The organism is Janthinobacterium sp. GMG1 (genome assembly GCF_034427795.1).
Taxonomy (GTDB): Bacteria; Pseudomonadota; Gammaproteobacteria; order Burkholderiales; family Burkholderiaceae_D; genus Janthinobacterium.
On record NZ_JAXQNT010000004.1, the window covers coordinates 507,174 to 622,516 of the forward strand.

The 115,343-nt window shown below is 63.5% G+C and carries 98 protein-coding genes, 1 tRNA gene and 1 pseudogene (2 of these 100 cut by a window edge); 81 read left to right on the forward strand and 19 right to left on the reverse strand.

All coding sequences use genetic code 11. The features are described 5' to 3' along the window. The 5 genes from SJI03_RS14260 to SJI03_RS14280 form a co-directional block, all read left to right on the forward strand. A protein-coding gene (locus SJI03_RS14260) for a sugar ABC transporter permease (RefSeq protein ID WP_322427613.1) crosses the window boundary here: on the forward strand, nucleotides 1–54 show its end. 945 nt of this gene lie to the left of the window's left edge; 54 of the gene's 999 nt are visible here — the last part of the coding sequence; the start codon falls outside the window, past its left edge; its stop codon occupies nucleotides 52–54. After that, a complete protein-coding gene (locus SJI03_RS14265) occupies nucleotides 51–869 on the forward strand; it encodes a carbohydrate ABC transporter permease (protein ID WP_322427614.1) in 819 nt (272 codons plus the stop codon). The genes SJI03_RS14260 and SJI03_RS14265 overlap by 4 nt, the downstream gene beginning before the upstream one ends. Nucleotides 870–895: 26 nt before the next feature. Beyond that, nucleotides 896–2,263, forward strand: a complete 1,368-nt coding sequence (locus SJI03_RS14270) for a GH1 family beta-glucosidase (protein WP_322427615.1) — start codon at nucleotides 896–898, stop codon at nucleotides 2,261–2,263. 1 nt (nucleotide 2,264) lies between these two features. After that, nucleotides 2,265–3,305 carry an ABC transporter ATP-binding protein gene (locus SJI03_RS14275; RefSeq protein ID WP_219313082.1) on the forward strand — a complete coding sequence of 347 codons (1,041 nt, stop codon included), beginning with the start codon at nucleotides 2,265–2,267 and terminating at the stop codon, nucleotides 3,303–3,305. 107 nt (nucleotides 3,306–3,412) lie between these two features. Beyond that, nucleotides 3,413–5,875 (forward strand): TonB-dependent receptor, encoded by a 2,463-nt coding sequence (locus tag SJI03_RS14280; RefSeq protein ID WP_322427616.1) that lies wholly within the window; start codon nucleotides 3,413–3,415, stop codon nucleotides 5,873–5,875. 81 nt (nucleotides 5,876–5,956) lie between these two features. Here the strand turns inward: SJI03_RS14280 and xseA are convergent, their stop codons facing one another. Both xseA and SJI03_RS14290 read right to left on the reverse strand, forming a co-directional pair. After that, nucleotides 5,957–7,318, reverse strand: a complete 1,362-nt coding sequence (gene xseA, locus SJI03_RS14285; protein WP_322427617.1) for an exodeoxyribonuclease VII large subunit — start codon at nucleotides 7,316–7,318, stop codon at nucleotides 5,957–5,959. A 315-nt stretch (nucleotides 7,319–7,633) separates the two neighbouring features. Further along, nucleotides 7,634–7,765, reverse strand: a complete 132-nt coding sequence (locus tag SJI03_RS14290) for a hypothetical protein (RefSeq protein ID WP_322427618.1) — start codon at nucleotides 7,763–7,765, stop codon at nucleotides 7,634–7,636. A gap of 881 nt (nucleotides 7,766–8,646) precedes the next feature. Here SJI03_RS14290 and SJI03_RS14295 point away from each other — a divergent pair. From SJI03_RS14295 to SJI03_RS14330, 8 genes are all read left to right on the forward strand, one after another. Continuing rightward, nucleotides 8,647–9,252, forward strand: coding sequence for a MotA/TolQ/ExbB proton channel family protein (locus tag SJI03_RS14295; protein WP_070224614.1), 606 nt, complete (start codon nucleotides 8,647–8,649; stop codon nucleotides 9,250–9,252). Next, the gene (locus tag SJI03_RS14300) at nucleotides 9,249–9,689 is read left to right on the forward strand and encodes an ExbD/TolR family protein (RefSeq protein ID WP_035825768.1); all 441 of its coding nucleotides are present in this window, start codon (nucleotides 9,249–9,251) and stop codon (nucleotides 9,687–9,689) included. The genes SJI03_RS14295 and SJI03_RS14300 overlap by 4 nt, the downstream gene beginning before the upstream one ends. A gap of 74 nt (nucleotides 9,690–9,763) precedes the next feature. Further along, complete coding sequence (gene lpxK / locus SJI03_RS14305) at nucleotides 9,764–10,819, forward strand: tetraacyldisaccharide 4'-kinase (RefSeq protein WP_322427619.1); 1,056 nt, start codon at nucleotides 9,764–9,766, stop codon at nucleotides 10,817–10,819. Further along, on the forward strand, nucleotides 10,800–10,976 hold the full coding sequence (locus tag SJI03_RS14310) for a Trm112 family protein (RefSeq protein ID WP_010395789.1): 177 nt from the start codon (nucleotides 10,800–10,802) through the stop codon (nucleotides 10,974–10,976). Before lpxK ends, SJI03_RS14310 begins: the two co-directional genes overlap by 20 nt. 2 nt (nucleotides 10,977–10,978) lie before the next feature. Further along, nucleotides 10,979–11,734 carry a 3-deoxy-manno-octulosonate cytidylyltransferase gene (kdsB, locus tag SJI03_RS14315; RefSeq protein WP_322427620.1) on the forward strand — a complete coding sequence of 252 codons (756 nt, stop codon included), beginning with the start codon at nucleotides 10,979–10,981 and terminating at the stop codon, nucleotides 11,732–11,734. 244 nt (nucleotides 11,735–11,978) lie between these two features. Further along, nucleotides 11,979–12,635 (forward strand): adenylate kinase, encoded by a 657-nt coding sequence (adk, locus tag SJI03_RS14320; protein WP_035825772.1) that lies wholly within the window; start codon nucleotides 11,979–11,981, stop codon nucleotides 12,633–12,635. A 178-nt stretch (nucleotides 12,636–12,813) separates the two neighbouring features. Beyond that, nucleotides 12,814–14,937 carry a sodium-translocating pyrophosphatase gene (locus SJI03_RS14325; RefSeq protein WP_322427621.1) on the forward strand — a complete coding sequence of 708 codons (2,124 nt, stop codon included), beginning with the start codon at nucleotides 12,814–12,816 and terminating at the stop codon, nucleotides 14,935–14,937. A 188-nt stretch (nucleotides 14,938–15,125) separates the two neighbouring features. Then, nucleotides 15,126–15,482 (forward strand): hypothetical protein, encoded by a 357-nt coding sequence (locus tag SJI03_RS14330; protein ID WP_322427622.1) that lies wholly within the window; start codon nucleotides 15,126–15,128, stop codon nucleotides 15,480–15,482. A gap of 3 nt (nucleotides 15,483–15,485) precedes the next feature. On the opposite strand, the gene SJI03_RS14335 is transcribed toward SJI03_RS14330, so the two are convergent. Then, entirely contained in the window at nucleotides 15,486–17,552 is a 2,067-nt protein-coding gene (locus tag SJI03_RS14335) for a TonB-dependent receptor domain-containing protein (RefSeq protein WP_322427623.1), read from the reverse strand. 242 nt (nucleotides 17,553–17,794) lie between these two features. Here SJI03_RS14335 and SJI03_RS14340 point away from each other — a divergent pair, with 242 nt between their 5' ends. The 14 genes from SJI03_RS14340 to SJI03_RS14405 all read left to right on the forward strand — a co-directional run bounded on the left by SJI03_RS14340 (nucleotide 17,795) and on the right by SJI03_RS14405 (nucleotide 36,040). Beyond that, nucleotides 17,795–18,217 (forward strand): hypothetical protein, encoded by a 423-nt coding sequence (locus SJI03_RS14340; protein WP_322427624.1) that lies wholly within the window; start codon nucleotides 17,795–17,797, stop codon nucleotides 18,215–18,217. A 149-nt stretch (nucleotides 18,218–18,366) separates the two neighbouring features. Beyond that, entirely contained in the window at nucleotides 18,367–19,125 is a 759-nt protein-coding gene (locus SJI03_RS14345; protein WP_099665094.1) for a 3-hydroxyacyl-CoA dehydrogenase, read from the forward strand. 94 nt (nucleotides 19,126–19,219) lie between these two features. Further along, on the forward strand, nucleotides 19,220–20,995 hold the full coding sequence (gene ggt, locus SJI03_RS14350) for a gamma-glutamyltransferase (RefSeq protein ID WP_322427625.1): 1,776 nt from the start codon (nucleotides 19,220–19,222) through the stop codon (nucleotides 20,993–20,995). Nucleotides 20,996–21,045: 50 nt separating this feature from the next. Continuing rightward, nucleotides 21,046–22,215, forward strand: a complete 1,170-nt coding sequence (locus tag SJI03_RS14355; protein WP_034751717.1) for a patatin-like phospholipase family protein — start codon at nucleotides 21,046–21,048, stop codon at nucleotides 22,213–22,215. Nucleotides 22,216–22,269: 54 nt separating this feature from the next. Further along, nucleotides 22,270–26,499 carry a two-component regulator propeller domain-containing protein gene (locus tag SJI03_RS14360; RefSeq protein ID WP_322427626.1) on the forward strand — a complete coding sequence of 1,410 codons (4,230 nt, stop codon included), beginning with the start codon at nucleotides 22,270–22,272 and terminating at the stop codon, nucleotides 26,497–26,499. 86 nt (nucleotides 26,500–26,585) lie between these two features. Then, nucleotides 26,586–27,296: a response regulator gene (locus tag SJI03_RS14365; protein WP_099378942.1), complete on the forward strand. Its 711-nt coding sequence runs from the start codon at nucleotides 26,586–26,588 to the stop codon at nucleotides 27,294–27,296. A gap of 93 nt (nucleotides 27,297–27,389) precedes the next feature. Next, nucleotides 27,390–29,009, forward strand: a complete 1,620-nt coding sequence (locus SJI03_RS14370; RefSeq protein ID WP_322427627.1) for an AMP-binding protein — start codon at nucleotides 27,390–27,392, stop codon at nucleotides 29,007–29,009. Then, nucleotides 29,006–31,408, forward strand: coding sequence for a bifunctional salicylyl-CoA 5-hydroxylase/oxidoreductase (locus SJI03_RS14375; protein WP_322427628.1), 2,403 nt, complete (start codon nucleotides 29,006–29,008; stop codon nucleotides 31,406–31,408). The genes SJI03_RS14370 and SJI03_RS14375 overlap by 4 nt, the downstream gene beginning before the upstream one ends. A 1-nt stretch (nucleotide 31,409) precedes the next feature. After that, nucleotides 31,410–32,210, forward strand: coding sequence for an SDR family NAD(P)-dependent oxidoreductase (locus SJI03_RS14380; protein ID WP_322427629.1), 801 nt, complete (start codon nucleotides 31,410–31,412; stop codon nucleotides 32,208–32,210). A 13-nt stretch (nucleotides 32,211–32,223) separates the two neighbouring features. Continuing rightward, a complete protein-coding gene (locus SJI03_RS14385; RefSeq protein WP_322427630.1) occupies nucleotides 32,224–32,751 on the forward strand; it encodes a MarR family transcriptional regulator in 528 nt (175 codons plus the stop codon). A gap of 2 nt (nucleotides 32,752–32,753) precedes the next feature. Next, nucleotides 32,754–33,608, forward strand: coding sequence for an enoyl-CoA hydratase family protein (locus tag SJI03_RS14390; RefSeq protein WP_322427631.1), 855 nt, complete (start codon nucleotides 32,754–32,756; stop codon nucleotides 33,606–33,608). Nucleotide 33,609: 1 nt separating this feature from the next. Further along, a complete protein-coding gene (locus tag SJI03_RS14395; protein ID WP_322427632.1) occupies nucleotides 33,610–34,761 on the forward strand; it encodes an acyl-CoA dehydrogenase family protein in 1,152 nt (383 codons plus the stop codon). Between the two features lie 26 nt (nucleotides 34,762–34,787). Continuing rightward, complete coding sequence (locus SJI03_RS14400) at nucleotides 34,788–35,180, forward strand: RidA family protein (protein ID WP_322427684.1); 393 nt, start codon at nucleotides 34,788–34,790, stop codon at nucleotides 35,178–35,180. A 119-nt stretch (nucleotides 35,181–35,299) separates the two neighbouring features. Next, nucleotides 35,300–36,040: a PEP_CTERM-anchored TLD domain-containing protein gene (locus SJI03_RS14405; protein ID WP_233516209.1), complete on the forward strand. Its 741-nt coding sequence runs from the start codon at nucleotides 35,300–35,302 to the stop codon at nucleotides 36,038–36,040. A 69-nt stretch (nucleotides 36,041–36,109) separates the two neighbouring features. Here SJI03_RS14405 and SJI03_RS14410 read toward each other — a convergent pair. Continuing rightward, nucleotides 36,110–36,184, reverse strand: a tRNA-Arg gene (locus SJI03_RS14410). Between the two features lie 220 nt (nucleotides 36,185–36,404). Here SJI03_RS14410 and SJI03_RS14415 point away from each other — a divergent pair. The 14 genes from SJI03_RS14415 to SJI03_RS14480 all read left to right on the forward strand — a co-directional run bounded on the left by SJI03_RS14415 (nucleotide 36,405) and on the right by SJI03_RS14480 (nucleotide 54,433). Continuing rightward, on the forward strand, nucleotides 36,405–38,297 hold the full coding sequence (locus SJI03_RS14415) for an ATP-binding cassette domain-containing protein (protein WP_099378948.1): 1,893 nt from the start codon (nucleotides 36,405–36,407) through the stop codon (nucleotides 38,295–38,297). A 176-nt stretch (nucleotides 38,298–38,473) separates the two neighbouring features. Then, a complete protein-coding gene (locus SJI03_RS14420) occupies nucleotides 38,474–39,136 on the forward strand; it encodes a CAAX prenyl protease-related protein (protein ID WP_233516210.1) in 663 nt (220 codons plus the stop codon). A 40-nt stretch (nucleotides 39,137–39,176) separates the two neighbouring features. Then, on the forward strand, nucleotides 39,177–40,415 hold the full coding sequence (epsL, locus tag SJI03_RS14425; protein ID WP_099378950.1) for an XrtB/PEP-CTERM-associated polysaccharide biosynthesis outer membrane protein EpsL: 1,239 nt from the start codon (nucleotides 39,177–39,179) through the stop codon (nucleotides 40,413–40,415). Between the two features lie 8 nt (nucleotides 40,416–40,423). Continuing rightward, nucleotides 40,424–41,806, forward strand: coding sequence for an undecaprenyl-phosphate glucose phosphotransferase (locus SJI03_RS14430; RefSeq protein ID WP_099378951.1), 1,383 nt, complete (start codon nucleotides 40,424–40,426; stop codon nucleotides 41,804–41,806). Nucleotides 41,807–42,333: 527 nt separating this feature from the next. Then, complete coding sequence (locus SJI03_RS14435) at nucleotides 42,334–43,272, forward strand: EpsD family peptidyl-prolyl cis-trans isomerase (RefSeq protein ID WP_322427633.1); 939 nt, start codon at nucleotides 42,334–42,336, stop codon at nucleotides 43,270–43,272. Nucleotides 43,273–43,328: 56 nt separating this feature from the next. Next, nucleotides 43,329–44,117: a polysaccharide export protein EpsE gene (gene epsE / locus SJI03_RS14440; protein ID WP_099378952.1), complete on the forward strand. Its 789-nt coding sequence runs from the start codon at nucleotides 43,329–43,331 to the stop codon at nucleotides 44,115–44,117. Between the two features lie 41 nt (nucleotides 44,118–44,158). Next, complete coding sequence (gene epsF / locus SJI03_RS14445; RefSeq protein ID WP_099378953.1) at nucleotides 44,159–45,556, forward strand: chain length determinant protein EpsF; 1,398 nt, start codon at nucleotides 44,159–44,161, stop codon at nucleotides 45,554–45,556. Nucleotides 45,557–45,569: 13 nt separating this feature from the next. Further along, complete coding sequence (epsG, locus tag SJI03_RS14450) at nucleotides 45,570–46,448, forward strand: chain length determinant protein tyrosine kinase EpsG (RefSeq protein ID WP_035828798.1); 879 nt, start codon at nucleotides 45,570–45,572, stop codon at nucleotides 46,446–46,448. A 20-nt stretch (nucleotides 46,449–46,468) separates the two neighbouring features. Continuing rightward, nucleotides 46,469–47,356, forward strand: coding sequence for an exosortase B (gene xrtB, locus SJI03_RS14455; protein WP_099378954.1), 888 nt, complete (start codon nucleotides 46,469–46,471; stop codon nucleotides 47,354–47,356). After that, nucleotides 47,353–48,039: an exosortase-associated protein EpsI, B-type gene (gene epsI, locus SJI03_RS14460; RefSeq protein WP_322427634.1), complete on the forward strand. Its 687-nt coding sequence runs from the start codon at nucleotides 47,353–47,355 to the stop codon at nucleotides 48,037–48,039. The genes xrtB and epsI overlap by 4 nt, the downstream gene beginning before the upstream one ends. Before the next feature lie 64 nt (nucleotides 48,040–48,103). Next, nucleotides 48,104–49,642: a lipopolysaccharide biosynthesis protein gene (locus SJI03_RS14465; protein WP_322427635.1), complete on the forward strand. Its 1,539-nt coding sequence runs from the start codon at nucleotides 48,104–48,106 to the stop codon at nucleotides 49,640–49,642. Next, complete coding sequence (locus SJI03_RS14470; protein ID WP_099378957.1) at nucleotides 49,635–51,053, forward strand: O-antigen ligase family protein; 1,419 nt, start codon at nucleotides 49,635–49,637, stop codon at nucleotides 51,051–51,053. Before SJI03_RS14465 ends, SJI03_RS14470 begins: the two co-directional genes overlap by 8 nt. Further along, nucleotides 51,053–51,997 carry a glycosyltransferase family A protein gene (locus SJI03_RS14475; protein ID WP_322427636.1) on the forward strand — a complete coding sequence of 315 codons (945 nt, stop codon included), beginning with the start codon at nucleotides 51,053–51,055 and terminating at the stop codon, nucleotides 51,995–51,997. The genes SJI03_RS14470 and SJI03_RS14475 overlap by 1 nt, the downstream gene beginning before the upstream one ends. Nucleotides 51,998–52,201: 204 nt before the next feature. Beyond that, entirely contained in the window at nucleotides 52,202–54,433 is a 2,232-nt protein-coding gene (locus tag SJI03_RS14480) for a heparinase II/III domain-containing protein (RefSeq protein WP_099378959.1), read from the forward strand. A 50-nt stretch (nucleotides 54,434–54,483) separates the two neighbouring features. Here SJI03_RS14480 and SJI03_RS14485 read toward each other — a convergent pair whose 3' ends face one another. Then, entirely contained in the window at nucleotides 54,484–55,476 is a 993-nt protein-coding gene (locus SJI03_RS14485) for a glycosyltransferase (protein WP_322427637.1), read from the reverse strand. A gap of 316 nt (nucleotides 55,477–55,792) precedes the next feature. Between SJI03_RS14485 and SJI03_RS14490 the strand changes: the two genes are divergently transcribed. The 9 genes from SJI03_RS14490 to SJI03_RS14530 all read left to right on the forward strand — a co-directional run bounded on the left by SJI03_RS14490 (nucleotide 55,793) and on the right by SJI03_RS14530 (nucleotide 68,529). Next, nucleotides 55,793–57,004, forward strand: coding sequence for a glycosyltransferase (locus tag SJI03_RS14490; RefSeq protein ID WP_322427638.1), 1,212 nt, complete (start codon nucleotides 55,793–55,795; stop codon nucleotides 57,002–57,004). Nucleotides 57,005–57,235: 231 nt separating this feature from the next. Further along, nucleotides 57,236–58,270, forward strand: a complete 1,035-nt coding sequence (locus tag SJI03_RS14495; protein WP_322427639.1) for a glycosyltransferase family 4 protein — start codon at nucleotides 57,236–57,238, stop codon at nucleotides 58,268–58,270. A gap of 26 nt (nucleotides 58,271–58,296) precedes the next feature. After that, nucleotides 58,297–60,165 carry an asparagine synthase (glutamine-hydrolyzing) gene (gene asnB, locus SJI03_RS14500; RefSeq protein ID WP_322427640.1) on the forward strand — a complete coding sequence of 623 codons (1,869 nt, stop codon included), beginning with the start codon at nucleotides 58,297–58,299 and terminating at the stop codon, nucleotides 60,163–60,165. 7 nt (nucleotides 60,166–60,172) lie between these two features. Continuing rightward, entirely contained in the window at nucleotides 60,173–62,188 is a 2,016-nt protein-coding gene (locus tag SJI03_RS14505) for an alginate lyase family protein (RefSeq protein WP_322427641.1), read from the forward strand. Then, a complete protein-coding gene (locus SJI03_RS14510; protein WP_099378964.1) occupies nucleotides 62,185–63,495 on the forward strand; it encodes a nucleotide sugar dehydrogenase in 1,311 nt (436 codons plus the stop codon). Before SJI03_RS14505 ends, SJI03_RS14510 begins: the two co-directional genes overlap by 4 nt. Beyond that, nucleotides 63,476–64,738 carry a glycosyltransferase family 4 protein gene (locus SJI03_RS14515; protein ID WP_099378965.1) on the forward strand — a complete coding sequence of 421 codons (1,263 nt, stop codon included), beginning with the start codon at nucleotides 63,476–63,478 and terminating at the stop codon, nucleotides 64,736–64,738. Before SJI03_RS14510 ends, SJI03_RS14515 begins: the two co-directional genes overlap by 20 nt. Before the next feature lie 49 nt (nucleotides 64,739–64,787). Further along, nucleotides 64,788–65,966 carry an NDP-sugar synthase gene (locus SJI03_RS14520; RefSeq protein ID WP_322427642.1) on the forward strand — a complete coding sequence of 393 codons (1,179 nt, stop codon included), beginning with the start codon at nucleotides 64,788–64,790 and terminating at the stop codon, nucleotides 65,964–65,966. Further along, a complete protein-coding gene (locus SJI03_RS14525; protein ID WP_322427643.1) occupies nucleotides 65,963–67,417 on the forward strand; it encodes a mannose-1-phosphate guanylyltransferase/mannose-6-phosphate isomerase in 1,455 nt (484 codons plus the stop codon). The genes SJI03_RS14520 and SJI03_RS14525 overlap by 4 nt, the downstream gene beginning before the upstream one ends. Before the next feature lie 74 nt (nucleotides 67,418–67,491). Further along, nucleotides 67,492–68,529: a TIGR03790 family protein gene (locus tag SJI03_RS14530; RefSeq protein ID WP_322427644.1), complete on the forward strand. Its 1,038-nt coding sequence runs from the start codon at nucleotides 67,492–67,494 to the stop codon at nucleotides 68,527–68,529. A gap of 66 nt (nucleotides 68,530–68,595) precedes the next feature. On the opposite strand, the pseudogene SJI03_RS28955 reads toward SJI03_RS14530, so the two are convergent. Next, a pseudogene (locus tag SJI03_RS28955) lies at nucleotides 68,596–68,682 on the reverse strand (PEP-CTERM sorting domain-containing protein); the annotation flags it as partial. 634 nt (nucleotides 68,683–69,316) lie between these two features. On the opposite strand from SJI03_RS28955, the gene SJI03_RS14540 reads away from it, so the two are divergent. The 5 genes from SJI03_RS14540 to SJI03_RS14560 all read left to right on the forward strand — a co-directional run bounded on the left by SJI03_RS14540 (nucleotide 69,317) and on the right by SJI03_RS14560 (nucleotide 74,943). Then, nucleotides 69,317–69,589 carry a hypothetical protein gene (locus tag SJI03_RS14540; protein ID WP_158301264.1) on the forward strand — a complete coding sequence of 91 codons (273 nt, stop codon included), beginning with the start codon at nucleotides 69,317–69,319 and terminating at the stop codon, nucleotides 69,587–69,589. A 146-nt stretch (nucleotides 69,590–69,735) separates the two neighbouring features. Continuing rightward, entirely contained in the window at nucleotides 69,736–72,750 is a 3,015-nt protein-coding gene (locus SJI03_RS14545; protein WP_322427646.1) for an ExeM/NucH family extracellular endonuclease, read from the forward strand. 10 nt (nucleotides 72,751–72,760) lie between these two features. Beyond that, a complete protein-coding gene (locus SJI03_RS14550) occupies nucleotides 72,761–73,417 on the forward strand; it encodes an NF038129 family PEP-CTERM protein (RefSeq protein ID WP_322427647.1) in 657 nt (218 codons plus the stop codon). Nucleotides 73,418–73,537: 120 nt separating this feature from the next. Beyond that, entirely contained in the window at nucleotides 73,538–74,260 is a 723-nt protein-coding gene (locus SJI03_RS14555; RefSeq protein WP_099378971.1) for a winged helix-turn-helix domain-containing protein, read from the forward strand. Next, nucleotides 74,260–74,943 carry a LuxR C-terminal-related transcriptional regulator gene (locus SJI03_RS14560; protein WP_099378972.1) on the forward strand — a complete coding sequence of 228 codons (684 nt, stop codon included), beginning with the start codon at nucleotides 74,260–74,262 and terminating at the stop codon, nucleotides 74,941–74,943. Before SJI03_RS14555 ends, SJI03_RS14560 begins: the two co-directional genes overlap by 1 nt. Before the next feature lie 6 nt (nucleotides 74,944–74,949). On the opposite strand, the gene SJI03_RS14565 is transcribed toward SJI03_RS14560, so the two are convergent. Then, nucleotides 74,950–75,315, reverse strand: a complete 366-nt coding sequence (locus tag SJI03_RS14565) for a protease inhibitor I9 family protein (protein WP_322427649.1) — start codon at nucleotides 75,313–75,315, stop codon at nucleotides 74,950–74,952. Nucleotides 75,316–75,737: 422 nt separating this feature from the next. Here SJI03_RS14565 and gspG point away from each other — a divergent pair, with 422 nt between their 5' ends. The 12 genes from gspG (at nucleotide 75,738) to SJI03_RS14625 (ending at nucleotide 85,859) form a co-directional block, all read left to right on the forward strand. Next, nucleotides 75,738–76,181: a type II secretion system major pseudopilin GspG gene (gene gspG / locus SJI03_RS14570; RefSeq protein ID WP_322427650.1), complete on the forward strand. Its 444-nt coding sequence runs from the start codon at nucleotides 75,738–75,740 to the stop codon at nucleotides 76,179–76,181. Between the two features lie 36 nt (nucleotides 76,182–76,217). After that, nucleotides 76,218–77,423 carry a type II secretion system F family protein gene (locus tag SJI03_RS14575; RefSeq protein WP_322427651.1) on the forward strand — a complete coding sequence of 402 codons (1,206 nt, stop codon included), beginning with the start codon at nucleotides 76,218–76,220 and terminating at the stop codon, nucleotides 77,421–77,423. After that, nucleotides 77,423–79,120 (forward strand): GspE/PulE family protein, encoded by a 1,698-nt coding sequence (locus SJI03_RS14580; protein ID WP_099379025.1) that lies wholly within the window; start codon nucleotides 77,423–77,425, stop codon nucleotides 79,118–79,120. The genes SJI03_RS14575 and SJI03_RS14580 overlap by 1 nt, the downstream gene beginning before the upstream one ends. Next, nucleotides 79,113–79,931, forward strand: a complete 819-nt coding sequence (locus SJI03_RS14585; RefSeq protein WP_322427652.1) for a hypothetical protein — start codon at nucleotides 79,113–79,115, stop codon at nucleotides 79,929–79,931. Before SJI03_RS14580 ends, SJI03_RS14585 begins: the two co-directional genes overlap by 8 nt. Then, complete coding sequence (locus SJI03_RS14590; RefSeq protein ID WP_322427653.1) at nucleotides 79,928–80,476, forward strand: PilN domain-containing protein; 549 nt, start codon at nucleotides 79,928–79,930, stop codon at nucleotides 80,474–80,476. Before SJI03_RS14585 ends, SJI03_RS14590 begins: the two co-directional genes overlap by 4 nt. Next, nucleotides 80,473–81,036 (forward strand): hypothetical protein, encoded by a 564-nt coding sequence (locus tag SJI03_RS14595; RefSeq protein WP_322427654.1) that lies wholly within the window; start codon nucleotides 80,473–80,475, stop codon nucleotides 81,034–81,036. Before SJI03_RS14590 ends, SJI03_RS14595 begins: the two co-directional genes overlap by 4 nt. Next, complete coding sequence (locus SJI03_RS14600) at nucleotides 81,033–81,563, forward strand: hypothetical protein (protein ID WP_322427655.1); 531 nt, start codon at nucleotides 81,033–81,035, stop codon at nucleotides 81,561–81,563. Before SJI03_RS14595 ends, SJI03_RS14600 begins: the two co-directional genes overlap by 4 nt. After that, the gene (locus tag SJI03_RS14605) at nucleotides 81,563–83,605 is read left to right on the forward strand and encodes a secretin N-terminal domain-containing protein (RefSeq protein WP_099378979.1); all 2,043 of its coding nucleotides are present in this window, start codon (nucleotides 81,563–81,565) and stop codon (nucleotides 83,603–83,605) included. The genes SJI03_RS14600 and SJI03_RS14605 overlap by 1 nt, the downstream gene beginning before the upstream one ends. After that, on the forward strand, nucleotides 83,602–84,093 hold the full coding sequence (locus SJI03_RS14610) for a type II secretion system protein (RefSeq protein ID WP_322427656.1): 492 nt from the start codon (nucleotides 83,602–83,604) through the stop codon (nucleotides 84,091–84,093). Before SJI03_RS14605 ends, SJI03_RS14610 begins: the two co-directional genes overlap by 4 nt. A gap of 3 nt (nucleotides 84,094–84,096) precedes the next feature. Continuing rightward, nucleotides 84,097–84,489 carry a type II secretion system protein gene (locus SJI03_RS14615; protein ID WP_322427657.1) on the forward strand — a complete coding sequence of 131 codons (393 nt, stop codon included), beginning with the start codon at nucleotides 84,097–84,099 and terminating at the stop codon, nucleotides 84,487–84,489. Between the two features lie 5 nt (nucleotides 84,490–84,494). Next, nucleotides 84,495–85,142 (forward strand): type II secretion system protein, encoded by a 648-nt coding sequence (locus tag SJI03_RS14620; RefSeq protein ID WP_322427658.1) that lies wholly within the window; start codon nucleotides 84,495–84,497, stop codon nucleotides 85,140–85,142. A 222-nt stretch (nucleotides 85,143–85,364) separates the two neighbouring features. Further along, on the forward strand, nucleotides 85,365–85,859 hold the full coding sequence (locus SJI03_RS14625) for an FxDxF family PEP-CTERM protein (protein ID WP_099378983.1): 495 nt from the start codon (nucleotides 85,365–85,367) through the stop codon (nucleotides 85,857–85,859). A gap of 153 nt (nucleotides 85,860–86,012) precedes the next feature. Here the strand turns inward: SJI03_RS14625 and murJ are convergent, their stop codons facing one another. Next, nucleotides 86,013–87,560, reverse strand: a complete 1,548-nt coding sequence (murJ, locus tag SJI03_RS14630) for a murein biosynthesis integral membrane protein MurJ (RefSeq protein WP_322427659.1) — start codon at nucleotides 87,558–87,560, stop codon at nucleotides 86,013–86,015. A 308-nt stretch (nucleotides 87,561–87,868) separates the two neighbouring features. Here murJ and rpsT point away from each other — a divergent pair, with 308 nt between their 5' ends. Then, entirely contained in the window at nucleotides 87,869–88,135 is a 267-nt protein-coding gene (gene rpsT, locus SJI03_RS14635; protein ID WP_010395935.1) for a 30S ribosomal protein S20, read from the forward strand. A 157-nt stretch (nucleotides 88,136–88,292) separates the two neighbouring features. Here rpsT and SJI03_RS14640 read toward each other — a convergent pair whose 3' ends face one another. From SJI03_RS14640 to SJI03_RS14650, 3 genes are all read right to left on the reverse strand, one after another. After that, entirely contained in the window at nucleotides 88,293–88,736 is a 444-nt protein-coding gene (locus tag SJI03_RS14640) for a DUF192 domain-containing protein (RefSeq protein WP_322427660.1), read from the reverse strand. Between the two features lie 131 nt (nucleotides 88,737–88,867). Continuing rightward, complete coding sequence (locus tag SJI03_RS14645; protein WP_322427661.1) at nucleotides 88,868–89,236, reverse strand: hypothetical protein; 369 nt, start codon at nucleotides 89,234–89,236, stop codon at nucleotides 88,868–88,870. Between the two features lie 110 nt (nucleotides 89,237–89,346). Beyond that, a complete protein-coding gene (locus SJI03_RS14650) occupies nucleotides 89,347–89,910 on the reverse strand; it encodes a pseudouridine synthase (protein ID WP_096234386.1) in 564 nt (187 codons plus the stop codon). Nucleotides 89,911–90,202: 292 nt separating this feature from the next. On the opposite strand from SJI03_RS14650, the gene icd reads away from it, so the two are divergent. Continuing rightward, the gene (gene icd, locus SJI03_RS14655) at nucleotides 90,203–91,456 is read left to right on the forward strand and encodes an NADP-dependent isocitrate dehydrogenase (protein WP_099378987.1); all 1,254 of its coding nucleotides are present in this window, start codon (nucleotides 90,203–90,205) and stop codon (nucleotides 91,454–91,456) included. 87 nt (nucleotides 91,457–91,543) lie between these two features. Here icd and SJI03_RS14660 read toward each other — a convergent pair whose 3' ends face one another. Further along, nucleotides 91,544–91,747: a cold-shock protein gene (locus SJI03_RS14660; RefSeq protein WP_010395943.1), complete on the reverse strand. Its 204-nt coding sequence runs from the start codon at nucleotides 91,745–91,747 to the stop codon at nucleotides 91,544–91,546. Between the two features lie 321 nt (nucleotides 91,748–92,068). Between SJI03_RS14660 and clpS the strand changes: the two genes are divergently transcribed. From clpS to SJI03_RS14675, 3 genes are all read left to right on the forward strand, one after another. After that, on the forward strand, nucleotides 92,069–92,371 hold the full coding sequence (gene clpS / locus SJI03_RS14665) for an ATP-dependent Clp protease adapter ClpS (protein WP_034751577.1): 303 nt from the start codon (nucleotides 92,069–92,071) through the stop codon (nucleotides 92,369–92,371). Then, nucleotides 92,368–94,668: an ATP-dependent Clp protease ATP-binding subunit ClpA gene (gene clpA / locus SJI03_RS14670; protein ID WP_035825884.1), complete on the forward strand. Its 2,301-nt coding sequence runs from the start codon at nucleotides 92,368–92,370 to the stop codon at nucleotides 94,666–94,668. The genes clpS and clpA overlap by 4 nt, the downstream gene beginning before the upstream one ends. A 298-nt stretch (nucleotides 94,669–94,966) precedes the next feature. Beyond that, nucleotides 94,967–98,323, forward strand: coding sequence for a S41 family peptidase (locus SJI03_RS14675; protein ID WP_322427663.1), 3,357 nt, complete (start codon nucleotides 94,967–94,969; stop codon nucleotides 98,321–98,323). Nucleotides 98,324–98,328: 5 nt separating this feature from the next. On the opposite strand, the gene SJI03_RS14680 is transcribed toward SJI03_RS14675, so the two are convergent. The 5 genes from SJI03_RS14680 to prpR form a co-directional block, all read right to left on the reverse strand. Beyond that, entirely contained in the window at nucleotides 98,329–99,048 is a 720-nt protein-coding gene (locus tag SJI03_RS14680) for a LytTR family DNA-binding domain-containing protein (RefSeq protein ID WP_322427664.1), read from the reverse strand. Beyond that, the gene (locus SJI03_RS14685; protein WP_322427665.1) at nucleotides 99,045–100,112 is read right to left on the reverse strand and encodes a sensor histidine kinase; all 1,068 of its coding nucleotides are present in this window, start codon (nucleotides 100,110–100,112) and stop codon (nucleotides 99,045–99,047) included. Before SJI03_RS14685 ends, SJI03_RS14680 begins: the two co-directional genes overlap by 4 nt. Nucleotides 100,113–100,115: 3 nt before the next feature. After that, entirely contained in the window at nucleotides 100,116–100,988 is an 873-nt protein-coding gene (locus SJI03_RS14690) for an alpha/beta hydrolase (RefSeq protein WP_322427666.1), read from the reverse strand. 90 nt (nucleotides 100,989–101,078) lie between these two features. Continuing rightward, nucleotides 101,079–102,005: a phytanoyl-CoA dioxygenase family protein gene (locus SJI03_RS14695; RefSeq protein WP_322427667.1), complete on the reverse strand. Its 927-nt coding sequence runs from the start codon at nucleotides 102,003–102,005 to the stop codon at nucleotides 101,079–101,081. 21 nt (nucleotides 102,006–102,026) lie between these two features. After that, nucleotides 102,027–103,652 (reverse strand): propionate catabolism operon regulatory protein PrpR, encoded by a 1,626-nt coding sequence (gene prpR / locus SJI03_RS14700; RefSeq protein WP_099378992.1) that lies wholly within the window; start codon nucleotides 103,650–103,652, stop codon nucleotides 102,027–102,029. A gap of 211 nt (nucleotides 103,653–103,863) precedes the next feature. Here prpR and SJI03_RS14705 point away from each other — a divergent pair, with 211 nt between their 5' ends. Further along, complete coding sequence (locus SJI03_RS14705; RefSeq protein ID WP_322427668.1) at nucleotides 103,864–107,523, forward strand: EAL and GGDEF domain-containing protein; 3,660 nt, start codon at nucleotides 103,864–103,866, stop codon at nucleotides 107,521–107,523. Nucleotides 107,524–107,604: 81 nt separating this feature from the next. Here SJI03_RS14705 and xth read toward each other — a convergent pair whose 3' ends face one another. Next, entirely contained in the window at nucleotides 107,605–108,369 is a 765-nt protein-coding gene (gene xth, locus SJI03_RS14710; protein WP_322427669.1) for an exodeoxyribonuclease III, read from the reverse strand. Between the two features lie 569 nt (nucleotides 108,370–108,938). On the opposite strand from xth, the gene SJI03_RS14715 reads away from it, so the two are divergent. The 4 genes from SJI03_RS14715 to SJI03_RS14730 are packed head-to-tail and all read left to right on the forward strand — an operon-like array spanning nucleotide 108,939 to nucleotide 110,548. After that, the gene (locus SJI03_RS14715; RefSeq protein ID WP_034751548.1) at nucleotides 108,939–109,310 is read left to right on the forward strand and encodes a hypothetical protein; all 372 of its coding nucleotides are present in this window, start codon (nucleotides 108,939–108,941) and stop codon (nucleotides 109,308–109,310) included. A gap of 10 nt (nucleotides 109,311–109,320) precedes the next feature. Then, entirely contained in the window at nucleotides 109,321–109,509 is a 189-nt protein-coding gene (locus tag SJI03_RS14720) for a DUF1653 domain-containing protein (protein WP_034782199.1), read from the forward strand. A 32-nt stretch (nucleotides 109,510–109,541) separates the two neighbouring features. Beyond that, nucleotides 109,542–110,012 (forward strand): CreA family protein, encoded by a 471-nt coding sequence (locus tag SJI03_RS14725; RefSeq protein WP_058049645.1) that lies wholly within the window; start codon nucleotides 109,542–109,544, stop codon nucleotides 110,010–110,012. A gap of 11 nt (nucleotides 110,013–110,023) precedes the next feature. After that, nucleotides 110,024–110,548, forward strand: coding sequence for a hypothetical protein (locus SJI03_RS14730; protein WP_322427670.1), 525 nt, complete (start codon nucleotides 110,024–110,026; stop codon nucleotides 110,546–110,548). A 99-nt stretch (nucleotides 110,549–110,647) separates the two neighbouring features. On the opposite strand, the gene SJI03_RS14735 is transcribed toward SJI03_RS14730, so the two are convergent. Next, nucleotides 110,648–112,141, reverse strand: a complete 1,494-nt coding sequence (locus tag SJI03_RS14735) for a leucyl aminopeptidase (RefSeq protein WP_322427671.1) — start codon at nucleotides 112,139–112,141, stop codon at nucleotides 110,648–110,650. Between the two features lie 67 nt (nucleotides 112,142–112,208). Between SJI03_RS14735 and lptF the strand changes: the two genes are divergently transcribed. The 4 genes in view from lptF to SJI03_RS14755 are tightly spaced (each overlapping or abutting the next) and all read left to right on the forward strand, a layout consistent with a single transcriptional unit that may run on beyond the window. Then, nucleotides 112,209–113,354 (forward strand): LPS export ABC transporter permease LptF, encoded by a 1,146-nt coding sequence (gene lptF / locus SJI03_RS14740; RefSeq protein ID WP_099378996.1) that lies wholly within the window; start codon nucleotides 112,209–112,211, stop codon nucleotides 113,352–113,354. Further along, complete coding sequence (gene lptG / locus SJI03_RS14745; RefSeq protein ID WP_099378997.1) at nucleotides 113,351–114,520, forward strand: LPS export ABC transporter permease LptG; 1,170 nt, start codon at nucleotides 113,351–113,353, stop codon at nucleotides 114,518–114,520. Before lptF ends, lptG begins: the two co-directional genes overlap by 4 nt. Then, nucleotides 114,520–114,927: a CbiX/SirB N-terminal domain-containing protein gene (locus tag SJI03_RS14750; RefSeq protein WP_322427672.1), complete on the forward strand. Its 408-nt coding sequence runs from the start codon at nucleotides 114,520–114,522 to the stop codon at nucleotides 114,925–114,927. Before lptG ends, SJI03_RS14750 begins: the two co-directional genes overlap by 1 nt. Then, nucleotides 114,924–115,343 carry the 5' end (the start) of a stealth family protein gene (locus SJI03_RS14755; RefSeq protein WP_322427673.1) on the forward strand. The gene runs 549 nt beyond the window's last position, so only the first 420 of its 969 coding nucleotides appear in the window; it begins with the start codon at nucleotides 114,924–114,926; its stop codon lies beyond the right edge, outside the window. Before SJI03_RS14750 ends, SJI03_RS14755 begins: the two co-directional genes overlap by 4 nt.

The window sequence follows — 115,343 nt, forward strand, 5'->3', positions numbered from 1 at the left end:
AATAACCGCATCTTCAGCCGCAATGAACGTAGTGAACGCAAGGAGGCCCGATGAAAACTACCCGCTGGACGGCCTACGCCATGGTGGCCATCGGCGCTCTGATCATGGTCGCGCCGTTCTACTTCATGTTCGTCTTCGCCACGCACACGAGCGCCGAGATCTACAGCCTGCCGCCGCCGCGCTGGTTCGGCACGGCCCTGCTCAACAACCTGGAATTGCTGCAGGAGCGCCTGCCATTCTGGCGCAATATCGGCATCAGCCTGTACGTGGCCCTGATGACGACGGCCTTGACCTTGTTCTTTTGCTCGCTGGGCGGCTATGCCTTCGCCATGTACGAGTTCCGCTTCAAGCGGCACTTGTTTACCCTGGTGATGGCGTCGATGATCATCCCGTCGTTCATGAACATGATTCCGACCTTCATGCTGATGGATTTCCTCGGCTGGCTGGACCAGCCGCGCGCCTTGTACGTGCCGGGAGCGGCCGGCGCGCTGGGCATTTTCCTGATGCGCCAGTACATCGGCACGGCGATACCAAAGGACCTGATCGAGGCGGCGCGCATCGACGGCTGCGGCGAATTCGCCATCTACTGGCGGGTCGTGCTGCCGCTGATCGGTCCCGCCATGGGCACCCTGGGCCTGATCACCTTCATCAACTCGTGGAACAATTTCATCACGCCGCTGGTCGTCATGCGCTCGGTCGAGAACTACACGATCCCGTTGGCCCTGCGCAGCATGCAGGCGCCGAACAACACGGAGTGGGGCGCGCTGATGACGGGCGCCGCGATTGCCGTGCTGCCGCTGCTGCTGATGTTTTTTGTTGCCTCCAAGCGCCTGATCGAGGGCCTCACGCAAGGCGCCGTCAAAGGCTAGCACTCTCTTAATCCACTCACACTGACATGACCACCATGCATAACGACGACACCGATACCAACTTTCCCGCCACCTTCACCTGGGGCGTGGCCACCAGCGCCTACCAGATCGAGGGCGCCGCCGCCATCGATGGTCGCGGCCCATCCATCTGGGATACCTTCAGCCACACGGATGGCAAGATCATCGACGGCAGCAATGGCGACGTGGCCTGCGACCACTATCACCGCTACTTTGATGACGTGGAGCTGATCGCCAGCCTGGGCGTCAACGCCTACCGCTTTTCCATGTCCTGGTCGCGCGTGCAGCCCACGGGTTCCGGCGCCTGGAACGAGGCCGGCTTCGACTTTTATGGGCGTCTGCTCGACGCCCTGGCCGCCAAGGGCCTCGATGCCCATCTGACCCTGTACCACTGGGACTTGCCGCAAGCCTTGCAGGACGAGGGCGGCTGGCTCAATCGCGCCACCTGCTACCACTTTGCCGCCTATGCGGCCGAGGTGGCGCGCCGCTTCGGCCACAAGGTCGCCAGCATCGCCACGCATAACGAACCGTGGTGCACGGCCGTCCTGGGCCACGGCACGGGCCAGTTCGCGCCCGGCATGGCCGACCCGGCCGCCGCCGTGCAAGTGTCGCACCATCTGCTGCTGTCGCACGGCCTGGCCATGCAAGCGATGCGCGCCGTCAATCCGCCCGCGAAGCTGGGCATCGTGCTCAATCAATGGACGGCCACGCCGGCCACCGACAGCGCCCAGGACCGGGAGCTGGCCGAGCTCGAATATGCGCGCTCGGTGCAGTGGTATATGGACGCCATCTTCAAGGGCCGCTACCCGGCCCTGGCTCTGAAACACGTCGACGCTTCTGCTTTATCCATCTTTGAAAACGATTTCATGGATATTAAACAGCCCATCGATTTCCTCGGCGTGAACTACTACACGCGCGCTTTCATGAGTGCCGAGACGCCGCCGCGCAAGCCGGAATGCAAGCTCGGTGTCAACGACATGGGCTGGGAAACCTATCCGCAAGGCTTGACGGAACTGCTGGTTGGCCTGCACCGCGAATACCGTCTGCCGCCCGTCTACATCACGGAAAACGGCATGGCCGTGGCCGACAAGCCCGTCGACGGCAAGATCCATGACGCGCCGCGCATCGAGTACGTGCAGTTGCACCTGGACGCCTTGCGCGCCGTGATCGCGCAGGGCATCGACGTGCGCGGTTATTTCTACTGGAGCCTGATGGATAACTTCGAATGGAACTCCGGCTACGCCAAGCGCTTCGGCATGTTGTACGTCGACTACGCCACGCAACAACGCAGCTTCAAGGACAGCGCCCTGTGGTACCGCGACTTCATCGCCACCCAGCGCGCATCCCACGCCGCTGTCCTGGTGGAGGCGCACTGACATGGCCGCCATTTCCCTGCGCGGCATCCGCAAGACCTACGGCGACGGCCCGGAAATCGTCAAGGGCCTGGACCTCGATATCCACGACGGCGAATTCATGGTCTTCGTCGGGCCGTCCGGTTGCGGCAAGTCGACCCTGCTGCGCATGATCGCGGGACTGGAAGACATCAGCGCGGGCCAGCTGCGCATCGGCGACTTGCTGGCCAATGACGTGGCGCCGGCCGAGCGGGGCATCGCCATGGTCTTCCAGAGCTACGCCCTGTATCCGCACATGACGGCGCGCGACAACATGGGCTTTGCCTTGAAACTGGCGGGCAAGCCGGAAGCGGAAGTGCGCGCGGCCGTCGGCAAGGTGGCCGAGATTTTGCAGATCACGCACCTGCTCGACCGCAAACCCAAGGCCTTGTCGGGCGGCGAGCGCCAGCGCGTGGCCATCGGCCGCTCCATCGTGCGCCAGCCCAAGGTATTCCTTTTTGACGAGCCTTTGTCCAACCTCGACGCCTCCTTGCGGGTGCAGACGCGCATCGAGCTGGCCAAGCTGCACCAGGAACTGGGCACAACCATGATTTACGTCACCCACGACCAGGTCGAGGCCATGACCCTCGGCGACAGGGTCGCCGTCTTCCATGGCGGCCACCTGGAGCAGGTAGGCGCGCCCCTGGACCTGTACCGCCATCCGGCCAGCCAGTTCGTGGCAGGCTTCATCGGCGCTCTGCGCATGAATTTTTTGCCGTGCGCCGCCGTCCCCGCGCTGGCCAGCCAGCTTGGCGGCGAGGCGGGCATGCTGGTCGGCATACGCCCGGAACACCTGCGCCTGGTGCCGCGCCACGAAGGCTATGGCGCCACGGTGACCCTGATCGAGCAGCTGGGCGATGCGCAGATCATCCACGCGACCCTCGATAACAGTCCGCATGCGGTGGCCATCAAGCTGCACGGCGAGGCGCGCCACGCGCTGGCGCAGGGCAGCGCCATCGGCTTTGCGCCGGAAGAGGGCCATGCCTTTCTATTTGACACGGCCGGGCGCGCCGTGGCTACCCATTGACCCCGCACGGAGGCGACATGACTTCAGATTGACACCCAAAAAATGTGCAGCAATAGCCAAAGAGCTATGTGATCATCAATCAACCAGCGGTACAGGAGACAACAACAATGCAACAGCTCAAACGCAACACCATCGCCCTCAGTCTGGCGCATGCGACCTTCGCCCAGTTCATCTTGCTGGGCAGCGGCGCCGCCATGGCCCAGGATTCGGCCAGCACCACGCCAGTCACGGACGCGGCAAAACCGGCCGCCGAACAGATGGACCGCATCGTCGTCACGGCCACGCGCCGCAATACCTTCGTGCAGGAGACGCCGCTGGCCGTCACTGCCTTCAACCAGGACACCCTGCAAAACAACCAGGTCAAGGATCTGGCCTCGCTGGCCACCATGGTGCCCAGCCTTGTCGTCGAGCAGCATGGCGACTCGGGCGGCGTGCACGTCTACATGCGCGGCGTCGGTTCGGCCAATCACACGGAGCTGGGCGACCCGGCCGTCGCCTTTTATGTCGACGGCGTGTATTCGCCGCGTCCCCAGGGCGCCACGGCGCTGATGTATGACCTGTCCCACGTCGAGGTAGCGCGCGGACCGCAGGGCACTTTAAATGGCCGCAATTCGACGGCCGGCGCCGTCAACCTCGTCTCGGCCGCGCCAAGCACGGCGAAGTTCATGGGCTCGGCCGGCATCACCGTGGGCGACAAGCGCCATCTGCAGACGCAGGGCATGATCAATATCCCGTTTTCCGACGACGTGGCGCTGCGCATCGCCGCCATCAAGGATAGCCACGACGGCACGGTGGACTTCCGCCGCGGCTCGAACGTCATGCCGGGCACGGCCAAGTATGGCGCCGGCGACCAGATGGGCGTGCGCGCCTCCCTGTTGTGGAAGTTCACGCCGCAGCTGCGCGGCACCTTCATCGCCGACTATTTCCTCGACCAGGGTGCCGGCAACGTCTACCTGGCGGCAGAACCGAAGCCGGGCGAGAAGCTGCGTTCGGCCCTGATCGACACGCCGGGCACCCTGGACCAGTCGATTCTGACCTACAAGGGCAAGCTCAATTACAAGCCGACGGACGCGCTGGACTTCACGTACCTGGGCAGTTGGAGCCGCTACAAGCGCCAGAACAGCAACGATTCCGATGCGGGCCTGTTCCCCGGCTTCAAATCGGAAAACCGCACCGACTGGGCGCAGTTCGACAGCTATTCGCACGAGCTGCAGGCGCGCTCGGACGATGATGCGCCGTTCCAGTGGGTGGCCGGCCTGTTCCTGTTCAATGAAAAGAACAAGGTGCGCTTCGATATCGACCGCAGCCAGATTTCGCAGGCCGCCGTGCAGCAGGATATCGCCAACGGCGCCGTGATCTTCGTGCAGCCGACCGTGGGCCAGTACGCCTCGTCGATGTCCTTCATCCAGGGCGACCGCCAGCTCAAATCGAAGGCCGTATTCGGCCAGGTCAGCCAGCAAGTGACCGATACACTTAAGCTGACGGCTGGCGCGCGCTACACGAAAGACCACAAATTCGACATCGGCGGCCAGAATTGGGCCTGCCCGAACTGGCCCGCGAATACGCCGTTGGGCACCACCGTGCTCACTGCCGACCAGCTGCGCCAGCTGGTCACGCCCGGCACGGGCCTGGCCAACACGCACAATATCGGCCCTGGCGGCGCCATCACGGCCGCCACCTGCGGCAATACGCCAGGCGACAACACGGCCGACCTGAAATACGGCCAGGCCACCTGGCTGGGCCGCATCGAGTACAAGCTGCGCTCCGATATCCTGCTGTTCGGCTCCGTGACGACGGGCTTCCATTCGCCAGCCATCGGCGACGGCGGCGCCACCACCAAGCCGGAAAAGCTGACCAGCTATGAAATCGGCTTCAAGTCCGACCTGCTGAACCGTGAACTGACCCTGAACCTCGATGCGTTTTTGATGAAGTACAAGGACAAGCTCGAATCGCAGGTGGTCAACAGTGTGCTGGCCAACTTCAACGCGGCCGGCGCCACCGTCAAGGGGCTGGAAGCGGAATGGGTGTGGCGGCCAACGAAGGTCGACCGCCTGACGGGCAACGCCACCTGGCTCAAAGCCGTGTACGACGACTTCATGTCGTGCGACGTCGATGCGGCGCGTGCGAATGGCCAGTCCTGCGGTTCGACGGCGCCACTGGTGAACGTGGGCGGCAGCACCATGAAGCATGCACCGAAGTTTTCCACGACCGTCCAGTACGAGCATGATTTCAGTGTCGCCGGCGGCCAGCTCACGCCGCGCGCCTCGGTGCACTATGAAACCATGTCGTATGTGGGCGCTGGCGCCTTCAACGGCGACGTGCCGGGCCATGCCGGCGTCAAGCGCCAGGAAGCCTACACGACCCTGGACCTGAGCCTGCGCTTCCAGCCGGCGAACAAGGCGTACACGGTGGAAGCGTTCGTGCAGAACGCCACCGACAAGGCGGTCAAGCTGGACGTCAATGAAATCTGCACGGACGTCGGCATGCCATGCCAGCCGACGCAGCAGATCTACGGCGCCTTCTACAACGCGCCGCGCACCTTTGGCGCGCGCGTGTCGATGAAGTTTTAATCAGGCCGTGTGAAAGGGCAGTTGCGGTAGCAGTCCACTCAGTAGGGAAGGTGTTGGGCCGGGGTTCTTCCCCGGCCTTTTTTATTCTAACGTCGCCTGCACGCTGGCGATGCCGACCTGCGCGCTGCCTTCGGCCAGGCGCACATTGACGTTCTGGCGCGCCTGCAGCTGCGCCGGCGAGCGCACGATATTTCCCTTTTCATCGCGCAGGATCGCATAGCCGCGCTCCAGCGTGCGCTGGGGATTGAGCAGCTCCAGCTGCGCCGCCAGGCCGTCGAGGCGGTGGCGCCGCTGGCCCAGTTGCTGCGCCATGGTCGCGCCGCTGCGCCGCAGCATGTCCGCCAGGCGCGTGCGAGGCGCCGTGACGTCGGGCCGCAGGTTGGCCCAGCGCGAGCGCAGGCGTTCCAGCGCGTGCTGCGATTGGTTGATGGGCGCGCGCGCCGCATGCGTCATGGCCGTCGACAGGGCCAGCAGCTGCAAGCGCTGCTGTTGCAGCTGCGCCTTCGGGTTGAGCAGGCGGCGGCTGTGGCGGTCCAGGGTCTGCGCCGCATCGTCGAGGCTGCGGCGCATGGCGCGGCGCAGGTCGGCCGCATCGGCGCGCAGGGAAGCCATCCAGTCGGCGCGCGGCGTGGCCGCCAGTTCGGCCGCCGCCGTCGGCGTGGCCGCGCGCAGGTCGGCCGCGAAGTCGGCGATGGTGAAATCCGTCTCGTGTCCCACGCCGCTGATCACGGGCATGGAACAATCGGCGATCGCATGGGCTACGGCTTCATCGTTGAACGACCACAAGTCTTCGATACTGCCGCCGCCACGGCACACCAGCAGCACGTCGCACTCGGCCCTTGTGGATGCCGTGCGGATGGCGTGCGCGATTTTTTCCGGCGCCTGCTGGCCCTGCACGGGCGTGGGGTACAGGATGATGGAGACGTGCGGCGCGCGGCGCTTGAGCGCGATCAGCACGTCGCGCAGCGCTGCCGCCTGCGGGCTGGTGACGATGCCGATGCTGCGCGCGAACATGGGGATGGCGCGCTTGCGTTCCTGGTCGAACAGGCCCTGCGCGGCCAGCTTTTCCTTCAGCCGCTGGAACGCTTCATACAGGGCGCCCACGCCGGCGCGGCGGATGGCTTCCACGTTGATCTGGTAATCGCCGCGCGCGCCGTACAGGGTGACGAGGGCGCGCACTTCCACCTTGTCGCCTTCGCGCGGCGTGAAGCCGGCAAACTGGGCGCGGCCGCGGAACATCACGGCGCGCACCTGGGCGCCATCGTCCTTCAAGGTAAAATACCAGTGGCCGGAAGCGGCGCGCGTGAAGTTGGAAATCTCGCCGGCGATCCAGGTCAGGGGAAATGAGCGTTCGAGCAGACGCGCAACGGCCTGGTTCAGGGCGCTGACGGTCAGCACGGGCGGGGCGGCAAAGCCGCTGTCAGTTGGAGTATCGGTCATCATCTGGTGCTATGGGGGAGGGAACTGTCCACATATTATCGGCGAGGTCATGCTTATGTCATATATCGTGCAAAACAACAAGTTCTATTTCTAAGTATTTGATTTCATGATGAATTCCCGTATGCCTGATTTGCGTGCACAGGGAAAAAAACCTTTAATATCAAGCACATCAGTACAGCCCCTGCCACTTACGCACAAAGTTATCCACAGAAAGTGTGCGGAACTTTTTGCCTTCGACAAACATGGCCCGGCAAGCCAACATCGGCCGATAAAAGTGCCTTGCTACATTTTTGCGCACGGAAATAAAGTCTATAGGAATCAAATGCTTAGTATGCCATGCATGGCCTTGCGCACAATCTTATCCACAAAAAATGTGCAGAACTCTGGCACGGCGCCGGATTTATCCACTGGAAGAGCCATGGCATCGCTTGCCTGAATTTTGCGCAGCATAAAAATAGCCATATAAATCAATGGTGTAGCACCATGCCGTGCGCCTTGCTCACAATCTTATCCACAGAATGTGTGCAAAACTGCATAAACCGTTTCGCCTGTTGACCTGGTTTTCCACCACGCGGCCAGGAAGTTGCGCTGCCTAATTTTTCAGCATTGAAAAAAACTCCTTTAAAATCAAGGCGTTTGCATGGAGTCAATCGGCTTGCTCACAATCTTATCCACACTTTATGTGCGGAACTGCTGTTGCGGTGGAAAACTGCCGTATTGAAGTGCAATCGGAGCGATAAAAGCCCGCTTTCCAGCCCTTGCTACATTTTTATGCATGGCAATAAAAACGATATAAATCAATGTACTTGGCGCGTATCCTTGCGCTTGCACACAATCTTGTCCACAGATTGTGTGCAGAACTTTGACCGCCTGTTTGCCACCGATTTCGTGCTGGCTGCCACTTTTTTACTCATAGATTTAATTTCCTTTAAAATCAATGACTTGATTGAATTCCTTGGCTTTGCGCACAATCTTGTCCACAGTAAATGTGCAGAACTCTTGAATTCTTGATTTTGTGACATTGACTAATGGCGATGAGCTGCTATGCCTGTATTTTGCGCAGTGCAGTAATTCTCATGTAAATCAAGGACTTGCATGCTGGACTTCATGCTTGCTCACAATCTTATCCACACAAAGTGTGCAAAACTGTGCGGCGGCAGCGTGCGCCCGACGCGCCGTGTGGACAAGTGCCATGCGGGCGCCACTTGCCGCCGGCGCGGCAACGCGCTACATTGCGCCATTCCCGCGCGGACGTCGAATCGGTCTTCGGCGCTCGGTACAATACAGGCTGTTCGGGCGATTCAACGCCTTCCCTTTACCAGGAGTTCCTTTTGCTCGCTATATTTCAAGCCGCTGGCTGGCCCATCTGGCTGTTGTTGATCGCTTCCATCGTCGCCCTGGCCTTGATCATCGAGCGCCTGCTGTATTTGCGACGCGCCAAGATTCTGCCCCGCAAGCTGTTTGATGAAGTGGTGCAGGTGTATCGCAGCGGCAAGATCACGCCGGACACGGTGGCCAAGCTGGAAGACAATTCGCCGCTGGGCGTGGTGCTGGCCGCCGCCCTGCGCAATGTCGACGCGCCGCGCGAAGTGATGAAGGAATCGATCGAAGAGGCGGGCAGCGGCGTGGCCCACACACTGGAACGTTTCCTGACGACCCTGGGCACCATCGCCACCCTGGCGCCGCTGATGGGCCTGTTCGGCACGGTGGTGGGCATGATCGAAATCTTCGGTTCGCAAAACGCCAGCGGCTCGAATCCCGCACAATTGGCCCACGGCATCTCGGTGGCCTTGTATAACACGGGCTTTGGCCTGGCCATCGCCATGCCGACCCTCGTCTTCTACCGCCACTTCCGCGCTCTCGTCGACAGCTTCGTCATTGACATGGAGCAGCAAGCGGTCAAATTCGTCGACATCGTCCACAGTGGCCGCAAATGAACTTCCGCAAAGGCAAGGGGCGTGAAGACCCCGAAATCAACCTGATCCCGTTTATCGACGTGCTGCTGGTGATCCTGATCTTTTTGATGGTCAGCACCACCTACAGCAAGTTTACGGAGCTGCAGATCACCTTGCCAACGGCCGACGCCGAGCAAGCCAAGGACAAGCCGCAGCAGCTCGACGTCACCATCGATGCCAAGGGCAATTACACGGTCAACCGCGAGCCTGTCTCGTTCCGCGACGTGGCCGGCCTGGCCGATGCTCTGCAGGACGCGGCGAAAGCGGCCAACGGCGGCAAGGCGCCGGCGCAGACGCCCGTCGTGGTAGTCAACGCCGACCAGTTCGCCATGCACCAGATGGTCATCCACGTGATGGAAGCGGCGCGCCTGGCCGGCTATGAAAAGCTGACGTTTGCGGCGCAGGCGGGTGGCAAGTAAGTTCCGACCGTTACCGGCAACAAAATTGGGGTCTGGCCCGCCGGGTCAGACCCCAGCCCTTTACCCCTCACCGCATGCCCACATCCTCTCCCGCCAAGCTTGAATCCACATTGACCCGCACCTGGCTGACGCGCGGCCCGCTGGCGCGCGCGCTGTGGCCCGTGTCGCTGCTGTTCGGCGCGCTGAGCGCCGTGCGGCGCGGCCTGTACCGGGCCAATATCCTGACATCGGCGCGCCTGCCCGTGCCCGTCGTCGTCGTCGGCAATATTTTTATCGGCGGCACGGGCAAGACGCCGCTGACGATCTGGCTGGTGCAAGCCTTGCGCGACGCGGGCATGCGCCCGGGCGTCATTTCGCGCGGCCATGGCAGCGCCGACCGGTCGCCGCGCGCCGTCAGCGCCAGTTCCACGCCGCAGCAGGTGGGCGACGAGCCGCTGCTGATCTTCCAGCGCGGCGGCTGCCCCGTGATGGTGGGGCGCGACCGCGCGCAAGCGGGCCGGGCCCTGCTGACCGCGCACCCGGAGGTCGACGTGCTGGTGACGGACGACGGCTTGCAGCATTACGCCTTGCAGCGCGACGTGGAAATCGTGCTGTTCGACGGCCGCGGCGCGGGCAATGGCTGGCTGCTGCCGGCGGGACCTTTGCGCGAATCGCCGCGGCGCCGGCGCGACGTGACGGTGATCAATGCGCCCGAGCTGGCGCCGGCACTGGTAGCCAGGGTCGCGCCGCAGGGCGGGCTGGTGGTGCAGATGCTGCTGGCCGGTGGCGTGGCCGAACGCATGGTGAACCGCAATGAGCGCATGCCGCTTGAATCCCTGGCGGCCAGCGGCCAGCGCATCGTGGCGGCGGCCGGCATCGGCAATCCCCAGCGCTTCTTTGCCATGCTGCGCGGGGCCGGGCTGGACTTCATGGAACTGCCTCTGCCCGACCATCACGACTTCCTCGACCAGCCATTTGCGGCGCTCGACACGGATGTGATCTTGATCACCGAGAAGGATGCAGTAAAATGTGCGCAAATTGAACATCTCAAAGATGACCCGAGACTGTGGGTCGTCCCCGTCAGTGCGCGCATCGATAGCGCGCTGGCCCAACAAATTGTGGAGAAATGTCGTGGACGCTCGACTGCTTGATATCCTGGTCTGCCCTGTTTGCAAGGGTCCGCTTGAACACGATAAGAAGGCGCAGGAACTGATTTGCCGCGCCGACCGCCTGGCCTATCCTATCCGCGATGGCATCCCCATCATGTGGGCGGACGAAGCGCGCACCCTGCAAGACGCAGTGGAATAACGATGGCGTTCATCGTCATCATCCCGGCCCGGCTGGCCTCGACGCGGCTGCCGGGCAAGCCGCTGGCTGACCTGGGCGGCAAACCCATGGTGGTGCGCGTGGCCGAGCAGGCAGCCCTGTCGGGCGCCGCGCGCGTCATCGTCGCCACCGACCATGACAGCATCCGCGTAGCCTGCGCCGCGCATGGCGTGGAAGTGTGCATGACGCGCAGCGACCATCCGTCGGGCACGGACCGCATCGCCGAAGTGGCGCGCACGCTCGGCTTGCCGCTCGATGCCGTCGTCGTCAACCTGCAGGGCGACGAACCGCTGATCGATCCGTCCCTGCTGGCTGCCTGCGCGGCGCAGATCAGCGCCGCCGTCCCCATGGCCACGTGCGCGCATCCGCTGCACGACGTGGTTGACGCGTTCAATCCGAACGTGGTGAAGGTCGTGCTGGACAAGAACGGCCGCGCCTTGTATTTCTCGCGCGCCACGATTCCCTGGCACCGCGACGGCTTCGCGCAAGCAAAAGACAGCTTGCCGGCAGGCTACGTGCCGCTGCGGCATATCGGCCTGTATGCGTACAGCAATGCGTTCTTGCAAGAATATCCGCAATTGTCCGCGTCGCCGCTGGAAGCCATCGAGGCGCTGGAGCAGTTGCGCGTGCTGTGGCACGGTGTGGCCATCGCCGTGCACGTCACGGACTCGGCGCCGGCCGCCGGTGTCGACACGCCGGAAGATCTTGCCAGGGTGCAAGCCCACTACGGCGCCCTGTAAGCGCTACCCGCAAAACGGCAGGCGTGCAAATATAATTTTGTGCGCCTGCAGTAAAAACCACATTTTGAAACGTGCGCCGCGCGAATTGCTGGCTTTGATCAATCAGGGCATAGCAATTCGATAGCAAACTGGCGTTCCGGGGAATTTTTGTGGTAAGTTTCGTAGGGAAAGATAGCCTTAGCAACACCATCTAAAAATAATTACACATACCACCATCCAAAATCTGTTTTTTAGGAACTTTTCAATGCGTCTGATACTTTTAGGAGCACCCGGTGCCGGCAAGGGCACCCAAGCTAATTTCATCAAAGAAAAATACAACATTCCACAAATCTCCACGGGCGACATGCTGCGCGCGGCGATCAAGGAAGGCACGGAACTGGGCCTGGCCGCGAAAAAAGTCATGGATGCGGGCGGCCTCGTGTCGGACGACATCATGATCGGCCTGGTCAAGAATCGCCTGCAGGATGCCGATTGCGCCAATGGCTACCTGTTCGACGGCTTCCCGCGCACGATCGCGCAAGCGGACGCCATGAAAGATGCCGGCATCAATGTCGACTACGTGCTGGAAATCGACGTGCCAGACGCTTCAATCATCGAGCGCATGGATGGCCGCCGCAGCCACCCAGGTTCGGGCCGCGTCTACCACGTCAAATTCAACCCGCCCAAGGTCGACGGCGTCGATGACATCACCGGCGAACCGCTGATCCAGCGCGACGACGACAAGGCGGAAACGGTCAAGAAACGCCTGGACGTGTATCACAACCAGACCAAGGTCTTGTTGGGATACTACAATGACTGGGCCAAGTCCGGCCTGCCAGGCGCACCGAAATACCGCCGCATCGCCGGCGTCGGTCCGGTCGAGCAAATCCGCGACAGCGCATTTGCCGCCCTGGCGGAATAAGCAGTATTGAAAAGCGGACCTGAGTGTCCGCTTTTTTTGTGCCCGCGCTTGAGGCGGGCGCCGTATCGTTTTCGTGGTTCAGGTTTTTTGCAGGTCGTGTTTTCCTGGCTGCGCGTGCCTACCCGGTGCGGTCTGCAGCTGTTGGCAATGACGTCGGATAAAAACAGAAGGGGACGATATGGCAGCCAGTTTGTGGTTTGCGGTAGCCTGCGGCGTGGTCGCAGTCATTTATGGTTTGGTGTCGCGCAGCTGGATCCTGCGGCAGGATCCCGGCAACGCGCGCATGCAGGAAATCGCGCTGGCCATCCAGCAGGGCGCGGCCGCCTACCTGGCGCGCCAGTACCGCACCATCGCCATCGTCGGCGTGGTGCTCCTGATCGCCATCTACGCGCTGCTTGGCCTGCACACAGCGCTGGGCTTTTTGATCGGCGCCGTGCTGTCGGGTGCCTGCGGCTTCATCGGCATGAATGTCTCGGTGCGGGCCAATGTGCGCACGGCGCAGGCGGCCACCCTGGGTATCAACCAGGCCCTGAACGTGGCTTTCAAGGGCGGGGCGATCACGGGCATGCTGGTCGTCGGACTGGGCCTGCTGGGCGTGACCCTGTTCTACTGGCTGCTGGTGACGACGGGCGCGCCCGGCCTCACGCAGCATGACCTGATCAAGCCTTTGATCGGCCTGGCCTTCGGCGCCTCGCTCATTTCCATCTTCGCGCGGCTCGGTGGCGGCATCTTCACCAAGGGCGCCGACGTGGGCGCGGACCTGGTGGGCAAGGTGGAGGCGGGCATTCCCGAGGACGATCCGCGCAACCCGGCCGTCATCGCCGACAACGTGGGCGACAACGTGGGCGACTGCGCCGGCATGGCGGCCGACCTGTTCGAAACCTATGTCGTGACCCTGATCGCCACCATGCTGCTGGGGGCCTTGCTGATGGCCGAGGCCAGCGGCACGGCCATCATCTACCCGCTGCTGCTGGGCGCCGTCTCCATCCTCGCGTCCATCGTCGGCTGCTCGATGGTCAAGACCAAGCCGGGCGCGAAAATCATGTCGGCCCTGTACACGGGCTTGTGGTGGGCCGCCGGCCTGTCACTGGTCGGCTTTGCCGTCGTCACGTGGCTGCTGTGGCCCGATGACGCCATGCGCTACAAGATGCTGGGCGCCACCGTCGTCGGCATCGTCCTCACGGGCCTGATGGTCTACATCACCGAGTACTACACGGGCACGGACTTCAAGCCCGTGCGCCACATCGCCGAAGCGTCGACGACGGGCCACGGCACCAACATTATCGCCGGCCTGGGCGTGTCGATGAAGTCCACGGCGTATCCGGTGCTGGCCGTCTGCGTCGCCATTCTCGTCTCGTATCAATTGGCGGGCCTGTACGGCATCGCCATCGCGGCCACTTCGATGCTGTCGATGGCGGGCATCATCGTCGCGCTCGACGCGTATGGCCCCATCACGGATAACGCGGGCGGCATCGCGGAAATGTCGGGCCTGCCCGACTCCGTGCGCGCCATCACCGATCCGCTCGACGCCGTCGGCAACACCACCAAGGCCGTCACCAAGGGCTATGCCATCGGCTCGGCGGGCCTGGCCGCGCTGGTGCTGTTTGCCGACTACACGCATGCGCTCGAATCCGTGGGCCAGCACATCACGTTTGACCTGTCGAACCCCATGGTCATCGTCGGCCTGTTCATCGGTGGCCTGATTCCCTACCTGTTCGGCGCCATGGCGATGGAAGCCGTGGGCCGCGCGGCCGGTGCCGTGGTGGTCGAGGTGCGGCGCCAGTTCCGCGACATCAAGGGCATCATGGAAGGCACGGCGCGGCCCGAATACGACAAGGCCGTCGACATGCTGACGGCGTCCGCCATCCGTGAAATGATCGTGCCGTCCCTGCTGCCCGTGGTGGTGCCCATCGTCGTGGGCATGCTGCTGGGGCCTGCGGCGCTCGGCGGCCTCTTGATGGGGACCATCGTCACGGGCCTGTTCGTGGCCATTTCCATGACCACGGGCGGCGGCGCCTGGGACAATGCCAAGAAATACATCGAGGATGGCCACTTTGGTGGCAAGGGTTCGGACGCGCACAAGGCGGCCGTCACGGGCGACACCGTGGGCGACCCGTACAAGGACACGGCCGGCCCGGCAGTGAACCCCTTGATCAAGATCATCAATATCGTGGCCCTGCTGCTGGTGCCGCTGCTGCCAGCCACGGGCTGGCTGGCGGTCAAGGCGCCTGCGCCCATCCACGCGCCCGTGCCGCCCATCCTGGCACCTGCGACACCCGTGCAAAGCTTGCCGGCGCAATAACTGGTCACTCCCTGCAGCCCCGTGGCCCGCGCCGCGGGGCTGTTTGCGTTTGTATGGGGCGCAGCTCCCGGTTGCCCTTGTTCCCGGCGTCTAAAAGGTGAGCAATTGTTACGGCAGCTTGGCTTGCGTCGCCCGTTTGCCAATAATGGAGAGAGGATGATGAAAGTCTTGCACGGCAGGAGGATGTCATGGACAGCAAGCACAAAAGACGTGGCCTATGGCTGGCGCTGCTGGTAGCGGGCCTGGTGCTGGCAGGCGATGCCTGGGCCACGCCCGGTGGCCATGGCGGCCACGGTCATTTTCACGGCCGCGTGCATGGCGGCGCATGGGCCGGCCATGGATGGCACCATGGCCACGGACCGCGCTGGTATGGCAATCCCTGGCATGGCTATCCCCGTGTTGACTACTACGGCGGCACGGTCATCGTGCCGCCGCCCGTGTATCCGGACGTGTGGTATTACTGCGCGCTGCCACGCGGGTACTACCCGTACGTGGCGCGCTGCATGACACCCTGGCGCGCCGTGGTGCCGGCCAGCGTGCCCTGAACGTCAGAAGCGCGACGTCAGGCCGACAAACATGCGCCGTCCCGGCACATAATAGTCGACCAGTCCATCGGCCATCGGCCCCTTCTTGAACAGGTTTTGCACGCCGCCGCGCACGGTCCACTGCGGCGTGACCTTGTACGACACGACGGTGTCGACGATGGTGTAGGCCTTGTCGGCCAGCTTGCCCGCATCGAGTTCCTTGCCCGTGTACTGGGCCGATACTTCGCCGAACAGCTGGTCGTTGACTTGCCAGCCCAGCGCCGAGTACCACGACAGTTTTGGCGTGGACAGCAGGTTGGCGCCCGTGGTCAGGTTTTTCGCTTCCGCCATGTAGGTCACGTTGTTACGCCAGTTCAGGTTTTTCGTCAGCGGGATGGTGGCCGTCGCTTCCAGGCCGCTGGTGCGCGCCTTCTGGATATTCGTCATCTTGGTCCACCAGCGCTGTTGGTAAAAGCCCAGCGGCGCATAGTCGATCTTGTTCTTGAAATCCGTGTGGAAGTAGGTCAGGCCCACGTCCCAGCCATTCTGTTCCCACGCCACGCCGATCTCGCCGGCCGTGCTCGTTTCCGGCTTCAAGTCCGCATTGCCGGCCATGTAGCAGGAGCCCGTGATGTAGCCCAGCGGTTTGAGGCTGCCGCAACCGCGTCCGGCCGAGTTGGTCGCTGCCGCCGGCGAGTTTTCCTTCAGGCTCGGGGCGCGGAATCCTTGCGAGACGCCGCCCTTGATGGTCCAGGCGGGGGCAGGATGGTACACCAGGTACAGGCGCGGGCTGTAGTGGTTGCCGAACTTGCTGTGGTGATCGAGGCGCAGGCCGGCAGTGGCCGTCAGGTTTTCGCGCAGGAACAGCTGATCTTCCGCAAACAGGGCCGAAGTGGTGCCGGACAAGGTCGCGCCACTCACGGTGTTGCCCAGGTAATCGGTGGGCACGGTGCCGATGGTATTCGTGTTCGTCAGTTCCTGGTGCTTCCACTGGCCGCCCATCACCAGCATCTGCTCGATGCCGCCCCAGCCGAGCCGTTTTTCCAGGCTGGCATCGAGCGTGCTGTCCTTGGATTTCGCCACCGTGCCGACGTCCTGGTTATCGAAGTCGTTGTGATACAGGTTGACCGTCGTCTTGCCGAAGTCCCAGCGGCCTTCGTAGCCGAGGCTGACGCTCTTGCGTATCAGCTTGTTGGCACCCCAGCTGTCGACCAGCGGTTCGCCGTCCGCATCACGCGCACTCGAAGTGCTGGCTTCCTGCCTGCCATAGCTGGCGTCCAGCGACAGGTTCTGTTTCTTGCCCAGCGCCCAGGTCAGCTGGCCCGAGACAGTCTGGTTGCGTTCGCCGCCCATGCTGCCCGCTTTGTCGAAGAATTTTTCATCGGGATTCTGGCGCGTCTGGCTCACGCCCAGGCGCATGCCGACCGTGTCCGACAGGGGACCGGCCAGGTTCACGCCCAGCTGGTGCGCCGTGCCGCGGTCGCTGTCCTGCGGCTGCGTGTAGTTGGCCGTGGCCGAGCCGTTCCACTTGCCCGGCACCTTGCGCGTGATGATATTGATCACGCCGCCCATGGCGTCCGAGCCGTACAGCGAGGACATGGGTCCGCGCACCACTTCGATACGCTCGATCATGTCGGGCGAAATCCAGTTCAAGTCCTGGCGGCCCAGGTCCGGGCGGTAAGCCGTGTCGGCCGAGCTGCCCACGCGCTTGCCATCGACCAGGATCAAGGTGTATTTGTCGGGCAAGCCGCGCAGCTTGATCTTCGACGCTTCGCCTTCGGGACCGGTGCCGCCCGTCACGCCGGGGATGCGGCGCAGCAAGGTGCTGAGGTCATACACGGGCTGGCGCTCGATTTCCTCGCGCGTGATGACGCTGATGCTGGCCGGCGCATCCTTGATATCGATGGCCGTGCCGGACGCGGTGACGACCACCGTGTTCATGGTGGGATCGGCGGCCACATTGCCTTCGGCCCAGGCGCTGCTGACGGCCAGCGACAGCAGGCAGGGCAGGAGCAGGGCGGCGGAATGGGCGCGGGCGGGAGTGGCGACAGGAGCTACGAAGGTTGCGAAGGCGGGACTACGCTTGGTCATGGTGAACTTTCCGGATGTTGTTATTTCCTGGCTGCCTTCCGGGTGGCTCGGGTATGAATGAAAAGAGAACAAACTGCGCTCTCATTTTACGAATGAGAATAAGAATCGTTCTTATTGTAATGCCATGCTGGCAAGAAAGAAAGTGATGAAAGGAAATAAAACACCGTTGCAGCATGTGCATGGTATCTGGCGTCGTATGTGCCAATAATGAAAGCGGTAAGATCGATGCTTGGGGAGGTGGCATGAAGACGATGATAAAAACCATACCGGCGCTGACTTGCGCCATCCTGCTCGCCGGCGGCCATGCCTGGGCGCAGGAGCCGGCGGCACTCGATCAACTGCCTGTGTGCCAGCTCGACCCGCGCGACAGCGGCAAGCTGGCCGTGGAGCCATGCCGCCCGGCGCCGCCCGTGCAGCCGCGCCGTTCCGTGGCGCAGGTGATCGGCCGCATGCCGGCGCAGCCTGCGCCACCGGTCGTGCCCATGGCGCCCCTGCCGCCCAGCCCGGCCGTGCCGATGCCGCGAGCGCCGCAGCCCATCGGTTCCTGCGATACAGGCGGTTGCCGCGATGCGGCAGGCGCGCGCTACAACGGCGCGGGCAACGCCACGCTCGATGCGAACGGGCGCATCTGCCACCGCAACGGTGCTTTCATCCAGTGTTTTTAACCTTTCCATGCGCCAGCGTTGCAAGTTTTCGCTCGGTGCGCTCAAAAATGGCTACAATTGTCGCCGACATTACGTTTACGTAAACGTAACTATGGCACCATGTAACTATCAGGCGCCGGGAACACGGCCCTTACCACTCAGGAGATTTCATGCAGATTCAGGACAATGTATTCATCATCACGGGCGGCGCATCGGGCCTGGGCGCGGCCACGGCGCGCATGCTGACGGCAGCCGGCGGCAAGGTCGTGCTGGCCGACGTGCAGACGGAGGCGGGCCAGGCGCTGGCAGCTGAACTCGGTGGCGTGTTCGTGCAATGCGACGTGACGTCGGAAGAAGACGGCCTGGCCGTGGTGGCGGCAGCGACCAAATTAGGCACCTTGCGCGGCCTAGTCAATTGCGCCGGCGTGGCGCCGGCCGTGAAAACCGTGGGCAAGGATGGCCCGCATCCGCTGGCCCTGTTCCAGAAGGTCGTCAACATCAACCTCGTGGGCACTTTCAATATGTGCCGCCTGGCGGCCGACGCCATGGCGAAACAGGATGCGACGGCCGAGGGCGAGCGCGGCATCATCATCAACACGGCGTCCGTGGCGGCCTACGATGGCCAGATCGGCCAGGCCGCGTATGCGTCGTCGAAGGCGGCCGTGGTGGGCCTGACCCTGCCGATGGCGCGCGACCTGTCGCGCAACGGCATCCGCGTGATGACGGTGGCGCCCGGTATTTTCGAAACGCCGATGTTGCTGGGCATGCCGGCCGAAGTGCAGGACGCGCTGGGCAAGATGGTGCCGTTCCCTTCGCGCCTGGGCAAGCCCGGAGAGTACGCGCAACTGGTGAAAGCCATCGTGGAAAACGTCATGCTCAATGGCGAAACGATACGTTTGGACGGCGCCATCCGCATGCAGCCCAAGTAAGGGGCGGTGCCCTGACGGGCATTTGATGTAGGATACCCCCGTATGGGGCGTACAGCCTTGCCTGGCTGTGCGCCCTTTTTTTATCGGAGAATCCATGATCACATTGAAGCCGCTGGCGCTGAGCCTGACCTTGCTGGGAGCCCTCGCTGCCAGTCCCGTATTTGCCGAGGTGCCGCAAAAGGCGCCGGAAATCGCTACCGCGTATGCGGAAAAATCGGGCTGGGCGGCACAGAAATTCATGGTCGCCGCCGCCAATCCGCTGGCCGCCGATGCCGGCTATCAGATGCTGAAAAAGGGCGGCAGCGCCATCGATGCGGCCATCGCCACGCAACTGGTGCTGACCCTGGTCGAACCGCAATCGTCGGGCATCGGCGGCGGCGCTTTCCTTCTGTATTCCACGACCAAGGGCGTGCAGGCGTTTGACGGACGCGAAACGGCGCCTGCCGCCGCCGATGAACACCTGTTCCAGAATGCGGACGGCAGTCCCGTCTCGCGCGCCACGGGCGTGGTGGGCGGGCGTTCCGTGGGTGCGCCGGGCGTGCTGCGCATGCTGGAACTGGCGCACAAGGAGCATGGCAAGCTGCCGTGGGCGACCCTGTTCGGTCCTGCCATCAAGCTGGCGCACGGCGGCTTTCCCGTCAGCCAGCGCCTCAACGGCTTGTTGAACTGGGACCAGGCATTGAAGCGCGACCCTGTCGCCGCCGCCTATTTCTATGACCGGGAGGGCAAGGCCTGGCCCGTCGGCCACGTGCTGAAAAACCCGCAGCTGGCGCGCACCCTGCGCGAGATCGCGCGTGGCGGCGCCGACGCGTTTTACAGCGGCCGCATCGCGCGCGACATCGCCGCCAAGGTGGCGTCGCACCCGACCAATCCTGGCAAGCTGACGGCGCAGGACATCGCCGGCTACCGGGCCAAGGTACGCGAACCCGTCTGCAGCGATTACAAGGCATGGACCGTGTGCGGCATGCCGCCGCCATCGTCGGGCGGCATCGCCATCGCGCAGATGCTGGGCATGCTGGAAGTGAAGGATATCCGCCCGTATGCGCCCGTCGACGGCGTGCTCGATGCGCAGGCGATCCATTTGTTCTCGGAAGCGGGGCGCCTGGCCTACGCGGACCGCAACCGCTACGTGGCCGACACGGACTTCGTGCCGCTGCCCGGCAACGGTATCGCCTCGATGCTCGATAAAACCTATCTGGCGCAGCGCGCCTCGCTGATCGGTGACAAATCCATGGGCAAAGCCAAACCCGGCACGCCGCCCGGCATGCAGGTGGCGTGGGGCATGGACAACGCCTTGCAGCGCCCGTCGACCTCGCACCTGGTGGCCGTCGATGCTTTTGGGGGCGGCCTGTCGATGACCACCAGCGTGGAAGACGCGTTCGGCTCGCGCCAGATGGTCGACGGCTTTTTGCTGAATAACCAGTTGACGGATTTCTCGTTCGATTCGCGCGATGCCGACGGCCCCATCGCCAACCGGGTCGAAGCGGGCAAGCGTCCGCGCAGCGCCATGTCGCCCACCCTCGTATTCGAGAAGGGCACGCACAAGCTGGTGCTGGCGACGGGTTCGCCCGGCGGTTCGTCCATCATCAACTATGTCGCCAAGGTCCTGGTCGGCACCATGGACTGGGGTCTGAATGTGCAACAGGCGATCAGCCTGCCGAACTTCGGCAGCCGCAATGGTCCGACGGAACTGGAAAAGGGCCGTGCGCCGGCCGCGCAAGTCGAGGCGCTGCAGGCGATGGGCCATGAGGTGCGCGTGATCGAACAGAATTCCGGCCTGCAGGGCATCATGCGTCTGAACGCGCACGGCAAGGATTTCTGGTTTGGCGGGGCGGATCCGAGAAGAGAGGGAATGGTTCGGGGCGATTAATTAGCCCTAAACTTTTCCACAAAGCATCCAGACCCTGCTAATCTGCCGGCATGGGAATGCAAAATAAAACAGGCTTGATACTCACGGGAGGAGGTGCCCGTGCCGCCTATCAGGTGGGCGTGCTGCAGGCGATTTCAGCGATTCTGTGGGAGGCGGGCTGGGCGCCGGCGCGCAACCCGTTCGACATCATCTGCGGCACTTCGGCCGGCGCCATCAACGCCACGGCGCTGGCCTGCCGTGCCGATAATTTCGGCGAAGGCGTGCAAAAGCTGCTCGACGTGTGGCAGCACATCGAGGTCGAGCAAGTCTACCGCGCCGATTCGCTGGGCGTGATCCGCTCGGGCGCGCGCTGGCTGTCGTTGCTGTCGTTCGGCTGGCTGCTGCGCCAGTGGCATGCGTCGCCGCCCAGTTCCCTGCTCGACAATACCCCGTTGGTCAGCCTGCTGCACCGCATGCTCGACCTGCCGCGCCTGGACGCGGCCCTGGCCGATGGCTTGCTGCATGCGCTGGCCGTGACGGCGTCGTCGTACTCGGGCAGCCGCCACATGACGTTTTACCAGACGGCCGAGGATATCGCGCCCTGGGTGCGCACGCAGCGCCTGGCCCTGCCGGACCAGATCGGCGTGGAGCACTTGCTCGCCTCGGCCGCCATCCCTTTCATCTTCCCTGCCGTGCCCCTGTACGTGGGCGGCCAGCGCGAATACTGCGGCGACGGTTCCATGCGCCAGCTGGCGCCGATCTCGCCGGCCATCCACCTGGGCGCGAACAAGGTGCTGGTGGTGGGCGCGGGGCGCATGACGGAACCGGCGCCCGCCGCGTCCGAAGCGGCGCGCTACCCGAGCCTGGCGCAGATCGCCGGCCACGCGCTGTCGTCGATTTTCCTCGATGGCTTGGCCGTCGACATCGAACGCCTGAACCGCATCAACCTGACCCTGTCGATGCTGCCGCCCGAATTGCTGGGCAAGACGGCCTTGCGGCCGGTGGAGTTGCTGGTCATCGCGCCGTCGGAGCGGCTCGACGCCATCGCCAGCCGGCATATCGGCAGTTTGCCGCGTCCCATCCGCACCATGTTGTCGGGCATCGGCGCGGCCGAAGCGCGCGGCGCGGCGCTGGCATCGTATTTATTGTTCGAATCGACGTATACTAACGAGTTGATCCGTCTTGGACAGCGCGATACGCAAGCCCGCAAGGATGATGTCCTGGCGTTCTTTGGTTCCTGAGACGGCCCTTGGAGCGGCGTGCGGATTTTTCGCGTTTTTTTTGACAGGACGATTGTGCTGGTATTTCGACGTGTTTTCGATGTTGCCTTACTGTTAATTCTGCTGCTGGGCGTCCCGGCCGCGGCGGCGCCTGCGCCCACCCTGCGTTTCGACCAGCTCGGCGTCGACCAGGGCCTGGCGCAGGAATCGGTGCTGGCCATCGCCCAGGACCGGCAGGGCTATATGTGGTTCGGCAGCCAGTCTGGCCTGAGCCGCTACGACGGCTACCGCATGGTCGTCTACAAGAATATCGAGGGCGACAAGACCAGCCTGGCCGACAACTGGGTGGGCGAGCTGCATGTCGATAGCCAGGGCCAGTTGTGGGTCGGTACCGACAATGGACTGGACCGCTTCGACGCCGCCAGTCAGACCTTCATCCATTACGTCCCGGCCGAAAAGAGCAAGCGCGGCAACGGTAACCGGCATATCCACGCCATCCTCGACGATGGCGCGCGCGGCTTCTGGATCGCGACTTCGGACGGCTTGCAGCATTTCGACCCCGCCACGGGCGCCTTCCGCACCTGGCACCATGAAGAAGGCAACCCGCACAGCCTGGGCGACAATGAAATCAAGGCGCTGGCGCTGGACGCGCAGCAGCGCCTGTGGATCGGCACGGTAACGGGCCTGGACATGCTGGCGCCGGGCAGCGAGCGCTTCGAGCATTTCGCCGTCGATGCGGAGCCCGGCTCGAAGTACAACGTGATCCAGTCGCTGCTGATCGACCGCCAGCAGAACCTGTGGATCGGCACCATGGCGGGTGCAGAGCGCTGGCGCCTGGGCGGTGCTGGCGAGGCGCCGCAGTCGCGCGTGCGCTTCGGCGAGAAACATGGCTTTTCCGCCATCCGCGTGGCCAGCCTGTACCAGGATGTCGACGCCACCGTCTGGCTGGGCAGCAATGCCGACGGCCTGTTCCGCTGGCTGCCAGGGAGCGACACCTTCCTGCAATACCGGCACCAGACGGGCGACAAATTCAGCGTCGCCGACAACCAGCTGTCGTCGCTGTACCGCGACCGCGCCGGCACCTTCTGGGTCGGTTCCTGGTACAGCGGCGTGAGCCGGGTCGACCTGGGCAGTGGCGGCTTTTCGCGCATGGCACGCGCACCCGGCGACGTGGGTGCGCTGGCGGACAAGAAAGTGCGCGCCGTGGCTGACGCGGGCGATGGCAAGCTGTGGCTGGCCACCAAGGGCGGCCTGAAACTGTACGACACGCGCGATGGCAGCTCGCGGCTGTTCGACCTGCGCAGCTCGCCCGGCATGTCGCGCGACGAGCAGGTCACCACCCTGTACAAGGCGCCGGACGGCGTGCTGTGGGTGGGCGGCTCGACGGGCTTGCACCGCTTCGATCCGGCCCTCGGGCGGTTTTTTACCATGCGCTTTGCCGCCGGAGACCCGAACAGCGACACGATCCGCAATATCGTGAGCGACCGCAGCGGCATGCTGTGGGTCTCGACGCGGGGCGGCGTGCACCGCTTCGACCCTGTTACCAAACGCTTTACCACCTACCGCCACGACCCGGCCAACCCGAACAGCCTGTCCGACAACATGGTGCGGCCCGTGCTGGAAGACGGCAAGGGGCGCTTGTGGATAGGTTCCTTCCACGGTCTGGACTTGCTGGACCGCGCCAGCGGCCACTTCCGCCATTTTCGCCACGATCCGCAAAACCCGCAGAGTCTGAGCCACGACGAAGTGCATTTCCTGCACGAAGACAAGCGCGGCGTGCTGTGGGTGGGCACGGCCAATGGCTTGAACCGCATGGACGTCGACGCGAAGGGGGAGATCCGCTTCCGGCGCTTCGTGCGCAAGGATGGCATGGCCGACGACGCCGTCGCCAGCATCCTCGGCGACGACAACGAGCAGCTGTGGCTAAGTACGAACAGCGGCATCACGCGGCTCGACATGCGCAGCGGCCTGTTTCGCAACTACGACAGTGCCGACGGCACGGTGGAAGGCTCGTACTTCGATGGCGCGGCCCTGCGCGCGTCCGACGGCACCATGTATTTTGGCGGTTTTAACGGCATGACGGCGTTCGTGCCGCAGGATATCCACGACAACCGCGTGCCGCCGCTGGTGGCCATCACGGAGCTGCAGATCTTCAACAAGCCGGTGGCCATCGGCCGCGGCGAGTTCGCGCACGTGCTCAGGACGGCCATCGATCATACGCGCCAGCTGGTGCTGACCAGCCGCGAAAGCGTCTTTTCGCTGGAATTCGCGGCCCTGCATTTCGCCGCGCCCCAGCGCAACATGTTCGCCTACCGGCTCGAAGGCTTCGACCAGGACTGGGTCATGACGGATGCGCGGCGGCGCTTTGCCACGTACACCAACCTCGATGCCGGGAATTATGTGTTTCGCGTCAAGGCGGCCAACAAGGACGGCGTGTGGAACGAGAGCGGCGCCACCCTGGCCATCACGATCCTGCCGCCGTTCTGGAAAACCTGGTGGTTCCGCACGCTGATGGCGGCGCTGCTGCTGGGCGCCATCTATGGCGCGTACCGCCAGCGCGTGCGCGCGCTGCGGCATCAACAGAATGAACTGGAAAAGCAGGTCAGCGAACGCACGGCGGAGTTGCAGAGCAAGGAAATCGAAGTGCTGGCCCAGTCGGAAAAGCTGGCGCAAGTGAACAGCAGCCTGACGAAAAACGAGGAAAGCTTGCGCCAGGCCAAGCGCAAGGCCGAGGATGCGACGCGCCAGAAGTCGGAATTTTTGGCCAACATGAGCCACGAGATGCGCACGCCGCTGGCCGGCGTGATCGGCATGCTGGGCTTTGCCTTGCGCGACGAGCAGCTGCACGATGCCACGCGCGAGCAGATTTTGCGTGGCCAGGCCAATGCCCAGTCGCTGCTCGTGATCATCAATGATTTGCTCGATTTTTCCAAGATCGAGGCGGGCAAGCTGAGTATCGAAAACATCGATTTCGCGCTCGGCGCGGCGATCGAGACGGTCGTCAGCCTGTTCGAGGAGCAGGCGGCCGCGCGCAGCATCGGTTTCGCCATCGATTTCGCGCCCGACCTGCCGCCCTTCGTGGTGGGCGACCCGACCCGCTTGCGCCAGGTGCTGGTCAACCTGGTCGGCAATGCCTTCAAGTTCACCCAGCGCGGCGGCGTCAGTGTATCCGTCGAGCGGACCGGCGTGGCCAGCGGCAGCGGCGGACGCAAGGTCAACCTGATCCGCTTTACGGTCAGCGACAGCGGCATCGGCATCGATGCCGAGGCCATGGCGCGCCTGTTCCAGAAATTCGAGCAGGCCGACGCCAGCACCACGCGGCGCTACGGCGGCACGGGACTGGGCCTGGCGATCTGCCGCCAGTTGGTCGAACTGATGGAGGGCCAGATCGAGGTGGCCAGCACGCCGGGGCAGGGCAGCACGTTTGCCTTTACCTTGCCGCTGGCCGATGGCGTGGCGCCGCCGCTGGTGCCGCAGGTGGCGCTGGCGCCGCACAGCCACCAGTTGCGCGTGCTGTGCGCGGAAGACTTTCCCACCAACCAGATCATCATCCGCGTCATGCTCGAAGAACTGGGGCACCGGGTCGACGTGGTCGCCAACGGCGTGCTGGCGGTGGCGGCCTGCGTGCATACGCGCTATGACCTGATCCTGATGGACGGGCGCATGCCGGAGATGGACGGCGCCACGGCGACGCGTTTGATACGCGTGGGTGGCTGGCCGGACCAGCCCGTGCGCGATCAGGAATTGATGATCGTGGCCTTGACAGCGAATGCCAGCGAAGAAGACCGCAGCCGCTATCTTGGCGTCGGCATGGATGATTTTCTCAGCAAACCCGTTGATGAGGCGGTGCTGCATGGCTTGCTGGCGCGCGCCATCGAGCGCCAGTTGCAGCGCGGTTTCCTGTTGCCGCGCATGCCGTCGAACGCGCCGCGCGGCGCGTCACGGGGGCAGGCGGAGCTCGACGCCCTGTTCGGCATCGCGCCGGCGATTCCCGTGCCGGCGCCTGCCCAGTCCATTCGCAGCGGCGAACTGCAACGGCGCATCCGCGTCGCCTTCGTCGCCGATCTGGAGGGACGTTTGCGTGAGCTCGACGCCGCCCTGGCGGCGCAGGACAAGGACAACGCCGGGCGCCTGCTGCATGGCTTGAAGGGCAGCGCCGCCTATCTCGATGAAACGCAGCTGCACATGCTGTGCACGGAAATGGAAGAAGCGGCGGACGGCGGGCGCTGGACGCAGGTGGCCTTGCATTTGCCGCAATTGCGCGCACTGTTGACGCAAATAGCCGTTTCGGGCAAGGAAATGTAAAATAGGCAATGCCGGCCATCGAACGCGCGGCGAAACTGGGTAGAATACGGCCAGGCACCTTGACGCTGCCGCCAATGGAGAAAGCAATGAAAGTACTGGTGGTTGACGATGATGTCGTGTCGCGCATGGTATTGATGCATCTGATCGACAGCTGCGGCGTGCACGATATCGTGGAAGCGGAGGATGGCGCGGCGGCGTGGGAACAGCTCGAAGGCGGCTTGCGCCCGTCGCTGTGCTTCTGCGATTTGCGCATGCCGCGCCTGTCCGGCATGGAACTGCTGCAGAAAATCCGCTCCGACAGCGCGCTCGACGCCATGCCGCTGGTGCTCGTGTCGTCGGCCAATGACCAGGACACGGTGCGCGACGCCGTGCAGGCCGGCGCCGCCGGCTACATCGTCAAGCCTTTCCAGCCGGAGCAGGTGCGCCAGCATATCGACGCCTGCTTCGACGTCTCGGCCTTGCCGGCCGAGGCGCCGCGCGACACCTTGCAGCGGCTGGGCATCGACAGCGACCGCCTGCTGGCGTATCTGACGGGCTTCCAGGGACAGATCGACGCCGCGAGCGAACAGGTCGACGCCTTGCTGGCGCGCGGCGAACCGGCCCAGGCGCGCCAGCAACTCGAACGGCTGCACCTCGGTTGCCGCACCCTGGGTTTGCATGGGGCGGAAGCTGGCATGATGGCCCTGTTGCAGGCCGCAGTGCTCGATGGCGACCAGATGCAAACGGCCCTGGCCGCGCTGGCGCGCAGCGTGGGGCAGCAGGCGCGCTTGCTGCGCCAGGATGACGGCGCCGACTGAATCTGCTGTTTTCCGCTTGCTGGAAAAATACTTTAGGTTTAAAGTATCTGCTTCCGGGCCTTGTGCGTGCGCCCGCTATCAGCCAGGATGAGCATGAGCAGCGACCCTTCGCCTACCACCGCATCTCCCCAGGACGACTTTGCGCGCGCGCACTTGCCGCCGCGCGCACTCTGGCCGCAGTTGTGCCTTGACTTGCCCGAGCTGCAGTATCCGCCGCGCCTCAATTGCGTCGCCGCGCTGCTCGACGCGGCCGTGGCCAGTGGCGGTGGCGGGCGCACCGCCATCCTCGCCGACGGCCAGCGCTGGACTTACGCGCAGCTGGCGCAGCTGGTCGACCGCATCGCCCACGTGCTGCGGGCCGACCTGCGCCTGATCCCCGGCAACCGCGTGCTGCTGCGCGGCGCAAATACCCCCATGATGGCTGCCTGCCTGCTGGCCGTGCTGAAGGCCGGCTGCATCGCCGTGCCCACCATGCCGCTGCTGCGCGCGCGCGAACTGTCCACGATTATCATCAAGGCGGAAGTCAATGCCGTGTTGTGCGCGCAAGGCTTGCGCGCGGAGCTCGATGGCGTGCCCGGCTTGCCGGTCATGCTGTGCTTTGGCGCCGATGACGCGGAACTGGAGCAGCGCATGGCGGCCCACGCTGCACCGTTTGCCGCGTGCGATACGGCGGCCGACGACGTCTGCCTGATCAGTTTTACCTCGGGCACGACGGGCGTCCCCAAAGGCACCATGCACATGCACCGCGACTTGCTGGCCATCTGCGATTGCTTTCCCCGCTCCATGCTGCAGGTATGTGCCGACGATATCTTCATCGGCACGCCGCCGCTGGCGTTCACCTTTGGCCTCGGCGGCTTGCTGCTGTTTCCCCTGCGCTTTGGCGCTTGCGCCGTGCTGCTGGAAAAACTCACGCCCGAGGGCCTGCTGCGCGCCATCGGCGCCTATCAGGCCACCATCTGCTTCACGGCGCCCACCTTTTACCGCCAGATGGCGCCCCTGGCCGCGCAGCACGACTTGCGCAGCCTGCGCTTGTCCGTGTCGGCCGGCGAGGCGCTGCCGCTGGCCACGCGCGACGCCTGGCAGGCGGCGACGGGCCTGGCCATGACGGATGGCATCGGCGCCACCGAGATGCTGCACATTTTCATTTCCGCCACGGGCGAGGGCATCCGCCGCGGCGCCATCGGCAAGGCCATCCCAGGCTACCAGGCATGCATCGTCGACGATGCCGGCGTGCCGCAGCCGCCCGGCGTGACGGGCCGCCTGGCCGTGAAAGGCCCTACCGGTTGCCGCTATCTGTCCGACCCGCGCCAGCGCGAGTATGTGCAGAACGGCTGGAACCTGACGGGCGACACTTTCGAGATGGATGCCGACGGCTATTTCTATTACCGCTCGCGCAGCGACGACATGATCGTCTCGGCCGGCTACAACATCGCCGGCCCGGAAGTGGAAGAGGCGCTGCTGCGCCACCCGGCCGTCGCCGAATGCGGCGTGGTCGGGCGCGCCGATGCCGAGCGTGGCCAGATTGTCGAAGCGCACGTGGTGCTCAAGGAGGGCTGCCAGGCCAGCGATGCGCTGGCGGCCGAACTGCAGGACTTCGTGCGCCAGCAGATCGCTCCCTATAAATACCCGCGCGCCATCCGTTTCCTGCCATCCCTGCCGCGCACGGAAACGGGCAAGCTGCAGCGCTTCAAACTTCGCACGGACACCCCATGAATATTGTCTGCATCGGCGGCGGTCCCGCCGGCCTGTATTTCAGCCTGCTCATGAAAAAGCAGAACCCGCATCACCGCATCACCGTCATCGAGCGCAACCGCCCGTACGACACGTTTGGCTGGGGCGTCGTGTTTTCCGACCAGACCCTGGGCAACCTGGCCAATGCGGACGAGCCGACGGCGCGCGCCATCCTGCAGGCGTTCAACCACTGGGACGATATCGAGATCCACTTCAAGGGCGCGACCGTGCGCTCGGGCGGCCATGGCTTTTGCGGCATCGGCCGCAAGCGCCTGCTCAACATCCTGCAGGCGCGTTGCGAGGAACTTGGCGTGGAACTTGTCTTCGAGACGGAAGTGCAGGACGACCAGGCCATCGCGCGCCAGTATGGCGCCGACCTGGTGATCGCCAGCGACGGCTTGAACAGCCGCATCCGCACGCGCTATGCGGCCAGCTACCAGCCCGAGATCGACCAGCGGCATTGCCGTTTCGTCTGGCTCGGCACGCGCAAGAAATTCGAGGCGTTCACGTTTGCCTTCCGCCAGACGCCGCACGGCTGGTTCCAGGCGCATATCTACCAGTATGACGGCGAAACCTCGACCTTCATCGTCGAAACGCCGGAACACGTGTGGCGCGCGGCGGGTTTGGATGCCATGAGCCAGGAAGAGGGTATCGCCTTTTGCGAAGCGCTGTTCGCCGAGGAACTCGATGGCCACGGTTTACTGAGCAATTCGCCGCACTTGCGCGGCTCGGCCCAGTGGATCACCTTCCCCCGCATCGTTTGCCGCCAATGGGTGCATCACGAGCAGGGCGTGCCCGTCGTGCTGATGGGCGACGCGGCCCACACGGCGCATTATTCCATTGGCTCGGGCACCAAGCTGGCGCTGGAAGACGCCATCGAGCTGGCGCGCTGCTTCGGCCAGCATGCCGGGACGGCTGCCGCGCTGGCCGCCTACCAGCAGCTGCGCGCCATCGAAGTGCTGAAAATCCAGAGCGCGGCGCGCAATTCCATGGAATGGTTTGAAAACGTCGAGCGCTACAGCGCCATGGAGGCGCCGCAGTTCGCCTATTCCATGCTCACGCGCAGCCAGCGCATTTCGCATGAAAACCTGCGCCTGCGCGACCCCGCGTATGTGGCTGGCTACGAACAATGGCTGGCGCGGCGCGCGGGCGAGCAGGCTGGCGTTGTGTTTCCGCAAGAACCTGTGCGGGACGAGGCTTTGCCACCCATGCTCACGCCCTTCCGCCTGCGCGGCGTGCTGCTGAAAAACCGCATCGCCGTCTCGCCGATGGCGCAGTACAGCGCCGTCGATGGCGTGGCGGGCGACTACCATCTGATGCACCTGGGCGCGCGCGCCATGGGCGGCGCGGGGCTCGTGTTTGCCGAGATGACGTGCGTATCGGCCGATGCGCGCATCACGCCCGCCTGTCCCGGCATGTACAGCGAAGCGCACACGCAGGCGTGGCGCCGCATCGTCGATTTCGTGCATGCGAACAGCGATGCGAAGATCGCCCTGCAGCTGGGCCACGCGGGGGCGAAAGGCTCGACGCGCCCCATGTGGGATGGCATCGACCTGCCTTTGACGGACGGTAACTGGCCGCTGATCTCGGCGTCGGAACAGCAGTACCTGGCCGGCGTGTCGCAAACGGCACGCGCGGCCACGGAAAGCGACCTGGCGCGCATCGAACAGGACTTCGTGCGCGCCACCCTGGCCGCCGCCGTCGCCGGTTTCGACTGGCTGGAACTGCATTGCGCGCATGGCTACCTGCTGTCGAGTTTTATCTCGCCGCTGACCAACCGCCGCACGGACGACTATGGCGGCAGCCTGGAAAACCGCTGCCGTTATCCGCTGCGCGTATTTCGCGCCATGCGCGCCGCCTGGCCGCAGGATAAACCGATGAGCGTGCGCATCTCGGCCCACGACTGGGTGGAAGGCGGCATCACGCCCGACGACGCTGTCGTCATCGCGCGCCTGTTCAAGCAGGCGGGCGCCGATTTGATCGACTGCTCCTCGGGCCAGGTGAGTAAACTCGAACAGCCCGTGTACGGACGCATGTTCCAGGCGCCGTTTGCCGACCGCGTGCGCAACGAGGCGGGCATCGCCAGCATGGCCGTCGGCTCGATCTTCGAGGCCGACCACGCCAACAGCATCATCGCCGCCGGGCGCGCCGACCTGTGCGCCGTGGGCCGGCCGCACCTGGCCAACCCGGCCTGGACCCTGACGGAAATGGCGCGCATCGGCTACAGCGGTGCAGGCGCAGGGACAGGCGCAGCGTGGCCGAAACAGTACCGTCCGGGCCAGCAGCAACTGGAACGCAATCTGCAGCGCGAGCGGCAACTGGCCGCCGCCAATACGGGCCTGACTCCGCAACAGGTGGCCGCGCGGCTGCTGGAAGGATGACATGAGCAAGGAACAACTGGACGGCGCATTGGCCGATAAACACGCGCTGGTGACGGGCGCTGGCAGCGGCATCGGCTTCGCGTGCGCGGGCGCTTTGCTGGATGCGGGCGCGCGGGTCACCCTGGCTGGACGCGATGGCGCGCGGCTGGCGCGCGCGCGCATGCAGCTGGAAGAGGCGGGCCATGCGGGCCGGGTCGCCATCTGCGTGCTCGACGTGGCCGTGGAAGCGTCCGTGCAAGCGGGGTTTGCGCAGGCGGCCGCGCATTTCGGCCGCATCGATATTTTGATCAATAACGCGGGCCAGGCGCATGCGGCGCCGTTCGGCAAGACGGATGCCGCCATCTGGCAGCAGATGCTGGCCGTGAACCTGACGGGCGTGTTCCACTGCTGCCAGGCAGTCATGCCGGGCATGCTGGAAGCGGGTTGGGGGCGCATCGTCAACGTGGCGTCGACGGCGGGCCTGAAGGGTTATCGCTATGTCAGCGCCTATGTCGCCGCCAAGCATGGCGTGATCGGCCTGACGCGCGCGCTGGCGCTGGAAGTGGCGCCGCGCGGCGTCACCGTCAACGCCGTCTGCCCCGGCTACACGGAAACGGACATGGTGGCGCATGCCGTGCAAAACATCGTGCGCAAGACGGGGCGCGGCGAAGACGCGGCGCGCGCGGAACTGGCGGCCAGCAATCCGCAGCAGCGGCTGGTGCAGCCGCGCGAAGTGGCCGATGCGGTGGCGTGGCTCTGCCTGCCCGCGTCGGCCGCCATGAATGGACAATCGATCGCCGTCGCCGGCGGCGAAGTCATGTAACGGAATGAAGACCATGGATAAAGAACCCGATAACATGCAGGACGAATCCGTACAGGACGAACCCGTGCTGGACCTGGCCAGCAGGCTGACGCAGGACCACCACCAGTCGCTCAAGCTGTGGCTGCGCATGCTGTCATGCACGGTGAAGATTGAAAACGAGGTGCGCACGCGCCTGCGCGCCACCTTCGGCATCACCTTGCCCCGCTTCGATTTGATGGCGCAGCTTGAACGCTTTCCCGAAGGCTTGCGCATGGGCGAACTGTCCCGGCGCATGATGGTTACGGGTGGCAATATCACGGGCATCACCGACCAGCTGGAGCAGGAAAAACTGGTGGCGCGCGTGGTCGATCCGAAGGACCGCCGCTCGTACAGCGTCAAGCTGACGCCGGCTGGCCGGCGCGCGTTCGACGAGATGGCGCGCGTGCACGAAGGCTGGATCGCGGAACTGCTGCACGGCGTGACGCCCGACGACAAAAACCGATTGATCGACCTGCTGTCGCACATGAAGCAGCAGTTGAATAACACCCCCCCAAAGGACTGACCATGCGCCATTTACCCGGCCAGCCGCAAGACCTGCCAGGCAACCGCGCCAGCCTGGCCGGCTACGCCGCGCGGCATTTTCTGTTTTCCGTCGACGCAGGCGTCGCCACATTGACCTTGCACCGGCCCGAGCGCAAGAATCCGCTCACTTTTGACTCGTATGCGGAATTGCGCGAGCTGTTTCGCGCGCTGGCGCATGCGGACGACGTCAAGGCCGTCATCATCACGGGCAGCGGTGACAATTTCTGCTCGGGCGGCGATGTGCACGACATCATCGGCCCGCTGACAAAACTCGACATGCCAGGCTTGCTGGCGTTTACCCGCATGACGGGCGACGTGGTGAAAGCCATGCGCGCCTGCCCGCAGCCCATCATCGCCGCCATCGACGGCATTTGCGCGGGCGCTGGCGCCATGCTGGCGCTGGCCTCCGATATCCGCCTCGGCACGACGCGCAGCAAGACGGCCTTTTTGTTTACCCGCGTGGGACTGGCCGGCTGCGACATGGGCGCCTGCGCCTTGCTGCCGCGCGTGATCGGCCAGGGCCGCGCCGCCGAACTGCTGTACACGGGGCGCTCCCTGGCTGGAGCCGAGGCCGAGCGCTGGGGCTGGCTCAACCGCCTGGTCGAACCCGGGGAGCTGGCCGAGGCGGCGCAGCTGCTCGCGGCCGGCCTGGCCAGCGGCCCTACCTTCGCGCACGGCATGACGAAAAAAATGCTGCAGCAGGAGTGGAACATGGGCGTCGACGAAGCCATCGAGGCGGAAGCGCAGGCGCAGGCCATTTGCATGGCCACCAACGATTTCCACCGCGCCTATCACGCCTTCGTGGCGAAGGAAAAACCACAATTCGAGGGTAACTGACATGCGTGACATGAGCTATCTGGACTGGCCGTTTTTCGAAACGCATCATGCCGAACTTGAACGCGAGCTCGATGCCTGGGCGACGCAGCACCTGGACGACGCGCATGGTGCCGACGTCGATGCGGCTTGCCGCGCGCTGGTGGCGCAACTGGGGCAGGGCGGCTGGCTGACATACGCCACGGGCACCGATGGCAAGATCGACACGCGCGCCATTTGCCTGATGCGCGAAACCCTGGCGCGCCACAACGGCCTGGCCGATTTCGCCTTCGCCATGCAGGGACTCGGTTCCGGCGCCATCGGCCTGTTCGGCAGCTTGGAGAACAAGGCGCGCTATTTGCCGGACGTGGCCAGCGGCAAGCGCATCGCCGCCTTTGCCCTGTCCGAGCCGCAGGCCGGGTCCGACGTGGCTGCCATGGCGTGCGCGGCGCGGCGCGACGGCGACGCGTATGTGCTCGATGGCGAAAAGACGTGGATCTCGAATGGCGGCATCGCCGACTTTTACGTGGTGTTCGCCCGCACGGGCGAGGCGCCCGGCGCGCGCGGCATCAGCGCCTTCATCGTCGACGCCGACAATCCCGGGCTGGAAATCGCCGAGCGCATCGCCGTGATCGCGCCGCATCCGCTGGCGCGACTGCGTTTCAATCAGTGCCGCGTGCCCGTCTCGCAGCGTCTGGGCGAGGCGGGGCAGGGCTTCAAGGTGGCCATGGCGACCCTCGACGTGTTCCGCACGTCGGTGGCCGCCGCCGCCCTGGGTTTTGCGCGGCGCGCCTTCGATGAAGCGCTGCGCCACGCGACAAAGCGCCAGATGTTTGGCCAGACCCTGGCGGACTTCCAGCTGACGCAGGCAAAATTGGCGCAGATGGCCACCGGTATCGACGCGGCCGCGCTGCTCACCTACCGCGCCGCCTGGCAGCGCGACCAGGGCCGCAAGGTGACGAAGGAAGCGGCCATGGCCAAGCTGACGGCGACGGAAACGGCGCAGCAGGTAATCGACGCGGCCGTGCAGCTGTTCGGCGGCATGGGCGTGGTCAGCGACCATCCGGTCGAGCGCCTGTACCGCGAAATCCGCGCCTTGCGCATCTATGAAGGCGCCAGCGAAGTACAGCAATTGATCATCGCGCGCGAATTGCTGCGCGAGGCGGCGGACGCATGACCAGCATCAACAACGAGGAAAGCAATATGCAAGTTTTACAACCACCGGGATGGGCCAGGCCGCGCGGTTATGCGAATGGTATCGCCGCCAGCGGACGCACGGTGTATGTCAGCGGCATGATAGGCTGGGATGCGCAGGGCCAGTTCCATACGGATGATTTTGCGGGACAGGTGCGCCAAGCCTTGCAGAATATCGTCGCCGTGCTGGCCGAGGCGGGCGCCTTGCCCGAGCACATCGTGCGCATGAACTGGTATGTGCTCGACAAGAAGGAATATGTGGCGGCGTATCCGCAAATCGGCGTGGCGTACCGCGAGCTGATCGGCAAGCATTTTCCTGCCATGACGGCCGTGCAGGTAGCCGGCCTGATCGAGGATCGCGCCAGGGTGGAAATCGAGGTGACGGCCGTGCTGCCGCCATGATGGCTGCAGTAAACTGTTGTATTAAGTGCATTTCAATTGAAATAAATTAATGCAATTAATGCATTTCCTTGTGCTATATTGATATGCCGAAAATTCGCGGTAATCACACAGGGGGAGCGATGCAACAACAAATCATGCTGAAAATCAAGGCGGTGCAGCCCGTCACCTTGCTCGCCGGTGCCTTGCTGTGCATCGGTAGCGTTCCTGCCGCCTCGGCGCAATCCTTGCTCAACGGCGCGCAGGAAGCGCAGCTGTCCGCCTGGCTGGGCGAAGGGCCGCTGGCGCTGACGGCCATCTACACGAAGTCGGCGGGCGACACCTCGCGCGACTTCCACCTGGCCGCCGACGGCAAGGGACGCACGTTTTCCGTGATGCAGGCGAGCAACGCCGCCGGCCAGACCTGGCTGGTGGGCGGCTACAACCCGCAAAGCTGGAATTCGTCGGGCAACTACAACATGACGCCGGAAGACCGCGACCGCACAGCCTTCATCTTCAACCTGACGTCGGGCCAGTATTTCCGGCAAACGCCGAAAACCTATGCGCTGGACACGGTGGGATCGTATCAAACCTTCAATGACATCAACGCCGGCCCCACGTTCGGCATCGGCGCCGACCTGGGCATGTCGGCGGATCTGAGCACCAATGGTATTTCTTCGCGTTACTCGTACATCGATCCGGTCAATGGCATCTTTGGCGCAAGCTTGCTCGATGGCGCGCCGTACGGCTCTTATCCGAATGTCACGTTTGGCGCCATGCAAGTATTTAGCGTCAGCGCCGTGCCGGAACCGGCAAGCTATGCGCTGATGCTGCTGGGACTCGTGTCGCTGGCAGGCTGGCGCCGCAGGGCCGCCCGTGCTTGAGGATTGATCTTCGTTAATTTGTTTCGATGATGAATTGCTTGGGTACGGCAGGGCGCGGTGGCAGGTGATTGGTCCCCCCGACTGGAATCGAACCAGTATCCCACGCTTAGGAGGCATGTGCACTATCCATTGTGCTACGGGGAGGACGCTCAGGCGTGGCAAGCTGCCATGCCGGATCCGGCGGCACGGGGCGTGCAAGACGTCCCATGTGTCGCGAATCGAGCGCAATTATAGCCGACAGTTTGCAAGATATGCCTATGCTTGCGCGAGTATCGGTACAATGCGTGCTTCATTCATCTAATCGGCGGCTGTTTTGCACACCACGCGGTGTGCGCGAGACGGCGCCCGAGCACTCTTACTCATTATGGCTGTCATTTCTCTTTCATCGGCGCAACTTGCGTTCGGTCACGTCGCGCTGCTCGATCACGCGGAATTTTCACTGGAAACCACGGAGCGGGTCGGCTTGATCGGCCGCAACGGCACGGGTAAATCGTCGCTGTTGAAGGTTATTTCGGGCAAGTTCAAGCTCGATGACGGCTTGTTGGTGATGCAGCAAGGCATCAAGATCGCGTATGTGGAGCAGGAACCGCAATTCGACCCGGACATGTCCGTGTTCGATGCCGTCGCTTCCGGCATGGGCGAATCGCAGGCGTGGCTGAAGGAATACGATGCGCTGACGGGCCAGTTTGGCCAGGGCAATGACGACGAACTGATGGAACGCATGCACGACATCCAGGTCAAACTCGATGCGGCAGATGCGTGGAGCTTGCCGAACAAGGTGGAAACCGTGCTCGACCGTTTGAACCTGACGGGCGACATGCTGATGAAAACCTTGTCCGGCGGGATGCAGAAGCGCGTGGCGCTGGCGCGCGCGCTGGTGTCGGCGCCCGACGTGCTGCTGCTCGATGAGCCGACCAACCATCTGGACTTCAGCTCCATCCTGTGGCTGGAAGGCTTGTTGCGCGACTTCAAGGGCAGCGTGCTGTTCATTACCCATGACCGCTCCTTCCTCGATAACGTTGCCACGCGCATCATCGAACTCGACCGCGGCCGCTTGCTGTCGTATCCAGGCAACTTCACGGCTTACCAGACCCGCAAGGCGGAGCAGCTGGAAATCGAGGAAGTGGAAAACGCCAAGTTCGACAAGTTCCTGGCGCAGGAAGAAGTGTGGATACGCAAGGGCGTCAAGGCCCGCCGCGTGCGTGACGAAGGCCGCGTGCGCCGTCTGGAAGCGCTGCGTCTGACGCGCAATGCGCGCCGCGACCAGCAGGGACAAGTCAAGCTGGACGTCTCGGCCGGCGAACGCTCGGGCAAGATCGTGGCGGACCTGGAAAACGTTTCCAAGATTTATGGCGACAAGGTCATCGTCAAGGATTTCAGCGCCACCATCTTGCGCGGTGACAAGGTCGGCCTGATCGGCGCCAACGGCGCCGGCAAGACTACCCTGCTGAAGATGATCCTGGGCCAGGAAGAGTCGGACACGGGCAGCATCCGCCTGGGTACCAAGCTGCAAGTGGCGTATTTCGACCAGATGCGCACGCAGTTGAATGAAGAAGCGAACCTGATGGAAACCATCGCGCCAGGCAGTGACTGGGTCGAGATCAATGGCCAGCGCCGCCACGTGATGACATATTTGAACGACTTCCTGTTCGCGCCGGAACGCGCCCGTTCGCCCGTCAAGTCGCTGTCCGGTGGCGAGCGCAACCGTTTGCTGCTGGCGCGCTTGTTCGCCAAGCCGGCCAACGTGCTGGTGCTCGATGAGCCGACCAATGACTTGGATATCGATACGCTGGAATTGCTGGAAGAGTTGCTGGAAGAATACACGGGCACCGTCTTCCTCGTCAGCCATGACCGCACCTTCCTCGACAACGTGGTCACGCAAGTGATCGTCGCCGAAGGCGAGGGCAAGTGGCGCGAATTCGTCGGCGGCTACACGGACTGGGAGCGCGTGCGCACCTTGCCGATCGCCACGGCGCCAGCCAGCAAGCCGGCCGTCAAGGTCGAGGCTGCCGCACCGGCCGCCAAGCAGAAAAAGCTCAGCTACAAGGAACAGCGCGAACTCGATGAGTTGCCGAAACTGATCGCCAAGCTGGAAGACGAGCAATCGGTGCTGGCCGCCGAGTTGTCGCATCCGGACTTCTACAAAAAGACGCCAGCCGAAGGCAAACGCCTGAATGCGCGCGTGGCCGAGATCGAAGGCGAACTGCTGGAAGCGCTGGAAAAGTGGGAGCAGATCGAGGCGCGCGCCAATAGCTGATGCTTTTTTGCATACCCTGTTGTAATTAAGTCAGGATTATTTGCCACGGCAACGGTTCTGCTTGATATAATTATATAATTATATTTATTACATCGGGGGATGCATGTTTGTCATGAAAAACATGCGCTCCGGACCACCGCGTCCGGCGCGTGGCTTCACCTCCGATGCGCAGCAGCATGTTTGACCGCGCCGCCTTGCCCCGGGTAGCGCCATTCCTGGCCTATCTCTCCTTCATTTTTATTGCCGACATGCTCGGCCGCCTGGGCGTTGCCGCGCAGGATATGCGCTGGCTGTATGCAGTCAAGATCGGCGTCGTGCTGGGCTTGTTGTTGTACTGGCGCCGCAGTTATACGGAATTGCTGTGGACGCCGTTGGGCGCGCGTGCCATTCTCGGAGCGCTGGCCAGCGGTATTGTTGTTTTTTTGCTGTGGATCAATCTCGACGCCAGCTGGATGCGCATCGGCAACCCGGACGGCTTCGATCCCCGCACCGATGGCCGCATCGAGTGGAGCCTGGTGGTGCTGCGCATCGCTGGCGCGGCGCTGGTGGTGCCCGTGATGGAGGAGCTGTTCTGGCGCTCCTTCCTGCTGCGCTGGATCGACAAGCCGGATTTTTTGCGGGCCGATCCGCGCCTGGCCAGCGCCAAGGCCTTCGCCATCAGCGTGTTGCTGTTTGGCTTTGAGCATAATTTATGGCTGGCCGGCATTGTGGCCGGTGCCGCCTATAGTGTGTTGTACATGCGTAGCCAGTCCCTGTGGTCGCCCATCCTCGCGCACGGCGTGACGAACGGCGTGTTGGGGCTCTGGATTATTTCTGGTGGGCACTGGATTTACTGGTAGTATTGCCTATCAACTGTGTGATCTTTCAAAGACAAAATCCATGTTGAATTCCTTGCGTAAAAAAGCCGTTGCCGCCGCCTTCACGGCCAGCCCACGTTTGCCGGTTGCGCTGTTACTCTTAGGTACCCTGGCCAGCGGCGCCGCCGTGGCCGACATCAGTGACACCATCAAGCCTTTCGTTGCCACTGCGTATTCGTACGACGACAACCTGATGCGCTTGCCGGACGACGTGCCGGGCTTTTCCGGCCCCCGCTCGGATACGTCGCGGATGCTGCAGGCCGGCTTCCTGTTCAACCGTCCCATCGGCCGCCAGATACTGACGGGCCAGGCCAAGTGGTCGAAGGTGAGCTTCAACCGCTTCAGCCAGTTCGACTACGATGGCAAGGATTACCTGGCCGACCTGGAGTGGCACATCGCCAATCACCTGGAAGGCCATGTGGGCGCCAGTTATTCGCAGACCCTGACGCCGTTCAGCGACTTCCAGAGCACGGTGCGCAATTTGCGCACGCAGCGCCGCGAGTACGTGAATGGCGCCTGGCGCTTCCACCCCAGCTGGCGCGTGCGCGGCGGCCTGTCGCGCGACCGCTACTCGTATGACTTGCCCTCGCAATCGTTTTCCAACTGGACGGAAGACGCGACGGAATTTGGCGTCGACTACCTGGCACGCAGCAATAGCCGCGTCGGCCTGCAGTTGCGCCACCTGAATGGCAAGTATCCGAACCGTGGCGCGTTCGATGCCAATGTGTACGGCAACGGCTATCGCCAGGACGAGATCAAGGCCAATGTCTTCTGGGATTACAGCGACATCACGCAGGTGGAGTTCCTCGGTGGCTGGGTACGCCATCGCAACAACTTGCTGTCCGGGCGCGACACCAGCGGCACGAATGGCCGGTTGAGCGTGTACTGGAAGCCTCTGGGCAAGGTCAATTTCACGGGCATCGTCTGGCGCGAATTCGGCTCCGTCGACAATTCGCTGGTTACAAGCAGCCTGAACACGGGCGCCAGCCTGGGCGCGACATGGACGGCCACGTCGAAGGTGCGCGTCGATGCGCAGCTGCGCCAGGAACGGCGCGATTTCGAGGCCGTCAGCGGCCTGGTGCTGCCGGGCGACGGGCGCGACACCACGCGCACGGCCTCGCTGGGCGCAACGTACGCGCCGCACCGGAAAATCCAGCTGGGCGTGCGCGTGTTCCAGGAGCGGCGTGAAGGCGTCGCCATCATCGATAGCGGCAGCTACCGGGCCAAGGGCATTTCCTTCAATGGCAGCGTACAGTTTTAAAGATCAACATGACTGTCAATGATATACCCCTGATTTCGTTTTTCCAGCGCGTCCTCGACCCGATCATCATCATGGGCTTGCTGTACCTGATGACGGTTTTGTCGGGTTCGACATTCACTGGCTATACGCTGGTGCTGATGATACTGGCCGTCTTCATTTCGTCGACGGTGTTCCAGCATGTCGACCCCTACCGTACCTGGCGCAGCGGCCGCATGCTGGCCTATGCGCGCGATATCCTCGTCGGCTGGACCATCGTCGCGCTGATCCTCATCTTCCTGGGTTCGGCCACGGGCCTGGCCTATCATTTCGATACCGAAGTGGTGCTGGCCTGGTTTGTCCTCACGCCCTTCGTGCTGCTGGCCGGGCACCTGGCCGGGCGCAGGTTCAGCCTGCGCCCGGACGGCGACAGCGAAGTGCGCTCGGTGGTCATCATCGGCGCCAACGACGCCAGCCTGAAGTTTGCCGCCACCGTCGAGCGCAATGCCAACCTCTTCATGCAGGTGCATGGCTTTTTCGATGACCGCACGGACGACCGCTGGCCGGAAAAGATGCGCGAACCCATGCTGGGACGCATGGATGACATCGCCACCTACGTGCGCGAACACAATATCAAGATGATCTTCATCAGCCAGCCGATTTCGGCCCAGCCGCGCATCCGCAAGATGCTCGATGAGCTCGAAGATACGACGGCTTCCGTATATTTCTTGCCCGATATTTATATCTTCGACCTGATGCAGGCGCGTTTCGACAACGTGGGCGGCATGCCCGTCATCGCCATCCGTGAATCGCCGTTCACGGGCTTTAACAGCATGGTCAAACGGGGCAGCGATATCGTGCTGGGGCTGGTAATCCAGGTCATGCTGCTGCCGGTGATGCTGGTCATCGCCATCGCCGTCAAGACCACCTCGAAAGGCCCCGTGATTTTCCGCCAGCGCCGCTATGGCCTGTATGGCGAAGAGATCGTCGTCTACAAGTTCCGTTCCATGACGGTGGGCGAAGATGGCGACACGGTGGTGCAGGCCACCAAGAACGACCAGCGCGTGACGCGTGTCGGCGCTTTCCTGCGCCGCAGCTCGCTCGATGAGTTGCCACAATTTCTCAACGTCTTGCAGGGCCGCATGAGCATCGTCGGGCCGCGCCCGCATGCCGTCGTGCACAACGAGCAGTACCGCAAGCTGATCAAGGGTTACATGTTGCGCCACAAGGTCAAGCCCGGCATTACGGGCTGGGCCCAGGTCAACGGTTTGCGGGGCGAGACGGAAACGCTCGACAAGATGGAGGCGCGCATCCATTTCGACCTCGATTACCTGCGCAACTGGTCGCTGTGGCTGGATCTGTGGATTATCGCGCGCACGGTCAAAGTGGTGCTGGCGCGCGAGAACGCCCATTGAGCGTCAGTATACTGCCAGCAGGAAAAAATAGCGTTTGAATATACTTTGCACGGAGTCAATACGCGTTAAAATGGAGCATCTATAGAGCACCAGCGCATTACGCGACCACTCCGCGCTCACCTTGCCACGAGTCGTGCCGGCCATGCGCCATTACTTTCCTCTTGGAAAGGGTTCACGATGTGTGCAGTATCCGGCCTTGCCCCTGCCGGTCGTGCGTCACCCGGACGGGCAGCCGTCAGGGACGGCACGCGCCAACTATCATTATTAAAGTCAGTCTGAGCCACGCAATACATAATTTTTTGCAATCAAGTAGACTGTGGAAATAGTTGTTTTTATATCTCATTAGTAGATTTTTAAGCAAATATTTTGCTTGTCGTCATGCATTATGTGTATTATGTTTACAATATTGTTAATTATTTGACGAATAACTATTTTTTTCGGGGTGTCTGTGCGGTGCAGCCTGGCCATGGGCCGTTATACTGCGCCGGATTTTCCACCCGTCATACCTGTCATCCGAAGGAGCACGCTTGAATCATTTTATTCACTCCCGCCCCGCGCCACGTTTGTTGTGCGCCGCCCTGGTTCTGCTGGCCGCTGCTGGCCTGTCCGCCTGCGGCAACAAGGAAAAAAAGGCTGGCCAGGCGCTGGCCAGCGTGAACGGCGAAGAAATCACCGTCCTGCAGTTGAATGAAGAGTTGCAACGCGCCGGCGTGCAGGCGCCGCAGCAGGCCGCGGCCAGCAAGCAGTTGCTCGAGTCGCTGATCGACCGCCAGTTGCTGCAGAACGAAGCGGCCAAGGAAAAGGTCGACCGCGATCCGAAAGTCATGCAAGCCATCGAGCGCGCCAAGGCGCTGATCGTTGCCCAGGCATACATGCAAAAGCGCATCGGCGCGGCCACCCGCCCGAGCAAGACCGAAGTGGAAGAGTACTTCGCGAAAAATCCCCTGTTCTTCAGCCAGCGCAAGCAATTCGATTTGCGCGAGCTGGTCATCCCGACGGCGGCGCTGAACGATGAGCTCAAAGCCGTCATGGACCGCGCCAAGTCGCTGGAAGACGTGGCGCAATGGCTCGACGAGCACAAGATCGCGTTCGGCCGCACCCAGGTGTCGCGCACCAGCGCCGACCTGGCGCCCGAACTAAGCAGCAAACTGCAATCGATGCCGAAGGGCCAGCTGTTCATCGTGCGCGAAGGCGAGCGCAGCCTGCTCATCGCGCTGGCCGATATCAAGGACACTCCGGTGGGCCTGGACGCGGCCGCGCCGCAAATCGAACAGTTCCTGGCCAACAAGAAGAACAAGGATGCGGCCGAAGCGGAACTGAAGCGTTTGCGCGCCAGCTCCAAGATCGAGTATTTCAACAAGGATGCGGCGGCCTCGGCCAGCGCATCGGCAGCGGCACCTGCGGCAGCGGCGCCGGCGAACAGCGCGCATGAAGCCAATGAGCGCGGCGTAGCGGGATTGAAATAAGTGACTTATCGACAAGTAGTTAAACATCAGCAATCTACCAACGGGAATCTGCAATCATGAAACGACTCGCAAACTGGATGATGGCGGCCTTTCTGGCCCTCGCCGCAGGCATGGCCGGTGCAGCCGATGTCCCCCTTGGGGCTGGTGATGTGCTGAAAATTTCCGTCTACGGCAACCCGGATCTGGGCCTGGAGACGCGCGTCAGCGAAGCGGGGGAAATCACCTTCCCTCTGGTGGGCGCGGTGGCCGTCGGCGGCCTGTCCACGTCGGCAGCGGAAAAGAAACTGGGCGGCCTGCTCGAGAGCGGCGGCTTCCTGCGCAAGGCGCAAGTCAACATCATCGTCACCAGCCTGCAAAGCCAGCAGGCATCCGTGCTGGGCCAGGTGAACCGCCCGGGCCGTTACCCGGTGGAAGGCAAGCGCAGCGTGATGGACATGCTGGCCATGGCCGGCGGCGTCAGTCCTGACGGTGCCGACCAGATCACCGTGATCCGCAAGCGCAGCGGCACTGCCACGCGCGACGTGGCCGATATCCTCGACATCGTGCGCAACGGCGACCTGAAGGGCGACATGGAAGTGGGCGGCAACGACATCATCTACGTGGAACGCGCGCCGCGCTTCTACATCTACGGCGAAGTCCAGCGTCCGGGCGCCTTCCGCCTGGAACGCAACATGACCGTGCTGCAAGCCCTGTCCGTGGGCGGTGGCCTGACCTTGCGCGGCACCGAACGCGGCGTGCGCGTCAAGCGCCGCAATGCGGCCGGCGAGATGGAAGTGCTGCCGGTCAAGCATGACGACCTGCTGCGCGTCGACGATGTCGTGTATGTCCAGGAAAGCCTGTTCTAAGAGCAACTGGCTCCCTACCTTTTTGTATTGAAAGTTTCCAAATGAACCTCACCCAACTATTGCTGATCCTTCGGGCGCGCAAGAAGATTGTGCTGCTGACCTTGATGATCACCGTGGCGCTGGCGCTGGGCGTCAGCCTGGTGCTGCCGAAGACCTACAAGGCCACCAGCACCCTGCTGCTGAACTACAAGGGCGTCGATCCCTTGACGGGCATGACCATGCCGGGGCAGTTGCTGCCTGGCTACATGGCGACCCAGGTCGATATTATCGGCAGCAAGAACGTGGCCTTGCGCGTCGTCGACCAGCTGGAACTGGCGCGCAGCCCTGCCGTGATCGCCCAGTTCAATGACGCGGCACAAGGCAAGGGCACGGTGCGCGACTGGCTGGCCGACTTGCTGCTGAAGAAACTCGAAGTGATGCCGTCGCGCGAAAGCAGCGTGGTCGATGTCAGCTTCAAGGGCGCCGACCCGCAATTCGTCGCGGCCGTCTCGAACGCCTTTGCGGAACAGTACCAAAAGGTCAGCATCCAGCTGAAGGTCGATCCGATGCGCAAGGCGACGACTTACTTCGATGACCAGACCAAATTGCTGCGCGATAACGTCGAGCGCGCGCAAAGCCGTTTGTCGAAATACCAGCAGGATAACGGCATCGTCAGCGTCGACAACCGCCTGGACGTGGAATCGAACCGCTTGAACGACCTGTCGGCGCAACTGGTGCTGGCGCAGGGCCAGGCCATGGAAGCCAATTCGCGCCAGCGCATGGCGCAGGGCGGCAACCTGTCCGAATCGCCGGACGTGGCGTCGAATCCGCTGATCCAGAGCCTGAAGCTGGGCCTGGGCAATGCCGAGGGTAAATTGGCCGAACTGGGCCAGCGCCTGGACCGCAATCACCCGCAATACCAGAGCGCCAAGGCGGAAGTGGACAAGCTGCGCCGCGACCTGGCCGAGCAGACGCGCGCCACCTCGCAAAGCGTGGGCAACAATGCACAGATCCTGCAGCAGCGCGAAGGCGCGATCCGCGCCGCACTGGCGGCGCAAAAAGCCAAGGTGCTGGAACTGAACCGGACGCGCGATGAAATGGGCGTGCTGAGCAAGGATGTGGAAAGCGCCCAGCGCGCCTTCGACGTGACTTCGCAGCGCCTGTCGCAGACGCGCATCGAAGGCCAGGCGGAGCAGTCCGATATCGCCATGCTCAACCCGGCCACGGCGCCGATCGAGCCGGACAGCCCGAAGATTCCCCGCAACGTGCTGCTGTCGATCTTCCTCGGCCTCATGCTGGGCTGCGGCATCGCGCTGCTGGCCGAATTGCTGGACCGCCGTATCCGTTCCGACCAGGATCTGAGCGAAGTGCTGCAGATTCCCGTGTTCGGCGTGGTCGACTGGAAACCTAAACAGCGTCGCATGCGCGGCATGCTGCCGCGCCGTTTGCGCCTGAACTGAGATGGAACCTATCATGACTTCAAGTCCACACCTCCTCAATACCACTGCACCCCTGGTGCGCGGCGCCGATTCCAGCATTGGCGGCCTGTTGCTCGAATCGGGCAAGATCACGCCGGAAAACGCCGAACGCGTGCTGCGCATGCAAAAGGAACTGGGCATCCGCTTCGGCGAAGCTGCCCTGCGCCTGGGCCTGATCACGGAAGCCGATATCGAGCAGGTGCTGGCGCGCCAGTTCGACTATCCCTACCTGCAGCCGGGCGCCGGCAAGTATCCGCAGGAACTGGTGGCCGCCTACCAGCCTTTCAGCCACCAGGTGGAAACCCTGCGCGCCGTGCGCAGCCAGCTGATGCTGCGCTGGTTCGCCCGCGGCAGCAAGTCGCTGGTGGTGCTGGGCATGGAGCCGGGCGACGGCGCCAGCCTGTTCGCGGCCAACCTGGCCGTGGTGTTTTCCCAGCTGGGCGAGCACACCTTGCTGGTCGACGCCAACCTGCGCGCGCCGCGCCAGCAGGAAATCTTCGACCTGAAGACGCGCCAGGGCCTGTCCGACGTGCTGGCCGGCCGCGCCGAACTCGATATCATCGCCAAGGTGGAATCGTTTGTCGCGCTGTCGGTGCTGGCTGCCGGCACCTTGCCGCCGAATCCGCAGGAATTGCTCAGCCGCACCTCCTTTGTCACGCTCAACAAGCAGCTGGAAAGCCGCTATGACGTGGTGCTCTACGACGTGCCGGCGTATGCCACCGGTTCCGATGCGCTGGCCGTGGCCGCGCGTGCCGGCGGCGTGCTGCTGGTGGCGCGCAAGAACAAGACGCCGATGGCGGAAGTGGCGGCCATGGCCGAGCAAATGACGCATAGCGGCGCCCAGGTGGTCGGTTCCGTGATGGTCGACTTTTGATGGCTGCGCCTGGCCACGCCATGCCGCCGGCACAGGCCGGCCGCTCCGCCGTGCCGGACTGGCTGCCGCTGGCGTTGGGCTTTCTTGCCATGCTCGCGCCCAGCCTGGTCGGGCTGTTCCGTGGCATCTGGTCGACCGAAGAGCAGGCGCACGGTCCCATCATCCTGGCCCTGTCGCTGTGGCTGATCTACCGCAAATGGCCGGAGATGCTGGCGCAGAGCGCTGGCGCCCGTCCGGCCCGCGCCGGCTGGCCGCTGCTGGCCGCCGCGCTGCTGCTGTATGTGCTGGGCCGTTCGCAGCACATCCTGTCGCTGGAAATCCTCGCCCTGATCGGCACCGGCCTGGCGCTGCTGCTGCTCAAGCGCGGCTGGATTGCCGCGCGCGTGCTGTGGTTTCCCTTCTTTTTCATGCTGTTCATGGTGCCGCTGCCGCTGCCGCTGGTGACGACCCTGACCATGCCGATGAAAATGGCGGTTTCGTATGTGACCGAACACCTGCTTTTCCTGGCCGGCTATCCGATCGCCCGCAATGGCGTGATCCTGCAGATCGGCCAGTACCAGCTGCTGGTGGCCGACGCCTGCGCCGGCTTGCAGACCTTGCTGACGCTTGAAGCGCTGGGCCTGTTTTACCTGAACCTGGTGCGGCATACTTCGCCGTTCCGCAACATCGTGCTGGCCCTGCTGATCGTACCGATTTCCTTCACTGCCAATGTCATCCGCGTGATTGTGCTGACCCTGATCACGTATTACTTCGGCGACGCGGCCGGGCAGGGCTTCCTGCATGGCTTCGCCGGCATGGTGCTGTTCATTTCAGCGCTGCTGCTGATCCTCAGTGTCGACAGCTTGCTGCAGTGGATCGTGCGCAAGCGCCAGGCGGACCGCGCGCCAACCGTGGGAGCGTCGACATGAACGCGGCACTGCGCATGAATATGCTGCTGGGCGCCTTGCTGCTGGGCGCGGCCATCCTCAGCCACGGCGTGGCGCCGGGCGTGAAGATGGCCGACCAACGCCCGAGTTTTTCGCTCGAAGCGGCGATACCGCAAGCCTTCGGCGAGTGGCGCGTCGACAGTTCCATCGTGCCGCTGCAGGTGGATCCGGAAACCCAGGAACGCCTGAACAAGATCTACAACCAGACCCTGTCGCGCACCTACATCAATGCGCACGGCGAACGGGTGATGCTGTCGATCGCCTACGGCGGCGACCAGAGCGACAACATGGGCGTGCACAAGCCGGAAGTGTGCTACGCGGCGCAGGGTTTCCAGGTCGAACGCGACGAATATGGCGAGCTGGCTTCGGCCTACGGCAGCCTGCCCGTGAAGCGCTTGTTGGCCGTGAATGGCAACCGCAGCGAGCCCATCACATACTGGATCACCATCGGCGACAAGATCAGCAAGGTGGGCATGCAGCAGCGCCTGGAACAATTGCGCTATGGCCTGACGGGCACCGTCGCCGACGCCATGCTGTTCCGCGTGTCGAGCATCGATACGGATTTGCCGCGCGCGTACCGCCTGCAGGCCGATTTCGTCAACGGCTTGCTGGCCAGCATGCCGCCGGCGCAGCGTAGCCGCCTGATCGGCGCGCCGCCCGGATGAGGCATGGCTTGAACGATGAGAGCGTGCCAGCGGGCGTGGCACGGCGCGGCAGACAGCGAGAATCATGAGCAGCGACATCAACAAGAAAAGCGTCAGCGCCGTCAAGTGGGCGGCGATGGGCACGGTCCTCATGTTTGGCCTGCAACTGGTCACGCAAGTGGTGCTGGCGCGCCTGCTGGGGCCGGAAAACTACGGCTTGTTTGCCATGGGACTGATTGTGCTGACATTTAGCAACTTTCTGGCCGATTTCGGTTTTTCCTGGGGGCTGGTGCAAAACCGCACGCTCAGCGAGGAAGACGTGCGCTTCACGGTGACGTGGCAGGCGCTGACGGGCCTGGCGGCCATGACCTTGCTGTTTTTCATGGCGCCGTGGATCGCCGCGTACTTCAAGGAACCGCGCATCGCGCCCGTGATCGCCTGGATGAGCCTGACCTGCCTGCTGAATGCCCTGACGGCGCCGGGCAGCAGCCTGCTGCGGCGCGCCCTCGATTTCCGCTGGCTCAACATCATCCAGGTGAGCAGCTACATCGTCGGCTACCTGCTGGTGGGCTTGCCGCTCGCGTATGCGGGCGCCGGCGTGTGGACTCTCGTGTGCGCCTGGCTGGGACAGGCTTCCACGGCGCTGGTGCTGACGTATGCGCGCACGCGTTTCTCGCTCAAGCCGCTGCTGTGGTACGAGGGCGCGCGGCGCTCGACGAATGTGGGCGTGACGGTGTTCGTGACGAATCTGTGCAACTGGTGCCTGAACAATATGGACCGCGTGTTCCTGGGCCGCTTCCTCAACGCCCACGCGGTGGGCGTGTATGCGGTCGGCTACAACCTGGCCAATACGCCCAATTCGCTGTTCCTGAGCGCCTTGCAGCCGGCGTTCCTGGCCACGGGCGCCAAGCTGCAGGACGATCTGCCGCGCCTGCGCGACACCTATCTGTCGGTGCTGGCGACCATCTGGATCATCATCCTGCCGCTGTTCGTGCTGCTGGCGATGACGGCGCCGGACTTGATCGGCGTGTTGTACGGCAAGGTGTGGCAAGAGTCGGGCATCGTGCTGAGCATATTGGCGCTGGCCATGCCCGCGTATATCACGTGGGGCATGTCGACGCCGATTTTATGGAATACGGGCGGCAAGCACCTGGAAAGCCTGCTGCAGCTGCCGCTGATCGTGCTGGCTGGCGCGGCGCTGGTGCTGTGGGCGGGGCAGGGCGGGGCGGTGGTCGCCATGATCGCCGCCGGCACCTTGCTGGCACGGGCGCTGGTGGTGGGCACGGTGGCGTGCGTGCGCCTGCAGGTGGGGCTGGGCGACCTGGCGCCGCTGGCCGCGCGCGGCCTGGCCATGGGCTTGCTGGCCGCCGCCGGCAGCTGTGGCGGCGCCGTGTTGTGCGGCCTGGGCGGCAGCCATCCGCTGCCTGCTTTCCTGGGCGGCGCGGTGTTCGGCGGCCTGACCCTGTTACTGGCCGTGCTGGCCTGGCCAGAACTGCTGGGCGCGCGCGCGGTGGGCATGCTGGCCCGCTTCAGCCCGCCGCTGCCGGCCAAGGTGGTCTCTTATCTGCGCGCCCGCTGTGGCGCGCGCGACAACTTACTGGATACGCGAGAACTACATGAGTGAAATACTGTTTGGCCTGTTTGCCGTGGTCGCCGCGCTGGTGGTGGTGTTCGTGATCGCCTTGAGCATTCATTGGGGCAGCAAGCGCGAGACGGGACTGGTGCCCTATGTGTTCTATCCGGTACTGCTGTCGATCGCCGTGGCGGCCATCCTGTCGAACCGCGATATCTCGGGCAATGACCTCCTGCTGGGCATGCAGACGGTGGTGCGGCATCCGGCCAGCGCCTGGTTTGGCCGGCTCACGTCCCTGTTCGTGATCTTTGCCTGCGGCGAGCGCATGTTGCACCGCCTGACTTCGCGCGACAAGGTCCAGCCGATGCCGATGCTGCTGTTCTGGGCGCTGTTCGTGTATTTCCTCAGCAATATCGTCAGCCCGGCCCTGCTGGGGCGTCATACCGATGTGTCGCATGAATACCTGTACATGTTCCTGGCCGGCTATGCGGCCTTGCTGATGACGCCGAAGGAGGTCGACCTGAGCGTCATCTCGATGCGCAACGCCACCTTGCTGTTCCTGGTGCTCAGCGCAGCCGTGTTTGCCTGGAAGCCGAACATGGTCATCAACAAGAATTACCACGGCCTGATTCCCTTCCTCAGCATCCGCTATGCGGGCCTGGCCAATCACGCCAACAGCCTGGGACCGATGGTGGTGGTGTTCCTGCTGTGCTTGTGGCGCAAGCCTTATGCTTCGCGCCTGCTGAACCTGTTCGCCTGGGGCATGGGCCTGGCCAGCCTGTTGCTGGCGCAATCGAAAACCAGCTGGGTCGCCTGCATCCTGTGCTTTGCCTGTGTCGCGTATTTCGGTTTCCGCGAGCAGATCAAGGAGCGCCTGTTCGATTACCGCCGCCCGCAATTGTCGATCATCGGCATCTTCTGCTTCATCCTGCTGTGCGTGCTGGGCATGTTGTTGGTGATGTTCGGCAATCTCGACGCCAAGCTGGCGCGCTTTGCATCGAGCAACGAAGGCTTCGACCTGATCAGCTTGACGGGACGCGACGTGATCTGGCAGGTGGCGGTGCAGGAATGGCACAAGAATCCCGTCTTCGGCTACGGCTTGCCGCTGTGGGATGACGCGTTCCGCGTCAGCATCGGCATGCCCTACGCCACCCATGCGCATAGCCAGTTTTACCAGAGCCTGGCCAGCGCCGGCACCATCGGCGCCATCGGTCTGGTACTGTATGCCATGGCGCTGCTGTATGCCTGCGCGCGCACGGCGCGGGCCAGCCAGGGCCTGTCGATGGCCCTGTTCGTCCTCATCGCCATCCGTTCGATCAGCGAAGTGCCGCTGTCGCTGACGGGCTTTGCCGCCGAGGCGATGACGCATTTGCTGTTGCTCATCATCGTGACGGCGTATTACCCGGTGGCCGACCGGCAGGCCGTCAGGGCGCGCAAGGTGCGCGTGCCGGGGATGGCCTGATGCTGTGCTCGGTCATCGTGCCGCTGTATAACAAGGGGCCGTATATCGAAGCGGCGCTGGCCTCGGTGCTGGCGCAAACCCATGCCGAATGGGAAGTGGTGGTGGTCGATGATGGTTCCAGCGATGATGGCGCGCAGCGCGTGCTGGCCTGCGCCGATGCGCGCGTGCGGCTGGTAAGTCAGGCGAATGGCGGCGTGTCGCGCGCGCGTAACCGCGGCATCCAGGAAGCGCGTGGCGAATTGATCTGTTTTCTCGATGCGGACGACTGGTATGGCCCCGTGTATCTGGAAACCATGGTGGCCATGGCGCGCGCGCATCCGTCGGGTTCATTTTTCGCCTGCGGCTTCGAACGCATACCGGACAGCAGCCTGGCGGCGCTCAGCTACCAGGGCGCGGCAGTGCGCGAGACGCGCCTGCTGGACGACTTTTTCGAGCGGCGCCGCCGTGGCGGACCGTTTTTCTGTACGAATTCGGTGGCCATCTGGCGCCGCGACTTGTTGCCCTTGCAACCGTGCTTTCCGGAAGGCGAGTCGGCTGGCGAGGACCAGGACCTGTGGTTCCGCCTGGCCGAGCGTCTGACGCTGGCGTTTACGCCGGCACAGCTGGTGGCCTACCGTGTCGAGGTGGCCGGCAGCCTGTGCGCGATCGAGTCGGTCGATGTGCTGGCGCCCACGTTCGAACGGCTGGAGCAGCGCGCCCGGGCCTGGCCGGCGGCCAATCCGGCGCGCCGTTCCGCCTTGCGGCTGGTGTCGGATGCGCGCGTCAGCGTGGCGCGCGCGGCGCTGGCGCGGGGCCGGCGCGGCGAAGCGCTGGCCGGGCTGCGTCGCGCCGCCAGCGGCGGCATGTCGCGTCACTGGTGGGTGGCCCTGGCTTTGTGCTGTTTGCTGCCGACCCGGCTCGCCGTCAAATGGCAAATGTGGCGCGAAACGCACATTATTGGCTGAGCTGAAACTAATATTAATGCTTGAAAGAATACTTTAGGTATATGCTGCAGGTATTCGCAGTGCCTTCCGCAGTGTCTTCGCCTTTTGCCCGATCTTGTACGGCGGGCCGTCCTGTGTCTCGCAAGCAGCCTCGACAGGAGGCGTATGATATGCCCCACGCAGCGGCGGTATCTTGCTCGATAGTTGATGTTAAGAAGGTAATCTATGAAATTCGCTAAATATACACTGGTCAAGGTAGCGCTACTGCTCGTCTGTTCGGCTTGCGGCCAGGCCCAGGCCGACTGGGCGCTCGCGACCGATCCGCTGGCTATCCGCACCTTGCCGGACAACCGCCAGATCCAGCCGCAAAATCCCCCCAGCTTCAGCTGGTCGCGCCATCCGCAGTCGCCGGCGTCCTATCTGATTGAAGTGCGTTCCGCGGGCACCGTGGTCAGCACCTTCACATCGGCGCGCAACTGGTACCTGCCATCCAAGAAATTTGCGGCAGGCACATATAGCTGGCGCGTGCGTCCCAGCACGAGCAATGAGTGGTCGAGTCCGCGAACTTTTGTGATCGATGCCACATCGAAAGTGTTCGAAGTGCCGGAAAACGCCACCTTGCGCGCGGCCGTCGTATTGCGTCCGCGCCCGCGCGGCCTGGAGGATAATGCGACCTTTTTTGCGAGCTGGAGCGCGGCCAAGCGCGCCGACCGCAGCCAGGTGCTGACCTGGCTGAGCAATGAAGTCAAGCGCAACATGACGGAACTCGCGCCCGTTTCCGACGCCGAGTGGCCTTTGTCGCCAGGCAAGGTACGCACTGCCGCCAACGAGGCGCAGAATGCGCGCGTCATTTCGCGCACGAATCTGAGCGCACGCCAGCTTGAGGCGGCCTCGCTGCTGTATCGCGTGACGGGCGAGAACCAGTACCTGGTAGAGGCGCTCAAGCGTGGCGACCAGCATGCCGCGCTCAGTACGAGCGGCGGTACCAGTTTTGTCAACCATGACCAGGGTAACCGCGCCATTGCGCAAAGCCTGATCAAGGCGGTCGACAACCTGGGCAGCGCCCTCGATGCGCCGCGCCGCGCCCTGTGGCTGGACAAGGTGCGCGTACGCACGAATGCGATGTACCTCGACCTGGCAGCGCAGACGGGGCGCCTGGACCAGTATCCCTACGATTCCCACGCCGCCAGCAATATCGGTTTCCTGACGCTGATTTCAACGCTGTCCCTGGGCGATATCCCGGAGGCGAAGGACTGGTTCGATTTTTCGTTCCGCGCCTTTGTCAGTTCCTACAGCGTGTGGAGCGGTCCCGAGGGCGGTTTTGCCAACGGCACGGCGTATGCCGAGTATGAGGCCGACTACGCGCTGCAGATCTGGCCCGCCCTGGCTTACGCGACCAAGGTCGACCTGTTCACCAAGCCCTGGGCCAGCGGCTTCCTCGATTACCTGATGCATTTCGTGCCACCCGGTTCGCAGACCCACGTGTTTGGCGACGGGCACGAGACGCTGCCTGAAATCCGCATGATGAAGGGTTTCGCCGCGCATTTCGCCACGCCTGCCGCGGCGTGGTATTTCAAGAACCTGATCCGTACCGACGATTCGCTGGCTACGCTGCAGGCGCCGTACCCGTTGCCGGTGGCGACGGTGGTCACGCCCGCGCCGCCAGCCAACTCGGCGTATTACCCGAGCATCGGCTGGGCCGCCATGCACAGCGACATCGGCAATCTGCAGCGTACCTCGGTGTATTTCAAATCGAGTCCCTATGGTTCGTTCAATCACAGTCATGGCGACCAGAACGGCTTTGTGCTGGCCAGCGCGGGCGTACCCCTGCTGACGGAAAGCGGCTGGTACGACTGGTACGATTCGCCGCTGTGGACGTCATGGTACCGCCAGACCAAGGCGCACAATGCCTTGACGTTCGACAATGGCCAGGGCCAGCTGGTCGACGGTTATGAAACGACCATGGCGCGCAACGGCCGCATTACCGCCTTTGCTCCCAAGGCAACCGTCGACTATGTGGCGGGCGACGCCACGCTGGCCTATGGCGGCCAGCTCAAATCGGCGCTGCGCAAGCTGTGGTATTTGCGCACCATGGACGCCGTGGTGGTGCAGGACCAGGTGACCTCGGCCACGCCGCGCGTGTTCGAGTGGAACTTCCATACGTATGCGCCTATCGTGGTCGACGCCGGCGGCGCGATCTCGGTGACGAATCAGGGCCGCAAGGTGTGCGTGGTGCCGGTCAGCACCGGTGCGCGTTTCGAAAAGCGCACGGGACCTCCGCCGCAGCCCGGCACCTATGAAGAGCATGGGGTGTTCATCAAGTCGGCCGCGGCGCTGAGCGGCGAGTTCCTCACGGTGCTCGATGTCGGCTGCAAGAAGCCGTTGATCAAGCTGGGCAGCAACGGCACGGCCCGCACGCTGACGGTCGGCAAGCAAGTGGTGACATTGCCGAACTGACCGCTGGTTCCAACAAAATCCACTGTCGTTGTTGCGGCAGTGGATTTTTTTCAAGGCGCCAGCAGAAATTGTTCGATTTCCTGGCCCGGTCCGCCGCGCTGCTCCATCCGGGCATAGGCGCGCGACACTTGTCCGGCCAATGCTTCCCGGAAGGCGTCGTCGGACAGGGCGCGCCGCAAGCCTTCGCGCATGGCGGCGCTGTCGCCGGCGGCAACGAAGCCCGCGTAATCGCGCCCCAGATACGCTTCGATGGCTTCGTGGCGCGTGGCGATCAGCGGTTTGCCATTGCGCAATACCCGCAGCAGCACGCTCTGGCCACACGCCTCGCCCTGGCTTTTCAGTGGCATGGCGACTACCCGGCTGCCTGCCAGCAACCTTTCAAACTGCGCTTCCGGCAAGTCGAGATGGACCGTCGTCCGCGCCGGGTCTTGCGCGGGGATCTGGTTTTGCGCCGACGCCACGATTACCAGGTGCGCTTCCAGCCCACGCGCCGCGTCCAGCAACAGGTCGTAATCGCGGTTGGAAAAGCCGCCGGCGAAGATGCTGCCGTCATCTTGCCGCTGGGCCGCCGTGGTGGCGCCGTCGAGATGCTGGCGCCACAGGTGGAAGTGCACGGCGGCGGGCGCGATGCCGACGTTGTCGGTCAGGTTCAGCGTTTCGCCGCTGGAAAACGTAATGAATTCCAGTCCGGGGAAATTGAGCAGGCGCCAGGCCCGGTTGATCACGTTGCGGGCCCGCGTGCCATGGATGAAACAGGCCATCACGAGCAGGCGCTGCGGGCGCGGTAGCAGGCCCAGGCGTATCAGCGCCAGCACGGGCAGGGCCTGCCAGCCGACGACCAGCAAACGGTCTTGCTGGTGCCATAATTTGCGCGTACGCAACAGCGACGGCGACAGCATGGCCGCCAGGATGGACAGTTTTCTGCGCATCTGCGGCTGCGCCTGCGCATCCGGCCCGATATGCGTCACGCGCGCGCCGCCTGCCGCCAGATGCTCGACGATGTCGTGGTAGGTTCCCGCTTCCGACAGCAGCACATGGATCATTGTTGCGCCTTATTAAAAATGAACATTATCACATTAAAACAACAGCCAGCGCCGTTCCGGCGGTTGTTATCACTAAATTAATGATTGGCAATCGACGGAATTATTATAATAGCATTAAAATAGATGTTTACACATTGTTTCAATGAAAGAGCTGTCACGCTGCGGCCAGTTTGCCGCGCCATTGCCGTTCGCTGCTGGCGCAACGTTGGCTTGATGTTATTAGTGCAATATAATTAATTATTTCGTAAGGGTATGATATGCTTCGGCGCATGGCGTATTGTATCTGCCTCAACCTTCTTTTGCCGTCGAGCCGCCTATGTCCCTGAAGATTTTGCAACTGGTGCCGGAAAGCCTGCCCACGTTTCGCCCTGATGTCGCGGTGCTGTTCGGCAAATACCTGCCGCGCCATGGCGTCGAATGCGATATCGTCGGCATGCCGTCGCAACAGGCGCCGCAGGCGCAGGGCTTTCGCTCCGTGCGCCACGGGCGTTTCCTGGACAGCCGTCTCTTGCGCGAACTGGCGTTTCAGTGGCTTTGCCTGCGCGTCCTGGTGGGCGCCCGCCGCGCCAGTTGCGATGCGATCCAGGTGCGCGACATGGTGCCCACGGGCCTGCTCGCCATGCTGGTGGCGCGTCTGAAGGGCATACCGTTCTATTACTGGGTGTCTTACCTGATCAGCGAGGGACGCATCGAACGCGCGCGCAGCAGCCTGGCGCAGCGCCCCACCTTGCGCGCGCGCCTGGTGCTGTGCAAGGGCTTGCTCGAACAATGGTTGCTGTACCGCATTGTGTTGCCGCGCGCTAATCACGTCTTCGTGCAAAGCGAAGCGATGCTGCGCATGATGCGGGCACGCGGCATCGCGGCGCAGCGCCTCACGGCCGTGCCCATGGGTGTCGACATGGAAGTGTTGCAGGCGCAAGCCATCGCGCTCGTCCGTCCGGGGGGCTGGGAGGAGGTGCCCTTGCTGGCCTACCTTGGCACACTCGACCAGTCGCGCCAGCTGGAACGCTTGCTGGACGCCTTGCTGATCGTGCGCCGGCACATCCCGGATGCCTGCCTGCTGCTGATCGGCGCTTCCGATACGCCATCCGACGTCGATGATTTGCTGGCCTATGCGCAGCGCGCCGGCCTGGCCGGGGCCGTGCGCGTGACGGGCTGGCTGCCCTCGGACCAGGCGTGGCCCCTGCTGGCCGGGGCCGATGCCGCGCTGTCGTATATTCCCCGTGGCGCCCTGTTCGACGTCAGTTCGCCCACCAAGCTGCTCGAATACCTGGCCCTGCGCATGCCGGCCGTGGGCAATGACAGTCCGGACCAGGCCGAAGTGCTGACGGCCAGCGACGCAGGCTGGCTGACGGCCAGCGAACCGGCCGCGATGGCTGCGGCGATGACGGCCATCTTGTCCGATGTGCCCGCAGCGCGCACCCGCGCCCAGGCTGGCGGCGCCTATATCGAGGCGCAGCGCAGCTACCGCGTGCTGGCGCAGCTACTGGCGCAGCGCTACCAGGATTTGGCCAGCGCGCACCGTTGACGCCCGTGGCTGGATGAGCAGGCAAGAAGTTGTTGCCGAACACGTAAACGGCGCTCAGAATGCACCATGGGTCGTGTTCCCTGGAAGAAAATTGTTGTAGATGTTAGCGCAATGCAGCAAATATATTTGTCTTCGCGTCTAAATTACAAAAGTACAACATATAATACCAATATGACTACGATAATGCTGCTAGGACCTGCACTGACTGCGGTGAGCGGGGTAACCACCCATTTGAATCAACTATTTCACAGTTCTTTGTCGCAAGACTACAAGCTCGTGCACTTCCAGGTGGGCAGCGAAGGGCGCAACGAGTCGCGTCTGCACAAGCTGCTGCGTTTTGCCTGGAGCCCCGTGCAGTTCGTGCAGGCCGTGCGCCAGCAGCGCCCGCAGATCGTGCATATCAACACGTCGATGGAGTGGCGCAGCTATTGGCGCGATATCGTCTATCTGCTGCTGGCCAAGGCCATGGGCAAGCGCGTCGTGTACCAGGTGCATGGCGGCGCATTGCCACAGGTGTTTTTTAACGGCAAGCCATTGCTGACGGGCCTGCTGCGGCGCGTGCTGCGCGCGGCCGATGTGGTGGTGCTGCTGGCGCAATGCGAATTGCAGGGCTATCGCGACTTCGATCCCGCGCTGGCGCTCGACGTGATACCCAATGCCATCGATGCGGGCAGCGACCCCGGCGACAGGCCGCTCTTGCCGCAGCGTCCGCTGTCACTCGTGTACGTGGGGCGCCTGGCGGAAAGCAAGGGCCTGTTCGACTTGCTCGAAGCGCTGCGCCTGGCGCGCGCCGCTGGCGTGCAGGCAACGCTGGCACTGGCCGGCAGCGGCCCCCTCGAAGCGGCGCTGCGCGAGCGCGTCGCCGGACTCGGTTTGCAGGAGGCGGTGCGCTTTCTCGGCCCCGTCTTTGGCGCTGAAAAGGAAGCCGTGTGGCGCCAGGCCGACCTGTTCGGTTTTCCCACCTTGCACCAGGAAGGCTTGCCGTATGCGCTGCTCGAAAGCATGGCCGCGCGCACGCCCGTCCTGGTGTGCCCCGTGGGCGCGATTGCCGACGTGATGCAGGATGGCGTGCATGGCGTGTTCTTGCCGCCGCGCAAGCCACAAGCGCTGGCGGACGCCATCGTGCGCCTCGACGGCGACCGCGCCCTGTTGCAGCGCATGGGGCAAGCATGCCGCGAGCGCATCGAAAGCGCCTATACGGTCGAGCGCCTGGCGCAGGATTTCCGCCGCGTCTACCGCGCCTTGCTGGCGCCGCCGGCAGTCTAGCCGAACTCTTTTTTAAGCGAGCCTATATGTGCGGTATTGCCGGTTTGATCTTTCCCTCGTCCGTTGCCGGCCTGCCGGCCGCGCTCGACGCCATGGGGCGCACCATCGCCCACCGCGGCCCCGATGACACGGGCGTGCTCCAGGCGGCCACGGCCGACGGCGCCTGGCAGGTGGGCTTGCTGCACCGCCGCCTGTCCATCATCGACATCGCCACGGGCCACCAGCCGCTGGGCAATGAGACGGGTGACGTGCAAATCATCTTCAATGGCGAAATCTACAATTTCCAGCCCCTGCGTGACGAGCTGATCGCGCTGGGCCACCATTTCCGCACGGCATCGGACACGGAAACCATCGTGCATGCCTACGTGCAATGGGGTGAAGAGTGCGTGCAGCATTTCCGCGGCATGTTTGCGTTTGCCATCTGGGATGCGCGCAACGACCGCCTGTTCATGGCGCGCGACCCGTTCGGCAAGAAACCCCTGTTCCTGTGGCAGCACGAGGGGAAACTGGCTTTCGGCTCGGAAATCAAGGCGTTGCTGTCCTTGCCGGACGTGGCGCCGCAAGCGGATGAGGCCGCCATCTGGGATTATTTCGCCTACCGCTACGTGCCGGGCCCGGCCACCTTGTTCCAGGGCATCCGCAAGCTGGCGCCCGGTTCCACGGCCACGTGGGAAAACGGCGTGCTGCGCGAGCGCGTGTATTACACGCCGCCCGACAGCCGGCCCCGCCTGGCGGCCCCGCTGCCGGCCGACCCCGTCGCCACCTTCCTCGGCAAGCTCGATGAATCGGTGCGCATCCGCATGATTTCCGACGTGCCTTTCGGTGCCTTCCTGTCCGGCGGCATCGATTCGTCGGCCGTTGTGGCGCTGATGTCGCGCCATGCGGGCGTGCCCGTGAAAACGTTTTCCGTCGGTTTCAAGGAGGGCGGCTTCAGCGAGCTGGCGTATGCGGCCGATATCGCGCGGCAATTTTCCACGGAACACCATGAACTGGAAGTGTCCGTCGACCAGGTCATCGCCTTGCTGCCCGACCTCGTGCGCTTCCGCGATGCCCCCGTGGCCGAACCGTCCGATATTCCCATCTACCTGCTGGCGAAAGAATCGCGCAAGACGGTCAAGATGGTCTTGACGGGCGAAGGCTCCGATGAAATCCTCGGCGGCTACCCCAAGCACGTCTACGAGCGCTATGCGGGCTATTACCAGATGCTGCCGGGCTTGCTGCGCCACGGCTTGATCGAACCGGCTGTCGGCGCCTTGCCCTACCGTTTCCGCCGCGCAAAGACGGCCATCGTCAACCTGGGGCTGGAAGCGTTCGACGAGCGCATGCCGCGCTGGTTCGGCATGATGTCCGACCAGGAACGCTCGCGCCTGGTGGCCATGCCGGCGCCGTCGCGCCAGCGCGATCCATCGCTGGGCTGCGGCAGTGCCGGCAACAGCGCCTTGCGCCGCATCCTGTGCTTCGATCAACTGAGCTGGCTGCCCGACAACCTGCTCGAACGGGGCGACCGCATGACCATGGCCGCCTCGCTGGAAGCGCGCATGCCCTTCATGGACCACGAACTGGCCGCGTATGTGTCGAGCCTGCCGGACGAGTACCGCGTGCGCGGCCGCACCACCAAGTGGATCTTGCGCGAAGCCATGAAGCAACTGCTGCCGCAAGCCATCCTGGAACGGCCGAAAGTGGGCTTCCGCGTGCCCGTCAACGAATGGTTCCGTGGCCCCATGAAGGATTACTTGTACGACCACCTGACGGGCGCCGAGTCGCGCACGCGCCACTATTACCATGCGCAAGCCCTGCAGCAAGTGCTGGCCGAGCACGTGGCCGGGCGGCAAAACCACGAGAAGCTGCTGTGGAGTTTGCTCACCCTGGAAATCTGGCACCGCCAGTATCTGTGAGACGTCCATGCTGAGCAACTTGTCCTGGAAACTGAACCGCTTGCGCGCCATGGGGGCGCCCGAGGTGGCGCACCGCGTGCGTGATGCCGTGCAGCAACGGCTGCAGGCGCGCGGCTATGGCCTGGCGCCTGTGCCGCCGCCCGCCGCGCGCCAGCGTTTCGGCGCGCCATGGCTGGGCATGCCCATCGATGTGGCGCCGCACCTGGCGGCAGCGGAACGCATTCTGGCGGGCCGCTTCGATGTGTTCGCCCTGCGCGATACGGAGCTGGGTTTCCCGCCGCAATGGAACCGCGATCCGAAGACGGGCACCGTGGTGCCGCTGGATTTTGGCAAGACGCTCAATTACCGCGATGAAACCGTGGTGGGCGACATCAAATGCCTGTGGGAACCGAACCGCCACCTGGCCGTGGCCGACCTGGCGATGGCGTACCGCCTCGGCGGCGACTTGCGCCATGCGCACGGGGCGCAAGCCTTGCTGGAATCGTGGTGGCAACAGTGTCCGTATCCACTGGGACCGAACTGGAGCAGCGCGCTGGAACTGGCCTTGCGCCTGGTCAGCTGGTCGCATGCGTGGCACTTGCTCGGTGGCATCAACAGCCCCCTGTTTGAGGGCGCGCAAGGGCAGGCGTTCCTGCAGCGCTGGCTAGACAGCATCTACCAGCATTGCCACTTCATCGCGGGACACTTTTCGCGCCACTCGTCGGCCAACAACCACCTGTTTGGCGAATTGACGGGCTTGCATATCGCCGCGCTCACATGGCCGTGCTGGCCGGAAAGCGCCGGCTGGCTGGCGCAGACGGAACGCGAACTGGAAGCGCAGGCGCTCAAACAAAACGGTCCGGATGGCGTGAACCGCGAGCAAGCCATTTATTATCAGCACACGGTGGCCGACGAAATGCTGCTGTGCGTGCTGGCGGGCCGCGCGAATGGCCGGCCCCGCTCGGACGCTTTTTTGCGGCGCCTGGAAGCCATGCTGGAATTTCTGGCCGCCATGACGAATGTGGCGGGCGAGGTGCCGATGATCGGCGACGCCGACGACGCGCTGCTGGCGCACTGGGACAAGGCAGCGGACGCCAATCCCTACACCTCGCTGCTGGCCAGCGGCGCGGCCCTGTTCGGACGCGCCGACTTCAAGGCCAAGGCGCGCACTTTCGACGAGAAAAGCGCCTGGCTGCTGGGCGAGGCGGGGAGCCAGGCGTTTGACGCCTTGCCCGACGCCGCGCCCGATACCTTGCCGCGCGCCTTCCCCGATGGGGGCTATTACGTGATGGGCGCCGGCTTCGGCACGTCCGATGAAGTGCGCCTGATTGCCGATGCCGGCCCGCTGGGCTACCTGGGCATTGCCGCGCATGGCCACGCCGATGCGCTGGCGCTGACCCTGTCCGTGGCGGGCCAGATGGTGCTGGTCGATCCGGGCACGTACGCCTACCATACGCAAAAGCAGTGGCGCGATTATTTCCGCGGCACCAGCGCGCACAATACCGTGCGCATCGATGGGCGCGACCAGTCCGAGTCGGGCGGCAACTTCCTGTGGCTGCGCAAGGCCAGCGCGCAATGCCTGGCGTGGCGTGACGATGCCGATGGGCAATTCTGGAGCGCCAGCCATGACGGCTATCTGGGTTTGAAAGATGCCGTGCTGCACCGGCGCGACGTGCGCGTGGCGCCTGGCGCCGCACGGATCGTCGTCGACGATGTGCTCGAATGCCAGGGCGCGCACGAGGTGGAGCTGTTCTGGCACTTCGATCCGCGCTGCAGTGTGCGGCTGGACGGCCAGGTGTTGCACGTGTCAGGCGACGCCTTCGCGCTGGAGATGCATATGCCACGGTTGCCGGAGGCTTCCGTGCAACTGGTGTGCGGCAGCGAGCATCCGCCGCTGGGCTGGATTTCGCACCGTTTCGATGAAAAACAGGCTGCGCCTGTGTTGGTCTGGCGCGGGCGGCTGCAAGGCGCGGCCACCTTGCGCACGGAGTTTCACCTGAGTTTGGCTACCCCTGATCTGTCAGAAAATACGAGGAAAACATGAAAATTAGCATATTTGGTTTGGGTTATGTGGGGGCCGTCTCGGCTGGCTGCCTGGCAACGGATGGACACGAAGTCATCGGCGTCGATCCGAACAGGACCAAGGTGGAGCTGATCAACCAGGGCACCACGCCCATCATTGAAAAAGACATCGGCGAAATGATCGCCGCCACCGTGAAAAGCGGCCACTTGCGCGCCACCTTCGATGTGCGCGACGCCGTCTTCGGCTCGGACATGTCGCTCATCTGCGTGGGCACGCCTTCGCAGCTCAATGGCAACCTGGATCTGAGCCACGTGCGCAAGGTGTGCCAGGAAATCGGCGCCGCCATCCGTGAAAAGGACAGCTTCCACGTCGTCGTGGCGCGCTCGACCATGCTGCCCGGCTCCATGCGCTCGCTCGTCATCCCGACCCTGGAAGCGGCCTCGGGCAAGGTGGCCGGCGTCGATTTCGGCGTGTGCAACAACCCGGAATTCCTGCGCGAAGGCACGGCCGTCTACGATTACTACAATCCGCCGAAGACGGTGATCGGCGAATCCGATGAAAAAGCGGGCGCGCTGCTGGTGCAGCTGTATGAAAAGATGGATGCGCCGCTGGTGCGCACGGATGTCGAGACGGCCGAGATGGTCAAGTACACGGACAATACCTGGCACGCCGTCAAGGTGGCGTTCGCCAATGAAATCGGCAATATCTGCAAGGCCGTCGGCATCGATGGCCACACGGTGATGGAGATTTTCTGCCAGGACACCAAGCTGAACCTGTCGCCTTACTACATGAAGCCGGGCTTTGCCTTCGGCGGCTCGTGCCTGCCGAAAGACGTGCGCGCGCTGACCTACAAGGCGCGCAGCCTGGACCTCGATTTGCCTTTGCTCAATTCCATCCTGCCATCGAACCAGAAGCAAGTGGAAAAAGGCATCAAGATGATCGTCGACAAGGGCGCGCGCAAGGTGGGCATCCTGGGCTTCTCGTTTAAGGCCGGCACGGATGACTTGCGCGAGTCGCCGCTGGTCGATGTCATCGAGTATCTGCTGGGCAAGGGCTATGAATTGAAACTGTACGACAAGAATGTCAACCTGGCCGCCTTGACGGGCGCCAACCAGGATTACATCCTGAACATGATCCCGCACATTTCCAAGTTGATGGTGGACAACATGCAGGACGTGCTCGATTTTGCCGACACCATCGTCATCGGCAACGGCGCGGCCGAATTCAAGAGCGTGCCAGGCAGCCTACAGCCGCACCAGCACATCGTCGACCTGGTGCGCATCAGCAAAGAACAAAGTGGAGAGCAATATGACGGCATCTGCTGGTAACACCGTGGCAGGGCAGCCGCGGCGCGTGCTGATCCTGGTGGAAAACCTGCCGTCGCCGTTCGACCGGCGCGTGTGGCAGGAAGCGACTACCCTGCATGCGAACGGTTATGAAGTGTCGATCATCTGCCCGACGGGCAAGGGCTACGAGTCGCGCTACGAAGCCATCGACGGCATCCATATCTACCGCTACAACCTGCCGCTGGAAGCGGAAGGGGCCAAGGGTTACCTGGTGGAATATTCGCTGGCGCTGTTCCACACCTTCCGCCTGGCGTGGAAAGTGCATTTCGCGCGCGGCTTCGATGTCATCCACGCCTGCAATCCGCCGGACCTGCTGTTTCTCATCGGCGGCTTCTTCAAGTTGACGATGGGCAAGCGTTTCCTGTTCGACCACCATGACATCAATCCGGAGCTGTACGAAGCCAAGTTCGGCCGGCGCGATTTCTTTTATAAACTGATGGTGCTGTTCGAGCGCTGGTCGTTCCAGAGCGCCGACGTGTCGATCGCCACCAACGAGTCGTACAAGAAGATCGCCATCGAGCGGGGCGGCATGAAGCCCGAGGATGTCTACGTGGTGCGCAGCGGGCCCAAGCTGGACCGTTTGCGCGTGCTGCCGCCCGTGCCGGAACTCAAGAAGGGTCGCGCTTACCTGGTTGGCTACGTGGGCGTGATGGGGGCGCAGGAAGGCATCGATCTGCTGCTGCAGGCGGCGCAATACATCGTGCAAACCCTGAAGCGCGAGGATGTGCACTTCGGCCTGGTGGGCGGCGGCACCTCGCTGGAACAGATGAAGCAGATGGCGCAGGACCTGGGCATCGCCGACTACGTGACGTTTACGGGGCGCGTGCCGGACCAGCAATTGCTGGAAATGCTCAACACGTCCGACGTGTGCGTGAATCCTGACGTGGCCAACGACATGAACGACAAGTCGACCATGAACAAGATCATGGAATACATGGCGCTGGGCAAACCGATCGTGCAGTTTGATCTGGTCGAGGGCAAAGTTTCCGCGCAGCAGGCATCGTTGTATGCATTGAAGAACGATCCCATCGACATGGCGCGCAAGATCGTCGAATTGCTGGACGACCCGGCCCGCCGCGAGCAGATGGGCGCGTTTGGCCGCCATCGCGTGATCAACGAGCTGGAGTGGGAATATGAAGCACCGAAGCTGCTTGCCGCGTATGCGCGCCTGTTTCCCGCCGCCGCGCCCGCCGCTTCCGTGACCTTGAGCAAGGATGGCCGCTGAAGTGCGCCGCCTGGCCAGCCATCCTCAACCCTGATGGAGCAGTGTGACGATGAAAGCAATGATACTGGCAGCAGGCAAGGGCACGCGCGTGCAGCCCCTGACCTATGATTTGCCCAAGCCCATGATTCCCATCCTGGGCAAGCCCGTGATGGCTTACCTGGTGGAACACCTGGCGCAGCATGGCGTGACCGACATCATGGTCAACGTCAGCTACCTGCATGAAAAGATCGAGGAGTATTTCGGCGAAGGCCACCAGTTCGGCGTGCGCATCGGCTATTCCTTCGAAGGCTATACGAACGATGCGAGCGAGGTCGTGCCGCAGCCGCTCGGCTCGGCTGGCGGCATGAAGAAGATCCAGGAGTTCGGCGGCTTTTTCGACGACACGACGATCGTGCTGTGCGGCGACGCCTTGATCGACCTCGACCTGGAAGCGGCCCTGCGCGAACACCGCAGCAAGGGCGCGCTGGCGTCCGTCATCACCCTGGAAGTGCCGTGGGACAAGGTGTCGAGCTATGGCGTGGTGGTCAGCGACGACGACGGGCGCATCCGCGCCTTCCAGGAAAAGCCGGCGCAGGCCGATGCGCTGTCCAATTGCGTCAGCACCGGTATCTATATTATCGAGCCGGCCGTGCTGGACCTGATTCCCGCTGGCCAGCCCTTCGATATCGGTTCGGAACTGTTTCCCTTGCTGGTCGCGCAAGGCTTGCCCTTCTATGCGCAAAAGCGCCAGTACAACTGGATCGATATCGGCAGCATCAAGGATTACTGGGAAGTGCTGCAAAGTGTGTTGCTGGGAAATGTTGCTCATTTGCATGTGCCTGGCACCCAGATCGCCGATGGCGTCTGGGCCGGCCTGAACACCAGCATCGACTGGAGCGGCGGCACGCGCATCGAAGGCCCCGTCTACATCGGCTCGGGCTGCCGCATCGAGGCGGGCACGACCATTATCGGGCCGGCCTGGATCGGCCATGGCAGCCATGTCTGCGGCGGCGCCGAAGTGGTGCGCAGCGTGCTGTTCGAGTACACGCGCGTGCTGCCTGGCGTGGTGCTTGATGAAATGATCGTCTTCAAGGATTATAGTGTCGACCGTGCTGGCCAGATGCGCCATGTCTCCGACTATGAAAAAGATGCCTGGGGCAATGCGCGCGACCGGCGCAGCCTGCGGCGCGACGAAACGCCGCCGGCCCTGTATGCTGCCCAATATACTGTTTTTGAAATGAAGCCATGAAAATTTACCCAGTCATCCTGTCCGGCGGTTCGGGCACCCGTTTATGGCCGCTGTCGCGCGCCGTGTTGCCCAAGCAACTGTTGCCGCTGGTAACGGACAAGACCATGTTGCAGGAAACGGCGCTGCGCGTGACCAGCCTGCCGAACCGCCGTGCCGGCGATAGCGGACTGGCCGGTTTCGACGTCATGCCGCCGCTGGTGGTGTGCGGCAATGAGCACCGCTTCATGGTGGCCGAGCAACTGCGCGAGATCGGCTTGCCGCCGCTGGGCATTTTGCTCGAACCCGTGGGGCGCAATACGGCGCCGGCCGTGGCCGTGGCCGCACAATACCTGCTGGCCATCGACCCGCAGGCGCTGATGCTGGTCTTGCCGGCCGACCATGTCATCACCGACGTGGCCGCGTTCCACCAGGCCATCGCCGAGGCGGCGCTGTTGGCGGCCGATGGCGCGCTGGCCACCTTCGGCGTCGTGCCGACGGCGCCGGAAACGGGCTATGGCTACATCCGCAGCGGCGCGCCCGTGAATCCGGGCGCCGTGGGCTGCAAGGTCGAGCGTTTCGTGGAAAAGCCGGACCTGGCCACGGCGCAGTCGTTCCTTGCCGCCGGTAATTATTTCTGGAACAGCGGCATGTTCATGTTCCGCGCCGAACGCTATCTGGGCGAGCTGGGGCAATTCCAGCCCGCCATGCTGGCCGCCTGCGAAACGGCCGTGCGCGACGGCTATCGCGACCTCGATTTCTGCCGCCTGGAAGAGCAGGCTTTCGCCGCCTGTCCCTCCGATTCGATCGACTATGCCGTGATGGAGCATACGGCGCATGCGGTAGTGCTGCCGGCGGCCATCGGCTGGAGCGATGTCGGTTCCTGGTCGGCCCTGTGGGAAGTGCAGCAAGGCGATGCCAATGGCAACGTGGTGCGTGGCGACGTGTATCTCGATGGCGTGCGCAATTGCCTGGTGCGCGCCGAGCGCCGCATGGTGGCCGTGCTGGGCGTGCAGGACTTGATTGTGGTGGAAACGGACGATGCGGTATTGATCGCGCACAAGGACCAGGTGCAGCGCGTGAAACAGGTGGTCGATCACTTGAAGCAGGCGGGACGCAGCGAACACGTGCAGCACCGCAAGGTGTACCGCCCGTGGGGCAGTTATGAAGGCATCGATATCGGCGAGCGCTTCCAGGTCAAGCGCATCACGGTCAATCCGGGCGGCAAGCTGTCGCTGCAGATGCACCATCACCGCGCCGAACACTGGGTGGTCGTCAGCGGCACGGCGCAAGTCACCTGCGGCGAGAAGGTGACTTTACTCACGGAAAACGAATCGACGTACATTCCCATCGGCATGACGCACCGGCTGGAAAATCCGGGCAAGCTGCCCTTGCACCTGATCGAAGTGCAGTCGGGCAGCTATCTGGGCGAAGACGACATCGTGCGCCTGGAGGATGTCTACCAGCGCGCCTGATGGCGCTATAATCGGAGGGCAGCCGCGCCCCTGGCCGCCTGCCTCCGATTCCTCCCTTACCGGTGCACCGACCCTTGCGCAACTTCCTTTGTCTTTCGCTGGCGCTGGCCGCCGCCGCCCATGCCGATGCACCTGCCGCCCCTGCCGCTGCGGTCGCGCCGCCCGGATTGCAGGCGTCGCAGCTGGCCATCGTCATCAACGATGCCGAGCCCAACAGTATCGAAGTGGGCGAGTACTACCGCAAGGCGCACGGCATTCCGGCCGCCAATGTGGCGCACGTCAACATTCCCAACCGCCCCCGCAAGCTCAGCATCGATCAGTTCGCGCAGTTGAAGGAACGCATCAATGCGCAGCTGAAACCCGAAATCCAGGCCGTGCTGATGGTGTGGAGCGCGCCGTATGCCGTCGAATGCAATGCCATCACGGCCGCATTCACACTTGGCTATGACGCGGATCAATGCGCGAAGACGTGCGATCCCGGCAAGCCCAGCGCGTATTTCAACAGCGAGGTGGCGCAGCCTTACACGCAGCTGGGCTTGCGTTTGTCGATGCTGCTGCCCATCGATTTCGTGGAAGAGGCCAAGGCCGTGGTGGACCGGGGCGCCGTCAGCGGCTTTTCCGTGCCGGCCGCCAGCGCGTATTACCTGACCACCAGCGACGCGGCGCGCAACAGCCGGGCCGGTTTCTTTCCACCCGCCGGTGTCGTGCGCCAGCGCAAGCTGACCGTCAAGAACCTCAAGGCGGACAGCCTGGAAGGGGCGCAAGACATCATGGTGTACCAGACGGGGCTGGCCAAGGTGCCCAAGCTGGAAACCCTGCGTTTCCTGCCCGGCGCCCTGGCCGACCACCTGACCTCGTTTGGCGGCGACTTGCAGGGCAGTAGCCAGATGAGCAGCCAGCGCTGGCTGGAGGCGGGCGCGACGGCCAGCTATGGCACCGTCAGCGAACCGTGCAGCTATTGGCAGAAGTTTCCCAATCCGACCGTGCTGCTGCGCCGCTACCTGTCCGGCAGCACGGCGCTGGAAGCGTACTGGGGCAGCGTGCTGTGGCCGGCCCAGGGCCTGTTCATCGGCGACCCGCTGGCCGCCCCGTATGCGGGCTTCCGGCGTTGAAACCTGATTCTTCCAGATAATAAAAAAGGCCCTTGCGGGCCTTTTTTTATGCTGCAATGTGCAACGTTATTTGCTCTTGCGGCGGCGCGCCAGGGCGACGAGGCCCAGTCCGGCCAGCAGCATGGCGTAGGTTTCCGGTTCCGGCACGGCCGGGATTTCCGGCGTCACGGGGATGATGCTGCCGCCCGTGAAGCCGCCACCCGAACCGCCGCCGCCGACACTGTTACTGCCTGTAGGCAAGTTTTCACCCAGCGACGACGAAACGATCAATGGTGCCTGGGTGTCACCGCTGCGGCCCAGATACGAACGGCCCGGGCCACGGTAGCCGGCTGCGTCATCGAAAGGACGGTTTTCTTCGGCGGCCACGAAGTCGCGCGTGGCAAAACGGAAGTCGCGGTCGCCGCTGGCCAGCACCTTGCGCGGTTCGCCGGCACCGGCACCGTCAGGCAACTGGCGCGCGGCCAGGCGGTGATTATTCTCGGCCGATGAGGAATTGCGGAATTCCTGGTCGGACACGATGCCGTCAAATTCCGGCGTCTTGTTCGAGCCGTCGTTGGTGCGCGTGCCGGAGCCGATGAAGCCATTGGCCAGGCTGCAAGCGCTGTAGGTGCCGTCCAGGTTGGCATCTTTCGTATTGCCATTCGCCGATTGCGTGCTGGCCTGGCAATTCTTTTCATTCTTTTGCGCAGGCGCGGCCGTTTGTGCCTGGGCGCTGGCGCCGAAGAGCATCAAGGCTGCGGCCAGCAGCAAGGGACGGGAAGAGGCTGGCGTGAAAATTGGTGTTGGCATGATCGATCTCTCAAAAAGCATGGAAGGGTGCGCCGCTCGGCGCGTGTGTCCACATGCGATTGTTGCCGCTCCCGTCCAGGCTACTGTTGCGAGCAAGGTGGGGAGTGCGTTTCAAGGTCAGGCATGGATGGGGCCTGCACTACTGGGTCTGGTGTTGCCGTTCAATTTCTTATCAGGAACTAAACTTATTTGTTTGAATTATATCATATTGTGCGGCCGTGTAACGGCCGGGATTGCTTTGCAAGGCATGGCGTTGTTGAATGGATACTGATGGCATGCGGCCGCGAGCGTGCATCCTGGCTGCGCGTTACTCCGTTCAGCTTAATGAAATGTCATCAACTCGTCATGCAGCCTGTTTAGTATGTACATTCGTATGCAAATCATAAGTTCGTTGTCATTTTACTGACCAGGAAAACCATGACTTCCCACCTTGCCGCCTCGTCCGTTTCGCCCTTGTCCCTGCGTAAACCCTTGCGCCTGACGGTCATGGCCGCCGTGCTGGCCAGCCTGTCCCTGCCAGCCCTGGCCGCCTCCGACGTCGTCATCAGCCAGGTGTATGGGGGCGGCGGCAACACGGGCGCCGTGTACCGCAACGATTTCATCGAGCTGTTCAACCGTGGCGCAAGTCCCGTCAACCTGAGCAACTGGAGCGTGCAATACGCATCCGCCGCTGGCACGAGCTGGTCCGTGACGGCCTTGCCGGCTATCGATTTGCAAGCTGGCCAGTATTTGCTGGTCCAGCAAGCCAAGGGTACGGGCGGCACGCAAGACTTGCCCGCGCCGGACGCCACGGGCAGCCTGGCCATGTCCGGCACGGCAGGCAAGGTACTGTTGAGTAATAACAAGACGGCGCAAACGGGCGCCAGCCCCACGGGTGCGGCCGTCATCGACCTGGTCGGCTTCGGCACGGCCAACGGCTTTGAAGGGGCCGTGGCACAAGCGCCCTCGAATACCTTGTCTATCCTGCGCGCGAATGGCGGCTGCGGCGACACGGACGATAACAGCGTGGATTTTGCCACCGGCAGCGTGACGCCGCGCAATACGGCTTCGCCACTGAATGTGTGCGGCGGCCCTATCGTGCACCAGATCGTCACCAGCTGCCCCGCCAGCCTGGCCCTGGCCGTGGGCAATGGCGGCAGCGCCGTGCTGCGCGCGTCCGACGTGGATGGCGTCGTGAATGCCGCTATCTTGAGCTCGCCCGCCGTGGCCGGCATCAGCCTGGGCAACTTCAGCGCGGCCGGCGTGGCGGGCGAGAGCGCCATGGTCAGCCTGCTGGTGGCCGCTGGCGTGCCGGTGGGCAATTATCCCGTCATCGTGAATTTCAGCAATGACCAGCAGCAGACGGCGTCGTGCAAGATCGATGTCGCCGTGCAAGGCCTGGCCGCCGTCAGCCACACGATTCCGCAAATCCAGGGCGCGGGCGCCACCAGCCCCTACACCAATTCCGTGCAAACGACGGAAGGCGTGGTGACCTTGAAAGTGGGCACGGGCTTCTTCATGCAGGACGCGGCCGGCGATGGCGACCCATCGACGTCGGACGGTATCTTTGTATACACGGGCGCGACGGCCACCACCGTGCAGCCGGGCGAACTGGTGCGCGTGACGGGCACGGTGGTCGAATACACGCCCTCGGGCGCGAAAAATTCCTATACGGAATTCAAGGACGTGACGGCCATCCTCACGCAAAGCGCGGGCCACGGCATCGTGCCGACGAATGTAACCTTACCGAACGATAAGCTGGCCGCCGTGGAAGGCATGCTGGTGCGCTTCACGCAACCGTTGACCGTGTCGCAAAACGCCTACCTGGGTGCGCGCGGCGAGCTGACCCTGTCGGCGGGCCGGCGCGAAGTGCCGACCAATCGCCATCCGGCTGGCTCCGCCGAGGCGCAAGCCTTGATCGCCGCCAATGCGAACAACCTGATTGTGCTCGATGATGGCATCTTCGTCACGCCGCCCAGCATTCCGTATCTTGGCCAGGACAACACCGTGCGCAGCGGCGATACGGTGGCCGACCTGACGGGCGTGGTGGATTTCGGTGCCATCGGCGGTGGCGGCGCCGCCTACAAATTGCAGCCGACGCAAACGCCGCAATTCTCGCGCGACAATCCGCGCACGGGCAGTCCGGAACTGCCATCCGGCAACGTCAAGGTGGCCAGCGCGAATGTGTTGAATTTCTTCACGACCTTTACGAATGGCAACAATATTTTTGGCCAGACGGGGCAGGGCTGTACCGTGGGCGCATCGACCACCAAGAGCAATTGCCGCGGCGCCGATAACCTGGCCGAGTTCGAGCGCCAGCGCGACAAGATCGTCGCCGAGCTCAAGGCTATCGATGCGGACGTGGTGGGCTTGATGGAAATCCAGAACAATGGCGAAATAGCCGTCACTTACCTGGTCGAACAGTTGAACGCTGCCATCGGCGGCGTCACGTATGCCGTCGTGCCGAAACCGGCCGCCACGGGCACGGACGCCATCCGCGTGGCCATGATCTACAAGCCAGGCAAGCTGGGCCTGGTGGGCGGCGCCTTGTCGGACGCCAACGCCATCAACAACCGGCCACCGATGGCGCAAACTTTTCTTGCAAGCAATGGCGAGAAATTCTCGCTGATCGTCAATCACCTGAAATCGAAGGGCAGCTGCCCCTCGAGCGGGCTGGATGCGGACCAGAACGATAGCCAGAGTTGCTGGAACGCCACCCGCGTGCAGCAAGCACAGCGCCTGGTGGGCAGCTTCGTGCCGCAGGTGGCGGCCGCTGCCGGCGACGCGGACGTGCTGGTCATCGGGGACTTGAACTCATATGGTGCGGAAGACCCGATCCAGGTCATCACGGGCGTCGGCTTCGTCAACGAACTCGAACGTTTCGTGCGGCCGTCCGGCATGCCGTATTCGTACGTATTCGGCGGCCAGAGCGGCTACCTCGACCATGCACTGGCCAGCGCCTCGTTGAGCCCGCAAGTGGCCGGCGTGGCCGAATGGCATGTGAATGCGGACGAGCCGGAAGTGATCGACTACAACATCGACTCGGCCAAGCCGCAAGACTTGTACGACGGCATGCCCTACCGCGCCTCGGACCACGATCCCGTCGTCATCAGCCTGGACTTGCAACCGGCCTACCGCGACATCACGGCCGGCGTGGCGACAACCAGCTCGGGCCTCACGTACAGCCGCGCGACGCAAAAATACACGGGCACGTTCTCGTTTACCAACACGGGCACGAGCGCCTTGAACGGTCCGTTCCAGGTGGTGTTCGGCGGCTTGCCGGCTGGCGTGACCCTGGCGAATGCCACGGGCAGCCATACGGGCGCCGCCTACGTCACCGTCAACGCGGCCGGCTTGGTGCCGGGCGCGACGGCCTCGTTTGCCGTCAGTTTCATCAATCCGTCGAAAGTGACGATCACCTACTCGGCCAGCATTTTCGCCGGCAACTTCTAAGGACACCATCATGCTGACAACGACACTTAATCTGACCCTGCGCCGCGCCGTGCTGGCCGCCATGCTGGCTGCCAGCTCCAGCGTGGCACTGGCGGATCCGCTCGGCTATCGCGTGGAAATCGACACGAGCCAGTTTTCGGGCGCCGGCTTCCTCGATTTCGCCTTTATTGCCGGTAACAGCCCCGCGCCCGGCGCCAGCGCCGTGCTCAGCAATTTTTCGGGCGCGTTCGGCGCGCTGGAATCGCTGGAAGGCAATGTCAGCGGCAGCGTGCCCGGTACCTTGACCTTTGGAAACAGCGGCGCTTACAACGACTGGTTTCACAACGTGACCCTGGGCGGCAAGTTCGGTTTCAACGTCGTCTTCGGCGGTGATTTCCTGAACACGGCCGGCAACGCGGGCACGACGTTTGGCGTAGGCTTGCTCGACTACACCGGCACCACTTACCTGGGCAACGCAAATGGCAACCTCGTGCAATTCGAACTGACGCCGCTGAACGGCGGCTTGCCCGCCGGCATTACGGGCAGCAGCTACGCCAGCATCGCGACGATCTCGGCCGTGCCGGAAGCGTCGGAATGGATGATGTTGACGGGCGGCCTGGCGCTGATCGGTTTTGCCCTGCGCCGCCGTCAATCCGCCACACGCCCATCGTCTATTTATTTGAAATAGCTATAAATCAGGAAACTAAATTGTATTGGTCACCGTTTTACGCTTGATGCATAGTAAAAAACTTGTCGGGTAGTCTAGTTTTTCATGGACTGCCGCCAACTTTTTTCGGGAGATGCATCGATGCCTGGCCATATCCTGGTGCTGGACCCGGCGCCCGCCATGCAAGCGCTGCTGGCGCATAACCTGGCGGGCGCCGGCTACCGGGTCAGTTGCGCCGTGGATGCGCGTGGCGCGCTGGCGCTGCTGGCAATTGACCCGCCCGACGTGCTGTTGCTGGAATGGGAATTGCCGGATGCGTCCGGCATCGCGCTGCTGCGCCAGGTACGCCAGGATGGCGTGCTGTGCGACTTGCCCATCATCATGCTCAGCGCGCGCGACAGCGAACAGGACAAGGTGCTGGCGCTGGACAGCGGCGCCGACGATTATCTGTGCAAGCCTGTCGGCCCCCGCGAAATGTTGGCCCGCGTGCATGCGCTGCTGCGCCGGCGCGCGCCTGCGGCCTTGCGTGCAGGCGCAAGCACGGCCAGCGCCACCGCCTTGCGCCTCGATCCGCACACCCGGCGCGTGACGGCCGGCAAGGTGCCCGTCAATCTGGGCCGCGTGGAATTCAAGTTGCTGCATTTCTTCATGCACCATCCGGGCAGGGTGCATAGCCGCGCGCAGCTGCTGGACCAGGTGTGGGGCCATGCCGCGTATCTCGACGAACGCACGGTCGACGCCCACGTGGGACGCTTGCGGCAAGCCTTGCAGCCGGGCGGCTGCGGCCACCGCATCGAAACCGTGCGCGGCAGCGGCTATCGCTACCTGGCGCTTGACGCCTTTGACACCGCCGTGCGCGCCTGATGCTGCTGACGGGGCGGGAACAGGAATACCTGCTGCACGCCATACTCGGCGCGCATGGCATCGCCGTGCCCGGCGATTTCTTTTTGTGGAGCCAGGGGCCGCTGCAGGCGCTGCTGCCGCATGCCGTGCTCGTCTGCGCGCAGCTGGGCGCCGATGGCGGCGTGGTGCGCAGCGCGGCCTGGCATAGCGCGGTGCTGGCCGAGGCCGAGGTGCGGGCGCTCAGCGACCCGCGCAAGGGACAGGTGGCGCGGCTGGCGCAAGCCTGGCGCGCAGGCGGGCGGCGCGTGGCCATCCTCGATGGAGTCCTCGTGCATGGCAGCGCGGCTGCGGGCGCCGGCAGTTTTTTTGCCCTGTTTTGCGCCTCCTGCGCCTCCCGGCCTGACCCGGCGCGCCAGGCGTATGTGCTGGAATTGCTGCTGCCCTACCTGCATATCCATTGGCTGGCGCTGCCGGACGGAGCGCAGGCAGCGCCCACCGGCGCGGCGCGCGCGGCCAGTGCGCGCGAGCTGGAAGTGTTGCACTGGGTCAGCATCGGCAAGAGCAATGAGGAGGTGGGGCAAATTCTCGGCATCAGCGGCGGGACCGTGAAAAGCCATTTGCAGCGCATCTACAAATTATTGGGTGTGAGCAATCGCACGCAAGCCGTGTCGCGCGGCATCGCGCTGCGCCTGCTGGCCGCCTGAAGCCGCTTAGCGCTGCGGCCGGGGTGCGGCGGTTGTGTGCGTGCCGCCATCGTTGAACTGATCCTCGGTGCCGGGCGCCACGCGCGCCACGAGCGGGCTGGCGCGCAGGCGCGTGACTTCGTCCGGCGTCAGCAGGGCGGCAAAGCCGTTCAGCACGGCCGTATATTGGTATTGCACCGTGGCGTCGGGCACCAGCGACAGCACGGCGCGCCGGCCGGCTTCCCGCTGCGCCTTCCGCTGGGCCGCGTCAGGCGGTGTGGGCAGTTGCATGCTCAGTTGCACAATATACAGATGGCGCTGCGCCGCCGCTGCGCCGGCCGGCAGTACGCTGGCGGCGGCCAGGATGGCAAGGCTGAAACGGATTGCAGACATGCAAGCTCCCAAGGCAGGCCGCATGGCCGCTCGTGCGCCGATTGTACGCCGGTCGCAAGGCGGGTGGCGCGCGACTTGCGTCAGGGAAAACGCGATGGTTTCCCCCGGAATTTTGTTGTTTTCAGTACAAACAAAAGATTGTATTAACCATAAGCGGCATGGTAGCCTGCTAAGTAAGCCTCGGGAAATTAGTGTGAATTTATGACGAACAGAACCGGATGCTATGCAAGGCGCTCGCTGCGACGCAGTGCGAGCACTGCTAGCAGTGAGCAACGCCGCCTAGCGCCGGTTATGGAAGTCAGAAATTACAATAATTTATTGGGGGTTACTTAGGCATCAGGCAGGCGCGCGCCGCCTGTGCGCGGCCATCCGCGGCGCACATGGCGGCAATGTATTGAAGGTAGGCAAGAAGGAGTTACCGGATGCATGCAGCACACAGGCAGAACCTTGCGGCAACGCGCCATGCGCGCGGCTTTACCTTGCTCGAACTGTTGGTCGTCATCGTGATCATCGGCTTGCTGGCGGCATATGTCGGCCCCAAATATTTCGCCCAATTGGGCAAGTCCGAAGTAACGGTGGCCAAGGCGCAGATCGAGGCGTTTGAAAAATCGCTCGATACCTACCGGCTCGACGTGGGGCGCTACCCGACCACGGAAGAAGGCCTGGCCGCGCTGCTGGTCGCGCCGCCCGCCGCTGGCACGCGCTGGAATGGTCCCTACCTGAAAAAGGCCGTGCCGCTCGACCCGTGGGGCCATGCCTATCAATACCGCGCGCCCGGCAGCAAGGGCGAGTATGACATCGTCTCGATGGGCAAGGATGGCCAGCCGGGCGGCGGCGGCGAGAACGCCGACATCAGCTCGCAATAGCGCCAGCGCCATTCTTTTTCCTACGGACAAGCCATCATGCAGTTCGAAGTACGCGCGCTTTCCACGGACCAGGCAGTTGCTACCTTGCATACGTGCGTGATCGACGGCCGCGACGAAGCCGACGCGCGCCGCCAGGCCGAGGCGCGCGGTCTGTTCGTCAGCGCCATCCGCCCTGTGCGGGCCACGCCGTTCAGCGCGGCCGGACGCCAGCGTGCGCGGGCCCTGCCCCTGCTGCTGTTCAGCCAGGAGTTGCTGGCGCTGCTGAACGCGGGCCTGGGCATCGTCGAAGGGCTGGAAGCCTTGCTGGAAAAGGAAGCGTCGCCGGCCACGCGCAGCGTGCTCACGCGCCTGCTGGAAGGCTTGCGCGAAGGCAAGCGCTTTTCCGCCGTGCTGGGCGAGCAAGCGGAGCTGTTTCCGCCCTTGTACATCGGCATCGTCAAGGCGGCCGAAGGCACGAGCGACTTGCCGCGCGCCTTGTCGCGCTACATCGACTACCAGCAGCGCATCGATACGGTGCGCAGTAAAATCGTCAGCGCCGCCATCTATCCCGCCATCCTGCTGGCCGTGGGCGGCGGCGTCAGCGCCTTCCTGATCAGCTATGTGGTGCCCCGCTTCGCCGAGGTCTACCAGGGCGCCGGCCGCAACCTGCCGTGGATGTCGCAAGTGATGCTCAGCTGGGGCCAGTTCGTCACCGAACACGGCGTGCTGCTGTTGCTCGGGCTGGCGCTGGTCGGCGGCATGGTGTTCACGGCCGTGCGGCGCGTGCTGCTCCATGGCGGCGTGGCGCGCCTGCTGGCGAAACTGCCCGGCATCGGCGAGCGCGTGCGCATCTATGAACTGTCGCGCCTGTACCTGACCCTGGGCATGCTGGCCGAGGGCGGCATCACCATCGTGCAGGCGATTGCCACCGTGCAAGCGATGGTCTCACCGGGCATGCAGGCGTCGTTGCAGAATGCGCGCGGCGCCATCGAGGCGGGCCAGCCCCTGTCGTCCGCGTTTGAACAGCATCGACTGACGACGCCCATTTCCCTGCGCATGCTGCGCGTGGGCGAGCGCACGGGCGACATGGGCCCCATGCTGACGCAGTCGGCCGCTTTTTATGACGGCGAAATCAGCCGCTGGATCGACCGTTTTACGCGCACGTTCGAGCCGCTGCTGATGGCCGCCATCGGCCTGGTCGTGGGCGCCATCGTGATCCTGCTGTACATGCCCATCTTTGACCTTGCCGGCGATATTTCATGATGCAAACCGAATCCACCGTCGCCAGCGTGGCCATCGACCCTGCGCTGCTGCAGCGCGCGCGCATCCTGAGCCGCCAATCGAAGCGCAGCCTGGTCGAGGAATTGCAGCAGCTGAGCGGCATCGAGGCGCGCGCCGTGGTGCGCGCACTGGCGCGCCCGTTCGGCCTGGACGTGCTGGAAACGGCCGACATGCTGGCGCTGTCCCCCGCCTTCGACGTGCTGCCCCTGTCGCAGGCGCTGGCGCGCCACAGCGTGCTGCTGCGCGCCGCCGACGGCCAACTGGTGGGCGTGATCGCCGACCCGTTCGACCTCGACCTGCAAACCTGGCTGAATGCGCGCGCGGGGCAGGGCGCCTTGAACATCCGTCTGGCGCTGCAGGCCGACATCGGCGCCTACCTGTCGAAGCAGGAAGAATCGGCGCGCGCCGTCGACAGCCTGCTGCCCGGCGCCGCCACGGACGCGCGGCGCGACGGCAAGACGGCCGCCGTGCTGTCGTTCGCCAGCGTGTCGGAAGCGGCCAGCCCCGCCGTGAAGCTGGTCAACTCGACCTTGTATGACGCGCTGAAGGCGGGCGCCTCCGACATCCACCTGGAAAGCACGGCCGGCGGCCTGGCCGTCAAGTACCGGGTCGACGGCGTGCTCGATCACGCCACGTCCGTCAACGGCATCGAAGTGGCCGAACACATCATCTCGCGCCTGAAAGTGCTGGCCGAACTCGATATCGCCGAGCGCCGCGTGCCGCAGGACGGCAGCTTCCGCGTCGAATCGGGCGGGCGCGAAATCGATTTGCGCGTCTCCATCATGCCCAGCATCCATGGCGAAGACGCCGTCATCCGCATCCTCGACAAGCGCGCCATGATCGAGGCCTACGGCGCGCTGACCCTGGAAGCACTGGGCTTTGACGCGCCATCGCTGGAAGCCCTGCGCGCGCTGGCGCAGGAAGCCTACGGCATGCTGCTCGTCACGGGCCCCACGGGCTCGGGCAAGACGACGACCCTGTATGCGGCGCTGACGGAAATCCATAACGGACGCGAAAAGATCATCACCATCGAAGACCCCGTCGAATACCAGCTGCCCGGCATTCTGCAGATTCCCGTGAATGAAAAGAAGGGACTGACCTTCGCCAAGGGCTTGCGCTCGATTCTGCGCCACGACCCCGACAAGATCATGGTGGGCGAGATCCGCGACCGCGAGACGGCGGAAATCGCCGTGCAATCGGCCCTTACCGGTCACCTGGTGCTCACCACCGTGCATGCGAATAACGTCTTCGACGTGTTCGGCCGGTTTACCCACATGGGCATCGACCCGTATGCGTTCGTCTCGGCCCTGAACGGCATCTGGGCGCAGCGGCTGATCCGCACCAACTGCCCCCATTGCGCCACGGAGTACACGCCCGACGACAGTGAGCTGGCCAGCGTGGGCCTGGCGCGCGCCGACGTTGATACGTATCAATTCAAGCAGGGCAAGGGTTGCGGCGACTGCCGCGGCACGGGCTACAAGGGACGCCGCTCGATCGCCGAAATCCTCGTGCTGACCGATGAAATCCGCGAACTGATCGTCGATAAAAAGCCGATCCGCCAGATCAAGGCGGCCGCGTACGCGAACGGCACGCGCAGCCTGCGTCTGGCGGCGCTGGAACTGGTCAAGCGGGGCGCCACCACCATCACGGAAATCAAGAGGGTCACCCTGCATGCGTAGAGCTTATGGACAAGGTTTGCGCCTGGGCGTGGCGGCGGGCAAGGTGAGCCTGTGGCGCAGCAGCCGCTGGCGCGCGCCCGCCTGGACGCCGCTGGGCGAAGCCGTGTACGTGCCGGACGTCACGCTGCACGGCGACTTTGCCGCCCTGGGCCAGGCGTTGGACCAGCTGCTGCCGGTGGATGAATACGCGGGCTGGCCCCTGTCCGTGGTGCTCGGCGATGGATTGGCGCGCCTGTGGCAGGTTGATATGCCGCAAGGCGCCGCGCGCCTGGCCGATATCGAGGCGGCCGCCGCGCTGCGCTTCCAGTCGCTGTATGGCGAGGCGCCGGGTCTGTGGCACAGCAGCAGCGCCTGGGATGCTCGTGCGCCGTTTTTCTGCGCCGTGCCCCGCGCGCTGCTGGCGCAGCTGGCGCGCGTGGCGGCCGCACGCAAGCTGGCCCTGATTTTCATCACGCCGCAATTCGCGCGCCACTGGAATCGCTGGCACGGCGCGTTGAAGCCGGGCGCCTGGTTTGGCCAGTTGCAGGAGAGCGTCCTGACCCTGGGCGTGCGGCACGATGGGTATTTGCGCGCCGTGCGCGCACTTCCCGTGCCGCAGGGCGCGGGCCAGGATTGGCTGCTGCAGGCGCTGGCGCGCGAGGCGCTGCTGCAAGGCGTGCCCGCGCCGGCGCTACTGCAGCTGTGCGGCGCGGCGCCAGCGGGCTGGCTGGCGCCGGCGCAAGCGTTCCACTGCCAGATTTTCTCCACGCCGGACGGGGAAGGCGCCTTGTCACCGGCTGCCCGGCTGGCCCGTAGCGGAGGCGTGGCATGACGCGCCTCGATATCGATTTTGCGCCACCCAACTGGCGCCGCAGCCTGCACCGCGTTCCCGTCTGGGCGTGGATCACGGGGGCGCTGGGCGTGGCGCTGGCCGTCACGGCGGCGTACAGCGGCAGCGCAGCGCTGCAGCGCCAGCAGGCAAGCGAGGCGCATTGGCGGCTGGCGCAGCAGCGCGTGCTGGCCGCCACGCAGGGACCGGTGAGCGCACCGCAAACACCGATCGCACCGGCGCAGGCGGCAGCCGTGAATGCGGCCATCCTGCAACTGAATCTGCCGTGGCGCGACCTGCAGGATGCGCTGGCCAGCGCCACGCCGCCCGGTGTCGCGCTGCTGGCGCTGGAACCGGATGCGCGCAAGCGCGTGCTGAAGATCACGGCCGAGACGACCAGTAGCGATGCCATGGTGGCCTACATCGCGCAATTGAAGCAGCAGGAGCTGTTCGGCACGCGCGTGCAGCTGCTGCGCCATGAAATCAATGCGCTTGATCCGAACAAACCCTTGCGCTTCCAGCTCGAAGCGCGCTGGGGCACGCCATGATGGCCATCGACCTCGCAATCGTGCGCCTGCGCGCGCAACTGCTGTTGCGCCGCCTGGGGGCGCCCGCCTGCCTGGCCATGGTCCTGTTCTCGCTGGGCGTGGCAGCCTGGGCGTGGGCCTGGCAGCAGCGCGCCGTGGCGGCGCAGCTGGAAGCGCGGCCCTTGCCGCAGCCAGCGCTGGCCGTCGCCATCGCGGCGCCGCCGGCGACAGCCAGCGAGAACCTGGCGCGCTTTTATGCTGCCCTGGGACAGCAGCGCCACGCGGAGCAGCAGGTCAAGCAACTGTTCGACCTGGCCGCGAAAAATGGCTTGCTGCTGGCGCAAGGCGAATACAAGAGCGGCTACGACAAGGCCAGCAGGGTTGCCAGCTATCAGGTGACCTTGCCGCTGAAGGGCAGTTATGCGGCCGTGTGGCAGTTCGCGCTGCAAGCGCTGCGCGCGGCTCCCTTTGCTTCGCTCGACGAACTGAGTTTCCGCCGCGAGCAGATCGCCGATCCGCAACTCGAAGCGCGCTTGCGCCTGACGTTTTATTTAGCTGACAGCGCGGGAGAAGCGCCGTGACGCCACGTCATAGTCTCATGCTGGCCGGCGTGCTGGGCGCGGGTGCCTTGCTGCTGTGGGGCGAGCGCCAGCCCGTGGCCGAGGTGGCCGAAGCGGTCGAGCGGGCCGTCGCGCCCGCGCGCCATGCGGCAGTCAAGCCGCCGGCCGCGCAGCCGGCCATCCTGGCCCTGCTGCCGCGCAGCGAAGTGGCGGGCGAGGAGGGCGAGACCTTTGGCGGCGCCGATGGCGCTGGCGGTGTCTTCCAGAGCCAGAACTGGAATCCGCCGCCGCCGAAAATGGCGGTGACGGCCGCGCCCCCGCCGCCCCCGCCGATGGCGCCGCCGCTGCCGTTCGTCTACCTGGGCAAGGCGGCCGCCGACGGCGCCTGGGAAGTCTTTTTGTCGCGCGCCGACAAGACGTATATCGTGCGCGCCCATACCGTCATCGATGGCGCCTACAAGGTCGTGACGATCGCACCGCCCGTCATGACGCTCACTTATCTGCCGTTGAACCAGGTTCAGCAGCTCAACATTGGAGTTTCCGAGTGATGCCTCGTTCCTTTTCATCGGCGCTGCTGCCGCTACTGCTGGTGCTGCTGTCCGGCTGCGCCGGGCAGCAAGCCTACCGCGACGGGCGCGAGCTGATTGCGCAAGATCAAATACCGGCCGGCCTGCAAAAGCTGCAGGAAGCGCTGCAGCAAGACCCCGGCAACGCGCAATACCGCAGCGCCTACCTGCAGGCGCGCGAACGGGCGACCGGCAACCGCTTGCAACAGGCCGAGCGCCAGGCGCAGGCGGGGCAGGGCGAGCTGGCGCGTGCTTCTTTCATGAGCGTGCTGGAAATCGATGCGCAGAACGAGCGCGCCAACAGCGGCTTGCGCGCGCTCGAACGTGAGCAGCGCCAGGGGAAATTGCTGGCCGAAGCGCGCGCGGCGTTTGATGCAAAACAATACGACCCGGCGCGCCAGCGCCTGAACGCCATCCTGACGGAGCAGCCGAACCACGCCGGCGCGCGCGCGCTGCTGCGCGAAGTCGATGAAAAGACGGCGCCGCCCATCGTCGAATCGGGCCTGGCCAAGTCGTACAAGCAGCCGATCACGATCGAGTTCCGCGACGCGCCCTTAAAGCAGGTGTTCGAGCTGATCGCGCGCCGTTCCGGTCTCAATTTCGTCTTCGACAAGGACGTCAAGGCGGATGCGAAAACGTCGATCTTCCTGAAAAACAGTACGGTGGAATCGGCCGTGTACTTCCTGCTGGTGACGAACCAGCTGGAACAGCAGGTGATGGATGCGAACACGATCCTGATCTACCCGAACGTGGCGGCAAAATTGAAGGAGTATCAGGAGGTGCTGGTAAAAACCTTCTTCCTGGCGAACGCGGACGCCAAGCAGGTGGCCAACACGCTCAAGACCATTTTGAAGACGCGCGACGTGGTGGCCGATGAAAAACTCAACCTCGTCATCGTGCGTGACACGCCCGAGGCGATCCGCCTGGCCGAGCGCCTGATCGCGCTGCAGGACGTGCCGGAGGCGGAGGTCGTGCTGGAACTGGAAATCCTCGAAGTCAAGCGCAGCCGCCTGATGGAACTGGGCGTGGCCTGGCCATCGAGCCTGACCCTGACGCCGCTTTCCACCTCGGGCGGCATCGGGCTGACCATCAACGACCTGAATAACCTGAACCAGCGCAGCATCGGCGTGAGCAACCTGGCCGTGACGGCAAACGCCAACAAGACGGATGGCGACGCGAACATCCTGGCCAACCCGCGCATTCGCGTGCGCAACCGGGAAAAGGCGAAGTTCGTCATCGGCGACAGGGTGCCTGTGGTGACCACCACCATTTCGCCGGGCACGGGCGGCTTCGCTTCCGAATCGATCAGCTACCTGGACGTGGGCTTGACGGTGAACGCCGAGCCGACCATTTATTTGAACAATGAGGTGGGCATCCGCATCTCGCTCGAAGTGAGCAACCTGGGGGCGGCCACCACCACCCGCAGTGGCTCGACCCTGTACCAGATCGGCACGCGCCAGGCGTCGACCATGCTGCAATTGAAGGATGGCGAAAACCAGGTGCTGGCGGGCCTGATCAACAATGAAGAGCGCAGCTCGGGCAACAAGGTGCCGGGCCTGGGCGACATTCCCGTGCTGGGACGTTTGTTCGGCAGCAGCAAGGACGATAGCCAGAAGACGGAAATCGTGCTGTCGATCACGCCGCACCTGGTACGCACGGTGCAGCGCCCGGAAGCGAAGGAGTCGGAGTTTTCCGCCGGCACGGAAGGCAGCTTCCGCCGCCGTCCCGACATGACGGCCAAGGCGTCCACGCAGATGCCGGGCACGGTGATCGTGCGTTCCGGCCCGTCGGCCGTCGGCATGCAGCCGGCGCCGGCGCAGCAGATGATGGCGCCGGGCGCGCCGCCGGCACCGCTGACGCAAACTTTGCCGCAGAGCGTGCCGGCGCCGGAAGTGGCGCCGTCGCCCGAGCCGGCCGCCTCACCCTTGCCGATATCGGCTGGCCAGCCCGTGCCGCTGCAGGCGGCGCCCCTGCCGTTCTCGTCCAGCCAGCCGGTGCCGGTGGCGCCGCCTCCCGCCAAATGAGACTGGCGCATGCGCAGGGTGGGCAAGGCGGCTTCACCTTGATCGAGTTGCTGGTGACCCTGGCCATCCTGGGCGTGCTGGCCACCCTGGTGATCCCCGTCACGCAGGTGACGGTGCAGCGGCGCCAGGAGCAGGAATTGCGACGCGCGCTGCGCGAGATCCGCCAGGGCCTCGACGCCTACAAGCGGGCCGGCGACGAAGGCCGCGTCCTGCGCGCACCCGATGCCAGCGGCTATCCGAAAAGCCTGGAACTGCTGGTCGAGGGCGTGCCTGACCAGCGCAACCCGAAGCGCAGCAAGCTGTTTTTCCTGCGCCGCGTGCCGCGCGACCCGTTCAATATGGACGCGGGCCTGAGCGATGCGCAGACTTGGGGCAAGCGCAGCTACGCCAGCGAGGCGGCCGAACCGCGCGAGGGCGACGACGTGTACGATGTGTACTCGACTTCCAATAAGACTGGCCTGAACAACGTGCCTTACCGTGTATGGTGAACCATGCCTGTCCATGACCGCGCCGCCCGCACGCGCGGCTTTACCCTGATCGAGTTGCTGGTGGTGCTCGGTATCGTGGCGCTGCTGCTGACCCTGGCCGTGCCCCGCTACTTTCCCAGCCTCGACAAGGCAAAGGAAACTGTGCTGGCGGACAACTTGCGTAACCTGCGCACGACCATCGACCAGTTCCACGGCGATACGGGGCGCTATCCCGATTCACTGGAGCAACTGGTGGAAAAGAAATACCTGCGCGCCATGCCCATCGACCCCATCACCGATAGCGACAGCAGCTGGCTCATCGTGCCGCCGCCCGACGACACGCCGGGCCAGGTGTATGACGTGAAAAGCGGCGCGCCCGGCAAGGACCGCAGCGGCACGCCGTTCGCCGACTGGTAGCGGCCATGCACCGTCCTGCGCGCCGCCAGCGTGGTTTCACTTACCTGGGCCTGATCATCCTGGTGGCCATCCTGGGCCTCGTGGGGGCGGCCGGGCTGAAGATGGGTTCCCTGTTGCAGCGCCAGGCGGCCGAGCAGGAATTGCTCGACATCGGCGCGCAGTTTGTCGATGCACTGCAGAGTTACGCGGGCGCCACGCCAGCGGGCCAGCCGCCGCAGCCGCCGACCCTGGCCGCCTTGCTGCGCGATCCCCGCTTTCCGCAGGTGCGCCGCCATTTGCGCAAGCTGTATGTGGACCCCATCACGGGACGCGCCGAGTGGGGCTTGCTGTACCAGCCCGGCAGCCAGGGCATCATCGGCGTGCATAGCCTGTCGTCGTCTGCGCCTTTAAAAGTGGGTAATTTCGAGGCCCGTTTCACAGGTTTCGAAGGCAAGTCGCACCTGTCCGAGTGGCAGTTTGTTGCCGGCGGGCCCGTGCCGCCGGCGGGACTGGCCCTGGTGCCGGCAGACGCCGTCGCGCCGCCCTCCGCCGCTCCGCCAGCGTTGTTTCCGCCGCCGCATCCTGTTGCGCCAGCGCCCGAACCGGTACCGCACGAGGTGGTGGAGCCGGACGAAGAGAGCGGCGCAGAACAGGAAGCGCGCAATGCGCTTTAACCATAAGTCAACAACGAAGTATCCAAGGGCAACTATTTTCACTTGGAAATTCATCTTGACTCATAACCATTTCATAGAGGAAACACTTTCAATAAATGAAATTTCAATAAAATAATTACAAGTAATTTAATGTCTTTATGCTACCATTCCGCTTGGTACTTTCAGTACTAAAGCGATGGCTGACCCACTTGGCGGCCATAAATTACTTTTAAGGGATAATTTATGAAATTGAAATTTATCGCGGCAGGCATTCTGGCTGCAGCATCGTTCAGCGCATCGGCGGCCACCTACAATCTGGGCATCCTGGACCCGAGCGGCTTCGATACGCGGGCATCGATCACCACCAATTTCGCCGCCAATTCGGTGGTCGATGATTTGTGGACCTTCAAGCTGCTGACCCCATCGTCGACCTCGTTTGGCGCATTGCAAACGTTTTCCGTTGCCGAAGGCGCGATCAGCAACTTCGCCGCCACACTGGTGGGTTATGGCGACCTGACCCTGACGTCGGTGGCTGGCATCCAAAGCCTGAGCTGGGCCGGTTCCCTGGCTGCGGGTACCTATGAGGTGCGTGTGTCAGGCTTGAGCGGTTTGCAGAATGGTCAGTACGTGGGCACGGTCTCCGCCTTGCCTGTGCCGGAACCGGAAACCTACGGCATGTTGCTGGGCGGCCTGGCGCTGGTCGGCTTCGCGGCCCGCCGCGCCCGCAAAGCTGCCTGATTTTTATTGGCTGGAATGACAAAACCCGCCGAGGCGGGTTTTTTTGTTTCTTGATACGTGTGTGATTACGACAACATGTGCAGGACTAGGCGCCAAGTCGAAGACAGTACGCTAGTACGGCGAGACGCAGGCAACAACGTCCTGCGCATGTTGTTACGCGTGGCGCTTGAAATCGCGGAAGCGGAAGCCAACGAGGAACAAGGTGGCAAAGTACGCCACGCCGCATAGCGCCACCACCAGGGCCAGCGCGCCGGCCCGCAGCAGCGGATGGGCTTGCATAGCGATCCAGTCGATGCGCATGGCGCCAAGATACGCCACGCCGCCCATCACGATGAGTGCCGGCAGCAGGCGCAGGAAGAATTTGGCCCAGCCCGGTTTCGGCTGGTAGATGCCGCGCTTGCGCAAGCCCCAGTACAGGAATGTGGCGTTCAGGCAGGCGCCCAGGCCGATCGACAGGGCCAGGCCGGCCACGGCGATGTAGGGCACGAACAGCAGATTCATCAGCTGCGTGGCGATCAGCACGCCGATGGCGATCTTCACGGGCGTGCGAATGTCCTGGCGCGCATAAAAGGCGGGCGCCAGGGTTTTCACGAGGATGATGCCGATCAGGCCCAGGCTGTAAGCCACCAGCGGCTGCGTCGACATGGTCACGGATTCGGCCGTGAACTTGCCGTAATGGAAAAGGGTGGCGATCAGCGGCGTGGCCAGGGTTGCCATGCCGACGGCGGCAGGCAGGGCCAGCAGGAAGGTCAGGCGCAAGCCCCAGTCCAGCAGGGCCGAGTATTCCGTCTTGTCGCCATCCACGTTCGCTTTCGACAGGCTGGGCAGCAAGATGGTGCCCAGGGCCACGCCCAGCATGGCGGTGGGGAACTCCATCAGACGGTCCGCGTACGACAGCCAGGAAATGCTGCCTTCGGCCAGGCGCGACGCGATGCTCGTGTTGATCATCAGGCTGATCTGCGCTGCCGAGACGGCGAACACGGCCGGCCCCATCTTCTTCAATACGCGGCGCACGCCGCCGTCGGACAGGCCGATGGCGGGATTGATCGACAGGCGCGGCAGCATGCCGATCTTGATCAGCGCGGGAATCTGGACCGCCACTTGCAGCAGGCCGCCGGCGAACACGGCAATGGCCATGGCGTAGATCGGCTGCGCCAGATGGGGCGCGAGGAATAGCGAGGCGGCGATGAACGACAGGTTCAGCAGCACTGGCGTGAACGCGGGAATCTTGAATTCGCGCCAGGTATTCAAGATGCCGCCGGCCAGGGCCACGAAGGACATGCAAGTAATATATGGGAACATCAACCGCGTCATCCACACGGCCGCGTCAAAGGCGCCCGGATCCTTGGACAGGCCCGTGGCGATCGCGTACACAAACCATGGCGCGCCCACGATGCCGATGGCGGACACGAGCAAGGTGGCCCAGACGAGGGTGGTGGCCACATGGTCGGCCAGTTGCTTGCTCGCTTCCTGGCCATGCTGGTTCTTGTATTCTGACAAGATCGGCACGAACGCTTGCGAGAACGCGCCCTCGGCAAACAATCGGCGCAACAGGTTGGGGATGCGGAAGGCAACAATGAAGGCGTCCGTGTAGGCGCCGGCGCCAAAGGCGCGCGCGAACAGGCTTTCGCGCAATAATCCGGTTACACGGGACAGCATGGTCATGCTGGAAATGGCGGCGAGGGTTTTAAGCAAGTTCATGGGGGCAGATTATAGCCGGGCGCAGTACCGGCAAACGGTTAAAATATGGTAACAAGCGGGTAACAAGCGCCGCCTATTCGCCCTTGTCAGCCCCATTTTCACGTGTTTTTGACGTGGCACACGGTTTTTTGATTTGCCCCCGCTTGAAAATATCGCTATAATCGAAGGCTGTACAGAATTCTGTTACGCAGACACTAATGTTTGACAGGCACTGGTTTGGCACACATGGTTCGGCAGACGCACAGAACGCACCGGTTGGCAAACACTAATGTTTGCAAACGCACTTTGACCCTGTTTTAGGAAATTCCATGGCAAATACCGCACAAGCGCGCAAACGCGCTCGTCAAGCAGTTAAGCAAAACGCACACAATTCGTCCCAACGTTCGACCTTGCGCACGGCTATCAAAGCTGCTCGCAAAGCGATCCAGGGCGGCGACAAGGCAGCTGCTGCTGCAATCTTCCAAGCATCCGTGTCGACCATCGACCGTATCGCTGACAAGAAGATCATCCACAAAAACAAGGCAGCTCGCCATAAGAGCCGTCTGGCAGCTGCTTTGAAAGCACTGTCCGCTTAATATTCGCCAGCAGGCAAGCCACTACGGTGGCCTTGTCTGTGCCGGTACGCTGGCACTGGTTGAAAAGCAAAAACCCGCAGATTCATTCTAGCGGGTTTTTTCGCGTTCTTTTTCGCGGTTTTTCGCGGCCGTGTCCGCAGCGGACAGCGGCCACCGCCTAGCGTGCGGCCGGCAAGTTGCCGATGCTCATGCCTGGCTTGATGTTCTTTTGCTTGAACCAGCCCAGGTGCATTTCCAGCGCATAGCGCACGGGCACGGTCTTCGTCGAGCAATGGCTGTCGAGCGTGTGCGGTTGCATGTCCTCGATGTTGACGATCTTGCCGCTGGCGTCGATAAAAGCCACGGACAGGGGCAGTGGCGTGTTTTTCATCCACATGCATTGCGTCGATGGATTGCCAAAGACGAACAGCATGCCCGCATTAGCCTCCATTTTTTCACGGTACATCAAACCCTGTTCGCGCTGCGCTTCCGTGGCGGCCACTTCCGCCTGGATCAAGTGCATGCCAGCCGACAGTTGCACGCCCTTGGTTTGTGCTTGGGCAATGCTGGCGCAGGCCAGCAGGGCGATGGACAGGCTGAGACGGCGTAGGGAATTTTTCATGGGGCGGGATGGTGGCTGCGAAGCGGCGATTAAGCCATGCTGGCGGCTGCCTGGTCAAGCATGCTGCCTGTCCGCGCCGAAAGCGTGGGGTTACAGCAACATGGCTGTTGCCGTAACCCCGGGAACTGCACTTACTTCACGGGCTTGCCAGCTTCAGCGGCCGGCTGCTTCGTCTTGCGCGCCTGGGGAATCATGCGTTGCGCATCGGTCGCGGCCGAAGCCTTGGTTGATGCACCGGAACGCGCCGCATCCGTCGCGGCCGAAGCCTTGGTTGATGCACCGGAACGCGCCGCATCCGTCGCGGCCGAAGCGTTGACGGTGGCCGAGGCCGGCGGCACCGGCTTGACGGCGTCGGTAGCTGCCGACGCATGGCTGGCTGCCGAAGCGGGTGGCGGCTTGACGGCATCGGTCGCGGCGGAAGCGTGCACCTTGGCGCCCGATTGCGCCAGTGCGGCGCCAGCAAGCAGGGAGGCGGCCAGGGTCAGAATTACTTTTGTCATCATCTTTCCTTTTCTGTCATGTTAAGGTGGGATGATTTTAATGCATTATCTAAAAATAAATAGTGCTTATTGGCAAAATTCGATGCCGAGGCTGTTTTTTCTTGCCCCGCTCACGCTTTTCCTATGTTCTCGGCCGGCACCTCGCACCATTCGCCGGGCAGCAAGGGATGGCTGGCCAGCGAGAACGGGCCGATGGCGCTGCGCACCAGGCGCAGGGTGGGCAGGCCGACGGCTGCCGTCATGCGCCGCACTTGCCGGTTTTTTCCCTCTTTCAAGGTGATCGCCAGCCACGAGGTGGGTTTGTCGGCGCGCGCGCGGATCGGGGGATTGCGTGGCCACAGCCAGTCCGGCTCGGCGATGCGCACGGCCTTGCACGGCTTGGTGATGAAGTCGCCCAGGTCCAGCGGCGCCTGCAGGCGCGCCAGGCTGGCCGCATCGGGCACGCCGTCGACCTGCACCAGATAGGTTTTCGCTTCCTTGCGGTCCGGGTGGCTGATCTCGTGCTGCAGGCGGCCATCGTCCGTCAGCAGCAGCAAGCCTTCGCTGTCGGCGTCGAGCCGGCCAGCCGGGTAGATGCCGGGGATGGTGAGATGGTCGGCCAGGGTGGCGCGGCCATCCTGCGGCGAAAACTGGCACAGGACCTGGAATGGTTTATTGAAGAGGATGAGTGGCATGCTGGTAAAGGAATTGATGTAAGCGATGGTGGCTGCTGGTCGGCGCCGCAAAAGCGTGGCGCCCTGTAAGATACTGGTGCATAATGTGAAACGTCAGTCTTATGTCTTATAGAAGACTTGAGGCGGTATGGCAACGAGGTTCTTTGGCGCCGCGGATGGCCCGGGTGTTCTTTCCCTGCTAAAGTGCGTTGTTGCCGCCATGTTCGGACTTGTTTTTGTAAACTCTGCAACCGCAGAGCGCGTCGCCGGCCTGTGTTGCCCGCCAGCGGTGTGTCCCACTTCGGAGATCACGATGTATCAACATATCACTGTACCTGCTGACGGCCAAAAAATCACCGTCAACGCCGATTTTTCGCTGAATGTACCAGATAATCCCATCGTTCCCTTCATTGAAGGCGATGGCACGGGCATCGATATCAGCCCGGTCATGATCAAGGTGATCGACGCTGCCGTGGCCAAGGCCTACGGCGGCGCGCGCAAGATCAGCTGGATGGAAATCTACGCGGGCGAAAAATCGACGAATGTGTATGGTCCCGATGTGTGGCTGCCGGAAGAAACCCTGGAAGTGCTGAAAGATTACGTCGTTTCCATCAAGGGCCCGCTGACCACGCCCGTTGGCGGCGGCATCCGCTCGCTGAACGTGGCCTTGCGCCAGCAGCTCGATCTGTACGTCTGCCTGCGGCCCGTGCGCTACTTTACGGGCGTGCCATCGCCCGTGAAAGAGCCGGAAAAGACGGATATGGTGATTTTCCGCGAAAACTCGGAAGATATCTACGCCGGCATCGAATACCAGCAGGGTTCGCCCGAAGCCAAGAAATTGATGGATTTCCTCGTCAATGAAATGGGCGTGACGAAAATCCGTTTCCCGGCCACGTCGGGCCTGGGCATCAAGCCCGTCTCCATCGAAGGCACGGAGCGCCTGGTGCGCAAGGCCATCCAGTACGCGATCGACAATGACAAGCCATCCGTGACGATCGTGCACAAAGGCAACATCATGAAGTACACGGAAGGCGGCTTCCGCGACTGGGCGTATGCGCTGGCGCAAAAGGAATTCGGCGCCGAGCTGATCGATGGCGGTCCATGGTGCAAGTTCAAGAACCCGAAGACGGGCCGCGACATCATCGTCAAGGATTCCATCGCTGACGCGTTCCTGCAACAGATTTTGCTGCGTCCGGCCGAATACAGCGTCATCGCCACCCTGAATTTGAACGGCGATTACATTTCCGACGCGCTGGCGGCGCAAGTGGGTGGCATCGGCATCGCGCCGGGCGCGAACCTGTCCGACTCCGTCGCCATGTTCGAAGCGACGCACGGTACGGCGCCGAAGTACGCTGGCAAGGATTACGTGAACCCCGGTTCGCTGATTTTGTCGGCGGAAATGATGCTGCGCCACATGGGCTGGCTGGAAGCGGCGGACCTGGTCATTTCCTCGATGCAAAAGTCGATCGCCTCGAAGCGCGTCACCTACGACTTTGCCCGCCTGATGGAAGGCGCCACGCAAGTGTCGTGTTCCGGTTTCGGCGCCGTGATGATCGAGCACATGTAACACGAGGGGCAGGGTGCTGCGCACCCTGCGGACGAAAAAAAACCCCGTCAGGAGACGGGGTTTTTCACATCTGAGGGCAGGCGATGCTTAGGCTGCTTGGATGTTGGAAGCTTGCTTGCCTTTAGGGCCTTGCGTGACTTCGAATTGAACTTTTTGACCTTCTTTGAGGGTCTTGAAACCGTTCATGTTGATTGCGGAGAAATGAGCAAACAAATCTTCGCCGCCATCATCTGGAGTGATGAAGCCAAAACCTTTGGAATCATTGAACCACTTAACTGTACCTGTTGCCATAAAAAGAACTTTCAAAATTAAAACAAATCACACGAGCCATAAAAGCAAGAAGCTTCTTGCCCCCTCCTCGACGTCTCACTTCTTATCAAGCTGTACATTACTGCAACAGTCGATACAGCATTGTTGGCGGAATAAATAATGAAGTCAAGCGCTTTTCCATCGATATTGCCAAATTCTTCACGGCAACCAAAAAAGCAACTCTTGATTTTGGCGGCAAGGTCGCCATCTGCGCACTATTAAGAAAACGCGTAAGATTGAAAACAATTGGAAAGGCGTAGATATTGCGCATGACAACCACTGTGAAAGCATTAGAATAAGCGTATGGCAACCAAGCACGACACAGAAACCCTGCTGGAGCGGCAAGTGCTGAAGCCGCCACCGCTCTACCAGGTAGCCTTGCTCAATGACGACTACACCCCGATGGAATTTGTGGTGGCCATCATTCAGGAGTATTTCAACAAGGACCGTGAAACGGCGACGCAAATCATGCTCAGTGTTCATCGCTACGGCAAAGGAGTGTGCGGCGTGTTCTCTAAAGATATAGCGTGTACCAAAGTGGAGTTCGTTTTAACGCATGCGCGCAAGGCGGGGCACCCCCTGCAGTGCGTGATGGAGGAAGTATGATTGCGCAGGAATTAGAAGTAAGTTTGCACATGGCGTTTGTCGAAGCTCGGCAGGCACGGCACGAATTCATCACGGTTGAGCATTTACTGCTGGCACTGCTGGACAATCCCTCCGCTGCCGAGGTGTTGCGTGCCTGCGCGGTCAATATAGAGGACCTGCGCAAGACCCTCACCAATTTCATCGGCGACAACACGCCGACCGTGCCTGGCACGGGCGAAGTCGACACCCAGCCGACGCTTGGTTTCCAGCGCGTGATCCAGCGTGCCATCATGCACGTCCAGTCCGCCTCGAATGGCAAGAAGGAAGTCACGGGCGCCAATGTGCTGGTGGCCATCTTCGGCGAAAAGGATTCGCATGCCGTCTACTACCTGCACCAGCAGGGCGTGACGCGCCTGGACGTGGTCAATTTCATTTCGCACGGCGTGCGCAAGGACCAGTCGACGGAAAGCGCGAAAGCCTCCGAAGGCGTGGAAGAAGCGCCTGTCGATGGCCAGCCGAAGGAAAGCCCGCTCGACCAGTTCACGCAAAACCTGAACAAGGCTGCTGCCGAAGGCAAGATCGACCCGCTGATCGGCCGCGAGGAAGAAGTCGACCGCGTGATCCAGATCCTGTGCCGTCGCCGCAAGAACAATCCGTTGCTGGTCGGCGAGGCGGGCGTGGGCAAGACGGCCATCGCCGAAGGCCTCGCTTACCGCATCACGCAAAGCGATGTGCCGGAAATCCTGCAGAATGCCGTCGTGTATTCGCTGGACATGGGCGCCTTGCTGGCAGGGACCAAATACCGCGGCGACTTCGAGCAGCGCCTGAAAGCCGTGCTCAAGCAGCTGAAGGACAATCCGAACGGCATCCTGTTCATCGATGAGATCCACACCATCATCGGTGCGGGTTCGGCGTCGGGCGGCACCTTGGACGCGTCCAACCTGTTGAAACCGGCACTGGCAAATGGCCAGTTGAAGTGCATCGGTGCGACCACGTACACGGAATTCCGCGGCGTGTTTGAGAAAGACCATGCGCTCTCCCGCCGCTTCCAGAAAGTGGACGTCAACGAGCCAACCGTCGAGCAAACCGTGCAAATCTTGCGCGGCCTCAAATCGCGCTTCGAAGAGCACCATGGCGTGAAATACTCGGCCTCGGCCCTGTCGACGGCGGCCGAACTGGCGGCGCGCTTCATCAACGACCGCCATCTGCCCGACAAGGCGATCGACGTCATCGATGAAGCGGGCGCGGCGCAGCGCATCCTGCCGAAGTCGAAGCAAAAGAAAACCATCGGCAAGGCCGAGATCGAGGACATCATCGCCAAGATCGCGCGCATTCCGCCGCAAACGGTCAACCAGGACGACCGCAGCAAGCTGCAGACGATCGACCGCGACTTGCGCAATGTTGTCTTCGGGCAAGATCCCGCCATCGATGCGCTGGCCTCGGCCATCAAGATGGCGCGTGCCGGCCTGGGCAAGACGGACAAGCCGATCGGTTCCTTCCTGTTCTCCGGTCCGACCGGCGTCGGCAAGACCGAGGTGGCGAAACAGCTGGCCTTCATCCTCGGTATCGAGCTGATCCGTTTCGACATGTCGGAATACATGGAACGCCACGCCGTCAGTCGTTTGATCGGCGCGCCACCGGGCTACGTTGGTTTCGACCAGGGCGGCTTGCTGACGGAAGCGATCACCAAGAAGCCGCATGCGGTCTTGCTGCTCGATGAAATTGAAAAAGCCCATCCGGACATTTTCAATATCCTGCTGCAAGTGATGGATCACGGTACCTTGACGGACAACAATGGCCGCAAAGCCGATTTCCGCAATGTGATCATCATCATGACGACCAATGCGGGCGCGGAAAGCTTGCAAAAGACGTCGATCGGCTTCACCAATTCGAAGCAGGCTGGCGACGAGATGGCCGACATCAAGCGCATGTTTACGCCGGAGTTCCGCAACCGCATCGACGCGACCATCAGCTTCCGCTCGCTGGACCAGGAAATCATCCTGCGCGTGGTCGACAAGTTCCTGATGCAGCTGGAAGAGCAGTTGCACGAGAAAAAGGTCGAAGCCGTATTTACCGAGAAGCTGCGTGCTTTCCTCGGCAAGAAAGGTTTCGATCCGCTCATGGGTGCGCGTCCGATGGCACGTTTGATCCAGGACATGATCCGCAAGGCCCTGGCCGACGAACTGTTGTTCGGCCGCCTGGTCACCGGCGGACGGGTCACCGTCGACCTCGACGACAAGGACCAGGTCTTGCTGGAATTCCCGGAACCGCCAGACGCGGCACCGACGGCTGCACCGGAAACGGTGGAAGTGGAATAAGAACACCGAACCAAACCTACTGCGCGTCGCGATTTGCGGCCTCCGATGCTCACTGTGCTCTTGCACAGTTCCGCTTCTCGGCCGTAACTCGCTGCCGCTCGCTACGGTTTTGTTCAGCGTTCAGAGCGGTTCTGCTCTTGTCGAAAAACCCGCCCACGCAAGTGGCGCGGGTTTTTTTACGTTTTTATGGGCAATAAAGAAGGTTTTAAGAAGGTTTTCTTTGGTCGTAGTTATGCCAGAATTGCTGTCCGGTATCGACATGATGTCCATGCCACCTGACCGCTATCTGGATGCTCACATGAAAATTTCCCGTACTCTCGCCTTCCTCTTGTTTTCCGCCGGCTTGCTGGGTAGCGCTGCTGCCGCTGCCGCGCCTGCCGGCAGCTACTTCCGTTTCCCCGCCGTGCGCGGCGATACCGTCGTCTTCACGGCCGAAGGCGACTTGTGGAAAAGCAGCGTGCGCGGTGGCGCGGCGCAGCGCCTGACCACGCATCCCGGCTATGAAACGAACGCGGCGATTTCGCGCGACGGCCAGTGGCTGGCCTTTTCCGCCGCCTATGAAGGGGCGCAGGAAGCGTATGTGATGCCGCTGGCCGGCGGCTTGCCGCGCCGTATTTCGTATGACAATGGCGGCGTACTGGTGCTGGGCTGGACGGCGCAGGGTGAAGTACTGGTCAGCACGCAAAACACGGATGGTCCCGCTTCGCGCCGCATCGTCGCCGCCATCGATCCCGTGAAACAGACGCGCCGCGTGTTTCCCGTGGCCGACGCGAACGATGCCGTGCTCGACGACGCGGGCAAGACGCTGTTTTTCACGCGTTTCGGCCTGGCCATGACCAATGACAATGTGCGCAACTACCGGGGCGGCGCGCATGCCACCCTGTGGCGCTATGACCTGGGCGGCAAGGGAGAAGCCGTGCGCATGCACGCGGAGCCTGCTGTGTTGGCTGGCAACAACAAGCGCCCCATGTGGTGGCAAGGCCGCGTCTATTACATCAGCGACGAGGGTGGCAGCGACAATCTGTGGAGCATGCTGCCGGATGGCTCCGACCGCCGCGCCTTGACCAGCCACACGCAGTGGGATGTGCGCAATGCGCAGTTGGGCGACGGCAAGATTGTGTATCAATTGGGTGCAGACCTGCAGGTGCTGGACCTGGCGGCAGGGACAGACTCATCGCCATTGCCGATCAGCCTCGTGTCCGATTTCGACCAGCAGCGTGCGCGCCAGATCCGCTCGCCGCTCGACACCTTGAGCAATGTCCAGGTATCGGGCAAGGATGAGCGCATCATCCTTACTGCACGGGGCCGTGTCAGCATCGCCGGCACGGGCAGCCTGCGCCGCGTCGATATCGCCATTCCCGAAGGGGCGCGGGCGCGCGACGCCGTGTTTTCCAGCGACGAGAAATCCGTCTTCGCCATCGTCGACACGAGCGGCGAGAACGAAATCTGGAAGTACGCCGCCGATGGTTCGGGCAAGGGCGAGCAGCTGACGACGCAGGGAGATAATCACCGCTGGAAACTGTACCCGTCGCCGGACGGGCGCTGGCTGGCGCACACGGACAAGAAGGGCCGTTTCTGGCTGCTGGATCTGGCGACCAGGGGCAACCAGTTGATCGACGACGCAGGCAAGGCCGGCGTGGACAAGCACGACGAAGTGCAATGGTCGCCCGACAGCCGCAACCTGGCCATCGTGCGCGTGGCCAGCAACGAGCAGCGCGAGCAGATCGGCCTGTACAACCTCGCGTCGAAACAGCTGCAATTTGTCACCAGTGACCGTTATACGTCCGGTTCGCCCGTGTTTTCGCCCGACGGGCGCTGGCTGTATTTCATGTCGGCGCGCAATTTTCAGCTGGCCAATGGTTCGCCGTGGGGCGACCGCAACATGGGCCCCGTGTTCGACAAGCGCATCGGCGTATATGCGCTGGCGCTGCAGCCGGGCAACCGTTTCCCGTTCCAGCCCGACGATGAGCTGAGCCGTCCGGGAGTGAAACCGGCGGAGACGGATGGTGAAAAGGCGGCCGAACAGGCGGCGGAAAAGGCATTGGAAAAGGCCGGCGGCAAGGGCGCCGTGAAAAAGGCCCCAGCCGCCTTGCCTGCCATCGTCAGCCAGGGCCTGGCCGAGCGCCTGTATGAAGTGCCGCTGGCGGCGGGCAATTACAGCGCGCTGGCCGCCGACGACAAGCGCCTGTACTTCCTCGAACGGGAAAGCGGCGAAAACAAGTCCAGCCTGAAGACCCTGGCGATTGGCAATACCGGTTCCAAGCCGGAACTGCTGGTGGCCAATGTGCGCGAATTCGACCTGGCGCAGGATAAAAAGCATTTGTATTACCGTACTGCGGCCGCCACCGGGCCGGGCGAGATGCTGGTGATCGAGGCGGGCGCCAAGCTGCCGGCCGACCTGTCGAAGGCCAAGGTCAAGGTCGACGACTGGACGTTTGTCTCGAATCCGCGCCTGGAATGGAAGCAGATGTTCAACGACGCGTGGCGCCTGCACCGCGACTTCCTGTACGACGCGAAGATGCGCGGCGTGAACTGGAAGGCGGCGCGCGACAAATATGCGCCGCTGGTCGAGCGGGTCACGGACCGTGCCGAACTCAATGATTTACTTGGCATGATGGTGGCCGAAGTGGGCGCCCTGCATTCGCAGATCCGTCCCGGCGAATTGCGTCGCACGGAGCAGGAAGGCACGCCGGCGGGCCTGGGCGCGGTGCTGGCGCGCACCAGCGATGGCTATCAGGTCGAGCATGTCTACCGCAGCGAAGCGGAATTGCCGTCGGCGCGCGCACCGCTGTCGCGCCCCGAAGTGGACGTGAAGGCGGGCGACGTGATCACGGCCGTCAATGGCAAGAATGTGCTGGCCGCGCGCGACATCAGCGACCTGTTATTGAACCAGGCCGACAAGCAGGTGCTGCTGCAAGTTAAACGGGGTAATGGCAAAGGGGGCGCGTCGCGCGCCGTCATCGTCACGCCCGTCAACATGGCGAAACAGACGGCACTGCGCTATGGCGACTGGGAATTGAGCCGCGCCGAGCAGGTGGCCACCGCTTCGCAGGGGCGCATCGGCTACTTGCACCTGCGCGCCATGGGCGCCAATGACATCGCCTCGTTCGCGCGCGATTTTTACGCCAACATCAACCGCGAAGGCCTGATCATCGACGTGCGGCGCAATAACGGCGGCAATATCGACAGCTGGATCATCGAAAAACTGCTGCGCAAGGCCTGGGCCTATTGGGCGCCGCCGGGCGTGCAGCCGTCGTCGAACATGCAGAACACCTTCCGCGGCCACCTGGTGGTGCTGGTCGATGAACTCACGTATTCCGATGGCGAGACCTTCGCCGCCGGCATCAAGGCCCTGGGCCTGGCGCCGCTGGTGGGCAAGCGCACGGCTGGCGCCGGCGTCTGGCTCAGCGACAATACGCGCCTGGCCGACAACGGCATGGCACGCGTGGCGGAAAACGGCCAGTTCGGCATCGACGGCCAGTGGCTGATCGAAGGCGTGGGCGTGGTGCCGGACGTCGAGGTGGAAAATCCGCCGCACGCCACCTTCAATGGCGCCGACCGCCAGCTGGAAGTGGCGCTCGACATGCTGGCGAAAAAGCTCAAGGAGCAGCCGCGCCCGGCCTTCCAGGCACAGCCGATCCCCGCGCTGAAGTAATCGCGTTACAGGCCGCAGGCGGCCTTGAACTGCTGCGCGCGGCGGCGCGAGACCTCGACCACGCTGCCGTCCAGCAGGTGCAGGTCGAGGCCATCGGCGGCATTCGGCGACACTTGCGCCACCTGCGCCAGGTTGACGATCTGGCGCCGGTTGGCGCGCAGGAACAGGGCGGGATCGAGCTTTTCTTCGAGCTGGTTCAAGGTGCGCAGCATCAGCGGACGCTGCGCGCCGAAATGCACGCGCGTGTAGTTGCCTTCCGATTCCAGCAGGCGGATATCGTCAAACGCGACAAACCAGCAGCGTTCCCCATCCTTGATGAAGGCCTTGCGCGGCGCGGGCGGCGGCACGGCTTGCGCCCGCGCGCCGGCGCGTGCCAGGGCCGTGGCCAGGCGTGCCGCCTGCACGGGTTTTTGCAGATAGTCGAGGGCGCTGACCTCGAACGCCTGCAGCGCGTACTGGTCGAAGGCCGTGCAAAAGATGACGTCGGGCGCATCATCGAGCGCGGCCAGCAGGTCGAAGCCGGAGCCGCCCGGCATCTGCACGTCGAGCAGCAGCAGGTCGGGGCGCAGCTTGCCGATCTGCGCGACGGCGTCGGCCGCGCTGGCCGCCTCTCCCACGATCTCCACGGCACCTTGCTGCACATGCGGCGCCAGCAGGCGACGCAGCTCGGCGCGCGCCAGGCGCTCGTCATCGACCAGCAGCACCTTGAGCGGCTGACCGTTCATGCCTGCTCCGGCAGGTGGATGGTGGCGTGTACCCAGCCCGCCTGTTCACACAGTTCCAGGCTGGCGCGCTCGCCGCAGGCCAGTTGCAAGCGCTGGCGCGCATTGCGCAAGCCGACGCAGGTGGAGTTGCCCGGTTCGCGCAAGGCGCCCGTGTTGGCCACGTCGATCTGCAGCAAGGTGGCGTCGTCGGCAGGGCTGGCGCGCCGCGCCGTGATGCGGATGTCGCCGCCCTCGGCGCTCGCTTCGACGCCGTATTTGACGGCGTTTTCCACCAGTGTTTGCAGGGCCATGGGCGGCACGCGCACGTGCTCCAGGCCAGGAGCGCTTATCTCGATCGCGAAGCTGACGCGCAGGCGTTCCTCGAAGCGTATCTGTTCGATGGCCAGGTAGGCGCGCACGGCGTCCAGTTCGGCCGACAGGGGCACCGTGGCATGCTGGCCCGATTGCAGCGCGTGGCGCATCAGGCCAGCCAGCTGGTCGATCATGTGCGCGGCCGCGTCGCGGTCTTCGAAGATCAGCGCGCGCACGCTATTGAGGCTGTTGAAGAAAAAATGCGGATTGACTTGCGCCTGCAGGGCACGCAACTGGGCATCCTTGGCCAGCACTTCCAGGCGCAACGCCTCGGCCTCGAAGCGGCTGGCGCGGCGCAGCGACTGCGCAGTGAAGTAAAACACCGTCCAGGTCAGGTAGACACCGAACCAGAACAGCAGCGCGCCGGGCAGCCAGGCGATGCCGCGGAGGGTGCCCGGCGGATACATGACATGGAAGGCTGCCGCCACGCTGGCCGTCTGGATGGCGGCCAGCACGATCAGCGACGGCACGATGCGCGTCCAGCGCAAGCCATTCGCCGCCCAGCCGCGCCGGCGCAGTACGCCATGCCACAGGTGCGACAGCAGCAGCCCGCCCAGGGAACCCCAGCTGGCAATCGTCACGACGATGCGCAGCTGCGTGGAGCCGCCATACACGCTGTTGAACAGGGTGAGCGCGCCCCAGCCGGCCAGCTGGAAGGTCCAGTACCAGTTGATCCTGGCCAGCAGCGGCGGCCGTTGCAAGGGCGCGTTCACTGTCTAGTCCAGGAACTGTTCGATGCGCGCATGCATCCAGTCCGGCTGGTCGTACATGATGAAATGGCGCGCCGTGTCGGCCAACGCGATCTGCACGCCAGGCAGCTGTGCATACTGCTGCTGGAAGGTGGCTTCGATGGCGGCGCGCGGCGCATAATCCTTGTAGGCGATCCAGGTGCCCAGCACCAGGGTCGGCGATTTGATTTTCGCCACGTCCTGGCGCAGGTCGCTGGCCATCAGGGTGCCCATGGCCTTGATCACCGTCTCGCGGTCCGAGCGCTGTCCCCAGCCGATGATGCGCTCCACGTCGGCCGGCGCGCTGGCCATGCTGCTGACCGCGCGGCGCTGGCTGACGGCGTAGGTGGCGTCATCCTGCGCGCGCATGGCCGATTGCATCTGCGTGGACATGGCTTGCAGTTGCTGCGGCGTGATGGTGGGCAGTTGCGTCGCGCCCAGTGCCGGCAGCGAGTCGACGATCACCAGCTTGCCCGTTTGCGCAGGATGGTCGATGGCCATTTTCAGGGCCAGGAAGCCGCCCAGGCTATGTCCGATGATGGCTGGCTGGCCCAGTTTTTGGCTGCCGATGTAGTCGGCCAGTTGCCGCTCCGCCTGCGCCAGCAAGTCGTCTTCGATGGGGGCCGCGCCGGCAAAACCGGCCAGTGTCAGTACGTGGCATTGGCGCGCGGCTTGCGGGCCACACAGGCGCGCCACCGTCCCTTGCCACACTTCGCCCGACGATGCGAGGCCGGGAATCAGGATCAGGGGACGGCCTTGTCCGGTGACTTCGACCGTGAAGGCCTTTGGCGCGGCGGCCTGGCTGGCGCCCGTCGCCAGCAGGGTACTGAGCAAGATCAATGTTTGCAGTGTTCGTTTCATGGGGTACTCCTCCTTGACGACCATGCTAGCGGCGTACGCGCCCCGCGGCCAGCGCTGCGGGATGAGCGGCGGCAGGGCCGGATGAGTGGTTCAGATCCACGCATCCTGATCCTGGCAGTGGTCCGGCAGGTAGGTCAGATACTGCACCATGCGCGGTGCCGGGCCGCGGTTGGGCGTGGCGCAGTGGGGCAGGGCCTGGTGCCAGATGATGAAATCGCCGGCCATGCCGTCGACAGGCACGGCTTGCAAGTCTTTAATGGCCCATTCGCGCGGCTGGCGGCCCGGCGGTACTTGCCGCAGCCAGTCGGCCATGTGCCGCTGGAAGCCGGGCACGCAGTGAAAGGCGCCGTGCCGCGCCGGACAGTCGCTCAGGTACAGCATGCCTTGCAGCTTGAAGGGAACCGGCTGCTGCAGGCTGACGTCCCAGTGCAGGGCGCTGCCTAGGAAACGGTGCTGCGGCGTTTCCGGCGGATTGAAGCTCACCTTGTCGATGCTGGCGTAGATGCCGGCGCCAGTGCCGTACAGCTGCTGGTAGGCGTGGCGGATGTGCGCATTGTGCCGGTTTTCCTCGAGGGCCGGATGGTCGGAAAACTGCAGCATCAAACCCCGCTTGCCCGGGTGCGGCCGGTACCACGATGCCGCATCATCGGGGCTGGCGCCCAGGTAGTCCCAGATCGCCGTTTGTGCGGCGATGCACTGCGTGCGCGGCACGGCGCCGCGCAGCACCAGATAGCCGTATTCCTCGAAATGGTGCAGGTCGGAAGCGGACAGCACGTCCTGGTGGGGATTGGCGGCGTGCGCCGGACGTGGGCGCGTGCGCGCGGCGATCCAGTCGGTGTAAGCCTGCAGGGTCGGCCGTTGCTGATACAGGAAGTGCAGCGCGTCTTCCATCGAAATGCCGCGCGCGTACAGCGCCTTGATGTCGCGCTGGTCGCTTGCCAGTCCCTGGTTGCCGCTCGCGCTAGCGTGTCCCGTGCAGCGCTGCCATAAATCGTGCAGGTGAGGCCAGTCGTCCATGGTGTCGTCGTTGGTTGGGAGTTAGCCGGTGCGCAGGCGGCGCCACAGGGTGGTGCGGCTGATGCCGAGGTAGTGGGCGGCGGCGTCGCGGCGCCCGCCGAAGCGCGCCAGCACCGCGCTGGCGCTTTCGTCTTCCAGGCGCGGCGGCACGGTGGCGGCCGGCGCCGCCGGCAGCACCGCCGTGCCGCCAGCGTTGGCCAGTTCCGGCGCCACGCCCAGCACGAAGGCGGGTGTCAGCGCCTGCAGCGGTTCGGCGGCCAGGAACAGCGCCAGGCGCTCGGCCAGGTTGCGCAATTCGCGCACGTTGCCGGGCCAGTCGTAACGGCGCAGCAGCGGCGCGCAAGCCTGGATTTCCGCGTGCAGGTTCGGGTGCGGACGGGCGCCCAGCGCGGCCAGCGCGTTTTTCAGCGACCATTCGGTCAGGCCGGGAATGTCGCTGGCGCGTTCGCGCAAGGCGGGCAAATGCAGGCGCAGCACGGCCAGGCGGTAGAACAGGTCGGCGCGGAAGCGTCCTTCGCGGATGCGCTGCTCCAGGTCGCAGTGCGTGGCGCTGATGATGCGCACATTGATGGCGATGGGCCGCGTGCCGCCCACGCGCACCACTTCGCGCTCTTCCAGCACGCGCAGCAAGCGCGTTTGCAGGGCCAGCGGCATCTCGCCGATTTCGTCGAGGAACAGGGTGCCGTGGTTGGCCGCCTCGAACAGGCCCGCATGGCCGCCGCGGCGCGCGCCCGTGAAGGCGCCGTCCTCGTGGCCGAACAGTTCCGATTCCAGCAGGGATTCGGCGATGGCGCCGCAATTGATGGCGATGAAGGGGCGGTTCGCGCCCAGGCTGCGCGGGCTTTCGCGGTGGATCGCCTGCGCCACCAGTTCCTTGCCGCTGCCCGTCTCGCCCTGGATCAGCACCGTCGCCGGCGAGCGCGCATACAGCACCACCGACTGGCGCAGCGCTTCCATCGCTTCCGATTCGCCGCGCAGATCGTGCAGACCGTGGCGCGCGCGCAGGGTGTCGGCCACCACCGTGCGTCGTCCGCGGTTCGATTCGATCTGGGTCAGGCGCGCCAGTTCCAGTGCGTCGTCGAAGGCGCGCCGGATGGCCGTGGCCGAATATACGAAGACGGCGGCCAACCCGGCTTCCTCGGCCAGGTCGGTGACGAGCCCCGCGCCGACGACGGCTTTGACGCCCGCCGCCTTCAGTTCATTGATCTGCGCGCGCGCGTCTTCCTCGGTAGCGTAGGTGCGCTGCGCGATCTGGAAGCCGAAGGTGGCGGCAAATTCGGCCAGTTCCGGCATTGGGTCCTGGTAGGTGACGACGCCGATGTGCGGCGAGATGCGCCGTGCGCGCGCCAGCGCCTGCATCACGTCGTAGCCGCTGGCCTTGGCGATGATGACGGGCACCGACAGCCGGCCTTTCAGGTAGGCGCCGTTCGAACCGGCCGCGATGACGGCGTCGCAGCGCTCCGTGGCCATGCGTTCGCGGATGTGGCGCACGGCGTCGTCGAAACCCAGGTTGATCGGTTCGATTGTCGCCAGGTCGTCGTATTCGAGCGTGATGTCGCGGAACAGGTCGAACAGCCGCGAGACGGAGACGGTCCAGATGACGGGTTTGTCGCGGTGGTCGAGCGGAGGTTGAGGAGGGCGGCGCATGCTTTATTCTAAACGATTTGTTTCATTTTCTTGCCATGCAACGGCGTTGCAACGATCGTGTTGCACCTGGTCTGTGGCGTTTCAGATATTGCCAATAAGGAATATGAAAAAACCGCCGGAAACTGGTTTATGATCTAGCAGCACCATGATGCTTGGAAGAATATGTTTCCCAGGCGCATGTTCACTTTGCCGTTAACCATCCATGGTGTCCATGAACCGCGTACCGACCAGTCCCGATTTCATCGCCGATGCCTTGCAGCTGATCGCCTTGCCGGCCTGCGCCTGCGATGCCTGCGGCATGGTGGTGGCGGCGAATGGCGCCTTGCACGCCCTGCTGGGGCGGGATATCGCGGGCCGGCTGCTGGCCGACTGCTTTACGGACGCCTACCGCGCGTCGAGCACCAGCATGCTGCGCGGCGCGCTCGGTGCGGCCGGGCGCGAACGGCACTGGGACAGCAGTCTGCAAGGAGTATCGGGCGCCATCGCCGTACAGGTCTGGTCCAGGCCCCTGCTGGTGGACGATGGCTTGCCGGGCGCGACCCTCGTGTTTGCCGACATCAGCGTGCAGCAGCGCGACCAGCAAGCCTTGCGCAAGACTTTGCTGGAGCAGCAGGCGATCCTGGAAAGCGCGGCCGTCGGCATCGTCTTTTCCAAGGGGGGCTTCATCGAGGAGTGCAATATCCGCGCCGCCGAGATGCTCGGCTATGCGCGCCACCAGCTGACGGGCATGCCGGGCGCGGTGCTGTACCGCTCCGCCGAGCATTGCCGCGCCCTGGGGCTGGAAGCGGCGCCGCTGCTCTCGATGGGCAAACCCTACCGCACCGAACTGGAATTGCGGCGCCAGGACGGCACCTTGTTCTGGAGCCGCCTGCACGGGCGCGCCGTCGATCCCCTGAATACGCATGACGGCACGGTCTGGATCATCGAGGATATCAGTGACCACCGGCGCGATGAGGACCAGCTGCGCCGCGCCATGCTGGAAATGCAGGCCGTGATGGACAACGCGCCCCTGGCCATCGGCTTCCAGCGCGACAAGGGCGTGCTGCGCTACAACCGGCGCTTCGCCGAATGCTTCGGCTTTGATGGCGACAGCGGCGTGGGCCTGGCCGTCGCCGACCTGTATCCGTCGCGCGCGGCATATGAAAATGTCGTGCGGCAGGCGTCGCCCCTGCTGCGGCGCGGCCAGCCGTTCCAGGGCGAGATGGAGATGCGTCGGCGCGACGGTTCCACCTTCTGGGCGCTGGCGTATGGCTATGTGCTGAACCCGGAGAGCCAGACGGACCGTGGCTTGCGCGACACGATCTGGCTGTTCGACGACCGCAGCGCGCAGAAGGCGGCCGAAGAGGCGACGCGCCAGCTGATGCTGGAGCAGCAGGCTATCCTCGACAATGCCTCCGTCGGCATCCTGTTTTCCCGTTCGCGCCTGGTCCTGCGCTGCAATCCCCGCTTTGCCGAAATGTTCGGCTACGCGCAGGAAGAGATGACGGGCTTGCCCGCCGCCGAGCTGTTTCCCTCGCCCGCCGCCTACGAGGCATTTGGCGTGCAAGCGACGCCGCTGCTGGGACAGGGCTTGCCGTACGAGCAGGATGAATCGCTGTTCCGCCGCCGCGACGGCAGCCTGTTCTGGTGCCGCATCCGCGCCAAGGCCGTCGACCAGACGCACAGCGAACAGGGCGCCATCTGGATACTGGAAGACGTCACGGCCAGCCGCCAGACGCAGATGGAAGTGGCGGCCATCATGACGAATGCCTCGGTCAGCATCCTGTATACCAAGAACCGCCAGATCACGCGCTATAACCTGGGCTTTGCCGCGATGTTCGGCTACAGCGGCGACGAGGCGCTGGGCTTGCCCGGACGCGCGCTGTACGTGTCGCAGCAATCGTACGACTTGCTGGGCGCTGCGGCCTTTCCCTTCCTGTCCGTGGCCAAGCCCTTCCAGACGGAAGTGGAAATGATGCGTCGCGACGGCACGACCTTGTGGGCGCAGCTGATCGCCTATGTCGTCAATCCCGACGATCCCGCCGCCGGCACCATCTGGATCATCGAGGACCGCACGGAAGCCAAGCGCGCCGAAGAATCCCTGCGCAACGCGCTGCTGGAAAACCAGGCCATCCTCGACAGCGCCGTGCTGGGCATCTCGGTGGTGGAGGGCGGCTACAATTTGCGCGCCAACAGCAAGATGGAAGAGCTGTTCGGCTATGGGCCGGGCGAGATCAACGGCCTGTCGGTGCAGGCCCTGTATCCGGACGTGGCCGCGTGGAAGGCGGCGCGCGGCGAGACGGCGCGCGATTTCGAGGCGGGCAGGGTGCACATGTCGGAATACCAGCTGGTGCGCAAGGATGGCAGCCGCTTCTGGGCGCGCCTGTCCGGCCGGCCGTTCGACCTGGCGCATGCGCACGGCCGTTCCGTGTGGCTGGTCGACGACGTGACGGCCCGTCGTGAGGCGGCCGAGGCGGTGCGCCGCGCGCGCGACGAGCTGGAATTGCGCGTGCAGGAACGCACGGCCGAACTGGCCGGCGCCAACCTGCTGCTGCAGGGCGAGATCGTCGAGCGGCGCCAGGCCGAGGCGCGCGTGCATCACATGGCTTACCACGACAACCTGACGGGCTTGCCGAACCGCGCGCTGCTGTCGGACCGGTTGGAGCGGGCCATGCTGGCCGCGCAGCGTTCCGGGCGCAAGCTGGCCGTGATGTTCATCGACCTGGATCGTTTTAAAACCATCAACGATTCGCTGGGCCACATGACGGGCGATTTGCTGCTCAAGGAAGTGGCCGCCCGGCTGTGCGGCGCCGTGCGCGCCAGCGACACGGTGGCGCGCCTGGGCGGCGATGAATTCGTCGTGCTGGTGCCGGGCATCCGTGGCAGCGACGAAGCGGCGCGCGTGGCCGAGAAGGTCATCGAGGCGCTGACGCCCGCCTTTCCGCTCGACGGCCACGTGCTGCACGTGACGCCGTCGATCGGCATCTGCCTGTATCCGGACGATGGCGGCGATGTCGACGCGCTGATGCGCCATGCCGATGCGGCCATGTACCATGCCAAGGGCAATGGCCGCAACAACTACCAGTTCTTCACGCAGACGATGAATCAGGCGGCGGCCCTGCATTTTGATCTGGAAAGCAGCTTGCGCACGGCGCTGGCGCTGCAGCAGTTCGAACTGTTTTACCAGCCGATCATCGATATCGCCACGCGCCGGCTGCACGGCATGGAAGTGCTGCTGCGCTGGCGCCGTCCCGGCCACGGCCTGGTGCTGCCGGACCGCTTCATTCCCATCATGGAGGAAAACGGCTTGATCGTGCCGGTGGGCGAGTGGGTGATGCGCCAGGCGTGCGAGCAAAGCATGGCCTGGCAGCGTCAGGGCTTGCAGCCGGTGCCGCTGGCGGTGAATCTGTCGCCGCGCCAGTTCATGCACAAGGGCCTGGTGGCGGCCATCGGCGCCGTGGTGCGCGAGACGGGCATCGATCCGGCGCTGCTGGAATTCGAGATCACCGAGACGGCACTGATGCAGCACGGCGAGCATACCCTGGAGATTTTGCGCCAGATCAATGGCATGGGCTTGCGCCTGTCGATCGACGACTTCGGCACCGGCTATTCCAGCCTGGCCTATCTGAAGCGCTTCCCCGTGAAGAAGGTCAAGATCGACCGCGCCTTCATCAAGGACCTCGAACACAGCGCGGAAGACCGCGCCATCGTGGCGGCCATCATCGCGCTGGCCGACAGCCTGCAATTGTCGGCCGTGGCCGAGGGGGTGGAAACGGAAGAGCAGTTCGCCCTGCTGCAGGCGAACGGTTGCCGCTATGCGCAGGGCTATCTGTTTTCCGCGCCGGTACCCGCTGCCAATGCGCAATCGCTGTTGGAGCGGTTACCTGCTTAGTCGATCGTTGCCACCACCGGTGCATGGTCGGACGGCTGTTGCCAGTTGCAAGTGGTCCCCTGTCGATGATGCCCGTATCGGTCAGTCGATAGTGGCCACGACAGGTGCATGGTCGGACGGCTGTTCCCACTTGCGGGGCACGCGGTCGATCACGCACGCCGTGCAGCGGCCGGCGAGGGCGGGCGAGAGCAGGATATGGTCGATGCGCAGGCCCTTGTTCAGGCGGAAGCCCAGCTGGCGGTAATCCCACCAGCTGAACGATTTGTCGGCCTGCTCGAACAGGCGGAAGGCGTCCGTCAGGCCGATGTCGAACAGGCGCTGCAAGGCGGCGCGTTCCTTGTCCGAGACCAGTACCTGGCCTTCCCAGGCGACGGGATCGTGCACGTCGCGATCGTCGGGCGCGATATTGTAGTCGCCGACGACGGCCAGTTGCGGGTGCTGCTGCGCTTCTTCGGCCAGCCAGTCGTGCAGGGCGGCCAGCCAGCCCAGCTTGTATTCATATTTGTCCGAATCGACGCTCTGGCCGTTCGGCACATAGGCGCAGACGACGCGCACGCCACCGATGGTGGCGGCCAGGATGCGCTGCTGCGCATCTTCATAGCGCGGGTTGTTCCTGACCACGTCGGTGATCGGCAGCTTCGACAGGATGGCCACGCCGTTATACGTTTTCTGGCCGCTGAAGACCACCTGGTAGCCGGCCGCCTCGATCTCGGCGACGGGGAACTTGTCATCCGTGAGTTTGGTCTCTTGCAGGCAGAGTATGTCGACCGGGTTGTCTGTCAGCCACTGCAGCACTTGCGGCAGGCGCACTTTGAGCGAGTTGACGTTCCAGGTGGCGAGTTTCATGGGAAAAATCCTTGCTTGAATGGGTGGCGATAGGCGCGAATCTTACCGCATGCGTGTCGATGACGTCTTGCGCCGCTTGCCGGGTAGGGGCTTTATTGACTGGCCGGGAAAAAGAGTACAAATAAAGTATTTATACTTAACCAATCGTGGCGCATGAATATTATGTTTTTGTGTATCATTGATCAACCCCTATGTTTGATTTGGCATAAGTGGCTGGCGCGGCAGGATGCGTCCCGCCGTTTAACGCGACAAAGGTGTAAAGTTTCTCGCTAAAACGCGATAAAAACTACTAAAATGGCACCGTGTAACAACTGTGTCATACGGCTTTGTTACAGCCAAGTTAAGAACCGAACAGGAAGCAGTTGTAATTAGTTGTAATTGCTATTCCGATTACATGACCACTGTGCCGGGGACGGAGCGTCAATTCCGTCCCTGGCGCCGCCAGACTTGTTATATAAATTGCAGTACTATATCTATGAGACTGTTTTACGACATCAATAGATGGTACTATTTTGAAATGTTGCAGTTTTAATAGTGAGACTTGCGCGTAGCATTTGCAAAGGAAGAAAATGCGAACTGCATTTGAAGCGTGGGCGCAGCGTGACGGCCACATTGTGCGGCGAAGAGAAGACAAACCGGATGAGTACCTGATTTTCGAGACCCAGCGCCGCTGGGTTATCTGGCAGGCTGCTCTGACGCATGGCAAGACGGCTGCCAAGCCGCGCGTGAGCGCGGCCGAAAAGGCGGCGAAAGCCCAGCGCGCGCTGGAAATGTCCTCCGATGAAGCGACCGTGCGCAACAAGGTGCTCAATGAGGTGCTCGACGCCTTCAGCGGCGCCGATGGCGCGGCCGGCATGGAAGGCATACTGAAAGTGATCCAGGGCCTGAAGCAGAAGCAGAAGGCACTGGCCGACGACAAGAGCGAAGATTCTACGGCTTGAGGGGACGGCGATGCGTTATCGGCACTACAAGGGCGGCATTTATGAACTGGTGTGCGAAGCCACGCTGGAAGCGGATCTGACGCCGATGATCGTGTATCGCGCCGCCGACGGTTCCATCTGGACCCGGCCGAAAGACGTGTTCTTTCAACTGATCGAAGTCGAAGGCGTCATGGTCCAGCGTTTCGCTCCCATCAACTGATGGCCGCCTGCGTGCGTGCCCGGGATTCTTTCATGCGTAAATTGCTGCCTGCCGCTCTGGTGCTGGGCTTTGCCTGCGCCGCGGCGCACGCCGAAACCATCGGTTCGGTCGACACGGTGTTCAAACTGATCGGCCCTGACCACAAGATCGTCGTCGAAGCGTATGACGACCCGCGTGTCGCCGGCGTCAGCTGCTATCTGTCGCGCGCCAAGACGGGCGGCATCAAGGGCGCCGTCGGCCTGGCCGAAGACAAGGCCGATGCGGCCGTGGCGTGCCGCCAGGTGGGGCCGCTGCAATTCAAGGGCAAGCTGCCACGCCAGGAAGAAGTGTTTACCGAGCGTGCCTCGATCTTCTTCAAGCACGTGCGCGTCGTGCGCATGGTCGACAGCAAGCGCAATGCGCTGGTCTACCTCGTGTATTCCGACCGCCTGATCGATGGCAGCCCAAAAAACAGCGTCACCGCCGTCGCCGTGCCCGGCGACCAGCCGATTCCCGTCCGTTAATCGAGCGTCCCATGCGCCTGCCATCGTCTGCTGCCCTTGCCGCCAGGACGCTGCTGCTGTTTGGCCTGGGCGGCTGCGCCACCCTGACGGGCAACACCGAGCAGATGGTGCTGGTGCAAACCATCCAGGATAACCGCGAGCTGACGGGCGCCGGCTGCATCCTCAGCAACGACGTGGGCAAGTGGTTCGTCACCACGCCCGGACGCATCACCATCCGCAAGAGCCAGGAACCGTTGAAGGTTGACTGCCGCAAGCACGGTTCGCCCGCCATCGCGACGGACGACCATATCGACCCCAAGCTCAATGGCAGCGTCTGGGGCAATGTCATCCTGACCCTGGGCGTCGGCTATTTCGTCGACCGCAACACGGGCGCCGGCTTCGATTACCCATCGATTCTGACCATCGTCATGCAAGACCCCGCGCGCCTGGTGCCGCCGCCCGCGCCGATGCCAGCGCCGCCCGCGGCCGCCGTGCCGGAAACGGTGGTGCAGCCGAAGGTGGCGCCATCGCCTTTGCCCAATCCCGTCGTCTACTGATTAAGAAGCCACGCATAAAAAAACCGCCATGGTCGCAAGACCTGGCGGTTTTTTGTGCCTGACGATGCCGGTAGCGCAGCGCTACCGGCAGGCGTCAACTTACACGCGGTTGATCAGGAACGTGGTCAGCAGGGGAACTGGACGACCGGTCGCGCCCTTCGATCCGCCCGACTTCCATGCCGTGCCGGCGATGTCCAGATGCGCCCAGGTGTACTTCTTGGTGAAGTTTTCCAGGAAGGCCGCTGCCGTCACCGAACCGCCGCCTGGCGTGCCGATGTTGGCCAGGTCGGCGAAGTTCGACTTCAGCTGCTCGTTGTACGCCTCTTCGATCGGCATGCGCCATGCCGTGTCGCTCGACTGTTTGCCCGCTGCCAGCAATTCATTGGCCAGCTGGTCATGCGCCGCATCGCTGCGCGTAAACAGGCCGCTGTTGTGGTGGCCCAGGGCCACGACGCAAGCGCCCGTCAGGGTGGCGATATCGACCACGGCTGCCGGCTTGAAGCGTTCGGCGTAGGTCAGCGCGTCGCACAGCACCAGACGGCCTTCGGCGTCCGTGTTCAGCACTTCGATGGTCAGGCCGTTCATGGAGGTGACGATGTCGCCCGGCTTGGTGGCGCGGCCCGACGGCATGTTTTCGCACGCGGCGATGACGCCGATGACGTTCAGCTTCAGGTTCATTTCGCCGATGGCGCGGAAGGTGCCCAGCACCGAGGCGGCGCCGCACATGTCGTACTTCATTTCATCCATGCCAGGACCGGCCTTGATCGAAATGCCGCCCGTGTCGAAGGTGATGCCCTTGCCGACCAGGACCACCGGAGCATCCTTGGCCTTGCCGCCCATGTGTTTCAGGACGATGAACTTCGGCGGTTGCTCGCTGCCGTTGGTGACGGACAGGAAGCTGCCCATTTTCAGCGCTTCGAGCTGTTTGCGGTCCAGCACTTCGACTTCGAACTTGTAATCCTTGGCCAGCTGCTTGGCCGTGTTGGCCAGGTAGGTCGGATTGGCGACGTTCGCCGGCAGGTCGCCCAGGTTGCGCGTCAGGTCGGAACCGTTGGCGATGGCGATGGCTTGCGCCAGCGCGCCGCGCGTGGCGCTTGTCGCCGGCGCTGCCAGGACGATCTTGCGCACGCCTGCAGGCGCCGGATCTTTTTTGCTTTTTTGCGAGTCGCAGCGGTATTCGCTGTCGTGGGCGGCTTGCACCACGCAACGGATTGCCCAATTTACGTCGCGCTCTTTCACTTCAGCCAGCGGTAATGCGATAATGGCGTCCGCAGCGCCCAGCGAGCCGAAGGCCTTCAGTGCGGCTTGTACGCCGGTCGTGAAGCTTTTTTCGCTGACAGTGTCATCGCTGCCCATGCCTACCAGCAGAACACGTTCGGCGGCGACGCCATCGACTGCGCGCAGCAGCAAAGTGCTGCCAGGCTTGCCGCTGATGTCGCCGGACTTCAGCGCAGCCGAAATCGCACCCTTGCTGTCCAGCGATTTTGCCGCTGGCGACAGTTTTTTGTTTTCGAATACCGCAACCGCGATGCATCCGCTTTTGGCCGTGCCGAGGGTGCTCTTGGTATCGAATGCTTTTATGCTAAAGTCCATTTGGTTCTCCGTTTTCATTTACTAGTAACGTGTTACTCAACTAACTGACCCGAATTATAAACTCCGAATGATCTTTCAACGCGCCCTTCGACGTGAATTGGCTAGTGCCGCCGGGGCCACCTTCACAGTTTTGTTCAGCATCCTGCTCACCTGGATGCTGATCGGTATTCTCGGCAAGGCGGCGGGCGGCAAGATCGCGTCGTCCGACGTCATGTCGCTGATGGTTTTTTCCGCCCTGATGCAGCTGCCCACCATCCTCATCCTCACCGGTTTCATCTCGGTGCTGATGGTCGTTACCCGCAGCTACAAGGAGTCGGAGATGGTGGTGTGGTTCGCCTCCGGCCTGAGCCTGTCGCGCTGGATCTGGCCCGTGCTCAGCTTCGGCCTGCCGCTGGTGCTGGCCACCGGCGTCCTGAGCCTGTACGCCACGCCGTGGGCGCAAAAGAAAAGCGATGAATATGTGGCGCGCTTCGAGAAGCGCGAAGACCTGCAGAAAGTCACGCCGGGCCAGTTCCGCGAATCGGCCGGCAGCAACCGCATCTTCTTCGTCGAGGGCGTCAGCGGGGAGAAGACCGTGGTGCAAAACGTCTTCGTCAATACCGTCGATGAAAAAGGCAGCGCCGTCGTCGTCGTCGCCAAGGAAGGCGTGATCAATACCGACGCCAAGGGCGAACGCTTCCTGGTGCTCAAGAGCGGCCGCCGCTACCAGGGTGTGCCGACGCAAGCGGACTTCCAGACCATGGAATTCGAGCAGTACATCATGCGCATCGAGAGCAAGCAGCAGGAGCTGGGCGCGGAACTGGGCGTGCGCGCCATGAGCACCATGGCGCTCATCGCCGAGCCGAATCCCTACACCATGGCTGAATTGCTGTGGCGGGTCAGCGCGCCCCTGATCGGCCTGATGCTGATCCTGCTGGCCATCCCGCTGGGCTTTGTCAATCCGCGTGCCGGCAGTTCGACCAATTTGATTATCGCCCTGCTGATTTTCTTTACGTACAGCAACCTGATCAAGGTCATCGAAGCGAGCGTGAAGCAGGGCCGCCTGACTTTCGGCCTGGCCTGGTGGCCGCTGCACCTGCTGGCGGCGCTGGCCGTGGTGGCGCTGTTTGCGTGGCGCCTGAATGTGAACCACCGCTATCATCCGCTGGTCCTGCTGGCGGCTTTCAAGCGCGCACGCCGCGCCGGCAACACAAGTAAAGCGGCATCGAAATGAAGATTTTACAGCGCTATTTTGCGGTCTCGATATTCCAGGCGGTGCTGTTCGTGCTGCTCGCCTTTTTGGCACTGCAAGCCTTCATCGACCTGACGGGCGAGCTGCCCAAGGTGGGGCGCAACGGCTACACCATCCAGTATGCCTTCCTGTACGTGCTGGTGCTGGTGCCGGGACACGTGTACGAGGTGATGCCGATCGCGGCGCTGATCGGCACCATTTATACGATGGCGCAGTTTGCCGCCAGTTCCGAATTTACCATCATGCGCGCATCGAGCATGTCGACGGCGATGGCGGCCGGTTTCCTGTTCCGCATCGGTATCGTCTTCGTCGTCATCACCTTCATCTTCGGCGAGTTGATCACGCCGCGCACGGAACCGCTGGCCGAACGCCTCAAGCTGACCTCGCGCGGCGCGGCCGTGTCGAGCGAGTTTCGCTCGGGCCTGTGGACCAAGGACATGGTCAAGAGCGAGGGCTTGACGGGCACCGTCACCGGTTCGCGCTTTTTCAATGTCGGCGAAGCGCGTCCGGACGGCCAGCTGAAAAACGTCAAGCTGTATGAATTTGACACCGATATGCGCTTGCGCACCTTGACCGTGGCCAAGGGGGCTACATATCAGGGCAATAATATCTGGCGCCTGACCGATGTGACGGAAACCTCGTTCTCGAACAGCGCGGCCACTTCGCCCGGCTTCGAGCCGAAGCTGGCGAACTACTATGGACAGGAAACGAGCCTGGTGCACACGGTGCAAAGCGCCAGCAAGGACATGACGTCGGAAGTGACGCCGAAGATCCTGACGGTGTCGGCGTCCGATCCCGAGCGCATGTCGGCCAGCGAACTGGCCGTGTACACGCGCCACCTGGCCGAGAACAAGCAGGAGACGGAGCGTTTCCGCATCGCCTTCTGGAAAAAGCTGATCGACCCGCTGGCCATTTTCGTGCTGATGGCGCTGGCGCTGCCGTTCGCCTACATGCATACGCGCAGCGGCGGCATCAGCCTGAAGATCTTCATCGGCATCATGATCGGCGTGAGCTTCATGCTGGTCAACACCCTGTTCTCGCATCTGGGGCTGCTCAGCACCTGGCCGGCCTTCCTGACGGCGGTGGCGCCGAGTGCCCTGTATCTGCTGCTGGCGCTGGGCGCCCTGTGGTGGGTGGAGCGGCACTGATGGAGGCGAACGTGAAGCAGGCGCTGGTCCTGTTTGCCCACGGCGCGCGCGCCGCATCGTGGGCCGCGCCCTTCGAGCGCCTGCGCGACCTGACCCAGGCACGCATGCCTGCTACCGGCGTGCACCTGGCCTTCCTGGAGCTGATGACGCCGCGCCTGCCCGAACTGGTGGCGACCCTGCTGGCCGAGCTGCCCGCCGGCGCCATCCTTGACGTTACCGTGGTGCCCGTGTTCCTGGGACAGGGCGGGCATGTGCTGCGCGACTTGCCGCTGCTGCTGGAAGAACTGCGCCAGCAGCATCCGGCACTGCGCCTGAAGGTGGTCGAGGCGGTGGGCGAGAACGCCAGCGTGCTCGCCGCCATCGCCGATTACTGCGTGGCGGCGCCAGGTTCCAGCCTTCTGCCTTGAGCGGCATCGACATCGTCTACCTGTGGGTGGACGGGGCCGATCCCGCCTGGCGCGCGCGCCGGCAGCACGCCTATGCCGCCTGGGCGCAGGCGCATCCCGGCCAGCTGGCCCTGCACGGCAACGTGGCGGGGCGCTACCGCGACAACGGCGAACTGCGCTACAACCTGCGCGCGCTCGAGCGCTTCTTCCCCGGCCACGGCCACATCTATCTGCTGACGGACCGGCAAGTGCCCGACTGGCTGCGCGCCTCACCGCGCCTGACGGTGGTCGACCATGCGAGCCTGATGCCCGATGCATCCTTGCCGGTGTTTGATTCCGGCCATATCGAATCGTATCTGCACCATATTCCGGGCTTGTCCGAATGCTTCCTGTATCTGAACGACGACGTATTTTTCGGCGCGCCGTTCGAGCCCACA

Coding starts and splice junctions, on each gene's coding strand:
- SJI03_RS14265 (WP_322427614.1), top strand. CDS start 51: ATGAAAACTACCCGCTGGACGGCCTACGCCATGGTGGCCATCGGCGCT.
- SJI03_RS14270 (WP_322427615.1), top strand. CDS start 896: ATGACCACCATGCATAACGACGACACCGATACCAACTTTCCCGCCACC.
- SJI03_RS14275 (WP_219313082.1), top strand. CDS start 2,265: ATGGCCGCCATTTCCCTGCGCGGCATCCGCAAGACCTACGGCGACGGC.
- SJI03_RS14280 (WP_322427616.1), top strand. CDS start 3,413: ATGCAACAGCTCAAACGCAACACCATCGCCCTCAGTCTGGCGCATGCG.
- xseA (WP_322427617.1), bottom strand. CDS start 7,318: ATGATGACCGATACTCCAACTGACAGCGGCTTTGCCGCCCCGCCCGTG.
- SJI03_RS14290 (WP_322427618.1), bottom strand. CDS start 7,765: ATGCTGCGCAAAATTCAGGCAAGCGATGCCATGGCTCTTCCAGTGGAT.
- SJI03_RS14300 (WP_035825768.1), top strand. CDS start 9,249: ATGAACTTCCGCAAAGGCAAGGGGCGTGAAGACCCCGAAATCAACCTG.
- lpxK (WP_322427619.1), top strand. CDS start 9,764: ATGCCCACATCCTCTCCCGCCAAGCTTGAATCCACATTGACCCGCACC.
- kdsB (WP_322427620.1), top strand. CDS start 10,979: ATGGCGTTCATCGTCATCATCCCGGCCCGGCTGGCCTCGACGCGGCTG.
- adk (WP_035825772.1), top strand. CDS start 11,979: ATGCGTCTGATACTTTTAGGAGCACCCGGTGCCGGCAAGGGCACCCAA.
- SJI03_RS14325 (WP_322427621.1), top strand. CDS start 12,814: ATGGCAGCCAGTTTGTGGTTTGCGGTAGCCTGCGGCGTGGTCGCAGTC.
- SJI03_RS14330 (WP_322427622.1), top strand. CDS start 15,126: ATGGACAGCAAGCACAAAAGACGTGGCCTATGGCTGGCGCTGCTGGTA.
- SJI03_RS14335 (WP_322427623.1), bottom strand. CDS start 17,552: ATGACCAAGCGTAGTCCCGCCTTCGCAACCTTCGTAGCTCCTGTCGCC.
- SJI03_RS14340 (WP_322427624.1), top strand. CDS start 17,795: ATGAAGACGATGATAAAAACCATACCGGCGCTGACTTGCGCCATCCTG.
- SJI03_RS14345 (WP_099665094.1), top strand. CDS start 18,367: ATGCAGATTCAGGACAATGTATTCATCATCACGGGCGGCGCATCGGGC.
- ggt (WP_322427625.1), top strand. CDS start 19,220: ATGATCACATTGAAGCCGCTGGCGCTGAGCCTGACCTTGCTGGGAGCC.
- SJI03_RS14355 (WP_034751717.1), top strand. CDS start 21,046: ATGGGAATGCAAAATAAAACAGGCTTGATACTCACGGGAGGAGGTGCC.
- SJI03_RS14365 (WP_099378942.1), top strand. CDS start 26,586: ATGAAAGTACTGGTGGTTGACGATGATGTCGTGTCGCGCATGGTATTG.
- SJI03_RS14370 (WP_322427627.1), top strand. CDS start 27,390: ATGAGCAGCGACCCTTCGCCTACCACCGCATCTCCCCAGGACGACTTT.
- SJI03_RS14375 (WP_322427628.1), top strand. CDS start 29,006: ATGAATATTGTCTGCATCGGCGGCGGTCCCGCCGGCCTGTATTTCAGC.
- SJI03_RS14380 (WP_322427629.1), top strand. CDS start 31,410: ATGAGCAAGGAACAACTGGACGGCGCATTGGCCGATAAACACGCGCTG.
- SJI03_RS14385 (WP_322427630.1), top strand. CDS start 32,224: ATGGATAAAGAACCCGATAACATGCAGGACGAATCCGTACAGGACGAA.
- SJI03_RS14390 (WP_322427631.1), top strand. CDS start 32,754: ATGCGCCATTTACCCGGCCAGCCGCAAGACCTGCCAGGCAACCGCGCC.
- SJI03_RS14395 (WP_322427632.1), top strand. CDS start 33,610: ATGCGTGACATGAGCTATCTGGACTGGCCGTTTTTCGAAACGCATCAT.
- SJI03_RS14400 (WP_322427684.1), top strand. CDS start 34,788: ATGCAAGTTTTACAACCACCGGGATGGGCCAGGCCGCGCGGTTATGCG.
- SJI03_RS14405 (WP_233516209.1), top strand. CDS start 35,300: ATGCAACAACAAATCATGCTGAAAATCAAGGCGGTGCAGCCCGTCACC.
- SJI03_RS14415 (WP_099378948.1), top strand. CDS start 36,405: ATGGCTGTCATTTCTCTTTCATCGGCGCAACTTGCGTTCGGTCACGTC.
- SJI03_RS14420 (WP_233516210.1), top strand. CDS start 38,474: ATGTTTGACCGCGCCGCCTTGCCCCGGGTAGCGCCATTCCTGGCCTAT.
- epsL (WP_099378950.1), top strand. CDS start 39,177: ATGTTGAATTCCTTGCGTAAAAAAGCCGTTGCCGCCGCCTTCACGGCC.
- SJI03_RS14430 (WP_099378951.1), top strand. CDS start 40,424: ATGACTGTCAATGATATACCCCTGATTTCGTTTTTCCAGCGCGTCCTC.
- epsE (WP_099378952.1), top strand. CDS start 43,329: ATGAAACGACTCGCAAACTGGATGATGGCGGCCTTTCTGGCCCTCGCC.
- epsF (WP_099378953.1), top strand. CDS start 44,159: ATGAACCTCACCCAACTATTGCTGATCCTTCGGGCGCGCAAGAAGATT.
- epsG (WP_035828798.1), top strand. CDS start 45,570: ATGACTTCAAGTCCACACCTCCTCAATACCACTGCACCCCTGGTGCGC.
- xrtB (WP_099378954.1), top strand. CDS start 46,469: ATGCCGCCGGCACAGGCCGGCCGCTCCGCCGTGCCGGACTGGCTGCCG.
- epsI (WP_322427634.1), top strand. CDS start 47,353: ATGAACGCGGCACTGCGCATGAATATGCTGCTGGGCGCCTTGCTGCTG.
- SJI03_RS14465 (WP_322427635.1), top strand. CDS start 48,104: ATGAGCAGCGACATCAACAAGAAAAGCGTCAGCGCCGTCAAGTGGGCG.
- SJI03_RS14470 (WP_099378957.1), top strand. CDS start 49,635: ATGAGTGAAATACTGTTTGGCCTGTTTGCCGTGGTCGCCGCGCTGGTG.
- SJI03_RS14475 (WP_322427636.1), top strand. CDS start 51,053: ATGCTGTGCTCGGTCATCGTGCCGCTGTATAACAAGGGGCCGTATATC.
- SJI03_RS14480 (WP_099378959.1), top strand. CDS start 52,202: ATGAAATTCGCTAAATATACACTGGTCAAGGTAGCGCTACTGCTCGTC.
- SJI03_RS14485 (WP_322427637.1), bottom strand. CDS start 55,476: ATGATCCATGTGCTGCTGTCGGAAGCGGGAACCTACCACGACATCGTC.
- SJI03_RS14490 (WP_322427638.1), top strand. CDS start 55,793: ATGTCCCTGAAGATTTTGCAACTGGTGCCGGAAAGCCTGCCCACGTTT.
- asnB (WP_322427640.1), top strand. CDS start 58,297: ATGTGCGGTATTGCCGGTTTGATCTTTCCCTCGTCCGTTGCCGGCCTG.
- SJI03_RS14505 (WP_322427641.1), top strand. CDS start 60,173: ATGCTGAGCAACTTGTCCTGGAAACTGAACCGCTTGCGCGCCATGGGG.
- SJI03_RS14510 (WP_099378964.1), top strand. CDS start 62,185: ATGAAAATTAGCATATTTGGTTTGGGTTATGTGGGGGCCGTCTCGGCT.
- SJI03_RS14515 (WP_099378965.1), top strand. CDS start 63,476: ATGACGGCATCTGCTGGTAACACCGTGGCAGGGCAGCCGCGGCGCGTG.
- SJI03_RS14520 (WP_322427642.1), top strand. CDS start 64,788: ATGAAAGCAATGATACTGGCAGCAGGCAAGGGCACGCGCGTGCAGCCC.
- SJI03_RS14525 (WP_322427643.1), top strand. CDS start 65,963: ATGAAAATTTACCCAGTCATCCTGTCCGGCGGTTCGGGCACCCGTTTA.
- SJI03_RS14540 (WP_158301264.1), top strand. CDS start 69,317: ATGATCGATCTCTCAAAAAGCATGGAAGGGTGCGCCGCTCGGCGCGTG.
- SJI03_RS14545 (WP_322427646.1), top strand. CDS start 69,736: ATGACTTCCCACCTTGCCGCCTCGTCCGTTTCGCCCTTGTCCCTGCGT.
- SJI03_RS14550 (WP_322427647.1), top strand. CDS start 72,761: ATGCTGACAACGACACTTAATCTGACCCTGCGCCGCGCCGTGCTGGCC.
- SJI03_RS14555 (WP_099378971.1), top strand. CDS start 73,538: ATGCCTGGCCATATCCTGGTGCTGGACCCGGCGCCCGCCATGCAAGCG.
- SJI03_RS14560 (WP_099378972.1), top strand. CDS start 74,260: ATGCTGCTGACGGGGCGGGAACAGGAATACCTGCTGCACGCCATACTC.
- SJI03_RS14565 (WP_322427649.1), bottom strand. CDS start 75,315: ATGTCTGCAATCCGTTTCAGCCTTGCCATCCTGGCCGCCGCCAGCGTA.
- gspG (WP_322427650.1), top strand. CDS start 75,738: ATGCATGCAGCACACAGGCAGAACCTTGCGGCAACGCGCCATGCGCGC.
- SJI03_RS14575 (WP_322427651.1), top strand. CDS start 76,218: ATGCAGTTCGAAGTACGCGCGCTTTCCACGGACCAGGCAGTTGCTACC.
- SJI03_RS14580 (WP_099379025.1), top strand. CDS start 77,423: ATGCAAACCGAATCCACCGTCGCCAGCGTGGCCATCGACCCTGCGCTG.
- SJI03_RS14585 (WP_322427652.1), top strand. CDS start 79,113: ATGCGTAGAGCTTATGGACAAGGTTTGCGCCTGGGCGTGGCGGCGGGC.
- SJI03_RS14590 (WP_322427653.1), top strand. CDS start 79,928: ATGACGCGCCTCGATATCGATTTTGCGCCACCCAACTGGCGCCGCAGC.
- SJI03_RS14595 (WP_322427654.1), top strand. CDS start 80,473: ATGATGGCCATCGACCTCGCAATCGTGCGCCTGCGCGCGCAACTGCTG.
- SJI03_RS14605 (WP_099378979.1), top strand. CDS start 81,563: ATGCCTCGTTCCTTTTCATCGGCGCTGCTGCCGCTACTGCTGGTGCTG.
- SJI03_RS14610 (WP_322427656.1), top strand. CDS start 83,602: ATGAGACTGGCGCATGCGCAGGGTGGGCAAGGCGGCTTCACCTTGATC.
- SJI03_RS14615 (WP_322427657.1), top strand. CDS start 84,097: ATGCCTGTCCATGACCGCGCCGCCCGCACGCGCGGCTTTACCCTGATC.
- SJI03_RS14620 (WP_322427658.1), top strand. CDS start 84,495: ATGCACCGTCCTGCGCGCCGCCAGCGTGGTTTCACTTACCTGGGCCTG.
- SJI03_RS14625 (WP_099378983.1), top strand. CDS start 85,365: ATGAAATTGAAATTTATCGCGGCAGGCATTCTGGCTGCAGCATCGTTC.
- murJ (WP_322427659.1), bottom strand. CDS start 87,560: ATGAACTTGCTTAAAACCCTCGCCGCCATTTCCAGCATGACCATGCTG.
- rpsT (WP_010395935.1), top strand. CDS start 87,869: ATGGCAAATACCGCACAAGCGCGCAAACGCGCTCGTCAAGCAGTTAAG.
- SJI03_RS14640 (WP_322427660.1), bottom strand. CDS start 88,736: ATGAAAAATTCCCTACGCCGTCTCAGCCTGTCCATCGCCCTGCTGGCC.
- SJI03_RS14645 (WP_322427661.1), bottom strand. CDS start 89,236: ATGACAAAAGTAATTCTGACCCTGGCCGCCTCCCTGCTTGCTGGCGCC.
- SJI03_RS14650 (WP_096234386.1), bottom strand. CDS start 89,910: ATGCCACTCATCCTCTTCAATAAACCATTCCAGGTCCTGTGCCAGTTT.
- icd (WP_099378987.1), top strand. CDS start 90,203: ATGTATCAACATATCACTGTACCTGCTGACGGCCAAAAAATCACCGTC.
- SJI03_RS14660 (WP_010395943.1), bottom strand. CDS start 91,747: ATGGCAACAGGTACAGTTAAGTGGTTCAATGATTCCAAAGGTTTTGGC.
- clpS (WP_034751577.1), top strand. CDS start 92,069: ATGGCAACCAAGCACGACACAGAAACCCTGCTGGAGCGGCAAGTGCTG.
- clpA (WP_035825884.1), top strand. CDS start 92,368: ATGATTGCGCAGGAATTAGAAGTAAGTTTGCACATGGCGTTTGTCGAA.
- SJI03_RS14675 (WP_322427663.1), top strand. CDS start 94,967: ATGAAAATTTCCCGTACTCTCGCCTTCCTCTTGTTTTCCGCCGGCTTG.
- SJI03_RS14680 (WP_322427664.1), bottom strand. CDS start 99,048: ATGAACGGTCAGCCGCTCAAGGTGCTGCTGGTCGATGACGAGCGCCTG.
- SJI03_RS14690 (WP_322427666.1), bottom strand. CDS start 100,988: ATGAAACGAACACTGCAAACATTGATCTTGCTCAGTACCCTGCTGGCG.
- SJI03_RS14695 (WP_322427667.1), bottom strand. CDS start 102,005: ATGGACGACTGGCCTCACCTGCACGATTTATGGCAGCGCTGCACGGGA.
- prpR (WP_099378992.1), bottom strand. CDS start 103,652: ATGCGCCGCCCTCCTCAACCTCCGCTCGACCACCGCGACAAACCCGTC.
- SJI03_RS14705 (WP_322427668.1), top strand. CDS start 103,864: ATGAACCGCGTACCGACCAGTCCCGATTTCATCGCCGATGCCTTGCAG.
- xth (WP_322427669.1), bottom strand. CDS start 108,369: ATGAAACTCGCCACCTGGAACGTCAACTCGCTCAAAGTGCGCCTGCCG.
- SJI03_RS14715 (WP_034751548.1), top strand. CDS start 108,939: ATGCGAACTGCATTTGAAGCGTGGGCGCAGCGTGACGGCCACATTGTG.
- SJI03_RS14720 (WP_034782199.1), top strand. CDS start 109,321: ATGCGTTATCGGCACTACAAGGGCGGCATTTATGAACTGGTGTGCGAA.
- SJI03_RS14725 (WP_058049645.1), top strand. CDS start 109,542: ATGCGTAAATTGCTGCCTGCCGCTCTGGTGCTGGGCTTTGCCTGCGCC.
- SJI03_RS14730 (WP_322427670.1), top strand. CDS start 110,024: ATGCGCCTGCCATCGTCTGCTGCCCTTGCCGCCAGGACGCTGCTGCTG.
- SJI03_RS14735 (WP_322427671.1), bottom strand. CDS start 112,141: ATGGACTTTAGCATAAAAGCATTCGATACCAAGAGCACCCTCGGCACG.
- lptF (WP_099378996.1), top strand. CDS start 112,209: ATGATCTTTCAACGCGCCCTTCGACGTGAATTGGCTAGTGCCGCCGGG.
- lptG (WP_099378997.1), top strand. CDS start 113,351: ATGAAGATTTTACAGCGCTATTTTGCGGTCTCGATATTCCAGGCGGTG.
- SJI03_RS14750 (WP_322427672.1), top strand. CDS start 114,520: ATGGAGGCGAACGTGAAGCAGGCGCTGGTCCTGTTTGCCCACGGCGCG.